We start from the raw sequence: 115343 nt of genomic DNA on the forward strand, positions 1-115343 counted from the left end.
CGTCCAAGCCGCTCACCCACGCCTGGATGTCCTCATCAACCAACACAAGATCGACAAGCTAGCAGAACATGATCACGAACTGCGGCTGGAGTACTAGAAGTGCCCGCCGTCGCCTTCCCAGCGGTCCTCGTCGATGGTTTCCCGCTTCCCGCGCGGCGCGTGCTCGGGGTTCGTGCGCGGTGTCGCGCCGTTCGAGGACAGGATCTCCTCGACGGTCGCGGTGGCGTTCGAAGTCGCCGCGGACCGCAGCACCGCCCGCGCGACACCACCGGGCGTGCCCGGCGGGACCACGAGCAGCCGGATGCGGGTGTGGTCGAAACCGACCAGGGTGACGGTGTCGGGCTGGATGGAGTGGAAGCCCTCCATCCGCACGGTGATGCCCCCGGCTACGAGCTTGCGGGCGGCCGGCTCCCAGGCGTCGAGGTGGTAGGTGACGCGGCGGATCCGGCCGTCCGCGCCGAGGACGGCGAGCAGTGGCGGGAACTCGGTCATGGGGTCGGCCGAGCGGGGCCACCAGGTGCCGTCGACCGCGCCACCGGAGCGCGCCTCGGGTTTCATCGACAACCGCACAGCGGCCTCGACGGGTGGGGTGAGCAGTTCAAGGGTCATGGTGGTGGTTCCTGTCTCCGACGACGCGGAGAAGCCCGCCGGATGTCGTCGTGCGCCCAAGGCGGAGCCGGCTTGACCGTCGACACGCGACAAACCCTCGGTCACTCCATCCTACGCCGCATCGCGGCCAACAGCGCCGATAGCGACGTAGTGCACACCGCGATGGAGGAATCACTTGTGCCATAAGGGATGACGAGCGTGTCGCCGTGCAGCAGCCCGCCGCACGAGTAGACGACGTTGGGCACGTACCCGTCGCGTTCCTCGGTCGAGGGGACTACCAGCGGGTCGGGCAGGCTCGCCAAGACCCGCTCGGGGTGGTCGAGGTCGAGCAGCATCGCGCCGATCGAGTAGACGCGCATGGGGCCCACGCCGTGGGTGAGCACGAGCCAGCCCTCGGCGGTCTCGATGGGCGAGCCGCAGTTGCCGACCTGCACCAGTTCCCAGTCCCGGGACGGTCGCGCCACGCGTTGCAACGTCGTCCAGCAGCGCAGGTCGTCGGAGGTCGTCACGAAGGTGCTCTCGGCGTCGCCGCGGGACAGGGCCGTGTACCGGCCGCCGATGCGCCGGGGGAACAGCGCCATGCCCTTGTTGCGCGCGCCCGGACCGGTGGTCTGGGTGACGCGGAAGGTGCGGAAGTCCTTGGTTTCCAACAGCTGTGGCGCGACGTCCACGCCGTCGTAGGCGGTGTAGGTGGCGTAGTGGGTGTGTTCGCCGTCGTCGTCGGTGAAGTGCACGAAGCGGGCGTCTTCCATGCCGTGACGCTCGGACGGGCCGGTGGGCCACAGCACCCGTTCGCTCAGGGAGGTGTCCTCGGCGAACTCGGCGGTGTAGTTGCACGCGGCGATCCACCGGATCAGCTCGACCGTGCGGTGCGCCTCCTGCCGGGCGACCAGGCCGGGGTGCAGGGTGGCCAGCAGCAGGTCCAGGTCGCGGCCGGTGAAGCGCTCGGGCAGGTATCGGTTGAGCACGGCGGAGACCTCGTCGTCGTGGCCGAACTCGGCGAGCTTGCCCCGGAACAGCTCCTTGTCGTGCACCGGTTCCCGCCGCACGCCGACCGTGGCGAACGCGGAGGGCGGGGTGACGGTGAGCGTGCCGTCGGGCGCGATCACGGCGGTGCGGAACCCCACCGACGACAGGTGGCCCTCGCCGATGCCGCGCACGCTGAGCACGCACCGCAGGTGGCCGCGTGGCACGCCCTGTTGGTCGGGGTGCGCGACCAGCGACGGGTTGCACAGCGCCGCCCCCTCCACCGAGTACTCGTGGGTGAAGTACGCGCCGATCAGCATCCGCCGCGCCTCCGACAGCTCCACGCCCGCGTCGAGGCGGTGGCTGACGCTCGCGAAGTGGTCGGCGAAGGTCTCGCGCAGGTCGCGGTGCCGCCGCGCGAACAGCTTCACCGTGCGGGTCAACGCCGCCTCCACGGCGTCCTCGTCCAGCGCCATCACCCGCCGGATCACCGCCGCGGACCGGGACTCGTGCTCGGGCTTCTCCTCCCCGGGCACGAACAGCCTCGTGACGACCCGGCGCGGATCGGGCCGCAGCCGCACCCGACCGCGGGTGACCAGGGCGCTCACCCTGCGCTCCCGGTGAACGCGCGGGCGTGCTGGAGGGTCGAGAGCAGGGCGAGCGTGGATTCGGCGCCCTGGTTGCGGTTGCGCCCGTCGCGCGACAGGCCGTCGCACCCGCCGCCGGTCTCCTCGTCCAGCAGCGGCACCCCGGCGTCGTTGTCGCCGCCGAACCACGCCACCGCGCGCCGGACCCCGGCCAGCCACGCCCGGTCGCCGGTCACCCGGTGGGCGCGGGCGCAGGCGTCGGCCAGCGCGGCGGCTTCGAGGGGCTGCTGGTCGAACGCCGGGCGGTGCTCGCCGGCGCGCCAGCCGTGCATGGGGGTGGGCGAGAGCCGGTCGCCGTGGGACTCCACGGTCAGCAGCCACGCCAACAGCCACAGGCCGTCGTCGAGGACGTCGCGGTCGCGCAGCAGTTCGCCGGCGGCGATGAGCGCTTCGGGCAGCGCGGCGTTGGCGTAGAACAGGCGTGCTTCTGGCCACGGCCACGGCACCGCCCGGTCCGGGCCGCCCACGACGGCGGGGACGTCCGCCAGGAGCTTCCGCGACAGCTCGTGGTCGGGGGCGACGCGCAGCACCTCGGCCGCGCCCAGCGCGGCGAAGCACATCGCGCGCACCGACGGCGGGCGGTGGTGGGCGCTCGCGTCGAAACAGGTCAGAGCCGCCGCGCGGACCCACGGCAGCGGCGCGCGGGCGGCGGCGGTGCCCAGGCCCCACAGGGCGCGGCCCCACCAGTCGCCCAGGCCCGGCTCGTCCCGCCACACCCGGTCGTGGCCGAGCCGGTTGTGGAAGCGCCCGTCCGCGGCCTGCGCGTGGGCGGTGAAGGCGAGGTAGCGCTCCAGCAGCGTGACCAGCTCCGCGGGCGGGTCCGGCTCGCGGCACAGCACGACCAGGCCGCGCGCCACGTCGTCCAGGCAGTAGCCGTGCTCGCGCAGCGGCAGCGGGCCCAGGGCGTGCTCGTGCAGGCCCACGTCGTCGCTGAGCCGCACGAGGTGGGCGAAGCTCGGGCCGTTCACAGCGGGGTCACCACCCGGGTGGCCGTGAGCCGCTCGGAAAGGCCCGCATAGCCGCGCGCGACGGCGGGCCAGCTCACGCTCGGCGCGAGCCCCCTGGCCCGCTCCCCCATCCCGGCGGCCAGCCCTGGATCGGTCAGCACCCGCCGCAGCGCCGCGGCGATCGCCACCGGGTCGCGGTGCGGCACCACCAGCCCCGCCCCGCCCGCCAGCAGTTCCACGGCGTGCGGGAACCGCGTCGCGACCACCGGCCGGCCCGCGCCCACGGCCTCGATGAGGACGCCGGAGGTGACCTGTTCGGAGGACTCGTAGGGCAGCAGGACGACGTCGGCGCGGCCGACCAGCTCGGCCAGCGCGTCCACCGGCCGGTAGGTCGCGTCGAACTCGACCAGGTCCGCGACGCCGAACGCGGCGGCCCGCTCACGCAGGTGCGTGCGGTAGGCCTCGCCTTCCGACGCCAGGACCTTCGGGTGGGTCTGACCGGCCACCAGGTAGCGCGGGTTCAGGTCCCGCAGCATCCCCAGGGCGGAAATGCCCCACTCGACGCCCTTGCCGCGCCCGAGCAGCCCCCACGTGAGGATCAGCGGCCGGCCCTCGCGCGGCGCGAACGGCGGCGCGTCGACCGGTAGCGCCCCGTGCGGGATGACCACCACGTCCTCGGGGCGCGCGACGGCGTACCCGGCCAGCAGCCGGTCCCGTGCCGCCACCGACATGGTCACCACCGCGTCCGCCTGGCCGACCACGTCCTCCAGCACCCGGCGTTGTCCCGGCGTGGGCTCGGTGAGGACGGTGTGCAGCACGACGATCACCGGCACGCGCAGCCGCGCGAGGACACCGAGCACGTCCTCGCCGTCCCGGCCGGCGTAGATGCCGTACTCGTGCTGCACCACGACCACGTCACAGTCGTTGAGCGACTCAGCAGCCGCCTCGACACCGCCGGCGGCCATCTCGTGCACCACGGGCGGCGTCGCGCCCCGCGGCCGGTCGGTGTCGGCGAGCACGCGGACGACCCGCCCCCGCGCTTCCGGGGTCACCGCGATCAGGTGGTGCAGCAGCGCGGCGGTGAACGTGGCCAGGCCGCACTGCGTAGGGGGGAACGTGCTGAGGAACCCGAAGGTTCGAGCCATGCCAATGCCTTTCAGGGCTGGAGGGCGGCTGTCACCCGGGCACCGGTTCAGTCCGATGTGGACACTTGAGGACCAGCCGAACCGCCCACGGCAGCGTGGGAGGTTCGGTGGACAGGTCCTCCGGCCGGGCTCGCCCGCATCGCCGGCATGCCCCCTGGGTGAGCACCTCGTCCGACTTCGGTCGAGGCTGCTCGGCGGCCATCGTGGGCCGGTGGGGTGGCGGCGGGCGGCCCCGGTCTCACACGGGGTGTGCCGTCCCCGGCCGGGTGATCCGGCCGGTCTGGCTCCTCGTCGAGCACGACGCACGGACAGCTCGACCAGGCCCACGCTACGCCGCGCCGGCGGATTTCCCGCTGAAATTTCGCTGAGAATCACCGAAAACCGAAACTGCCGGCACGCCCGGAGGATTTCCACGAGGAGCGGACCGGGCGAAATTCGTCATGGTGGAATCGAGACCCTGCCCGTCACCACGCAAGACGATCGGACGAGCAGCAGGTCCGCAGACGGCGACCACCACCCCGGCCGATCACCCCTCCGCCCGGACCGAGAACCCACCCCGACGACTTCGCACCCCAACTCCCCCGTGCGGTGCAGTCGGAGGATTCGAAGGAGGTCGAAGCACAGGACCGCCCCAGCGCCCGAGAGATCCATGCGGGGAGACCGCACCGCCGAGCGGCATGTCGCCAGGAGCGATCGATGAACAAGGCGATCGCACTCCTGCCGGGAAGTGGAGTCCCGAGAAATTCGGCCGACCGGTCGGACCGCAGACCGGATTTTCACCGGAACCGGTTTTCCGGTGTTCTTCGGCGTAGTGTGAGGCCCTACCGGGGCACATCGCGCGCCGACGTCCGAGCCGGCGCCGCCCTCGGACGCACCACGATGTCCGGCCGCCTCCGGCCGGAGGCGGGACCGTCGAGATGGACCAGTCCGATCCCACCACCCACCCGACCACCGAGCCCGAATGCCGGTGGACGCTGACGCCGAACTCCGGGGCGGAGGGCTGGGTCGACGGCGGCTGGTGGCCGCGGTCCACCGACCCCGCCACCGAGTTCCCGCCGCTGATCGCCGCCATGGCCGCGCTGGGCCTGCCGGTGCTGCGGGTGTCGTTCCACCTGGACGCGTGGGACGCCGGCGCTCGCCGGCTCACCGTCCACGACGCGGTGGTGGAGTTGGCGGGCTTCCGCACCGCCCAACCCCACATCGTCACGATGATGGGGCCGCACCGCCGCCGCACCAGACTGCTGGTGATCCCCCCGGCCACCCCGGGCGGTGCCGCACGGGCCGCGCTGCGCGCCGCCGCCGACACCGGCGCCGGCACAACCGCCGAGGACATCCTGCGGTGGAACAACGTCCCCGGCACTCCCGCAGCCCCACGCCGGCCACGGCAACGCCCGGGCTCCGCGGGGGACAGCGCCGCGTCGTGACCGCCCCTGCCGGAACACGCGCGTTCGGCTGATCGCGACGTCCAACGGACAGTCGCGGCTGCTGGTTGTTCCGACTCCAGAACGACGAGGGACCGTGCCTGGAGGCGTTCGCCGCGTCCGGTGCGGCACGCCCACGGCCCCTCATGAACTGCGGTCGGGCTAGTTGAGAACGGTCCCGGGCGAGCGGTGGACGGCCAGCAGCGCGATGTCGTCCGCCGCGGCGTGGTCGCCGACGAGTTCGGCCATGACCCGCACGCACGCCGTCTCCGCCGGCGTCGCGGTCACCGAGCGGCGCAGCAGGGCCACGCCCTCGTCCAAGTCCTTGTCCCGGCGCTCGACCAGACCGTCGGTGTAGAGCACCACCAGCGCCCCCTGCGGCAGGTCCACCGCGGCGGTGTGGCGGCCCGTGGTGGCCAGGTTGAAACCGATCGGGGGATCCACGACGGCGTCGACCAGCACGGTGTCCCGGCCCGGCGACGCCACGACCGGCAGCGGGTGACCCGCCACCGACACGGCCATGCGGGCGGTCGCGGTGTGGATGACCGCGTAGGCCACGGTCACCATCGTGTTGTGCTCGAAGTAGGTGGCCTTGCGGTCCAGTTTGCCCAACACCTCGGCCGGGTCCTCGTACTCCAGGGCGTAGGCGCGCAGCGCGCTGCGCAGGCGCCCCATCACCACCGCCGCCGCGAGCCCGTGGCCGACCACGTCACCGATCACCAGGCCGATGCGCCCGCCGGGCAGCTCGAACACGTCGTACCAGTCGCCGCCGACACCGCTGCCCGCGCCCGGCACGTACCGGGCGGCCAGGTCCCAGCCCCGCGGCTTGGGCAGGCGTCCCGGCAGCAGGCTGTCCTGCAGCAACTCGGCGGCGTCCCGCTCGGCCCGCGAACGGTGCGCGTGCACGCCCACCGCGAGCCGGTCCGCGATCAGCCGCAGCAGGTCGACCTCCTCGTCGGTGAACCGCCGGTCGACCAGCGACCCGACGTGCACCACGCCGACGAGGTCGCCGCCCGCCACCATCGGCACGCCCAGCATCGCCCGCAGGCCCCGCCGCCACAGCAGCGGGTTGACCACCGTGGACTCGTCCACGTGCGAGATCCGCACCGGCTCCCGGCGCTGCGCCACCCGCCCCGCGAACCCGGACCCGACCGGCACCCGCACCCCCTGGAAGACCTCCTCCTCCAGCCCGCGGGTCGCCCGCGCCACCAACTGCTCGCCGCCGGCGTCGGTCAACAGCACGGTCACGGTGTCCACCGACAGCAGTTCGCGCACCCGGCCCAGCAGCACCTCGAACAGCTTGTCCAGGTCCAACTCGCGCAGGGCGCTGTCGGTGATCGCCTCCAACACGTGGAGCCGGACTTCCGAAACGTGCTCAGCGGCCATGGGCCGACTCCGTCCGCGTCCCGATCTGCGCGCCCGAGCGGCCGGCACAGGGGCGAGCGCGAGCCCTGCCGGCCACAGCCGGGCGGACGCTTCCCATGCCGACCATACCCCCGGGACGTGCGGAGGCCGGGAGACCCGCAGGGCCCGGGTCGGCCGCGCCGACGTTTATAGAGGTCTGGACCAGTCGGTGCGGTGGTGGGCGTTGGCCCGCGCGACGTTCCCGACCGACACCCGGTCATCGGGGTCGATCACGACCCGCGACTCGGCCGCGGGCGGTCGCCACCACCTCGACCGCGGGCAGGCGCACGGGTGCTCGACCTGCTTGAGCACGAAACCGCCGTGACCGTCCGGCACGGGTTGCATCCACGTCATCGTGCCTGTGTCGCCACAGACCTCGCAGTCGGCTTCCGACTCCACCCCGGCAGCGTCACACCCGCCGCGGCACCCGGCATGACGAGTCACCCGAAAGAACCAGTTCGGCTCTGCTAGAAAGGTTCCTTCGCTCCGGCGCGGAGAGTGACCGCGCCGCATTCCGCGTAGATCGCCCGGCCGCGCCCCGCGACCGGAGCGTGTGCGAATGGCAACTGAGCGTGTATGTTCCCCGGCTGGTCACGTAGTCGCGTCTCATTCGGGGGCACTTGGTGGGATCGGACAGCAAGCCGCCCGGCTTACCGGGTCAGCCGGATCCCGTGTGGCCCGCGGCGAGCGTGGCCAGGGTGCGGCTCGCGACCCTGTGGTTCTGCTGGCTCGGCGGCATCGCCTTCATCGCGCAACTGCTCTTCGCCTGCTCACCGCTCGGGTGGGCGGCCGCGGCGCTGGCCGCGACGACGCTCACGACGTGGTTGGCGCGCCCCGACCACGACGGCTGGACCGGCGCGGCGGTCGAGGCGCTCTGCGTCGCGACCGCCTGCCAGGTGCTGGACTCCGTCCAGCCGATCATCGGTTTCCTGTTCGCGGTCACCATCCGCCGGTCGCTCGTCGGCGGCGGGGACGAGGCGCTGCCGGTCAAGGCGGTCGGCGCGGTGGCGGGGTACCTCGTCGGCTCCGGTGTGGCCGTCGTCGGCGCGGCGGGCGCCTGGCGCGACGGGCTCACGGTGGAGGGCGCCATGCCGGCGCTGCTGCCGCTGATCGGGCTGGTCGTCGCGGTCACGGCCCTGCACCAGACCGCGCGGGCCGCCCGGCTGGCGCAGGAGGCGTTGCTGCGCGCCGACGAGTCCGGGCGGATGGTCCACGCCGTGCTGCGGGCGGGCCCGGTCGGCATCGCCGTGCTCGACGGCGCCGGCGTCGCGGCGATGTGCAACGAACGAGCCGAACGCCTCCTCGCCCCGCACGGCGGCAGGGTCCCGTGCGAGCACGAACCCGACATCACCACCTGCGCCCGCGGCTGCGCCGAGCCGACCGGGAGACCGGTCGAGGTGCACCTCGGCGCGCAGGTCCTCGCCCTGCACACCGCCGCCGTGCCGCTGTCGGACGGCGACCACCTGGTGGTCGCGGCCGTCGACATCACCGACCAGCGCACCCTCCAGGACCAGCTGCGCCTGCGGTCCGAACGCGACGAGCTCACCGGGCTGATCTCCCGCAGCCACTTCCTGGAACTGCTCGACCGCGAGCTGACCCGGTCCCACCCCGTGGCCCTGCTCGTGGTCGACCTCGACGGGTTCAAGGAGGTCAACGACCGGGGCGGGCACGCGGTGGGCGACGCGCACCTGCGCACCGCCGCCGACCGCATCCGCACCGCCGTCGCCGGCACCGGCGCGGTCGCCCGCCTCGGGGGCGACGAGTTCGCCGTCCTGGTGGCACACCACGACAACGACGACGCCGTGACGCTGGCACGCACGGTGCTCACCGCCCTGGCCGACGCGACCGCGGACGACCCGATGCGCGCCAGCATCGGCATCGCCACCTCCGCACCGGCCCCCGAAGCCGGCGAAACCCTGCTCCGCGACGCCGACATCGCCATGTACGCGGCCAAACGCGACGGCGGCAACCGGGTGCGCGTGTTCGACCGGCGGCTCGGCGACCAGGTCCGGGCCCGCCAACAAGCCGAGGACGACCTGCGCGCGGCACTGGGCACCGACCAGTTCGTCGTGCACTACCAGCCGATCGTCGCCCTGGACGACCAGCGGGTCACCGGCGCCGAAGCGCTCGCGCGGTGGCAGCGCCCCGGTCACGGCCTCACCCCACCGCAGGAGTTCATCCCCCTGGCGGAGGAGACCGGGATGATCGTCCCGCTCGGGCGGCACGTCCTGTCCTCGGCGTGCACGCGGGCCGCCGGGTGGCAGTCCGCCGGACGCCCGCTCGGGGTGACCGTCAACGTGTCCACCCGGCAGCTGGCCGACACCGGGTTCGCCGCCGACGTGACGGCGCTGCTCGCCTCGACCGGTCTGGACCCGCACCTGCTCACCATCGAGGTCACCGAATCGGTGTGGGCCGACGAGGCCGCCATGCGCGTGCTCACCGGCATCCGCGAGACCGGGGTGCGGGTCGCGCTCGACGACTTCGGCACCGGCTACTCCTCGCTGAGCTACCTCCAGCGCTACCCGTTCGACGTGATCAAGATCGACAAGTCGTTCACGTGGTCGCTGGAGGACCCCCGCACCGGCGGCGTGGTCCGGTGCATCATCGACCTGGCGGGCGCGTTCGGCGCCACGACCGTCGCCGAGGGCGTCGAGACCGTCGAGCAGGCCGACTGGCTGCGCGCCGCCGGGTGCGGCTACGCCCAGGGCTTCCTCTACGGCCGGCCCTCCGCCGTGCAGGACGAGTGGACCGCGACCGGCACCCGGCCCTGACCGCCGAACGGAGCAGGCTGGTGACGGTTGCCGAGCCCGCCGACGGAGGTTCGGGTTACGGTCCGGCGGCGTTCGTGCGATGCTGGCGCCGGCCGGCGGGGCACGGCCGGGTACGCGGCCGGGTACGCGGCCGGGGGCGGGTTCGGGGTGTCCGGGTCGGCCCTTGAGTCAGGAGCGTGATGTGATGCGGAGGTGAGCGCCACCGAGGTGCCGCGATCCGCGGCCCGGTCGCGGGCGCTGGACCTGGCCGCGCGGCCGGAGATGGCCGAGGTGCGGCGATGGGTGCGCGCGGCGGCGCCGGAAGTGGCCGGGGACCCCCTGGAAGACCTGCTGCTGGTGGTCACCGAGCTGGTCACCAACGCCTACGACCACAGCCGGCAACCGCGGTGGCTGCGCCTGTCGGTGCTGCCCGAGCGGGTGCACGTGGAGGTCGAGGACTCGTCGGGCGACCCGCCGGTGCTCGGCCGGTCGCGCATCTCCGACACCCGCGGCCGGGGACTGGTCCTCGTCGCCGCCCTGTCCGTCGACTGGGGCCACACCGCCCAGGCCGTCGGCAAGACCGTGTGGGCCGACGTCGTCCACCGTCCCGCCTGACCCCGGGGGGCGGTCAGCGCGACGCGGGGTCCAGCACGGCCGCGACCGCCCGGTCGAGGTCCGGGCACACCGCGAGCGCCTTGTCCAGCTCGGTGACCTGCACGGTCTTGAGCACCGCGCCGTGCGCGGCCACCACCGCGAACCCGGCTCCCCGCCGCCCGGTGGCCCGCCGGGCCCGCACGAGCAGCGTGGTCCCCGCCGAGCCGAAGAACGTCACCCCGGCCAGGTCCAGCACCAGCCCGACCGGAACCCGTTCCGCCTCGGCCAGCACCACGGCGAGCACGTCGTCGCTCGTGCCGGCGTCGAGCTCGCCGACGACCCGGACCACGGTCACGCCGGCGACCGGGCCGTCCCGCACCGAGGCGGTCGGGAAGGCGACAGGCTCTTCCGGCATCTGGCACCTTCCGCGTGATCGGCCGGTTGCTCGTCGGTCCACCTTAGAGGGACTGCGACCGCGCGGTCAGCCCGTCAACAGCACGGCGGTCGCGGCGTCGTCGACCGAGTCCCGCACCGTGATCGCCCGGTCCAACTCGGTCAGCCGCAGCGGGTGCAGGACCGCCCGCTGCCCGGCCGCCACCACCACGCGGGTGCCCGCGCGCCGCGCCCGGACCGTCGTCTCCACCAGCAGCTGCAAGCCGTCGGAGCCGAGGAAGGCGACACCGGTCAGGTCCAGCACCAGCCGGCGCGGCTCGCGGTCCAGTTCGCCGAACACCCGGTCGCGGATCGACTCGATGGTGTGCGCGTCGACCTCACCGCTCACGACGACGACCGGCACACCCCGGTGCAGCGTGACGGTGGCGCTCGCGATGGTGTCGACCATGGGAACACCTCTCCTAGGCGGTGCCTCGGCGCCGGGCGGAGTCCGGCGAATCTACGTCGCCCCCGCCCGCCCGGCAACAGCCGCTCCGCGACGGTTCACCTGATCGGTCGAGGGACGCCGGACCGTCGCGGGCGCTGACTGCTCAACGCGGACCGCGACCGGTCCGGACGGGCACGCCCAGCGGACAGCCCTACCGAAGAGACCGTCGCGCACACGGCCGCACCCGGATATGTGCGTATCGGCTCGTGCACGTTCCGTGTTACCACCCGTTGGGGTCACGTGCGACAGGCTCGCGTCTGCTTGCGAGCGCGGCGAACCGGGTAGTTCACTTTGATCAGTTGTGGGTGTGGAGGTGGTAGGGGCATGCGGGCGGGTGGGCACCCGGAGCGGTGGCGCGCGGGAGTGCTGGAGACCGGCGGCGAGATGGGGGCGTTGGTCTCGTCGTTCGACTGGGCGGCGAGCCCGCTGGGACCGGTCGAGACGTGGCCGCAGAGCCTGCGCACCGCCGTGGGGGTCTGCTTGACCTCGCGGTTCCCGATCCTGCTGTGGTGGGGACCCGAGCTGGTGATGATCTACAACGACGCCTACCGGCCCATCCTGGGCGCGTCGAAGCACCCGCGGGCCCTGGGCGCGGCCGGCAAGGACGTCTGGCCGGAGATCTGGGACGTCATCGGCCCGATGCTCGACGGCGTGCTGGCCGGGCGCGGCGCCACCTGGTCGGACGACCAGCTGTTGTCGTTGGACCGCAACGGTTTCACCGAGGAGTGCTACTTCACCTTCTCCTACAGCCCCATCGTGGACGAGTCCGGCTCCACCGGCGGCGTGTTCTGCGCGGTCACCGAGACCACCGAGAAGATCGTCGGCGAGCGGCGGCTGCGCACCCTGGGCGCGCTGGCCGCCGACCTGGTGGACGCGCCCAGCGCCGAGGACGCGTGCCGGCGCACCGCGCACGTCCTGGCGGCCAACGCCGAGGACATCCGGTTCGCCGAAGTCCACCTCGCCGACGCGACCGGCCGGCCGGTGGCCCGGACCGGGGACTGCCCGCAGGAAGCGTGGCCGGTGGCCGACGTGCTGCGCACCGGGCGGAGCACGGCCGTGTTCGCCGACCCGGACGCCACGTCGGGGCCGGCCGCGGCCTACGTCGTGCCGGTGGTCGAGCCCGGCCGGTCCGCGCCCAGCGCGGTGCTGGTGGTCGGCACGAGCGACCGCAGGCCCTTCGACGCGGGCTACCGGTCCTTCCTCGACCTGGTCGCCGGGCACCTGGGCACCGGCATCGGCGGCGCGCGCGGCCTGGAGGCCGAACGCCGCCGCGCCCGCGAACTGGCCGAGCTGGACGCCGCCAAGACGACCTTCTTCTCCGACATCAGCCACGAACTGCGCACGCCGCTGACCCTGATCGCCGGCCCGGTGCAGGACGCGCTGACCGACCGGGCGCACCTGCTGCCCGACGTGCACCGCGAACGCCTGCGGCTCGTGGCCCGCAACGCCGGCCGGCTGCGGCGGCTGGTCAACGGGATGCTCGACTTCGCCCGCATCGAAGCCGGCCGGCTGAGCCCCGAGCGCACGGCCGTCGACCTGGCCGGCGCCACCCGCGCCATCGCCCTGACCTTCGCCGAGGCCATGCGGCACGCCGGACTCGAACTGCACGTCGACACCCCCGCACTGCCCCGCCTCGCCGACATCGACCCGGACATGTGGGACCGGATCGTGCTCAACCTGCTGTCCAACGCGCTCAAATACACCCTGCGCGGTGACGTGCGCGTCGAGCTGCGCGACACCGGCGACGGCGCCCGCCTGCGGGTCGCCGACACCGGCACCGGCATCCCCGCCGACGAACTGCCGCGGCTGTTCGAACGGTTCCACCGGGTGCGCGGCGCGCGGGGACGCTCCCACGAGGGCAGCGGCATCGGGCTCGCCCTGGTCGCCGAACTGGTGCGGCTGCTCGACGGGACCATCACCGTCGAGTCCACCCCCGGCGCCGGGTCGGTGTTCACCGTCCACGTCCCCTACGGCGAGGCCGGCCCGGTCAGCGCGCCCCGCGCGAGGTCCACCGACCCCGCCCCCTACCTGGACGAAGCCCTCTCCTGGACCACCGACCCCCGCCCGACGCCGACCACCACCGGCGGACGCGACCGGCTGCTGGTCGTGGAGGACAACCACGACCTGCGCGACTACCTGCTGGGCCTGCTCGACGGGCACTACGACGTCGAACTGGCCGAGGACGGCGCCGACGCGCTGGACCGCGTCCGCCGCTCCAGACCGGACCTGGTGCTCGCCGACGTCATGATGCCCCGGCTGGACGGGTTCGGGCTGCTCGACGCGATCCGGACCGACCCGGCGCTGCGCGACCTGCCGGTCGTCCTGCTCTCGGCCCGCGCGGGCGAGGAGGCCGCCGCCGAGGGTTTCGCCGCCGGCGCGGACGACTACCTGGTCAAACCGTTCTCCGCCGCCGACCTGCTCACCCGGTTGCGGGCCAACCTCGAACGCGCCCGTGCCCGTTCCCGCGACGCCGCGTGGCGTGCCGCCGTGGTGCGCTCGTTGCACGACGGGGTGTTCGTCGCCGACGCGACCGGCACGCTCGTCGAGGTCAACGACCGGTTCGAGCGCATCACCGGCCTGACCCGAAAGGACCCCTCCCCCGTGCCGGAGGTGACCGACGACGAGCGCGAACTGCTCATCCGGCACCCCGACGGCCACGACGTGTGGGTCGCGGTCACCACCACCGTCGTCGCCGACCACCGCGACCAGCCGCTGGTCGTCGGCACGGTCCGCGACATCACGCGCGAACGCGACCACCGCGCCCGCCGCGCCGCCGCCACCCGCCTCGCCGCGGCCCTGAACACCCCGCTGCCCCTCGCCGAGGTCTACGCGACCAGCGTCCACGGCTTCAGCGAGACCTTCGGCGGGACCGTCCTGATCGCCCACGGCCGCCAGTGGCCACCGGCCACCGTCATCACCGAGGTCGGCTCCACCGCCTGGGCAGGCCTGCCGCAACGCACCCGCCGGGACTGGGCCGCCGGCCGCCGACAGCGCCAAGACCGCCCCGACGTGCTGCCCGGCCTGCACATCGCCGTCCCGGCCGGCGGCGTGTGGGTCCAGTTCCCCGCGCCCCGCCGCGTCTCCGCCGACGAACACCTCCTGGCCGCCGTCCTGACCGACGCGTTGGCCGCCGCCCTCGACCGCGCCCGACAAGACCACCAGCGCGCCCTCACCGAGGACCAGCTCCGCGCCGCCGTCGCCAGCCACCGCGTGGTCGGCCAGGCCGTCGGCATCCTGATGGAACGCCACGGCCTCACCGCCTCCACCGCCTTCGACCGCCTGCGCACCGCCTCCCAACACCGCAACGTCAAACTCCGCGACGTCGCCGAACACGTCGTCCACACCGGCGAGAACCCCTGACCCGACGCGCTTGTCATCGGGATCTCATGTTGGCTCCGGCAGGCTCGGCGGGGCAGCCACAGCCGAAGGGGGACCAGGACATGGTGTGGGGCCTCGACGCCATCATCGAACCCGTCGTGACCATCGCGACGAAGTTCCTCGGCGACCGGGCGGAAGGCGAACGGTCGACGCTGCTGCTCGGCGCGGAAGCCGCGGCGGCGCCGCACCCCGGCTGGCTCGCCGCCACCGCGAGCGCGGAGTGCGTGTCGGCGTGGCAAGCCCGGTTGCGGCGGCTGGGCGAGGAGGTCGACCGCGCCGCCGACGCGGTCAACGACTCGATGGGCGCCTACGTCGACGCCGACCGGGCCGCCGGCGACGCGCTGCGCGCCCAGGCCGAGTGGTTCACGCGATGACGCTGACCGTCTCCGACCTGAGGAACGCCCGACCGGCGCTGTGGTGGACCGCCGCCGAGGACGCCCGCGACGCCGCCCACCACTGCCACGACGTGTCGTCCCTGGCGCGCAACGAAGTGGCCCGCACCCTCCAGGTGTGCTGGGTCGACCAGGCAGGCGAGGACGCCACCCGGTCGTTCACCCGGCACGCGGACACCTACGAAGCCGCCGCGACCGTCCTGGAAGGACTGATGTCCACCTACGGCGCGCTGGCCCAGGCCGTCGAGGCCGCGCAACGCGCACTCGGGGACGCGCTGGACTTCGCGAGCCGGTACTGCCTGGGTGTCAGCGAAGCCGGCGTGGTCACCGGCAACACCGACACCGACCTGGGCAAGTGGGCGGTGAACTGCGCCTCGCTGATGGTGTCGGCGGCGCTGACCGCGGCCAACCAGGCCGACCAGCAGGCCGCCGGCCGGCTGCGGGTGATCACGGCCCTCACCGGCTCGACCGACCCCGCCGCCGTCCGCCGGGCGCTGGACGCCGCGGCCGGCGACCCGGTGCAGATCGCCCTGCGCCTGCTCGGCGCGGGGGAGCTGCACCCGCTGAACATCCCGGCGGAGCTGATGGACGCGGTCCGCCGCGCCGCGCGCGAGACCGGTGTCAGCGAGTCGTTGTTGCTGGCGATCGTCTGGCAGGAACAGCAGTGGTACCAGAACTTCGAGCCGGACGGCGGCCCGCTCACCGAGACCTGGCGCTTCCTGGAGTGGACGGCGCAGCAGACGATCGAGCCCGACAAGTCGCTGGGCATCACCCACATGAAGATGGACACCATCCGCGAGGTGATGAACGGGAACCGGGAGGCCTTCACCACCGAGGACGGCACGTTCCTCGGCGACCTCGGCGACGCCGACCTGGCCGCGTACGTGGAGAAGAACCCCGCGGAGAACATCAGGCTCAGCGCCCACCACCTCGCCCAACTCGCGGAGAACCCGCACGGCGCGACCACGGACAAACAACTGTTCCTGCTCTACGCGGCCGACACCGAACAAGTGCGCGACTACAACGACCGCTACGGCGACTCCACGGCCGCCCGCTCCGGCGACATCCGCGACCGCGCCGCGGCCTGGGACAGCTTCCAGTCCCGCCTCGACGACACCAACGCCTGGTCCCGCCTCACCGAGCAGCAACGCCAACAAGCCCTGACCGACATCGCCGCCAACTCCCCCAGACACACCCCGGTCGACCTGCACCCCCTCTACCCGGCCGGCTCCTCCACCGCACGCGGCACCGGAACCCCCGGCGACGAGCCCTTCCTGCCCTACCCCGTCGAACGACCACCACGACCCCGCTGACCGGCGGGTCCCGTCACCGGTCGAGCCGGGTGCCTGTCCAGCGCCCGGGAAGGCCGGTCCGGAACGCGCGAGCGCCGGGCGTTCCGGAAGGCCCGGGACACCGCGACGAGGAACGCGGTGTCGTCGGCGAGGTCCGTGCCACCGTGGGGCACGAGGCCCGACCGGGCGGGGACGCTCTTGGTGGCGTGGGCGTGCAGGGCGGCGGTGACGGTGGCGGCTTCCACGGCGGCGTCGCGGGCGCGGCCGGTCAGGCCGGATTCGGTTGCCTGGGCGTGGACGGTCTCGGTGACGGCGGGGTCGCGGTAGGGCTGGAGGGCCAGCAGGCCGTCGCGGATCTCGATGACCCGGCGGTAGACCCGCAGGCGGAGGTCGCGCAGCACGAGCACGTCCGGCACGCGCGGCGGGTCGAGGGCGATCGCCGGTTCGGCGCGGTAGAGGGCGCGCCACAGCGGGCCCAGGCGGCGGTGCAGGCGGTAGTGGTGCAGCCAGCCCAGCGCGGTGGGCAGTGCCGCACCGAGCAGGACGAGCAGGTACGCGGTGGTGGGCAACGCTTCCCGGGCCACCGGGGTGCGGCTGGGCGCGAACTCGAAGCCCAGGCGCGGGCTCATCGCCAGGATCGTCTTGTTGGCCAGGTACAGCACTCCGAACACGGTGCCGGCCACCACCAGGCGCAGGCTGGTGCGCAGGACGCGGTCCCCGGCGCGACGCGCGTGCCGCAGGCCCAGGACGACCACGGTGGTCAACGCCGGCAACTGCGCGGCGGCGTAGGCCAGGCAGTACTCCATGACCCACGGCGACTGCGGGCGCAGGTCGGGTGTGGCGGCGAAGAACACGCACATCACCGCGAACCCCGCCGCCGCCCACCACGCCTGCCACCGCGGGCCGCGCGGGTAGCCGTTCATGCGGGCCATGAACTCCTGCCCGGCCCACGCGGTGAGCACCATGCCGGTGTGGTTGACCAGGCGCGCGAGGTCCCCGGACCCGGTCACCTGGCTCACCACCACGGTCGTGAACGGGATCTGCGCGGTCAGCGAGCACGCCAGGCCCAGGAACACCCACCGCAGGCAGCGCCGCGCGCCGGTGCCGCCGCGCCGGGTCAGCAGCACCGCCCAGGCCAGCACGGCCGGACCCCACTGGCGCAACGCGTCACCCATGTCGGCCGCCGTCGAGGGCGTCACGCAGGCGGCCGGTGAACGTCGTGGCGGGTGTGTCGCGCTGGCGGATCAGCGAGGCCAGCGTCTCGGCCTCCCACTCCTCCTCCGAGGTGTACCCGGCACGGCCCAGCACCCGCCGGACCACGGCCGGGTCCAGATGAGGCAACAACACGCGGGACAGTTCGGCCGGTGCCACCGAGGCCGACCGGTGGTCGCACAGCAGGTGCGCCAGCTCGTGCAGGACGATGTGGTCCTGGTGCGGCGGCGAGGTCCCGCGCTCGTGGAAGATCAGGTCCGCGGTGTCGGTGGCGATCCACAGGCCGCAGACCTCGTCGAGGCCGGTCATGGGCAGCAGCCGGATCGGCCGGCGGCGCAGCGCGGCGACCTGCCGGCACAGCTCGCGGGCGTCGAAGGGCGCCGGTGCGGGCAGGTCGCGCAGCAGAGCCGCGTGACGTCTGCGCGCCCGGCGCCGGTTCACGGCCCCGTGCCCGGCTCTGCGCTCGACCCCGCGCTCGACCCTGCGCTCGGCTCCGCGCTCGACCCTGCGCTCGACCCTGCGCTCGACCCCGCGCTCGGCGGGGCGGTCTCGGGCAGCCCCTCCAGCTCGCGCACCCGGTCCACCATCTCGGCGATGGCCTCCAGGCTCTTGGCGGACAAGCCGTTGGCGCGCAGGGCGATCTGCCGCACGGGCGCGTCCCGCAGCGCGGTGAGCAGCGCGAGTTCGGCGTCGATGCGCTCGGCCGCGCCGTCGTCGAAGAAGTACGCGGGAGGCACGCCGAAGAAGCCCGCCAACGCCTCCAGGTGCCGCTTGGTCGGGTTGTCCCGCAGGCCCTTGCGCAGCTGCCACAGGTAGGTCGCGGAGATCGTCGGCCCGCCGCCGGCGCGGATGGCCGCCGCCACCTCCTCGAACGAGTACTCGCCGCCGTCGCGCGGGCGCACCGTCCGGAACAGGTGGTCGACCTTGGCGGCCAGGGAACCGACGTCGTCGGACATGGGCCCAGCGTAGTCCGTCACCAACTGGTGTGAAGCGGGAACGGTTCACTCATTTGCTCGCATTGACCGGTTCCTTAATACAGGTTTACGGTCAGTGCCGCTTGCGTCAACTGACGTGAAGCAGGACCGCGAGCCGGGGGGACTCGCGGTCCGCACGCCTTCGCCACTTGGGGGAACCATGGCCGCATCGTCGGCGCGCTCCACCGACCGACCGTTACCGCGCCGGACCAGGCTGCTCGCCATCGCGCTGGCCGTGGTCCTCACCGCCGGCGCCGCCGAGACCACGACAACGCCGGCCGTGGCCGCGCCCGACCCCGCGCCGGCCGCCGGTCCCGTCGTGCAGTCCCGCCCGGACGTCGTGTCGGCCGCGGTCAGCGCGCGGGCGCAGGGGTCCAAGGTCGAAGTCGAGTCGCTGCGCACCGGGTCGTCCACGACCTGGGCCAACCCCGACGGGACGATGACCACCGACGAGCACTCGGGCGCGGTGCGGTTCCGCACGTCCGAGGGCCGGTGGAAGGACGTGGACCTGACCTGGCGGCGCGACCGCGACGGCACCGTGGCGCCCGGCGGACACCCGTTGCGGGTGAAGCTGGGCAAGGACCACGCCAAGGCGGGCGGCCTGCTGGTCGCCGCCGCGGCGCAGGACGGCGCGCGCGAGGTCCGCTGGGACGCGCCCTGGCCGCTGCCCAAGCCCGAGCTGGACGGCACGAAAGCCCGCTACGCCGACGTGGAACCGGGCGTGGACTTCCTCGTGCACACCCGCCGGTCCGGGTTCGAGTACGACTTCGTCGTCAAGAACCGGCCCACGGCCGCGCCGGTGTGGCGAATCCCGTTGCGGATCAAGGGTTTGACCGTGCGGCAGGAACCCGACGGCGCGATCGCGTTCCTGGACGACAAGGGCGAGGTCCACTCCTCGATCCCGGTCGCGTACATGTGGGACGCCGAGATCGACCAGCGCAGCGGCGAACCGGTCAACCGCGCGAGGGTGGACCTGCGCGTCGAGGGCGAGCACCTGGTGGTCGCGCCCGACCCGGCGTGGGTGCTGGACGCCAAGCGGTCCTTCCCGATCACGGTGGACCCGACCTACGCGGTGGCCAACGCGTTCCCGAACTTCGACACCTGGGCGCAATCGGACTACACCAGCGACCAGTCGACCTCGCCGGAGTTGAAGCTGGGCACCTACAACGGCGGCGCGGTGAAGGCGCGGTCGTTCCTCAACGTCCCGGTGGCCCCGTTCAAGGGCAAGCAGATCCTCGGCGCGACCCTGTCGCTGTTCGAAACCTGGTCCTACTCGTGCACGCCGTCCACGATGATCGTCCGCAGCGCGCAGCTCGCCTCCACGGCCACGCGCTGGACCTCCCAGCCCACGATCGGCTCCCAGTACGGCTCGACCAACGTCGCCAAGGGCCACGACAGCGGCTGCCCGGCGGGCCGGATGTCGGTGCCGATCACCCCGCTGGTGCAGGCCTGGTCGAATGCGACCTACACCGTCGGCGGCATGGTGCTGATGGCCGGCAACGAGTCCGACTCCAACTCCTGGAAGAGGTTCCACTCCAGCGAGGGCTCCGCCGACCCGTACATCTCCTACACCTACAACCGCCCGCCGACGGTCCCCGCGAAACCCATGATCGTCAACGCGGTCTCCTACGCCGCGCCCGGCGCCTCCACCTACCTCTACACCGCCAACCGCCGCACCTGGGTGTCGTCCAAGGGCACCGACGCCGACGGCAACAACGTGCGCTACGAGTTCGAGTTCCACACCTCCACCGCCGGCACCGCGGCCACGCTGAAGGCCACCTGCACCAGCTCGTCCTACCCCTCGGGCACCACGGCCGGCTGCCAACCCAACGCCGACCTGCCCGACAACACCGCCATCGTCGTCCGAGCCCGCACCACCGACGGCTTCCTCAAGTCCGGCTGGTCGCCCTGGGCCCTGGTGCGCATCGCCGCCACCACCCCGGCCGTGCCCACCGTGTCCTGCCCGTACCCCAACGGCTCCTGGACCGACACCCCGCCGACCACCGACGTGACCTGCACGATCACCGCCACCGGCACCGGCTGGAGCGCCCCGGGCTACGTCCGGGTCAACGTCGACACCAAGCCCTACCCGACCAACTTCACCGGCGGCCCACCCGGCCACCTCAAGATCACCCCGACCAGCATGGGCGGCGACGGCAAGGTCACCGTCACCCTCCCCCGCACCCCGGGCCAGCACTCCATCGCCGTGCGCGCCGAAACCCCGTCCGGCCTGCTGTCCGGCCTGGGCGGCTACTCCTTCGGCTACGGCGGCGCGAACATGACCAGCCCGTCCACCGCTCCGCGCACGACGACCACCGACGGAGTCCGCATCACCGCCTCCGGCCCACCCAAGGGCACCTCCGGCAGCGTCACCGCCACGCTCAAGTGGCGACTGTCCGGCTACGGCGGCAGCAGTGAGACCACCGGCTGGAACACAGCGACCAACGCCCCTCTGACCGTCACCGACAACGGTGCCGCCGGCGTCGCGGTGTCCGGCACCTGGAGCACCCGAGCCGAAACCCAGGACGCTCAACTCGACTCCGACCCCGGCACCGCCGGACTCCAGCCCACACCACTGGACGAGCGCCTGCCCGCCCTGCTGGACGTGCAGGTGTGCCTGGTCTACTCGGCCTCGACGCAGTGCACGTGGTCGCAGTCGAGGACCACGGTGCTGCGCGTGCCGCACGCGTTCGGCAACGGCTTCCCGACCGCCGAGGCGGGGCCGGGCGAGATGGCGTTGTGGACCGGCGAGTTCCACACCGAGGCCACCGACGTCGAGGTCGCCGGTTACACCGGGACGTTGACGGTCGCTCGGTCGCACTCGACATTCGCGGGCCCCACCGACGCGGTCAACGGGATCTTCGGGCCGGGCTGGACCGCGGCGGTCGACGGAGCCGGTGTCGGGGCCGCAGACCTGCGGGTCGTGGACAACACCCGCGTCGACGGGACCCTGGCACTGGTGGACGGCAAGGACACCACGCAGTTGTTCCAAGCCCCGGACGGCACGCGGCGGACCACGGCCACGTTGCAGAACGGCGCCTGGGTGCCCGCCGACGAGGAGACCAGCGCCGGGCGCGGGCGGTTGACCGTCACCGGCAGCGGCGCGTCGACCACGATCGCCTACACCGAGGACGACGGAACCACCACCACCTTCACCACCACCCCCGCCACCGCGCCGACGTCCGCCGCGGCGGGCAGGTTCCGCGCCTCGACCGTGGCGCAGGCCGGAGTCGCCTCCACGGCGGTCCACCTGTACGACGCGACCAACGGCCGCGTCGTGCGGATCATCGCCCCGGCCGCCCCCGGAGTGACGTGCGTTGACGGTGCGGGCGCGTACACCGGCGCCGTCGGCTGCCGATCGCTGCGCATGGAATACGGGACGTCCGGGTCGGCCAACGGAAGGCTCGTCGCCGTGTGGCTGGAGACGTTCCACCCGGACAAGGCCGGTGGCGCGGGCATGGACTCCACCAAGGTGGCTTCCTACTCCTACGACCCGAGCGGCAGGCTCTCCGAAGCCACCGACCCCCGCAACGGCCTGGCCACCGCCTACGGCTACGACTCGGCGAACCGGATCACCTCCGTCAAACCGGCGGGACAGGTGCCCTACCGGTTGACCTACACGGCCGCACCGAACGTGAAGCTGGCCTCGGTGCAGCGTGACCGCCCGGCGGGCGACCCGACCGGCGGCACCGCGACGCTGGCCTCGTTCGTCTACGGCGTGCCGACCACCGGGCCCGGCCTGCCCGACCTGTCGGCGGGCTCGGTGCAGCGGTGGGGACAGGCCTCGGCCCCGACCACCGGGTTCGCCGTCTTCGGGCCCGGGCACCCGGTGACCTCGACCTCGCCGGCCGACATCGGCAGCGGAGACTGGGAGCACGCCGAACTGCACTACACCGACGGCCAGGGTTACGCGGTCAACACCGCTCAGCACGGCGCCGGCGCCTGGCAGTTCACCGCCACCGACTACGACCCCCGCGGCAACGTCGTCCGGGAGCTGGACGAGCGTGCGCTGCGGGTGGTCGTCGACGGGCGACTCCCGGCGGGAGCGGCGACCGACCACCTGGCCACGATCACCGTCTACAACGCCGACATCCTCGACGGGGCGAGGGTGCTCACCCCGGCGGGCACGATGGTCACCGAGACGTTCGGCCCCGCGCGTTGGGCCGCCCTGCGCTCGGGCGAGATCGAGTGGCTGCGCGTCCACACCAAGGCCGACTACGACCAGAACGCGCCCAACGGGGGCATCAACGCCGCCACCGGCATGCCCTACCGGCTGCGGACCAGCGAGACGTCCTGGGTCCACGACCCGGGTACCGGCACCGACGTCGAGGTCTTGGCCCGCTCCTTCACCGGCTACGCGCCGACGGTGGCCGGCGATCCGGACGGGTGGGCGCTCGGCCTGCCCAGCACGAGCACCACCGACGTCGATCGCGACGGCGCCGTGTCCGCGGGTGACATCGTCAAGACCACCCGTTACGACGCCGAGGGCCGCGTGGTCGAGACCCGCCAACCCGCCTCGGACGGACACGACGCGGGCACGGTCCGCACCGTCCACTACACCACCGAGGCCAACGCCGCGGTCCCCGAGTGCGGTGCCAAACCGCAGTGGGCGGGCCTGGTCTGCCGGAGCCAACCGGCGGCGGCCCCGACCTCGGGACCCTCGCTGCCCTCGGTCTCGACCACCGGCTACGACTACCTGCTCGCCCCGACCACCGTGGTCGAGACCTCCGGCCCGGTGACCCGTACGACCACGACGTCCTACCGCCCCGACGGCAGGCCGCAGTCGGTGTCCACCGCCGTGACCGGACTGTCCGGCTCCACGCCGGTCACCCGGAAGGAGATCGCCTACGACCCGTCCACCGGCGAGGTCACGACCGTCACCGCTCGCGATGCCGACGGCTCCACCGCCGCGACGACCAGGACCACCCAGGACGGGTGGGGTCGCCAGACCACCTACCAGCCCTCCGGCGACGCGCCCACCACCACGACCTACGACGCCGCGGGCGGGATCGCGACCGTCACCGACCCCACCGGAACCACCACCCGGTACAGCTACGACGGCACCGACGCGAACGGTCAGGCCGAGCGTCGGGGGCTGCCCACCAAGGTCGACGTCACCCGGAACGGCACCACCCGCTCCGCCGCGGCGGCCTACGACCCCGACGGCAGCCTCGTCAAGCACGCGCTGCCCGGGGGGATCACCCGGCACATCGACCTCGACCACACCGGAGAAGCGGTCGGGCTGCGCTACACCGGCCAGATCACCACGCGGGGCGACGACGGCTCGACCACCGTCGTGCCCGACGGCGGTTGGCTGACCTGGTCACTGGACAGCGACCTGGCAGGTCGCGTGGTCCGGGAGTGGACCCCCGACGGCGCCGCCTTCACCGGCCCGCCCGCGGCCGACGACCCGCAACCGGACGACCCCGGCGACGTCGGCGACGCGGTCCCCTACCACCGCGCGTTCGACTACGACGGAGCCGGACGTCTCGTCCAGGTCCGCGACAGAACCGCGGCGGGCACCGGGGGCGACGTCACCGATCCCGCGCAGGCACCCCCGTGCCAGACCCGCACCTACACCTTCGACCGCAACCACAACCGCACCGGCCGCACGATCACACCGGCCGCCGACGACGGGTCCTGCGCCACCACCGGCGGCACCACCACGACCCGGCGGTTCGACACCGCCGACCGGCCGGCCACCGGCGCCGACGGCAGCGGGGCCTACACCTACGACCCGCTCGGCCGAACACTGGCGCTGCCCGCGGCCGACGCGCCGACCCCGCGGTCGGGCGACATCTCCCTGTCCTACTACGACAACGACCTGGCGAGGTCCATCAGCCAAGGCGGCGTGACCACGACCTTCACCCTCGACGCCGCCGACCGCCGGTCGAGCGAAACCGTCACCGACGCCGGTTCCACCACCAGGACCGTCCACCACTACACCGACCGCGGCGACAGTCCTTCGTGGACATCCACGGGCACTTCGACCCGGCACCACCTCAAACTGCTCGGCGACCACCTCAACCTCACCATCGACCAGGACGACCAAGCCGACGTCGTGATCGTCAACGCGCACGGCGACATCGTCAGCACCGTCGACCTCCCCGCCGGCGCGACCCCGGCCACCGCCTTGAGCGGCTGGAGCAACTTCGACGAGTACGGCAACCCGCGGTCGTCGACCACCGCCGACACGGCAAGCCCGCGGTACGGGTGGCTGGGCGCGGCTCAGCGCGCCGCGTCCCCGACCGGGCTGGTGATGATGGGCGTTCGCGTCTACAACCCGGTGACCGGGTCGTTCGGCTCGGTCGACCCGGTGGCCGGCGGCAACGCGAACGCCTACACCTACCCCACCGACCCGGTCAACCAGTTCGACCTGGACGGTCAAAAGCTCAAGGAGGAACGCGGCGGGGGTTGCGGCTGCGGCGTCAGCCCCCGCTCGGCGCTGCGCAAGGTGAACAAGGCGCTCAAAAAGGCCAAGAATTCGCTGCGCAAAGCACCCAAGAAACTCCGGAAGTCGCTCATGCGGAAGTTGCGCCAAGCCCAGAAGGCCAAGAACAGGGCATCGCGCAGCGCGGTCCGCGGCAAGGTCAGCGGGGACTGCGTCGAAGCCCTGATCACCTTGGCCGCGGCGGTCCTCGCCATCGTCCTCATCCCGCTCGGCGGACACCCCGTCCTGATGTGGATCATTGCCGGAGGCGTCGCGTGGGCCATCTGGAAAGCGGTCAACCAGGTCGACGAAGAATGCCGCCGCCACTACAACAACAGGCTATGAGCCGAATCACGCCCGGCTGAAAGCCTCCGGCCGCACCCCGGTGGAGCCGGTGGTCGGCGGGAGCGACATCCAACGGCAGCGCGCCGGAGCGGGGAGCTCGTGCGAGCGGGCTCCCCGCTCCGGCGGGAAATCTCGACCACCTCGACCTGTCGCCGACCAGGAGTCCTTCGCCCGGCAGCAGGTCGAGGCGCTACCGGCGGAAGTGCCTGGCCGCAGTGGACATCGGGTGATGACGTAGAGTTCGGGCACCCGGATGTTCAACAGCGCAGCATCCCCGCGAACACCACAGTCAGGTGACGGGAGAGCGCGTTGACGGAGTCGGTGCTGACCTTGGCCCACGACCTGGTCGAGATGTCGCGGCTGGTCGAGGACGATGACGTGGAAGCGATCACCGAGCGGTTCCTGGACCGGCTGGTCCGCACGGTGCCGGACTGCGACCACGCCATGATCACCGTGGAGACTCCCGACGGGCCGGCCGAGACCATCGCCGCCAAGCGGGGACCGCGCGCGACCGACCTGACCGTGGACCTGACCGGCGACAACCCGATCGGCGAGGCGCTGCGGTTCGGCGAACCCCGGCGCATCGGCGACGTCGAGGCCGAGACCCGCTGGACCGCGTTCACCGGGGCGCTGTCCGTACACGAACTGCGATCGTGCCTGGTGCTGCCCGTGCCGACCAAGCACTCGCCCCCGGCGGTGCTCACGCTCGCTTCCCGCACACCGCACCACTTCGACGGTCACGCCTACGACATCGTCCTGCTGCTGACCCTGCACGCCGGCGTCGCGTTCGACAACGTCCGCGTCTACCACGACAGCCGCACCCTGGTCGACAACCTCACCACCGCCCTGCAGAGCCGCCACACCATCGGCCAGGCCCAGGGCGTGCTCATGCACCGGTTCGGCATCGACGCCGAAACCGGTTTCGCAGTGCTCAAGCGAGCCTCCCAACACGCCAACGTCAAGCTCCGCGACCTGGCTCGCACCCTCGTCACCGCCCAGGAGGACGGCGAGCTGACCGAGGCGCTGGCCAAGCACGGCATCACCGGCCCCAACACCTGACGGCCCACGCCACGTCGCCCGCCGGCCCGTGGTCCGGCGGCCCGTGGTCCGGCGGCCCGTGGTCCGGCGGATCGTCACCCGTACGGATCGTCACCCGTCACGGGTGGACGCCGGTGCGAGGTCGCGTTCGGCCGCCCACCGCTCCACGACCTCGGGCGTCCCCCACACCCGTCCCCGGGGCGCGGTGACCGAGCCCACCCGGCCCTCGGTCGCCAGCCGGTGCAGCGCCTCCACCACCACCGGCAACTGGATCTGCAGGCGGGCGGCGATCCGGAACGCGGCCACCGGGCTGCCCGCCGCCGACGCCTCGACCAGCGCCCAGTGCACCTGCCCGCGCGCGGACCACAACGGCTCGTCGTCCAACCTGCGCCGCTCCCGCGGGTCGAGGTGCCTGGGGCACGCCGGGGCGAACCGGCCCAACGGCACCGAGTACCGGACCGGCGCCAGGCAAGGCTCACCCGTCCGCGTCGGACGCCCACAGCGGGGTCGATCCGCGTACGCGACACCACCCGCCCCGGCCGACCACCCGCTCGTGACGCCGTCCGCCACGCCCGTGCCCACCACGCCCGTGCCCACCACGCCCGTGCCCACCGCGTGCAGATGCCCGTCAACCACGTTCCAGCCCACCTCCGCACCGAGGGCCCAAGCGCGCCCCGGGTCTCGTATCGATCCCGTCACCCGACGTACCCACTGGACCGCCACCCGGTTCGACACCACGCCGACACCACCCGAACGAGGGGTTCGCCGCACAACACAGCGCCGACGACGGCACGTTCACCCGCCCCTCTACGCTGGTACGGCCATCCGGCTGCACGGAACGTGGAAGGGTCCAGGGTGACGGCGACGACCAGCGACATCGACAAGGCGGCCATCGACAAGGCGGCCGGCGTGCTGCGCGCCGGGGGCTTGGTGGCGGTCCCCACCGAGACCGTGTACGGGCTGGGCGCCAACGCCGAGGACCCCGCCGCCGTCGCCCGCGTCTTCCAGGCCAAGGGCCGACCGCCCACCCACCCCCTGATCCTGCACATCAGCGGCGCGGAGCACCTGGGCGACTGGGTCGCCGAGGTCCCGGCGACCGCGCGGCTGCTGGCCGAGCGCTTCTGGCCGGGGCCGCTCACCCTGGTCCTGCGGCGCGGCCACCGGGTGCCCCTCGCGGCGACCGGCGGGCTGGAGACGGTGGCCGTGCGCGTGCCCGACCACCCCGTCGCGCTGGCCCTGCTGTCCGCCTTCGGCGGCGCGGTCGCGGCCCCGTCGGCCAACCGGTTCGGCTCGGTCAGCCCGACCACGGCCGACCACGTCCGCTCCGAACTCGGCGACGCCGTCGACTTCGTGCTCGACGGCGGCCCCTGCGAGGTCGGCGTCGAGTCCACCATCGTCGACGCCACGGGCGAGACCCCGAGCATCCTGCGGCCCGGCGGCGTGACGCGCGAAGAGCTGGAGGACGTGCTGGGCCGCCCGGTCGCGGACGGCTCGGGCAGCCGGGTCCGCGTCCCCGGCCAGCACCCCTCGCACTACGCGCCGCGCGCCGAGGTCGTCCTGGTCGAGCCCGACCGGGTCCTCGCCGAAGCGCGGCGCGCCCGGGAGGAGGGGCGCCGGGTGGGGGTCTTCCTCCCGCCCGCCCTCGCCGACGCCCCGGTGGAGGCGCACGCCGTGGTGCCGGTCCCCGCCTCCACGACCGCCTACGCGCGCGGCCTGTACGGCTACCTGCGCGAACTCGACCTGCGGGGGTGCGACCTCATCATCGCCTCCCTGCCGGCGGAGCGGGGACTGGGCCTCGCGATCGCCAACCGGCTCCGCCGCGCCGCGGGGCCGCGCTGACCGCCGCCCCGCGCGCGAACGGCCCGGGTCAGGACGCGGAGAGCGCGCTGACGTCCAGTCCGCGTGCCGCGACCACGTCCGCGCGGCCGTCGGCCAGCCGGTAGCACAGGCCCACGACGGCCGTCCGGCCCGCGTCGACCCGGTCGGCGAGCACGCGGGAACGGTCCAGCAACAGGTCGATCGTGTGCCGGACGTGCTCGGCGAGGATGTCGTCGGCCTCCACCCGACCCGCCGCCCGCGCCGCGAGCACGCTGGGCGTCACCCGCTCCACGACGTCCCGGACGAACCCCGACGGCGTCGTCCCGCCGTCGACCGCGGCGCACGCCGCCGCCACCGCGCCGCACGAGTCGTGGCCGAGCACGACCACCAGCGGGCACCCCAGCACCTCCACCCCGAACTCGACGCTGCCCAGCACCTCGGAGCCGACCACGTGACCCGCCGTGCGCACCACGAACAGGTCACCCAGACCCCGGTCGAAGATGATCTCCGCGGCCAACCGGGAGTCCGAACAGCCGAACAGCGCCGCGAACGGGCGCTGACCCGGCGCGGTCTCCGCGCGCCGCGCCGCGTCCTGGTTCGGGTGCTCCGGCGACCCGGCGACGAAGCGCCGGTTCCCGGCGAGCAGCAGGTCAAAGGCTTCGGCGGGGCTGAGGGCCTGCGTCTCAAGCATGACCGCAGCCTAGTTCAGACCCCCGGCACGCGTCGCCTGGTCGTCGGTGTGCCGCATCCGACACTGACACCCGGTTTGCGGCGCGCCGGGAAGCCCGCGGCTGTGATCCAGCAAGATCGGCTACGCCCCCGCGGCCGGGGCCGGCGGCCGGTCAGGGCGTGGCGGTGAAGAAGATCGAGTGCCAGCCGCTGGCGCCGTCGGGGATCGGTTCGGCGCGTTCGTCGGTCTGGGTGTAGCCCGTGCGGTCGGTGGCGCGCACGTCGAGGGTGTGCGACCCGGCGGACAGGTCGAACTCGGCCCGCCACATGCGCCACGTGTCGACGTTGACCTCGGTGCTGAGCGTGGCCGGCTGCCACGGGCCGCCGTCGAGGCGGACCTCGACCTTGTCGATGCCCCTGTGCTGCGCCCAGGCCACGCCCGCGGCGACGAACCTGCCGGCGGGGACCTGCTCGAAACCCTTCGGGCGGTCGATGCGGGACATGGTCTTGATCGGGGCCTTCCGCGCCCAGTCGCGCTTGACCCAGTAGGCGTCGAACTCGGCGAACGTGGTCAGCTCGGCGTCGACCAGCCACTTGGTCGCCGACACGAACCCGTACAGGCCCGGCACCACCATGCGCACCGGGAACCCGTGCTCGGCCGGCAGCGGCTCGCCGTTCATGCCGATCGCCAGCAAGGCGTCGCTGTCCGGCTTCATGATGTCGGCGACCGGGGTCCCGCAGGTCCAGCCGTCCACGCTGCGGGTCGCGAGCTGGTCGGCACCGGGCCGGACGCCCGCCTCGGCCAGGATGTCGCGCAGCGACACCCCGATGAAGTTGGTGGTGGAGATGTACGGGCCGCCGACCTCGTTGGACACGCAGCACAGGCTGATCGTCTTCTCCACCAGCTCCCGGCCCAGCAGGTCGTCGTAGGTGAGCACCAGTTCGCGGTCCACCATGCCGTGGACGCGCAGCCGCCAGTCCTGCGCGAGCAGCTTGGGCACCGACAGCGCCGTGTCCACCCGGTAGAACTCGGAGTTGGGGGTGATGAAGGTCGGTGTTCCGTCGCGCGCGAAGTCCGCGCCCGCCGGGATGGGCGGCGCGGTCACGTCCGGGGTGAGCCGGATCGACCGGCGGGACGCCTCCACGTCGACCCGGCCGCCGATGAGGTGCCCGCCGGCCGCCGCCACCCCCGCGCCCGCCACGACCACACCGGAGGTGATCAGGAACCGCCGCCGCCCCAGACCGGGGACCACCCACTCCACCGACCGCGTGTCGTCCACCGCGGCCTTCCGCGGCACGCGTCGGGGCGCGATCCGGTGCAACCACAGGAACACGCCGAGGCCCACGACCAGGCTCGCCAACGGGGCCAACACGGCGACCGCGTCCAGGGTGGGGCGGGCGAGCACGGCCACGACGCCGACCAGGCCGAGCACCGCGGCCAGGACCGTGCCCGGCGCCGGGGTGCGCCGGGACAACGCTCCGGCGACGACCGCCGCGCCCGCGATCACCACCGCCATGCCCGCCAGGAGCACGACCTTGTCGTTCTCGCCGAAGGCGCGGATCGCGAAGTCCTTGAGCGGGTGGGGCGTCAGGTCGATCGCCGTGTTGCCCACCGCCAGGAACGGCGAGGCGAACGGGTCGATCAGCGCCGCCACCAGGTGGCCCGCCGCCAACGCGGCGGCCACCGCGATCAGCCCGACCGCCGCCGCTGCCCACAGGGGCAGCCGCGGCGCCCGGGGATCGGTCCTCTGCCTGCGGGTGGATGCGTTCACACCTGGTGTTCGGAGCCGGCCGCGCCGCGGATTGCTCAGACCATCGGCAGCACGACGACCGCCGGCGTGGTGGGCCGGGCCGACCCGCCGCGCGGCTCCACGGTGAGGCCGACCGCTTCCGGACCGGTGAACCCGTTCGCCAGCAGCGGAAGCGGCCGACCACCCGAGCCGGACAGCAGTCCCGCCGGGCGCGGCCCGTCGGCGCCGATCAGCCACAGCTGGTAGGCCCGGTCCTCGGGCAGCTCGGCCAGGCCGTGCGCCAGGAACACCACCTGTCCCCGGGTCCGGGACGCCACGGCGGTGCCGCTGCCGCCGCCGGTCACCTCGCCGCGCACCAGCTTGGCGTCCGGGGCGGCCAGCACCTCCGCGAACCGGCCGGACTCCGCCTCCACCTGGCGCAGGGCCTGGAGTTGCCGCTCCAGCCGGTCGTTGGCAGCCGCGGTGTGCACGCCCAGCGCCACCACCACCGCGACCGCCGCCGCGGTGGTGATCGCCGTCGCCCGCCGCCACCGCCCGCCCCGGCCACCGGCCGCGCGGGGCGGGTCGGGCGGGACCTGCCGCGTGTGCGCGACGGCCGTGAGCACCCGGTCCTTCAACCCGGCGGGCGGCGTCACCTCCGCCCCACCGGCCAGCAGCGCGGTGGTCTCGCGCAGTTCGGCGACCTCCTGCGCACAGCCGGAGCAGCCCGCCAGGTGCTCCTCGAACACCCGCCGCTCCGCGTCGGTGACGGCGTCGAGCACGTACGCTCCGATGAGCGTGTGCGCCTCGATGCGCGTGATGTCGTCGATCACCGGGTCACCCCCAGGCAGTCGCGCAGCCGGATCAGCCCGTCGCGCATCCTCGTCTTGACCGTGCCCAGCGGGAGGCCCAGCAGCGAGGCGGTCTCCGGGTAGGTGTGGCCCTGGAAGTAGCTCAACAGGATGGACTCCCGCTGCACCTCGGTCAGCGTCGACAGGCACCGCCGCACCTGCCGGCGCTCGATCCGCGTGGCCACCTGCTCGCTCACCGCGTCGAAGGGCGTCTCCACGTCCCGCCGGGCCGCCACGTCCTCGCGCCGCGTCGCGGCCCGCGCCGACCGCACCCGGTCCACCGCCCGGTGGTGCGCCATCGTCATCACCCACGCCGTCCCGCTCCCCCGCCCGGGGTCGAACCGACCCGCCGTGCGCCACACCTCCAGCAACACCTCCTGCGCGACCTCCTCCGCCTGGGCGTGGTCGCGCACCACCCGCCACACCAGGCTGAACACCCGGCCCGCAACCACGTCGTAGAGCCGCTCGAACGCCTTCTCGTCGCCGCGCGCCACCAGGCACAACAGCTCCTCGACCGACCGCTCGGCCCCGACGTCGGGCACGGCCTGGAGCTTGCGCTCACGGGTCGCCATCGCGTCACCTTCCCGTCGACACTCTCGACAGGTGTTCGCGGCAACCCGCGCACCGGATCGTGCGAGTGCCGTATCAACCCGATCGGGCGGTTGCGACTCCCCCACCGCCGGCAGGGCGGGCTCCCGCGCCGGCCGGCGGTGGACCGGTCCGTGGTCGGCCGGACGACCAGCAGCAGCACCGCGCCGGCGAAGTGCCCCGGCCACGCGCGGTCCGTCGATTGTCCGGCGGCGTCCCCACCCAGGGCCGACGGTGGGTGGCGGGCCGTCAGGCGGTGGTGTCGGCGCCCTTGACGTAGGTCGGGTGGAGGTGGACCGGTTCGGGTGCGCGCTTGGCGCGGACGCGCAGGTTGAGGAACTCCACGAAGATCGAGAACGCGATGGGGCCGTAGACGTAGCCCTTGGGGATGTGCTGGTCGAACCCCTCGGCGATGAGGCTGCCGCCGATCAGCAGCAGGAAGGACAGGGCCAGCATCTTCACCGTCGGGTGGCGGTTGACGAAGTCGCTGATCCTGCCCGCGGAGACGAGCATGACGACCATCGCGACGACGACCGCGGCGACCATGACGCCCAGCTCGTCCACCATGCCGACGGCCGTGATCACCGAGTCGAGCGAGAACACCACGTCCAGCACGAGGATCTGCGCGATGACCGACGCGAACGACGCCGCCTTGCGCGTGGCGGCGTGCTCGGCGCCTTCGAGCTGCTCATGGATCTCGTACGTCGCCTTGACGAGCAGGAACAGGCCGCCCAGCAGCAGGATCAGGTCCCGGCCGGAGATCTCCTGGCCGAACACGGCGAACAGCGGCGCGGTCAACCCGATCACCCACGACAGCGACGCCAGCAGCAGGAGCCTGGTGATCAGCGCGAGGGACAGGCCGACCAGCCGGGCGCGGCGCTGCCGCTCGGCGGGCAGGCGTCCGGCGAGGATCGAGATGAACACGATGTTGTCGATGCCGAGGACGACCTCCAGCAGCAACAGGGTGGCGAACGCGATCCACAGCTCCGGGCTGAGCATCCACTCCACGCTCGGGTCCTCCGTCCACACGCGACGACACGGCAGGCCGCCTGCGGACGATAGCCGAGACGTTCCCGCCCCGGAGGACGATCCGCAAGCCACACCACTGTTCACCCGATCGTGCGACAGCGGGCAGTGCCACTCCCACGTTCCTTTGTGGACGCTCCGGGCACCCGCCCGCAGCCGCGGACCAAGGCCGCTACCGGCCGTGTCCGCCCCGCCGCCCGGTAGACCGCCGGTGCGGTGAAAGACCCCGGGGACGGTGGACTTCGCGGTCACCGGGGTGGTGTCGGCTGATCCTGCAAGGGGCGGCCCGAGCCGGGCGGCGATCCACTCCACCGCGCCCCAGCGGAGAACGGAGACGACCATGCCGGTCAATCGGAGGTTCATCCTGCGCACGGGTGCGGCCACCGCGGCCACACTGGCCCTGGGGTGCGCGCACCCGCCGGGGATCGCCGCCACGGCTCCCGCGCGGGGCGTGGACGAGTCCGCGTGGCGGGAGCTGCTCCAGGCGCTGAGCCCGGCGGCCCGGTTGTCGCGCCCCGGCGCCCAGGACTACCAGGAGCGCGCCGCGGCCGACAACCAGCGCTACGCCTCCGTTCTCCCGGCGGCGGTGCTGGCCTGCGCGAGCGAACCGGACGTGCGGGCCGCCCTGCGGTGGTGCGCCAAGCACGCGATGCCCTTCGCAGCGCGTTCCGGCGGCCACAACTACGCCGGCCACTCGACCACCACCGGTCTGGTGATCAGCCTGCGGCCGATGAACCGGGTGCTCCCGCACGGCCACCGCCTGCACCTGGGCGGCGGCGCGACGAACTCCGACGTCTACGCCGCTCGCGACGCGGGCCTGTACTTCCCGGGCGGGCGCTGCGGCGGTGTCGGCGTGGCCGGTCTGACGCTGGGCGGCGGACTGGGCTTCAACGACCGCAAGTGGGGCCTGACCTGCGACCGGCTCGTGGAGACCCGCGTCGTGCTGGCCGACGGGACCCTGGTGCGCGCCGCCGACGACGAGAACGCCGACCTGTTCTGGGCGTGCCGGGGCGGGGCCGGCGGCAACTTCGGCGTCAACACCGCGTTCGTCTTCGACGCCGTCCCGGTGAACTCCTTGCGCGCCACCGTGTTCTCCCTCTCCTTCGGCCTCGGCGCGAGCTTGCGGGTCGTGGACGAGTTGCAGCACGTGCTCGACGCGGACCACACCCACGACTTCGACGTCCGGATCGGGTTCAAACACGCGGGCGACGGCACCACGAGCCTGACGCTGCTCGGCCAACGCCTCGGCCCCGAAGACGCCCTGCGCCGCCTGTTCGGACCGCTGTTGCGGCTCGACCCGAGCACGGTGTTCATCGAGGAGCGCGGCTTCTGGGCGGCGCAGGACCACCTGATGGACACCCCGGGCCCGAAGACCTGCTACGCCTCCAAGTCCCTGGTCCCCGACCAGTGGCTGCGCCCCGACACGGTGGCCGCCCTCGCCGAGTGGACCCGCACCTGGCACCCCGGACCGGCGCGCGCGACCGGCTACGTGACCCTGTTCGCGATGGGCGGCGCGAGCGCGCAGCCCCGGCCGGATGAGACCGCCTACCCCCACCGCTCGGGTCGCTACGTCATCGACGTCGGCACCCACTGGGCGCCCGGCACGCCGGCCGAGCAGGTGAACGCCCTGCTCGCGCAGATCCGTGCCATGCACCACACCCTGCGTCGGCACCTGGTCACCGACGCCGCCTACGTCAACTTCCCCGACCCCGACCTCGACGGCTGGGAACACGCCTACTACGGCGCGAACCACCAGCGCCTGACCCGCGTCAAACGCCGCTACGACCCCACCGGCCTGTTCCGCTACCCGCAGGCCATCGGCAAGCCGTGACACCGGGCCGCATCACCCACCGGTGGTCGGACGCGGGCCCCTGACGGCCGTCACTGGTGCGGGATGGGTACGCCCGCGGCACGCAGCTCGGCCTCCACGAGCGCGTTGAGCCGTGTCCACGCCGTCGACTCCCCGTCTTCGAGGTGGTGGTTGATCAGCCCGTACCGGGTGGCGGCGTCCGGGCCGGGCCGGTAACCGGTCGGCGTCGCCAGCAGTTCGCGGTGGGCCAGCAGGTTGTCGGCCAGCGCGGACGCCAGCTCCTCGATCCGGGGGTCGTCCGGGTCCCAGGACCGCGCCTCCCAGCCGCGTTTGGTCAGGTCGGCGAACTCGGGATCGTCCAGCCGGTGTTCCAGTTGGGCCAGGAAGATGTCGAACAACTCCGGTGCCAGCGCCTTGGCCAGCACGAGGGCTTCCCGTTGGCCGGCCACGTAGTCGTCGCTGAAACCGAGGTCGGACAGCCGGTCCAGGATCGCCAGGGCGCGGTCGGGCAGCAGGAGCCGGTCGCCGTCGGCGAGTTGCCGCAGGGTGTCGCGCCGGGCGACCAGCTGCGCGATCCGTTCGGTGAGGCGCCGTTCGACGTCGGTGAGCGCGGCGGCGAACCGCTCGGCGTCGGCGTCGAGCAGCGGCCCGACCTCGGCCAGCGGCACCCCGGCGGCGGCCAGGGTGCGGACCTGGACCAGCCGCAGCAGGTCGGCCGACCCGTACCGCCGGTAGCCGGAGCTGTCACGGGGTGGTTCGGCGAGCAACCCGTGCCGGTGGTAGTGCCGCACGGTCTTCACCGTGACACCGGCGAACGCCGCCGCCTTGCCGATCGTGACGCCGCCGATCGTGCCGCCGCTGGTCGTGACGCCGCCGGTCGTACCCGTCGAGGGAGCCATGCGACGAGTGTGCGGCCTGACCTGAGGTCAAGGTCAACCCGCGGCCCGCTCGCCGCAGAACACCGCCTTGAGGAGCTTGTCCAACGCCTGCGGGAACTTCGTGGCCAGGTCCACCTCGGTGTCCACGCCGGTGATCGAGGCGGTCAGGGTCCTGCGGCCGTCGGCCGTGCTATACATCAGCGCCCCGTAGCCGATGGTGTTGCCGTTGTGGAAGTAGAGCGTGCCGCCGCACGGGACCGAGTTCTCCACGCGCACCCCCAGACCGAAGCCGCTCTTGTCGTGTGGCGTGCGCATCTCGGCCAGCAGCGGAGCCGGCAGGAGCTTGCCGCTCATCAGCGCGGAGAAGAACGTGTGGAGGTCCCGGGTGGTCGAGATCATGTCACCGGCGCCGAACACCAGGGACGGGTTCTGGCGGGTGACATCGACCGTCTTCCACTGGCCGGCGTCCGGGTAGCGGTAGTAAGCGTGGGCGTGCGGCCCGCGGATCCCTGTCCGGGTGCCCGGCACCTCGGTGCCCGACAACCCCAACGGCCGTGGCTCCCGATCGGACCCGACCGGCTCCAGGATCCGCCGCCGCATCTCCTCGGCGTAGGAGTGGCCGGTGACCTCCTCGATCAGCAGCGCGGCCAGCACGTAGTTGGTGTTGGAGTAGTTCCAGTCCCGCCCCGGCGGGAACAGCGGCTCCCGGGACAACGCGAACCGCACCAGCTCGTCGGGCTGGTAGGTGCGGAAACGGTTGTCCACCCACTCCTGGCCCGTCGAGGGCAGCCCCGGCATGACCTTTCCGCCGTAGTAGTCGCCGGTGTGGTTGAACAGCCCGCTGGTGTGCTGCAACAACATCCGCACCGTGATACCCGGGTCCAGCTCGAACCGGGGCAGGTAGCCGGCCACCGGGGCGTCGAGCGCGATCCTGCCCTCGGCCACCAGTTGCAGCACCACGGTCGCGACGAAGGTCTTGGTGTTGCTGCCGATCCGGAACCGCCCGTTGGTCGGCGGCGGCGCAGGCTCGCCCAACTCGCGCAGGCCGGCGCCGCCCACCCACTCGCCCCGCTCGTCGTGCACCCGCAACTGCATCCCGGTGAACCCGATGTCGATGAACCTTTGCATGGCCTCCTGCAACGCCGGACGGTCCTGCCCGGCAGCGGCGGCAGTCCCCGGCGCGGACCCTCCGGCCAGCAGCGTGACCACCAGCGCGGTGACCGCCACGCGCCGGAAGACCCGCGCCCTCTTCCCGAACCCGCCGACCGGCGCAGCGAGCCGAGCCGTGGAACCAGTGCTGTTGTGCCTCATGCGGCCAGGCTCCGGCCTGACCTCGGGGCGGGGTCAACCCCTTCCGCCACACGACCGGACGCCCCGCCCGCACCACCGGCGCGTGCACGGCCCTCACCTCATTGACAACCCGCGCGCCCTCCTCCGGCTCTCCGCCCCCGGTCGGGCCGGCCTCAGGCCAGGTCGATCCGGACCGGGACCGATGCGGCGAGCGTGTGGCCGACCGGCGAGCTGCGGACGACCCGTTCGTGCAGCGCTTCCAGGTCCGCGCGAGGGGCGGGCGAGGTGATGCGGACCTTCGCCGTGATCGAGTCGAACCCCGCGTGCCCCTCGGCCAACCCGAGGAAGACCCGCAGGTCGATGTCGCCCTTGAGGTCCACGGTCAGGTCGGTGAGCGGGATGCCGGACACCGCGGCGTTGGCCGCGTACCCGACCGCCAGGCAGTTGCCCAGCGCGGACAGCAGCTGCTCGACCGGGTTGGCGGCGGTGTCCCCACCACCCAGCGCGGCCGGCTCGTCGGACGGCGTGGGCGCGAAACCCCGCACCCTCGCCTCCGACCGGAACCCGCCGCGCCACGTCACGTGGGCCGCCCACGTCGTGCGCGCGTTGGCCTCGTCCGCGCGGACGGCCTCCACCAGACCGCCCACCGCCTCGACGTCCACGTCGTTGAGCCGCACGTCCACCGTCATCGGAACACTCCCTCACTCACCGTGGTCAGTGCACGCAGTCTGGGGTCGCCACCGAGGACGGGCCAGGGTGAACCACCTTGTGGGAGACGGTGAACGTCGGGAATAGCCGGGCGGGGTCCACGATGCGGACAGTGACCGTCTCACGGCGCGGACCCCGGGGCGACCCTTCTGGTCCCCCGGCGGCCCACCAACGTTGACGCTGGTCGGGGCGGTCCATAGCGGCTCGGTTTGGCGGGTAGCGGCCGGCCGGTGATTTCACGGGGAACACGGGCCGGTCGGTGTGCCACGCTGGCGCACGGGAGAGGGGACGGGGTGGCCTCGATCGGGGAAGTGGCTCAGAGCGTGTCCCAGGCGTGCGACAAGGCGTCGCAGTGCCGGGACGCGCTGGGACAGGCCCAGGACTTTGCCGAAGAGGCGCACGACCTGTTGGCGGCACACCTGCGTGGGGCCGTCGGACTGGAGTCGGACACCGAACGAATGCCGGCCAACTTCCACGAAGTGATCCACGGGGTGAAGGACCTGTGGAAGATCCTCGGGACAGGCATGGACCGAGCACAGGCCGCCCTGACCGCGTTGACCGGCCAGACGGCACCGGCACCCGCTCCGATCGTCCAGCGACCCGCACAACCGCCGCAACAGCCACCCCCGGCCCACCAGGCCCCACCCGGCCAGCCGCCCGTAGTCCCGCCGGACCGGGTCGAGGGCCTACGTGATGAACTTCCCCCGCCGATAACGCCGGGGGAACGCGGCCGGAAAACGCATGGTCGCTGGATCACACCCAACGGCGACGCGGAACCGGTCGTCAGTGGCAAAGACGACGACTCCGACGCCGCCGACGCCATGTTGAAGAACATGGGAATGCGTGCGGCATCGGCCAAGACGGCAGACGTGGAGATCAAGCTTGCAGCGCGCATGGTGCGGGAAGGTGTCCAGCACGCCACCGTGGTGATCAACAACATGCCGTGTGTGGGCCGGTTCGGCTGTGACACGCTCGTGCCGATCCTGCTCCCACCGGGGTCTACGCTCACCGTGCACGGCGTGAACGCCCAAGGTGAGCGGTTCCGCAAGCGATACACAGGAGGGGCACGCCCGTGGTGGCGCTAGAAGCGTGGTTCGACAGGGACGCGACCGAACCGACCATCGTGGACACCCCCGCCGAGCTGGACGCTGTGTTGGACACCGTCGCCGGGTGGCCGGGGCCCAACACCGTTCAACTCCTGATCGCGGACGATCCCGGCCGCGCCATTCTGGATGTGGGATTGGATGCCGAATACGGGCGCGGAGTCCTCTACTACTCCGGCCCCGACGCGCCCGACGGCGTCACCAGCAAAGGGCCGGACGTGGCCGACCCGCTGCCCATCTACTACTTCACCGGTTCGGACACCGAATACCCGGCGGATGCGGAACTCCCGTTGAACGTGGTTCGACGGGCCGCGCACGAGTACATGACCAGTGGGGGCGCGAGGCCAACCGGCGTCGAGTGGCAACCGCGTTGATCGTCGCTCACGGCCGGGCCCCGATGGGGGCAGCGGGCCGGCCGGTACGTCACCGGGTTGACGTACGCGCGTGACCGGTACGTCAACGGGTCGGCCCGGCGAATACGGATCCCTGGATGACGAAAGCGGCCGGGGTTGGGATCACCTCCCTCCCCCGGCCGCTACCCCGTCCCAGCGAGCCGCTAGGCGGTCGTGGCGCTACTGTCCCCTCCCGTGGTGACCATCGCGAAGGAAGCCGCGCGGCGGGGGCCTGCCCCGGCAAGGGCCTGCGCCGCGTCCAACTCGACCGGGTCGGTCAGGGTCCTGTTGTCCTCGTAGGTCACCGTGTCCGGGACGGCGTCGCTGCCCACCGGGTCGGCGTCCCACACGTTGCCCCGGTAGACCACGTTGTCCAGGGGCGGGCTGACGTGCAGGACGGCGGTGTTGTCGGCGCGGCGCACCACGTTGTCCGCCACCGTCACCCAGGACGCGCCGTAATCGGTGTAGAGCGCGAAGTTGTACGGGGTGCGGGTGTCGGTGACGACGTTGCCGCGCACCTGCGCCCCGTCGTCGTGCGAGGTGCCCTGCGGGCCCGAGAGGTAGATCCCGCCGCCGTCCGCGAGCACGCCCATCGACCGCGTCACGTGGTTGCGCAGGATGCGCGTCCCGCGCGCCGGGCCGGCCACGATGCCGCAGTGCGGCACGTCGTCCACCAGGTTGTGCGCCACCGTGCAGGCCTCCGTGCCCAGCAACGAGATGCCGGGCGAACCCGAGTGGTCCAGGCCGACGCGGCGGACGACGTTGTCCTCGACCACCGCCCCGCGCGTGCCGGTCAGGGTGAGCGCGCCGGCGGCGAGATTGTCGAAGTCGCACCCGCGCACCACCACGTCCGCGCCGCCGGTGACGCCGAGCGCCGTCGCTCCCAGACGGGTGAAACGGCAGTCCTCGAACCCGACACCCGTGGCGTCGACGACGGTCACGCACGCCGGCACGGTCTCCGGCTCCCCCGTCACCGTCAGCCACGACTGGCCCTCCACCACCACGACCGTGTCGATCCGCCCGCCGTCGTGGTAGCCGCTGCCGTGGTAGTGCAGAAAACCCCGGTCGCTCACGGGACGCAGCCACGTCGTGTCGGCGAAGACCAGGCCGCGGAAGGACAGTCCCGACGCGCCGGTCACGCTCACCAGCGTCTCCGACTCCGGTGCGACCACCCGCGTCGTGGCGGGGTCCTCACCGGGGCGGGGCAGGTAGTGCAGGACGTGGTGGCCGGGGCGGGACCGGTCCAGGGCGAACGTCCCCGGCTCGCGCAGGAACGACGGGTCGTTCTCCACCCGCGTGGGCAGGCCCGGCCCCGAGGAGGTGTGGCCGTCCCAGGTGGAGTTGTACAGCTCCCGCGCCCAGCCGAACGCGGGCTGCTTCATCCTGATCACCCCGCCCTCGACCGACTCGACCGCGCACCGCGCCTCGGTCCACGGGTAGACGCCCCGGTGGACGAACTCCACACCCGTCCGCCACTCCAACGCCACATCCGTGACGTAACCATCTTCGTTTTCACTCACATTGCCGGGGATACCGTCGATCCCGGCCCGCTCCACCCGCCGACCGTCCACAGTGAGGTGCCGGGTGTCCAGCGCGCCGACGTCGGCCACCCACACCCCGCCGGAACCGTGCCGCCACCCGGTGATCTCCCGTCCGCCGCCGACCACCACCTCTTCCTGCGCAGAGGTGCCGTAACCGTATGCCTGATACGTTCCGGAGTCCTCGGCGGTGAACACCCACGGCCCGGCGTAAGTCCCTGCTCTCAAGTGGACCACCACCTCGCCCGCCACCTCCCGGGCCGCCCGCCGCGCCCGGTCCACCGTCGCGAACGGGTGCTCCTCGGTGCCGGCGGCGGAGTCGTCGCCCGTCGGCGAGACGTACAGCGCATGTGTGTATGCCATAAACGCATTTATACTATAAACAGGGAGGTGTTGGGTGACGCGGGACAACGAGCGGGTCGAACTGCTGTGGCAGGACGAGGACGCGCGGCCGGGGCTGAGCCGCGACCGGGTCGTCTCCGCCGCCGTGGCGGTCGCCGACGCGGAAGGACTGGCCGGGCTGTCCATGCGCAAGGTCGCCGAACACCTCGGCTTCACGACCATGTCGCTGTACCGGCACGTGCCCGGCCGTGACCACCTGGTCGACCTCATGCGCGACGCCGTGCTGGGCGACCCCGCCCCCGACGACCCCGACGCCCCGTGGCGGCAACGCCTGGAAACGCACGTGCGCCACGGGTGGGAACTGCGCCGACGCCACCCGTGGCTGGCCGAGGAACACAGCACCCGCCACGTCCCCGGCCCCAACGCCCTGGCGCACTACGAACAGCTGCTCGCCATCCTCGCCGGCACCGCCCTGCCCCCGGCGGAAGTCGTCGCGACGGCGGGCCTGCTCGGCCGCTTCCTGGACGCCGAAGCCCTCGCCCTGGTCGAGGCCGCCCGCGCGGAACGCGACACCGGCGTCAGCGACGAGCAGTTCTGGGCCGCCCGCGACGGCCTGTGGGCTCGGATGAGCGCCTACCCCACGCTCACGGCGCTGTGGGAGTCCGGCGGCTTCGACCAACCCGACCCGTTCGAGTTCGGCCTGGCCCGCCTGCTCGACGCCATCGACCTCCGCGTCCAACGCGCGCGAAGCCGTGACGAAACCTGCGCGGTCTGCGGCACCCCCATCACCCAACCCGCCTCCGGCCGCCCCCGCGCCTACTGCTCCCGCAGCTGCCAACAACGCGCCTACCGCAACCGAACCCGTTAGCGGCAGCGCCTGCCTTCACGACCCCACGAGACCGGCCTCGTGGGCGAGGACCGCGGCCTGCACCCGGTTGTCGAGGCCGAGGCGGGACAGGATCGCGCTGAGGTGGCCCTTGACGGTCCCCTCGACCAGGTCGAGGCGCTTGGCGATCTGCGCGTTGGACATGCCCGCGCCCAACAGGGTGAGCACCTCGCGCTCCCGCGGGGTGAGGGCGTCCACCTTGGCGCGGGCGGCGGCGGCACGGCCCAACCCGGTGCCGCGCAGCCGGGAGATGACCCGAGCGGCCACCTTGGGGGCCAGGTAGGCGCCCCCGGCGGCGACGGCGTGCACACCGGCGATCAACTCGCGCGGGTCGCCCGACTTGAGCAGAAACCCCTGAGCGCCACCATCCAGCGCCCGGGACACATAGGCGTCGTCGCCGAACGTGGTCAACATCGCCACCGCGGTGGCCGGTGCCGCACGGGTGATCTCCGCGCACGCCGCGAGCCCGTCCATCACCGGCATCCGGATGTCCAGCAAAGCCACATCCGGGCGGTGCGCCAACACCAGGTCCACGGCCGCCCGGCCGTCGGCGGCCTCCGCCACCACCTCGATGTCCGGGTCGACGCCGAGGATGGACCGCACCCCGGCGCGGATCATGGCCTCGTCGTCGGCCAGCAGCAGCCGGATCACCGTTCTCCCCCGTGTGGCAGCGTGGCCACGATCTCGAACACGTCGCCGCGACGACCGGCGCGCAGCGTGCCACCCACCGCGCGGACGCCGGCGCGCAGCCCCGCCAGCCCGCGACGACTGCCCGTGCCGGGTCCGCCACCCGCCACCGTGTTGGTCACGGTCACCACCGTCCTGCCCTCCGCGGTCACCCGCCGGACCCGCACGGCCGCGCCGGGAGCGTGCTTCATGGCGTTGGTCAACGCCTCCTGGACGATCCGCACGACCGTCCGGTCCACCACCGGCGGCGCGGTCTCGCCGTCGGTCTCCAGGGTCACCGCGAGCCCGGCCGCCGCCGCCCGCTCGACCAGCTCGTCAACCGAGCCGTCGGCGGGCCGCAGCGGCGCGGGTTCGCCGTCGCGCAGCACCCCGATGATCTCCGCCAGCCGATCGGTCGCCGCGGCGGCCCCGGAGCGCAACTCCGCGACCGCCCGCCGGTGCGGTTCGGCGAGGTCCGCGCTCAGCTCCAAAGCCCCGGCGCGCAGCGCGAGCAGGCTCAGCTCGTGCCCGAGGGTGTCGTGCATGTCGTGCGCGATCCGGTTGCGTTCACGCAGCCGCGCGACCTCGGTCTGCTGGCGGATCGAGCGGCCGACGCTCCACGGCAGGACGACGGCCGCGAGCAGCACGAACGGCCCCGCACCCCATTCCCGGCCGGCCAGCGCGGCGACCCCGCCGCCCACCAGCGCCCCGACCGCGAAGACCACCAGCGGGATCGCCGGCCGCACCACGACCCGGCCGGCCAGGACGCTGACCACGCCCACCGCCGCGGCGAGCGCGACGCTCCAGGGCGGGACCGAGTCGTCCATGGCGAGCGCGGCCAGTTGGCTCGCGCCCGCGCACACCACGAGCGAACCCGGCGGGAACACGACCAGCAGGGCCAGGGCCGCCACCGGCGCGAGCAACGCGACCGCCACCACCCACCCGGGCAGGTCGGTCGCGCCCAGCGCGACGGCCACCAGCAGGAGCGCGAACAGGACCAACGCCCACCGCGGGGCAGGCGGCCAGGCCGGCCGCCTGCCCTCGGAGCACGTCACGATCACCGACCCTACCTCGCCGTGAGCTGCGGTGACGGCACGCTCGGGCCCGGCCGGACCGCGCCCCGCAGCCGCACCAACGCCACACCCCTGGCAACGCCCACACCCAGGTTCAGCACGGCCGCCACCGCCACCCACACCACCAGCGCGGGCGAGTAGTGCGCGAGTTGGACGTGGCTGATGTCCCGCCCGCCGGCGACCAGCGTGGTGATCGCCGGCAGCGCCACCAGGACGCCCAGCGGCACCAGCCGCGGCGCCAACCGCAGGGCGAGCCGCCACCACGGACGGTCGCCGAAGCGCCGCGCCCACCGGCCGACGCGCCGCAGGTTTCGCACGCCGAGCGCGAGGCTGACCAGGGTCAGGGCGGCCAGGACGAGGTCGACGATCAACCGCGTTCCGCTGCCCACGTCCGGGGTGCCGCCGGTGACCAGGGTGGCCAGGCCGTCCTCCAGCGCGGTGGTGCCCTCATGGGTCAGGGCGACACCGGTGTTGACCAGGACGGCGATGCCGTGGCCGGAGGGCAGCAGCACCTGACCGGCGGCGTAGGTGAACCAGATGCCGCCGTGCCGCACCCGGCCGTCGTCACCGGTGTCCCAGCCCATCGCGTAGGTCGAGTCCCCCTCGGCCCGACGCATCGTGGCCATGCCCCACTCGGACAACACCCGCTCGCCGGAGGCTGTCCTGCCCCCGCTGTTGTGCACGACCAACCACTTCGCCATGTCCTCCGCCGTGCTCACCAGGCCGTCCGAGCCGGCGACGAACCGCTCCGGCTCCGCGGTGGGCACGCTCGCCCCATAGGCGTAGACGTGTCCCTTCGCCACCGCGCCCGGGAGGTCGCGCGGCGTCAGGGCCACGTGGCTCGTCGCCCGCATGCCGATCGGGTCGAGCACGTGCCGCCGCAGGTGGTCGGCGAACGGTTCGCCCGACACGACCTCGACCAGCCGCGCGGCCAGGTGGTAGTTGGTGTTGGTGTAGGCGTACTTCGTGCCCGGCTCGGTGGCCAGCGTCGCCCGGCCCGCCCGCACCACGGCCTCGGCGAGCGAGCCGGGTTGCGGCAGGCTCTTCTCCGCCAGTGTGCCGTCGGTGATCCCGGACGTGTGGGTGAGCAACTGCCGCACCGTGATCCTCTCCCCGCGCGGGTCGTCCACCCGGAAGTCGGGCAGGTACGTCCGCACCGGCGCGTCCAGCTCGACGCGGCCCGCCTCCACCAGCCGCATCACGGCGAGCGCGGTGAACGACTTGCTGACCGACGCCACCGGCATCGGCGTCGCCGCGGTCACCGGCGCGCCGGACGAGTCCTTGCCGTAACCGGCCACGTGCAGCACCTGATCACCTTTGGTGATGGCGACGGCCACGCCCGGGTACGCGGCCTGCCGCGCGAACTCCACGACGAACCGGTCGACGGCTGCCGTGTCCAACCGCTCCCCCGCGAACACCGGGCCGCCGGGCACAGCACCCAGGACCAGCGCCACGACCACCACGAACAGTCCCCGCCACCACGTTCCGCGCTGCCACACGGCGCTCTCCGTTCCCGTCGACGTCAACGACGCTGAACGCTAGGAAGTCGGCGGCCTCGCGACCCGACCCGAACGGCAGGGCGGACCCCTGACTTTCGTCAGGGGTGGACCGGTCGGCCGGTCAGGGGTGGACCGGTCGGCCGGTCAGCGGCGGGACTTCGCCTGGTCGAGGTAGCGGTAGACCGACGGCTCCGAGATGCCCAGCACGTCCGCGACCAGCGGCACGGAACCCTTGATCAGGAACGCGCCCTTGCGGTCGAGGAAGTCCACCGCGCGCAGGCGTTCGCCCTTGGTCAGCTCCCGCGGCGGTCTCCCGAACTCGGCCACCGTGTTGCGCACCAGCACCCTGAGCACGTCGAGCACCTCGGCGTCGCCGAGTCGCGGTTCCGCCGCCGGCTGGTCCCCGACTCCCGTCATGGCGAGGAAGCCGTCCAGCTTGTGCCGCAGCGCGCCGAGCCCGCACGGCCACGCCACGACCTCGCCCCACTGACCGGCGGCGCGCTGGAGTTCACCGGCAGACAGGGCGTGGCCATGGGACGACCGGGCGACGTACGGGTCCGGGTCGTCCCGGCCAGCGACTCGGCCGGCGGCTTGGAGGTGACCATCTCGGGCGAGGCGGTCATCGCGTTCCGAGGCGAACTCGCGGGACGACCGGTGAAATGAGCATTCGGGCGCGCGGCCGTGTCGCCGGGCTCGGGAGCCTCAGCGGTACGCGGGCACGGGATCGACGGCTCGCGGGACAGCATGAAGCGCGTTCCGCCGAGGGTCATCTCAACGCCGAGATCGCATGGAGCCTGCGGATCGCCGAAGACCAGGCGGCCGACGCACGGTCCGCGTGGATCGCCATTCGCACGGACCACAGCCGGCACGACGGAATCCCGCAACACGCTGCCGCGGTGCCCGAAGCGCGAACCACGGGTGGGTTCGTCGCTGTTCACGGCCATGAACCGATCGGCTCGTGCGGGTAGTCGGCCGGATACAGGTCTGTTCGCTGTCGCACGGCGGCGACGATCTCGCAGTACTCGTCGGGTGACAGCGCACCTTGTGCGAGCCGGGCGTCCAGGACGTAGATCGCGTCCGCGCGCGGCACCAGAGGAGGGGTGTGTCGCCCGAACTCCCACACCCAGTACTTCTTCGTCAGGTACTCCTGCTCGGTCAGGGCGCCCTGGCTCCACGCGGCGTCGAGTCCGGCGGCGGCCTGGCTCGACGTCGGGAATTGCGGGTGGTGGAAGATCAGCCTGGAGATGGTTCTCCGGGGTTCCCCGACGGCCCGGTTGACCAGTGCGCGGAATTCCCTCTCGATGTCCGGGTGGGGGAAGCCCGCCGAGCGGAAGGCCAGGTTGCGGGCGGCGTTGCGGGCGTCCGGCGTCAACTTGTACGCCGCGAACAGGACGTCGATGATCCGGAGCTTCTCGGTCCACGGGATCGGGGTGCCCAGGTACGGGGCGGGTCCCGCGGTGATCCTGATGGGCTGGGTGGGCGGTCCGGTCGGAACGACCATGACCGGTCCGGTCGGAACGATCATGACCGGTCCGGTGCGGGGGTCGGAGGGGACCGGCACCCGGTGCGCTACCGGTGCCGGGATGATCGCGATCGGTTGGGTGGGAGGCTCCGCCGGGAGTCCTCGGGGCCCGAGGTCGGTGAAGTCGTCGGCGACGGCGGCGGCGAGTTCCAGGAGTGCGAGCCGGGTCTCCGGCTCGAGCTGTGCCGCCTCGATGTCCGGGTCACCGTCGAGGTGCGCGTCGAACGGGATCCGGACGACCGTGCGGCAGCGCTGGGCGAGGTGTTCGGGCAGGCCGCCCGGGTCGCGCGAGGCCGGCTCGCTGCTTCTGATCACCGTGACGGCACGGGCGACCAGGCTGTGGTGACCGCGGGACTGCAACGCGTCGAGGGTGTCGGCGAGGGCTTGAGCGCCGTCCACCGAGTCGGTCGACACCAGCACGAGCGAGTCCGCCAGGTCGAGGATGCCTCCGATGGCCGGGTTCGTCAGGCCGGTGCCGCAGTCGGCGAGCAGGATGTCGTAGGAACGTTCGAGCAGCGCGAGCACGGCCGGGTATTCCTGAACGCCGAAAGACTCGGACATCGTCGGTCCGACGTCGGACGCGAGGATCTCCAGTTGGCCGGGTGTCTGGAACGTGTAGGCGCGGACGTCCTCGTGTCCGGTGATGTCGAACGCGTCGCGCAGGACGTGGCGGATGGTGGTCTTCGGCTCACCGGTGATCCTGGCCGTCAGTGTGTCGCCGTCGTCGGCGTTGGCATCCACGGCGATCACCCGGTCGGGGCGTCCCGCGGCGGCACGGTAGCGCAGACGGGCCAACGCCGAGCCCAGGAAGGCGGTGATGACGCTTGCGGCGACGCCGGTCCCCACCCCGACGACCGCGATCCGGTGGCACCCGGCAGACGGGCGGGTGATGCGAGTGATCAGCTCGCGTCGCCGCGCCTCCGTCAGGCTTTGCCGCGGACCGTCCGGGCCGCCGGTCAGTGCGTGAACGGTCTTGCGCCATCCCGACAACAGTCGATGCAGATAGGGCCGCGCTGACGGGTTGTCCGCTTCCTCAGGGCCGTCAGCCCGGGTCAGGGGGTTGTCCGGTTGTCCGACTCGGACAACCACCGCTTCTCGCTCAAGGGTCTGGGGATCGTGGACCGCCTGCCGGTGGGCGGACTGGAGACCGACCAGCGCGACGTACAGGACACCGGCCAGATTTCGAAACCGGGTCGCGTTCTCCTGCGCCTTGACGAGTTCCTGCCGCGTGCGCAACAGCTCCTCCTCATGCGCCAGAGAGGTCGTGGCCTGGGTGGAGGGGCGGTGCTTGCGCTGTCTTGTCGGTGCTGCGGTGGCAGCGGGGCCGGCCTGGGCGAGTTGGTCGCGCAAGCGCAGCAGCCGGTCGGTGACCGTGCGGACCTCGGGGGTTGGGCGTTGCGGTGCCCACAGTTCGAGGAACGCCTCGACCAGCCCCGGCGGTATCGGTCCCTTGGCCATCTTCATCGTCTCGGACAACCGGCGCCTTTCGATCGACTCGACGCCGCCGTCGGAGACCTTGAGGATGCCGTGCTCTCGCGCGCGCCGCGGATCCCGGTCGGCCCAGTGGCGGGCCGCGTCGTTCCTGGTGAACCCGCCCTCGCGGGCCAGGCGGTCGAGCGAGGTGACCAGGTCCACGGCCGGTTGTCCGTACCGGCCGCGCAGGGCGTGTTCGTCGATCGAAGGCGGGGCACCGCCGCGGGAACGGCCAGGTCTGGACGGTGTGTCGGCCATGCTGGGTGGTGCACCTCCCCCCTTGTCCGGGCGTTCGGGGTCCGCGCGGCTCGGCGACCGGTCGTGCCTTGTCCGGTTGTCCGTCCGCGGTCGGGTCATTCGCCGATGACCGGTTTGGCGGATCGGACCATGACGGCGGCGGGGTCCTCCACGACAAGGCTGCCGTGGGGTCGTTCAGGGGGCGGCGGGTAGCGCTGCGCGACCATCATCCACGAGGTGACGCTCAGGGCGAGCAGGCCGTACACGGCGAACATGATCTCCGTCGGCACCTGGTGCACCCACATGAGAATGGCGCTGGCGGTGAGCACACCGACGACGAAGGTGAACGCCGTGAGCGCCAGGAGCGCGAACCGCAGCCGCCGCCGGTCGCCTCGGCGGCGCGGCCGGCGTGGTGGTGGCGGTGTGGGTGCCGCCGCGGGTGGCGCCGGAGGCCGGGATGACGGTGCCGGCGGCGCGTCCTCGCTGGTCTGCGGCGGGGCGGCGGGGCTCCCCGTGGCCGCACGCACCTCGGAGGCGGTGTCGTTCGCTTGCGAGGCGCTCTGGTTGATCCTGTGCCAGGTGTTGATCCAGCGCCGACGTTCCTCGGCGGGGACGTTGCACCCGATGAGGAACAGTTCGAGCTTGGGCAGTGGAGGCAGGGTGTCCCCGGCGAGCATTGCCTGCGCGGTACTGCTGGACATGCCCGCGCCGGCTCGTTCCCTGATCTGCCGGTAGGACACGTTCTTGCTCTGGCGCATGGCGTTGAGCAGTTGCAGGAACTCCTTCGGCGTCTTCAGGTCACCGCCCACCCCGACAGCGGGACGCTCCACCGCGAACCGGCTTCGGCGCGCTTCGGCGCGGTCCTCGGCCACGACTACAACCCGATGACCGGCGGAGCGGCCCGCCTGTCCGGCCCGAACACGTCGAGGTCCTCCTCCAAGCGCACCTTCCGGACGTAGGGCGTCCCGCGCCGACGTCCGGTGTCGATCCCGGGCAGGTGGACCGTCCACAGCGCCAGGCCGAGGGTGGCCAGGACGAAGAACCCGAGGATGGTGGGCACGGGGATCGCGTACCGCATGAAGAGGATGGCGCACAGCGGTGCTCCGATCCCCGGGATCAGCAACCACGGCAGGTGCCGGTGGACGTGGTCGGGAGCACGCCGCTTGCGGGGATGGGCCCGGCGCACGCTCTGCAGCGACGGCCAGGCGACGTCGTGGCGCGGTGGCGGGTCGACGTGGGCGGGTGCGGCCGGAGCGGGGGCCGTGACCTGCGCGGCGGGCAGGGTCGCCCGCACCATGATCTCGGGCTCGGCGGACCGGACGAGCCGGTCGAACGCGCCGAGCCAGCGCAGCCGCTCCTCGGAGGAGACCTCGCACACGACCAGGAAGCCGCGCAGCAGGGCCAGGTCGAGGTCGCGCTTGCCCTTGATCACGGCGTGAGCGCTGGTGCGCGAGATACCGGGGACGGCCTGAGCCTTGCGCCCCAGGCGCGCATAGGACAACTCCCGTTCCCGCCGCAGCTCGTCCAGGGCCTCGACCAGCCTGGGCATGGTGGCGGCGGCCATCGCCGTGTCCATCGCCCGCGACAGCGGTTGCCAGTCGCCCAGCACGGAGTCGGCGGGAGCGGGGTTGGTCTCCACCGGCCGCCCAGCGCTGCGCATCGTCGACGAGCGGCGCGGGGACACGGCCGGCGTCGAGGGGCGGGGCGACGGCCCGGGCGCCGTGCGGCGCCCGGGCGACAGACGTGTGGTGGTGCTTTCCCGAGGCATGGGCCTGTCGTCCATTCCGGGTACCCGGTCAGCGCGACAAGCTGACCGACGGCCCGACCCGTAGCGGACGCAGCAGGCCGTGACCCGTTCTCACCCCGACCAGGCTCAGCACCGACACGAACACCAACGTCGTGTAGGTGTCGTAGCCCCAGCGCAGCAGCACCAGGACGAAGACGTACATGACGACGAGCACCACGGCTCGCACGAACACCGCCGGCAGCGGTAAGCAAGCAAGCGATCCGCTGTTCGCGGCGCCGAAGGAAATGATCACGAAACTCACCCGTTCCCGATGTGGTGTGGCCCGGACACGCCACTCCGACGGGTACACGGGGAGCGAGCGGTTGGCGCCGATCCCTGCCCGCGACAGCTACTGGCGGAGCGGTGTTTTCTGCTCCACCATGATGGCTGGAACGGGCGGGAATCGCACGAACCCTCTCCTGTCCGGACGTCCACAGGACGATCTGGACACCAGATCGCCCCAGCTGCACCGCAGGTCAGGGCGTGAGATCCGTCCAGGACAAACTTCTCGGGCCCACTTTTCGTCCCGGACGCGCTGGCAGCCTCCGCCCGCTGCACCTATCGTTGAGCACGAGGAAGCGGGTCCTCTGGGCCGAGCAACCCTCACCTCGACTCCGATCGTCCGTGGCCCGGACACGTGAGCGAGCCCGGCGGGTCGCCGTTGGCGCGGCACCCGCCCCCAAACTGCGTGCCACGCACTCGACCGCCCGGTACGGCCGGGTACCTGCGAGGAGGCGTTGTCCGGTCATCGGGCCGGACAACGCGTGTTCAGCCATCTGGCCCGCGCCCGGCATCACGAGCGACACCGGCCCAACGCTTCCCGACTCTGGTTCCATTGCTCGGCGCTGGTTTGCCCGTCGTGGCGCCCAGGTGAGCTTGAGCATCTTGTGGCGTCAGCGCAGCGGAACTGGCCGTGGAGCGTGAGCAGCGTCGGACCCGGCTCCTAGGTTGTCCGGACTGAAATCACTGCGGACAACTCCGGGCGCGGCGCCGGCCGGCACCTACACGCTCCTGGACCACACCCCCACCACGATGCTGGTCCGCTTCCGACCCGGTGGCACAAGCGGCTTCCGCGTCAACTACCGCTTCGACCTCAACGACGGCCTGATCACGAAGGCGACCCTGGAGTACGCGTGAACCGGACCACGTGTCGATGACTCAGGTCAGGAGCTGACCTCCGGTCACGCCGAGGACCTCCCCGGTGACGTAGCTGGACTCCTGGGAGGCGAAGAAGACGTACACCGGGCCCAGTTCGGCGGGTTGGGCGGCACGGCCCAGCGGGGTCTGGCCGCCGAAGCTGTCCACCTTCTCGGCGGGCATGGTGGCCGGGATCAGAGGGGTCCACACGGGGCCGGGCGCGACCGAGTTGACGCGGATGCCCTTCTCGACCAGGTCCGCCGACAGCGCCTTGGTGAAGTTCACGATCGCGGCCTTGGTGGCGGCGTAGTCCATCAGTTCGGGTGAGGGTTGGAAAGCCTGGATGGAGGAGGTGTTGATGATCGACGCGCCCGGCCGCATGTGCGGGACGGCGGCTTTGCACAGCCAGAACATCGCGTAGACGTTGGTCTTGAACACCCGGTCGAACTGCTCGCTGGAGATGCCGAGCAGCCCGTCGTCCTGGGACATCTGGTAGGCGGCGTTGTTGACCAGGACGTCGATGCGCCCCAGCTCGCCCACGGCCCGGTCGACCAGTTCGTGGCAGGCGTCCTCGGTGCGCAGGTCGCCGGGGACGAGCACCGCCTGCCGGTCCGCCCGGCGCACCAGCTCGGCGGTCTCCTCGGCGTCCTCCTGCTCCTCCGGCAGGTAGGACAGCACGACGTCGGCCCCTTCCCGGGCGAACGCCACCGCCACCGCACGCCCGATGCCGGAGTCGCCGCCGGTGATGACGGCCTTGGTGTCCACCAGCCTGCCGCTGCCCCGGTAGCTCCGCTCGCCGTGGTCGGGCGTCGGAGCCATGTCCTCGTCCGTGCCGGGGTGCCGCTGCTCACTGCCCCGCTGCTGCTCGGGCCGCGGGTACTGGTGCCGCGGGTCCTGCCGGGTGTACTGGTCGTCGGCCATGTGCCGCCCCCGTTCTCGTCGCCGGTCCCGAGTCTTCCCGCTCACGGCGCGCTGAACCCTCCTGAAGGGGACGAGATCAGCCCAGCGTGTGACCCTGTTGCCCCTGAACGGCTCGTCGTCGCCGAAACCGGGTCCCGGAAGCGGTGTGGTGATGCTCGCCATCACTTCGGGTAGACCTCCGGCAGGACGCGGAGGTGGTCGTGGACGGTGACGGGGTCGGGTTGGGTGATCTGCTGGCGGCGGCGGAGAGCGCGCCGCCGATGGAGTCGGTCGAGGTCGTCGCGCGGAACCTGGAGAAGCGCTTCGGCGCGGTCGAGGTGTCCTTCCTGCTGGTCGACCTGGTCGGCGAGCAGGTGGTGCGGTTGACCTCCACCGGGCGGGACGGGTGCGACCAGGAACGGGTCGACCTGCGGGGCAGCGCCTACGAGGAGGTGCTGCGCACCCAGCGGCCGTGGCGCGAGCGGAGCGACGACGGGGTGCGGGTGGTGCTGCCGGTGACCAACCGCGGCGACTGCGTGGGCGTGCTGGAGCTGACCGTGCCCACCCTGGACGAGGAGACGCTGGCGCAGTTGGGCGAGGCCGCGCACGCGCTGGCCTACATCATGGTCACCGACCGCCGCTTCACCGACCTCTACCACGTCGGCCGCCGCACCACGCCGATGAGCCTGGCCGCGGAGATCCAGCACCAGCTGCTGCCCTCGGCGGCGTGCTGCGAGGCGGCCCGGTTCACCGTGGCCGGCGCGCTGGTGCCCGCCGACGAGATCGGCGGCGACACCTACGACTACGCGCTGGACCGGGAGACGCTGCACCTGTCGGTCACCGACGCCGTGGGCCACCACGTGGACTCCGCCCTGACCGCCACCCTCCTGGTCGGGGCCCTGCGCGGAGCCCGTCGTGCCGGGTGCGACCTGGCCGAGCAGGCCCAGCGGGCCAACCAGGCGCTGCTCGACCACGGCCGAGGGGCGCTGGCGACCGGGCTGCTGCTGCGCGTCGACCTGGACGGGGAAGGGATCGAGCTGGTCAACGCCGGTCACCCCGCGCCGCTGCGGCTGCGCGGTGGCGCGGTCGAGCAGGTGAGGCTGGGGGTGGACATGCTCTTCGGCGTCTCCGCCGAGCACGCGTACCGGGTGCAGCGGCTGGACCTGTGCCCCGGTGACCGGCTCGTGCTGCTCACCGACGGCATGATCGAACGCAACGCCGCCGGCGCGGACCTGCCCGCCCTGCTCCGCGCCACCGCCGACCTGCACCCCCGCGAGGTCGTGCGCGCGCTGACCGGGGCGGTGCGCAACGCCTCCCGCGACCGGCTCCAGGACGACGCGACCGTGCTGTGCCTGGACTGGCACGGCACCGGGTGCACCGACCGCCAAGCGGACACCGGAGCCGACCCCGACACCGCCTCGTGCACCCGACAGCGCAACGCCAAGCACTGACCCGCGCCACGTCGCACCGCTTCGCAGGCCGTGATCACACGACTGGAGAACGATGTCGTAGGCGCTGATGGCGATGACTGTCCGGTCGGACCGGCACCCACGGGGACCGACAAGCGCGCACGACCGCTTGTCAGCTCGGGTCGTCGGTGGCCGGGCTCGTCGGCTTGGTGGCGGTGCCCCACCGGTGCGCGAGGCGCCGGCAGGCCTCGATGAGTTCGGGTGGGTGGAGGTCGGTGAGGTCCGTGTCGAACGTCGCGAGGATGCCGGCGACACCGGCCCACGACCAGGCGCCGAGGGTCAGTCGGCAGTGTTCGGGGTCGAGGTCTTCGACCACCGAGCCGCCCGGTGCCCAATGGGCCACGACGTGGGCGGGCAGGTTGAGTCGGGCGGTACCGGTGCAGGGCCAGTCGGCCGGGGTGTCGCCGCGGTCGTGGCTGCTCATGACGAAGTGGGCGAGGTCGTTGTCGGGGACTTCGCGGACGGCGAAGCGGTGGGTGGTGGGGCGGGGGCGCATCCGGTCTACGCGGTGGACCCGCCACTGGTCGTCGGCGAGGTCGTAGGCGACGACGTACCACCGTCCCGCCCAGACGACCAGGTGGTGGGGCTCGATGCGGCGGGCCGGCTCGAAGTCGTCGTCGGTGGGGGCGGGGCGGGTGCCGTCGGCGCGCAGCGTCTCGGTGACGAGGACGTGGCGGTGGCGTATCGCGGTTCCGACGGCGGTGAGCGCGGACGGCGCGATGGGTGGCGCCGGGAACTCCCAGTAGTTCCGCAGCCGGGTCAGCCGCAGCGACTCCATCGAGGCGCGCAGCTCGTCGGGCATGACCTGGTGCAACGTGGCCAGGGCGCGGGCCGTGTCGTCTTCGAGGCCGAACACCGTGCTGGGCGCGGTCTGCAACGCCACCGCGACCGCGAGCGCCTGGTCGCGGTCGAACAGCAGCGGGGGCAGGGTGTGGCCGGGGTCGAGGCGGTAGCCGCAGTCGGGGCCGTGGACGGTCGTGATCGGGTAGCCGAGTTCGCGCAGGGTGTCGATGTCGCGGCGAACGGTGCGCTCGCTGACCTCCAGCCGGGCCGCGAGGTCGCGCAGGGGCCATCGCCGACGTGGTTCCAGCAGGGACAGCAGCCGCAACGCCCGGTGTGAGGTGCTCGCCATCGTCTCATCATGACCGCGGTACTGGCCGCTCGGCGTCCACCATTGCTGTCAGGGTCGATCCCATGCAGGCACGAAGCGACAGTAGACGGACGAACATGCGCGTCGTCGTGGTCGGGGGTGGGATCGGCGGGCTCGCGCTGGGGGCGGGGCTGCGTCGCCGGGGCTTCGAGGTGGCGGTGTTCGACCGTGACACCGATGTGGCCGCGACCGGCGGCTACCACATCACTTTGGACGAGCGGGCGTTGTCGGCGTTGGAGGGGTTGGTGGAGCCGGAGATCATGCGGCGGCTACTGGCCTCGGGTTCCGCGCTGCGGGTGCGCGAGCGTGACGTCTTCTGGGACCGCCGCGGCCGACTGCTCGGGTACGGCCCGGACCTCAGCCGCAGTGCGAGTGTCGACGTCGATCGCATCACCCTGCGCACCCTGCTCGCCGAGGCCGTCGGCGACGACCTGCACCTGGGGCGGACCGCGGTCGGTGTCGACCACGACGACAACGGTGCGCCGCGCGTGCTGTTCACCGAGGGCCCTTCCGCCTCCGCCGATCTCGTGGTGGGCGCCGACGGTGTCCACTCGGTGATCGCCCGCCACCTGGCCGGAGGCCCGACGAGCAGTCCCGCGGGCATCATCGGGTTCTCCGGCCGTACCCGCCGCACGGACCTGAGCCCCGCCGAGCGGCGGCGCCTCGGGCCACGTTCGGGGTTCGCGATCGGTCCGCGGGGCGCGGCGCTCTACGTCGGCTTCCTCGACCCCGTCGGCAACGCCGCCCTGGACGCGCCCGACCTGCGGATGTCGGTGACCACCGGACCCACCTACATCTGGGGTGCCATGTTCCCCGAATCCGGCGAGACCGACGCCCTGCGCGACTTGCGCGACGGACGGTTGCGGGCCGCGCTGCTCGACCGGTTCCGGCGGCGGGGTTGGGCCGAGCACACGCTGGAGGTGATCGCCCGCGCCGACTCGCGCAGCGTGGCCGCGTTCCGCTTCAACGCCGCCTCGACTCGCGCCGCCGACCTCGCGCCGTGGCCCGCGGGGTGTGTCACCGCGCTCGGCGACGCCGTCCACGCGACACCACCCACAGCCGGGATGGGGGCCGGCGCGGCCATCCGCGACGCCGCCGCCCTGCTCGAAGAGCTCAGTGACGACACCGCCACGCCCACCGAGGCGGTCAGCCGTTTCGAGGCCGGCATGCGCCTGCGCGGCAGCGAGGTCCTCACCCTGGCCATGAAGACCGTCCGGTGGATCCTCGCCACCGACACCGCACTGGGCGCCGCGGCCAACACCGTGACCATGCCGATCCTCGCCGCAGCGGCCCGGCTTCGCCGTTGACGGGGCAACCGACGGCCGCCGGCGGTCGACGCGAACGGGCACCCCCGGCACGGAACACGGCCCCGCGATCCGGTTGGCCACCCGGGTGGACGTATGGTTCCAAGACCGACCGGCGCCTCGAAAACGCCGCTGCCTGCGGGTATCACGGCCGACACCAGGAGGATCGCGCGGTGGGCATCGAGCTGCAGTACTTCTTCAACTCCCCGCTGCCACTGCCCGAACTCGCAGCCGTGCTCGACCACGAACTCGGCTGCGCGTTCAAGCCCTACCAGAGCGACGAACCCGCCTACTCCACCACGCTGTTGGGCATGGGAGTCTCCCTCGGCCGCCACGACTTCGAAAACGACTGCGAACTCGACTTCGAATCCTTCCAGTACTACCTGGACCTGCAGACCTCCGCGGGCATGGGCGACCGGCGACCCGTCCAGCTGCCGCTGCTGCTGGCGATCACCCACGTCATCCACCGCCGACTCGGCTACCCCGGAATCCTCGTCTACGACCTGCAGATCCTGCTCGCCAGATACGAGCAACGCGGCAGCGGCCCGGATCACACCATGGTCGACACCCTCTCCGGCACCTCCCCGCGCGACTACGAAAACCACCTGCACACCTTGTGGAACCGCTGCCCTCCGGGCTTCGGCAGACCCCACGCCGAGCAACCGCACCCCGCCGAGACCAACCCCACACCGCACCGGCGCTAGCGGGTAGCCATCGGGCTCCCGGCGGGCAAGCGTGTGGTCCACTGTGGACGTGTTTGCCGTGCGGCAGGATGGGAACCCCGGACGGTCACGTACCACAGAACAGGGGGTTGGCGTGTCGGGACTTCGGCGATCCGCGCTGGTCGGCGCGCTGCTGGTGGCGCTGGGAGCGTGCGGCGGGCCCGAGTCGACGCCCCAGACCCCGGGCCCGACGTCCACGACCGGGGACGCCGCGCCCGTCGAACGCGTGTACGTCTCGTTGGGCGACTCGTACGCGACCGGCTACCGGCCGGCGGAGGCGGGGACGTCCGCGGGCGGCGACCGGGCCGGTTTCGCCTACCTCGTCGCCGAACGCTCGCGGCTGCGGTTGATCAACCTCGCGTGCAGCGGGGCCACGTCCACGCAACTGCGGGCCGAGCCCGGCTGCGCGCCCGGCAACCGCGGCCCCGACGCGCCGGACCCGGCGGGACGCACCCAACTCGACGCCGCCGTGCGGGCGTTGCGCGACCACCAGGGTCGGGTGGGCCTGGTGACGGTCGTCATCGGCGGCAACGACCTCGCGCCCTGCGCACGCGAGCAGGACGCGCTGGCGTGCGCCTCCCAGGCCGTCGCCGCCGTGCGGGCCAACCTGGCCGCCACGCTGCCCGCCCTGCGCGAAGCCGCCGGCGACGCCCCGATCGTGGGCCTGACCTACCCGGACGTGTTCCTCGGCGCGTGGGTCTCCCCCGCGTTCCCCAACGGCCGGGACCTCGCCCGCCTGTCGGTGTCGCTGTTCCGGGACTTCTTCAACACCGCCCTCAAGGCCGAGTACGAGAAAGTCGGGGCGACGTTCGTCGACGTCACCGCCACGACCGGCGGCTACGGACCGCTGACGGAGACCACACAGGACCCGACCCACGGCCCGATCCCCACGCCGGTGGCCAAAGTGTGCGCCCTGACCTACTTCTGCCAGCACACCGACGTGCACCCGACACCCGCCGGTCACGAGGCGATCGCGTCCGCCGTGCTGTCCGCCACCGGCCGCTGACTACCGCACCGCACCGTCACGTTCTGTGACCGATTCGGTACAGTTGCCGTATGGTGACGCGTTTCGCGGTGCTGGGCGCCATCGAGGCTCGTACCGGCGGCGAGGTGCTCGAACTGGGATCGCCGAAGCAACGCCGCGTGTTGGCCGTGCTGCTCGTGCACGCCGGGCAGGTCGTGCCGGTGGAGCAGATCGTCGACGCCGTGTGGCACACCGACCGGCCGCACCGGCCCAAGGAGACGCTGCAGACCTACGTCGCCAGGCTGCGACCCGTGCCAGGGGTGGAGATCGTGCGCCGCTCCGGCGGTTACCTGCTCGACGCCGCCCCGGAATCCGTTGACCTGCACCGGTTCCGCGCACTGGTGCGGCGGGCCCGCGAGCTGCCCGACGCCGACGCGGCGGGACCGGTCGCGGAAGCGCTCGGGCTGTGGCGCGGCGAGCCGTTCCACGGCGCCGGCACGCCCTGGTTCGTCACGCAGCGCGCCGCGCTGGTCGAGGAACGCTTCGCCGCGCGCTTGCTCCGTACCGACATCGCGTTGCGGTGCGGCGGGCACAGCGCGCTGGTGCCCGAGCTGATCGCGGCGGTCGCCGAACACCCGCGCGACGAACGGCTGGTCGGTCAGTTGTTGCTCGCGCTGTCCCGCGACGGGCGTCAGGCCGAGGCGTTGCGGTACTACGAGGACCTGCGCGTGCGTCTGCGCGAGGAGCTGGGCGCCGATCCCTGCATCGAGTTGCGCCGGCTGCACCAGCAGCTGCTCGCCGACGACGACGCGGTTCCGCGTCAGCTTCCCGCGCCGCCGCCCGCCTTCGTCGGGCGTGCGGGAGAACGGGCCACTTTGGACGAAGCGACGCGCGGGGTGGTCGTCGTCGGCGGGCCTGGTGGCGTCGGGAAGACCGCGCTCGTCCTGCGCTGGGCACACGACCACGCCCACCTCTTCCCGGACGGGCAGCTGCACGCGAACCTGCGCGGCTTCGACCCGTCCGCGCCTCCCGCTCGGCCGAGCGTGGTGCTGCACGGGTTCCTGGGCGCGCTCGGCGTCCTGCCCGAACGCGTACCGGACGACCTCGACTCCCGAAGCGCGCTCTTCCGGGCACGCGTCGCGGGGCGGCGGATGCTGATCGTGCTCGACAACGCGTGGAACGAGGACCAGGTCCGGCCACTGCTGCCGGGCGGGGACACCTGCCTCGTGGTGGTGAGCAGCCGCAACCGGCTCACCGGGCTGACCGTGGCCGAGCAGGCGCGGCCGGTCACGGTGCCGATGCTCGCCGTCGACGAGGCGATCGCGCTGCTGACCCAGCGGCTGGGCGCCGAGCGGCTCGCCGACACCGACGCGGTGCACGACCTCATCCGGCTCACCGCCGGGCTGCCCCTCGCGCTCTCCGTGGTCGCGGCACGGGCGCTGACACGTCCCGGCTTCCCGCTGCGGGCGCTGGTGGAGGAACTCCGGGACGAACGCCGACTGCTCGACGCGCTGGACGCGGGCGAACCGGCGTCCAGCGTGCGGGCCGTGACGTCGTGGTCCTACCGCCGGCTGTCCGCGCCCGCCGCGCGGTTGTTCCGCCTGCTCGGCGTGCACCCCGGCCCCGACATCGACGTGACCGCCGCGTCCGCGCTGGCCGGCGCGGAGGCCGGGCCGTTGCTCGCCGAGCTGACCAGGGCGCACGTCCTGGACGAGCCGGCGCCCGGCCGGTTCGCCTCGCACGACCTGCTGCGCGCCTTCGCCCGCGAGGTGGCCGGGCCGCAGGAGGCGCGGCAGGCGCTGGACCGGGTGCTCGACCACTACCTCCACACCGGGTTCGCCGCCGAACGCCACCTCTCGCCGCACTGGCCGCCCATCGACCTGGCACCGCCGGGCGCCGGCGCCGCCGGTTCCTACGACGAGGCGATCGAGTGGTTCACCGCGGAACGGGCGGTGCTGCTGGCCTGCGCCGACCTGGCCGCCCGGGAAGGCCGGGACGTGCACGCCTGGCAGCTGCCCTGGGTGCTGTCGACCTACCTCACCCGCAGCGGCCACTGGGACGACCGGGCCGCGACCCAGCGGGCCGCTCTCGCCGCCGCGCGTCGGCTGGGCGACCACGCCGCGCTGGCGGAGACGTTGCTGCTGCTGGGTCGCGGGCACAGCGTCCTGGGTGATCAGTCAACTGCGATCGGCGAGCTCACCGAGGCGCTCGCGTCCTTCCGCGCCGTCGCGAACCCCACGGGTGAGGGCATCACCCACTTCTCGCTCAGCGTCGCGCACGCCCGCCGCGGGAACGCCCCGGCGGCGCTGGACCACGGACGGCAGGCGCTGGCGTTGTTCCGCGCCACCGGCGACCGCGCGTGGGAGGCGTTCAGCCTCTGCGCGACGGGCTGGTACCACGCGCAGCTCGGCGACCTCGACCTCGCGGTCGAGGAGAGCCTCGCCGCGCTGCGCCTGTTGGCGGACGAGGGCGACCGGGACTGCGAAGCGCACGCCCAGCGCACCCTGGGGTTCGTGCGGCGGCAACGCGGTGATCTCGCCGCGGCCGTCGGCCACCACGAACGCGCCCGCGAACTCTTCCACGAGCTGGGCGACTCCTACAGCGAAGCCGTCACCGCCGACTGGCTGGGTGACGCGCTGCACGCCGTCGGCCGGGTTCCGGCTGCCCGGGAGGCGTGGCGGCGCGCGGAGTTCCTGTTCACCGAACTGGAGTTGGACGAAGCGTTCGCGGTGCGGGCGAAACTGGCGGGCTGACCCCTTCGAAAACCTGGAATTCCCAGGTCAGCGGGCCAGGACGACAGCCGGGTGAATCCGTAGGATTCGCCTACATGCGCAGCACCAAGGCAAAAGCTGTTCCCCGCTCTTGGTATTTCAGCAGGTTTTTCTGGCGGTACTACTGGATCAGGCTCGTCGAGCTGCTCGATCGTCCTTTCCTCGTCGGCCCGGCGGTGATCGCCCTGGGCGCGGCGTTCCTGGTCGCGAGCCTCCCGGACGGGACGAAACTCCTGGCCAAGCGCCCCGGCTGGTCCTGGCTCGCGGGACCGGGCGAGGCCGGCGTGGCGCTCAAGGCCGCGCTGCCGCCCGTCGCGTCGTTGCTGACGTGGATCAACTACGCCCTGGCGGCGTACCTGGTGGCCCTCGTTCTGGTGTCGTGGCGGCACAAGCGGCCCGACCTCGTCCGGTGGGGGCTCGGTGTGCTGGTGGTGTCCACGTTCGTGGTGCACGGCATCACGTGGCTCCTCGTCCTGGGGCGTTTCCTCGTGGGGCTCGTCGTCGCGTTCGTCAGGTGGCTGGCCGACCTCATCGCCCTGATGGGGAACGTGTTCTACGACTACGTGATCCAGCCGGTCGTCGGACTGTTCTCGCTCCTGCTGGGAGACCTGGCGTGGGTCGGGGCGTTGGTCGTCGTCGTGGTGGTGTCGGCGGTCCTGGGTGACGTCTGGTCGAAGCAGCTCAAGAGAGCGATGGTGATCGTCGGTGCCTGCGCCGTGGTGGTGGGCGTGGTGGTGGGCGTCGTCCTCGGCTTGCGTGCGCTGTTCGGTCTTGTCCCGGAGTGGCTCTGGCAGCCGGTGGTGTCGATCGGCGGCACCGTGCTCGGGTGGCTGCTCGCCGTCGTCGCGTGCTGGATGGCCGGGCGGTTGTTCCTCGACCAGCTCCGCGGCGGCGCGCACGCGGGCAGTGGCCGGAGGGGGGTGGTGATGGGCGCGATCGCCGTCGGGTCGACGCTGGCCGTGCTGATGCTCGTGGGCAACGTCCACGGGGCGTACGCGCTCTACCCCGCCGACGTCGAGGCCTGGGCGCGAGCGGTGCTGCTCAGCGACGCGCCGAAGCTGGACGCGACGGTGACGCTGCTGGTGATCGGCCTGTGCGTGCTGGGGGTGCTGCGGAACCTGGGCCGGATGCGGACCGAGCCGGGAATGGAGGCGTTCCACCGCTCGCTGCTCTTCACGATCATCGGCGTCTACGTCGCGGGCGGCATCGCCGGGCTGGACAAGGAAACCTCGAACTGAGGCGGCGGTTCTGCCGCGTGGTCGCGTCACGCGTTGCCGCCGAAGGCCGGGGGTCGGGCGCGAGTCGGGGGGGTCGGGCGCGAGTCGGGGGGTCGGGCGCGAGTCGGGGGGTCGGGCGCGAGTCGGGGGGTCGGGCGGTCGGGCCTTCGGGGAAGGCCCGACCGCCGTGGGGAACGGTCACCAGTAGCCGTTGTAGGCAGCCAGGTGCGTGGCGACGTAGCCGTAGCCGCCGGTGCTCAGGTGCAGCTTGTACCAGAGGTACCGCGGGTTGCCCGCGTAGCTGGTGCACGGCCACGGGCCGGTGACCTTGTCGCCGCGGTGTTTGACCCGGACAACCGGGTACGCCTCGCCGGCCCCGAGGCGGATGTTCACGGGGTCACCGGTGATGGTGTAGTGGCAGACGGCCGCTACCGTCACGTCGTCGGTGGTCGACGGCGCCGCCTGCGCCGTCGCGGTCCCGCCCGACAGGGTCAGCACCGCCATGACGGCGGCCGGCACCCACCCGATCCCCCGCCTTCGTCCTCGCGTGGGACGAGGTGTCACTCGATCGCTCATGATCACACACTCCGTAGCTCGGTTTCTCCGACGCGACCAGGTTGAGCAGCCGATCGTGTGAATCGGTTGCCACTTTCCTGCATTGCGCTGGTCAGCCCGTTATCCCTGGTCTGTGCACACGGGGAGGGCGTGGTGACCGCGCGGGTGGTCCTGCTCGGCGAGGTGGCCGTGCGGATCGACGGCCGGTCGGTCGACCTGGGTCCGGCCAAGCAGCGGTGCGTGCTGGCGGCGCTGGCGGTGGACGCGCCGCGGCTGGTGCCGGCCGACCGGTTGGTGGCCCGCGTCTGGGGCGCGGACGCCCCGCGCCGAGGGCGGAAGACGCTTTACAGCTACCTCTCCCGGCTGCGCCGGGCCCTGTCGGGCACCGACGGGGTGGCGGTGGTCGGTCGTTCCGGCGGCTACGCGCTGGTGGTGGACCGGCTCGACCAGGTGATCGACCTGCACCGCTTCCGCGAGCTGTGCGTTCGTGCCCGCGAGCACGGCGACGACGTCGAGGCGGCGCGATTGCTGACCGAGGCGCTGGCACTGTGGCGCGGGTCGGCGCTGACCGGCGTCAACGGCGCCTGGGTCGATGCCGAACGCGATCGGCTGGAGCAGGAGCGGCTGGCGGCGCGGAACGACCTGTCCGACGCCCGGTTGCGACTGGGCCACGGTGCTCGACTGGTGGTCGAGCTGGCCGCGCGGGCAGCCGAACACCCCTGGGACGAGCGGGTCGCCGGACAGTACATGCTCGCCCTGCACCAGAACGGACGCACGGCCGACGCGCTGGCCCACTACCGGCGACTGCGGGAGCGCCTGGTGGCGGAGCTGGGCACCGATCCCGGTGCCGCGTTGCGGGAACTGCACAGACAGGTCCTGGCCGCGGACCCCGCCTTGTCCCCGGCCACGACGGACCCGGGCGGACCGCGAGCAGTGCCCCTCCAGTTGCCGTCGGCGCCGGCGCTGTTCACCGGCCGAGTCCCCGAACTGGCCGAGCTGGATCGCGCGCTCGCCACCTCCGACGACCCGGCCGGGCACGGCGACGGGGGCGCGGGCACGACGGCGGTGATCTCCGCGATCGGCGGCACGGGCGGCGTCGGCAAGACCTGGCTCGCGCTGACCTGGGCCAACCGCAACCTGCACCGCTTCCCCGACGGGCAGCTGTTCGTCGACCTGCGCGGCTTCAGCCCCGGCGACCCCAAGCAGGCGACCGAGGTGCTGGCCGACTTCCTGTCCGCCCTGGGCGTCGAGCGCGACCGCCAACCAGCCGACCCGGACGCCCGCGCCGCGCTCTACCGCACGCACACCACCGGCAAACGCCTCCTGGTCCTGCTGGACAACGCCGCCTCCGTCGAGCAGGTCGTCCCGCTGCTGCCCGGCGGCGGCTCCTGCACCGTCCTGATCACCAGCCGGCACCGCCTGCCCGCGCTGCTCGCCCGCCACGGCGCCCGCCCGGTGCGGGTGGGTCTGCTCACCGACGCCGAGGCCCGCGCCCTGCTCGACACCGCGCTCGGTGCCGCCCGCGGGGCCGACGTCGAGCGGGCGGTCGCCGAACTGATCGCGTGGTGCGGCGGATTCCCGCTGGCGCTCGGCCTGATCGCCGCACGCGTCCGGTCCCACCCGGACCTGCTCCACGACGTCGTGGCCGAACTACGAGAGCACGGCCTGCACGCACTGGACTCCGACGACCCCGAGGCCAGCTTGCCCGCGGTCCTGTCCTGGTCCCTCCGCCACCTCACCGAGCGGCAACGCGAGGTGTTCGCCCTGCTGGGCGTCGCCCCGGGACCGGACACCGACCCGCACGCCGCCGCCAGCCTCACCGGATCATCCACACCCGACACCCGGGCCGTGCTGCGTGCGCTGACCGACGCGTCCCTGATCACGCCCGTGCCCGGCGGCCGGTACGCCATGCACGACCTCGTCCGCGCCTATGCCGGCGCCACCGCGCACGCCACCCTCCCGGCCGCGGTGCGGCGAGCCGCGTTGGACCGGGTGGTCGACTTCTACCTGCACACCGCCCACACCGCCGACCGCCTGCTGGACCCCCACCGCGAAACCATCCGGCTCGCCCCACCGGCCCCCGGCGTCCGCCCCCGCCAACTTCCCGACGTGCCCGCGGCGTTGGCCTGGTTGGACACCCACCACCCCCACCTGCTGGCCGCCCAACACACCGCCATCGCCCACCGCCGCCACGAAACCGTGTGGCACCTGGCCTGGGTCCTGACGACCTTCCAACGCCACCGGGGGCACCGCCACGACGAGTTGGCCGTGTGGCGGGCCGCCGCGGACGCCGAGCTGCCCGACCTCGCCGCTCGCACGCTCGTCCACCGGCTCCTGGGCGACGCGCACGCCGCGCTCGGGCAGCACGAGGTTGCCGTCGCGCACCTGCACGAAGCCCTCGCCCTGGCCGAACGCCACGGGAACCACGCTCAACAGGCCCACACCCACCACACCCTCTCGTGGGTGTGGGAACAGCGCGGCGACGACCGGCAAGCCCTGGAGCACGCCCGCCGCGCCCTCACCCTGTACCGCGCCCTCGACCAGCCGGTAGGGGAAGCCGTCGCGCTCAACGCGGTGGGCTGGTACGCCGCCCGCCTCGGCGACCACGACTCCGGCCGCGCGGACTGCCGGGCAGGCCTGGCCCTGTACCGCCGCCACCACGACCTCGCGGGCGAGGCCGCCGCCCTGGACAGCCTGGGCTACATCGAGCACCACACCGGGCACCACCGGCAGGCCGTCCACCACTACCGGGAGGCCCTCGCCCTGCGGCGCGCCCTCGGCAACACCAACCAGGCCGCCGACACCCTCGACAACCTGGGCCACCCCCACGCCGCCCTCGGCGAGCGCGCGCGGGCCCGGGAAGTCTGGCGGGAAGCCTTGGTGTCGTACCGCGAACAAGGACGCAACGCCGACGCCGAACGAGTCCGCAGGCAACTCCGGGATCTCGACGGACTCGACGACACCACGACCTGAGCCCCACCGGAACTCCTCGTCCAGGTCCGCTCGACATGATGCGCGCTCGACCCCGCCGGGCCGATCGACTGGAGCGACCTCGCCGGTGGCGCGGGCTACTTCGACCAGGCCCACTTCGGCCACGAGTTCCGGGCGTTCACCGGGCTCACCCCCACCCGGTACCTCGAAGTCCGGCGGCGGTTCCTGCGCGAGCACCCCGGCCACGCGCTGGACGGCCGGCCGCTGCCGGCCGATTGATTTCTCACAAGAGCGACGGCTCGCGCCACGTTAACTTGGCCGCACCCCAAGACTTGAGGAGAGGCCCGTGGGCAAGGTGGTCATGTACGGCTCGGTGTCGGTGGACGGTTTCATCGCCGACGACAACGACCAGCCCGGACCGCTGTTCGACTGGTTGACCAGCGGTGACGTTCCGTTGGACGACAGCGGCGCGCTGAAGGTGTCGCAGACCTCCCACGACTACACCCGGTCGTACTGGGACCGGATCGGGGTGACGGTCGCCGGCCGCCACGTCTTCGACCTCACCGACGGCTGGGACGGCACGCCGCCGAGCGGGATCGACCACGTGGTCGTCGTGACGCACCGCCCGGCGCCCGAGGGCTGGGACCCCGCCGCGCCGTTCCACTTCGTCAGCGGGGTCGAGGCGGCCGTGGCCAAGGCGCAGGAACTCGCCGGTGACCGCATTGTCGAGGTCGCCGCCGGCGACGTCGGTGGCCAGGCGCTGGCCGCGGGTCTGGTGGACGAGGTGCGCATGGACGTCGTGCCCGTCGTGTTCGGGTCGGGCAAGCGCTACTTCGGGTCGATCGACGCGCAGCACCTGCTGGAGGACCCCGATGTGCTCCCGGGCAACCGGGTGCTCCACCTGCGCTACCGGGTGCGCCGTTGACGAATGTGAGCCGCCGGTCACGATCATGGCCGATATCGGTTGTCCGCGTGGACCTCCGGGGTTAGCGTCCGGGCCGGATGCTGTCGATCATGGAGGCCTGGAATGTTCTCGATCCCGCTCGGCCGCGACGGGGCGCGGTTGTGCCCGCTCGAACCGTGGCACGCGGAGGAGTTCCTGGCCCACCTCGATCGCGGCCGGGAGTTCATCGGGCAGTACATCGGCTTCCCCGATCGCGCGACCGATGTGGACTCCAGCCGGGCGCTGCTGCGCGAGTACGCGGACAAGGCGGCCTCCGACACCGGCAGGATCTACGGCATCTGGACCGGTGACACCCTCGTGGGCGGCGTGTTGTTCCGCCGGATGGACTTGGCGCAGGGAGTGGTCGAGGTGGGCTGCTGGCTGGAACCGGCGGGCACCGGCAAGGGTCTGGTCACCCGGGCCGCGCGCACGATCATCGACTGGGCGGTGGAGACCCGGGGCGCGCACCGCGTGGAGTGGCGGGTCAACCCGGCCAACGTGGCGAGCGTCGCGGTGGCCCGCCGACTGGGCATGACCCGCGACGGCGTGCTCCGTGACGCCGTGGCGCACCGGGGCAAGCGCTCCGACCTGGAGGTGTGGTCGGTGCTCGCGCCTGAATGGCGCGCTCAGCGCGGGTGAGGCTCAGGCCGCTCAGCGGTTGCCTCCTTCGACCAGCGCCAGCCCGAGACCGGTGCGCAGCGACACGAGGTTGCGGCCCTCGCGCCGGCTGAAGACCAAGCCCGTCGCCCGCAGCACGTCCAGGTGCTGCGACGCCGCCGCCACCGTGATGCCCAGCCGCGCCGCCAGTTGCGACACCGTGGCCGGCTGGTCCAGCTCGGTCAGCAAGCGGGCGCGGGTGGCGCCGATCAACCGCGCCAACCCGTCCCGCGCCGGCGCGGGCGGGCGTTGCCACAGCGCGCCGAAGCCGCGCGCCGGGTAGCACAGCGCCGACCGGCACGGGCCTTCGCGCAGGTAGACGTCGGGCCAGGTGAACGCCGAGGGCACCAGCACCAGGTCCCGCTCCCCCGCCACGACCCGCCGGTCCCACACCCGGACGCCGTCGGCGTGCGTGGCGACGTCCGGGTGCAGTTCGGCGAGCACGGCGGGCGCGCCCCGGTCGACCAGGTGCTTGCCCCGGCGTTCGATGTCGCCCTGCAACACGCCTTCCAGCCGTGGCCACACCGGGGCGATCACCGCGTCGTACACCCGCCGCAGGCGTTCCAGCACCGCGGACAGGGCACCGGGTCCGGCGAGCAGGCCGGGGTCGTCGGGCAGCGCGGCGGCCACCCGCTCGGGCCGGGCGAGGTCGGGCAGCGCGTGCAGCGCGGTGTCCAGGTCGAGGAACCGGACGCTGGGCGTCGGGATCAGGAACTCCGGCACCACCGGCAGCGTCGCCAGCCTGGTCAGCGGGGTGGGGTCGGGGCCCAGCCCGTCCAGGCGGGGGCGCGCCCAGGCCAGCCACGACCGGTGGACGTCGGGAGCGCGGTGGGCGGCGGCGAGCACGCGCAACGCCGCCACGGTTTCCCACAGCGGCGAGACGGCGAATCTGACGGGCACGGTTAATTCGACACTTAAACATCCTCGTTTTCCACTCCGCTGGGCAGGGTGACCGGCATGTCACGAGGGTGGGCGCGGTTGCAGGCCGTCGCGGTGTCGGGTTCGGTCGCGGAGGGGTTGATGCTGACGGTGCTGCCGCTGGCGGCGGTGTCGATCACGACCGATCCGCGGGAAGTGTCGTTGGTGCAGGTGGTGGGGCAGTCGCCCTGGTTGCTGTTCTCGCTGTTCGCGGGGGTGTTGATCGACCGGGTGCGGCGCACGACCGTGCTCGGGTTGGCGTTCGCGGTGCAGTGCGTGGCCGCGTCGGCGTTGGTGGCGTTCGGGGTGGCGGGCGCGTTGAGCCTGCCGTTGCTGCTGGTCGTGGCGTTCGTGGTGACCTCGGCGCAGGTCCTGGGTGACGGCGCGAGCGGCGCGCTGGTGCCGGAGGTGGTCGAGCCCGACCGGTTGGCCGCCGCCAACACCCGGCTGATGCTGATCGACCGGGGTGTCGTGCAGTTCGTCGTGCCCCCGGTGGGTGGCCTGTTGGCCGGCTTCGGGTTCGGGGTGCCCGCGGGTGTCGCCGTCGCCGCGGCCCTGACCGCCCTGGTGCTGAGCCGGGGTGTTCCGTCGACGGCCGTCACACCGGCCGCCGGGCATCCGTTGCGCGACATCGCCGAGGGGTTGCGGTTCCTGGTGGGGACGCGGCTGCTGCGGTCGATCACGATCGCGGTGGCGCTCGGGGCGTTCTCCTCCAGCGCGGCGTTGGCGGTGTTCGTCCTGTACTCGCACGAGGTGCTGGGCCTGGGGTCGTTCGGCTACGGCCTGATGGTGACGGCGATGGCCGCGGGGTGGGTGGTGTCGTCGTTCGTCGTGGGCCGGGTCGTGGCGAAGCTGGGGTACTCGTGGTCGATGCGGGGCGCGCAGTTCGGGCTCGTGGTGACGCAGGCGCTGATCGCGGTGCTGCCGCCGTGGCCGGCGGCGGTGGCGGCGGTGGTGCTCGTTGAGTCGGTCGTGGTGATGGTGTGGAACGTGTGCTCCCAGTCCAGCCGGCAGCGGTTGACCCCGTCCGGCCTGCTCGGGCGGGTGCTGACCGGGCACCGGGCCCTGGCGTGGGGCTTGGCGCCGTTGGGTGCGCTCACGGGCGGGGTGGTCGCGTCGTGGACCGGGCTGCGCTCGGTGTGGTTGGTGGCGGCGGCGATCCAGGTGGTGGCGTTGGCCGTGGCGTGGCGGGGGATGTCACCTCGGGCGTTCGCGGCGGCCGAGCGCGCGGCGGACGAAGGAGCCGTTCGGGCGTGACACGCGGCACCTCTGCGTCGGCTGCGACTTGGCGAACATCACCCGTTCGGACCCGTCTCCAGCACGCTCCGCGAGCCTCCACTCCAGCATGGAATCCGACTTCTGGTACGACTCGTGGGCGATCGGCGGCACGAAGACCAGCTTCCACCTGCCGAACGTGCACGAGCACGCCCGCCTGCTGGACCGCCTCGGCCTGGTCGCCGGCGCGCGGGTGTTGGTGCCGCTCTGCGGCAAGACCGCCGACCTGCGGTTCTTCGCCGAGTCGGCGGCGGAGGTCGTCGGCGTCGAGCTGGTGCCCCGGGCCGTCGAGGAGTTCTTCGCCGAGAACGACCTGGACCCGGTGGAGGAAGAGCCCGACGTGTTCCGCTGCGGCAACCTCGTGATCCGCCGCCAGGACATCTTCAAGCTGACGCCGCGGATGCTCGGCCCGGTGGACCTGGTGTACGACCGGGCCGCGCTCATCGCCTTCCCGGAGGACATGCGCCGCCGCTACGCCGAGGCGATCACCCGGCTGGTGCGGCCCGGCACGCGGTACTTCATCAACACCCTGGAGTACCACCCGAAGCTGCCGACGCCGCCGTTCACCGTCGGCCCGGACGAGATCGTGGAGCGCTTCGGGCACGCGTTCGAGGTCGAGCACGTGGCCGCCGAGCCCAGGCCGGAGCACCGGATGATCGAGAAGTTCGGCCTGACCAGCCTGGTGGAACACGGCTTCCTCCTGCGCGCCCGCTGACAGACCCCTCCCGGTGCCGCCTGGTTCCGGCGAAACCGGGAGGGGCTCGCGTTGATCGCGCTACGGTCTGAAGTGACGTCGTCTCGCGCAGGAGGTTGGGATGTTGGCCGACGCACTGCTGGCAATCGCCGCCGCCGGTGGAACCGCCGTGGTGCAGGCAGCGGGCACCGAGGCCTGGACGAGCGTGCGGCAGCGGGCAGCGCGGCTGCTCGGTCGTGACGCCCCCGAACGCGAACGGGCCGAACTGGAACGGCTCGACCAGACCGCGGCGGCGCTCGAAGTGGTCGAACCGGAGCAGGAGGCCGCGCTGCGGACCCGTCAGGAGGCGTCCTGGCAGACCCGGTTCGAACTGCTGCTGGAGAGCGCCGACGACGCCGAGCGCGAACGGCTCGCCGACGACCTGCGCGCCCTGGTCGAGGAGGTCGCCGAGGCGCGGGGCAACGGCGTGTCGGGCAACACCTTCCAGGGCCCGACTGCGTTCCAGGTCGGCAACCACAACCGCCAGGACATCCGGTTCGGGAACGGCGCGTGACCGGCGACCCTCCACCGGGCGCAGGCTTTTCGGGCAACACCTTCCACGGACCGGCTCCGTTCCAGCTGGGCGACAACAACGTCCAGAACATCCACTTCCACGGATCGCCGGCGGCGGATCCGTCTCGCCGGGAGCTGGTGCTGGCGGGCGCGGCGCACACCACGCGGGGAGAACTGGCCGCGGCGATCCGCCGGGACTGGGCGGCGGCGCGGCGGCAGTTCTTCGAGGGCCCGGCCACGGCGGAGTCCGAGGGCTGGATCGGCCTACTCACCTGGTTGCGGGCCCTGGACGACCTCTCCCCCGGCGACGTCGGCGGTCGCACGGAACTGATCGACCACCGGCTGCGCGACGACGGCCTGCCGGCCGACCTGAAGCTGCTGCACCTGCTCGGCTGGCTCGACCCCGGGGGAGAGGCGACTTACCGCGGGCACCGGGTGACGGTCCGCGGGCTGGTCGACGTCTGCCTGGGCGCACAGGAGCCGATGCCCTTCGAGGACTTGTGCCGGTACCCGCTGCTGGAGGCCCTGTCCCGGTTCCGGGAGCTGAACGAGCTGTCCGCCGTGCAGGACACGTGGAACGACCGTCAGCGGCGGTTCGAGCGGATCCACCCCCTGCACCGCGAGGACGTGCAGCCCGCCCACCTGCTCCTCCTGTCCTCGCTCGACGACCCGCATGCCCGAAAATGGCTCCGGAAGCGGGCCGGGATGACCCCCACACCCTCTGCGCCGGTGGACTGGTACGACACGCTGCTCGATCAGGCCGGCGCCGAAACACCGTTCGGGCACGCCGTTCGCATCCTGCTCGGGGAGTCCGCGGCGGAGGAAGCCGAGGCGCGCCAGGAGCGGCGGCGAGCCGAACGCAATCAGCGTCGGCAGTGGAAGGCGGTGGAGAAGCGACAACGTGAGCTGTCGGACTACCTCGCCCAGCTCATCACTCCGGAGAACGTGCGACTCGCGGTCCTCCGCGCCGTGGCGTGGCACGGCATGTGGGGCGGCTTCACCGCCGTCGGCTACTGGCTGGTGTGGGGAAGGAACGGCGTCTACCCGGCGACCGCGGCGGTGTACTTCCAGATCGCGCTGCTGACGCTGCTCAGCCTGGCAGTGCAGATCCCCCGGGTTCGCCGCCTCGGGGCGGCATATCGTCCCCCGATCACGGCCATCGCCAAGTGGCTGCCTTCCAGTGCGACGGACCTGCGTCGAGCGTTCGGAAGGCTCGTCCTCGCCGGCTTCTTCCTGTTCGCGCAAGACCTTCTGGCCGAGCTTGCTCTTGTTCCGTACTACGAGAAGCCGAACGTCACCCATACGGGGGCGACACTCGCCACCATCCCCTTCGTGCTGCTCGCGCTCGCAGCGCCGGCATACGTGTGGTTGACCGGCGACAAGCTGCGCGCCTGGGACGAGGAACATCGACGGGTGATGCGGCGGTTCGGCCAATCCGCCGACTGACCAGCCCGCCGGTGCACGCCGCCGTTCACCGTGCCCGGCGGGTCGGCCTCAGTCGAAGAAGTCCGCGCCACCACCGTCGTCGCCGCGGTTGCGGCGGTGCGCCGCCCCCATGATCGCGAGCAGCGACCACAACAGGAACAACCGGCTCCTCGACATGCCGTGCACCCTCCTCGACGGGGACCAGCGCCCGTCGGCGAACCGCTGGGCGGCTGCCTCCCAAGCCCGTACAGCGCAACGGTCATCTGGGAGTGCACCCGCGAACACGCCACAGCCGGTGGTGGCCGCGGTGCAGCGGTTACCCGGAGCGGGGAAGTCGGCTGATCGCCCGGATCAGCTCCGCCAGGACGCCGTCGCGTTCGTAGAGCCGTTCCTCGAAGCCCCGGTAGTGGATTTTGCCGTAGGTGACTTCGCTCGCGGTGGGGCCTTGATCGCTGCCGTCGCCCACCGTCTCGGTGTGCCAGGTGAACGTCACCGCCCCGGTCTCGGCGTAGGGGATCTCGAACTCGTGGCCGACGTGGATGCGCCGGTCGGTGAACGCGACCCGTCCCAGGTAGCCGATCAACTCCTCCTGGTCGGGTATGGCGTGCGCTTTCCGTATCGCCACCGCCCGTTTGCCCGGGTTGACCGGGTCGACCCGGACGACGGACGGGTGGTTGAGGACGGCGCGCAGCAGTTGGTCGAAGGGTGGCAGCACCACCACCGAGCCCGCCTTCTCCAGGTCGAGCACCGGCGGGCGTCGCCATTGGGCGGGTTTGGAGAGGTCGACTGTGCCGGAGCGGAAGTCCGAGGTGCCGAACGACACCTCTCCGCCGGCGAACGCGGCCCCGATGAGCGACACCTTCGCGCCGTCGAACACCGCGTCGTCGAAGGAGACCTCGGCGCCTTGGGCGAACACCACGCCGCGGAAGGAGACGTCGCCGACGAACCGCGCCGACCGGAACGACACCGAGCCGCCGTCGAACACCGCGCCGCTGAAGTCGCCGCCGTCGAAGACCGCCGACGTGAAGTCGAAGTCGTGCCCGTTCCAGCCGACCGCCGCCCCCGGCCGCAGGTGGTCCCGGATCAGCCGGATGACGGTGAGGCGCACCTGCCGTTCCTCCCGCGCCGCGCGGTCGTCGTCGGACTCGTCGCCCGCCGGTGGCCGGTAGGGCAGCCGCAGGTACCCGCAGAACACGTCGATGCACACCTGGCGGCGGATCGCCCAGTCGTCGGCCAGGTCGGCCATCGCGTACACGCCGGCGAGCCGCACCGCGGCCTTGTCGGAGCCCAACTGCTCGGCGACGCGGGCGTAGCGCTCGTTGAACAGCCTCGTGTCCTCACGCGCGTGGTCCGCCTCGCCGAGGCGCTGCTTGCGGTAGGCGATGACCAGCGCGGTCACCCCGCCGATGCCACCGGTGACCGTCAACGCGATGGTCAGCAGCCGGTAGCGGCTCTCGGCGTTGAAGTCGACCGGGGCGGCCGGCGCCAGCGGGGGATGACCGAGCAGCCACCACCACATGGCGAACGCGGAGCCGGCCGTGATGACCAACCCGATCAGGACCGCCAACGCGACGTGCAGCGGCAGCAGCGACATCCCCAACGGGCGCGACGCGGGTGGGCGACCTCTCCGGGCGCCGCTCCTCTTGAGCACGGGTAGAGGCTACGGGCCGGGACCGCGCCGATGGCGTGGGTTCGCGTCATCCGACCCGTTCCCGGATCCGATGGGACGTCCGCCGACGTGCGAGGATGGCCCGCCGGAAAGTGCGAGGCCTGCGGACACCACCGGGAGCTGTTGTGACGATCGAGGATGTGGCGGCCGGTGCGGCGCGGCGGTTGTTGTCGGTGTTGCGGGAGATCGCCGACGAGGTCGGGCCGCGGGCGGGTGCGGTGGGGCGGGTGGCGGACTACATCCCGGCGTTGTCCGGCGTGGATCCGGCCGCGTTCGGGTTCGCCGTGGCCGGAGTGGACGGTGAGGTGCTCGGGGTCGGGGACTGGGAGGTGCCGTTCTCGATCCAGAGCGTGTCGAAGGTGTTCTCGTTGGCGCTGGCGTTGGCCGGTGGCGACTCGTTGTGGGCGCGGGTGGGGCGGGAGCCGTCGGGGAATCCGTTCAACTCGTTGGTGCAGTTGGAGCACGAGGACGGGATTCCGCGCAACCCGTTCATCAACGCCGGTGCGCTGGTGGTGACCGATCGGCTGTTGACGCTGACCGGGGACGCGCGGGGTGCGGTGCTGGAGTTGTTGCGTGCTGAAAGCGGCAATCCGGCGATCGACTTCGACGCCGGCGTGGCGCGGTCGGAGGCGGCGCGAGGTGACCGCAACGCGGCGCTGGCGCACTTCATGGCGAGCTACGGCAACCTGGAGAACCCGGTCGAGCAAGTGTTGGAGCACTACTTCTGGCAGTGCTCGATCGCGATGAGCTGCCGTGACCTGGCCGCCGCCGGCCTGTTCCTGGCGCGGCACGGGCTGCGCGGCGACGGGTCGCGGTTGTTGGACCGCAGTGCGGCGAAGCGGATCAACTCGATCATGTTGACGTGCGGGGCGTACGACGCGGCGGGCGAGTTCGCGTTCCGGGTGGGGTTGCCGGGCAAGAGCGGTGTCGGGGGCGGGATCCTGGCGGTCGTTCCCGGGCGGTGCACGCTGTGCGTGTGGAGCCCGGCTTTGGACCGGCACGGCAACTCGGTCGCGGGTGTGGACGCGTTGGACCGGTTCACGACGCTGACCGGCCTCTCGGTGTTCTGACCCGGCACCGACGAGGTCACGGCCGGGTGGACGGGTCCTCGGTCGCGTCGACGCTGCTCTCGGTGGTGGGAGCCGGTGTGGTGGTCGGCTCCGGCTCGGTCGTGGGGGCGTCCGGGGTGGTCGTGACCGGGCGCTCCCCCGTCGTCGGGACCGAGGTGGGGCGCGCCGTGGTGGGTGGCGGCGTGGTGGGTTGGGCGGTGGTGGGGCCGGGTGCGTCCGACGTGGTCTTCTGCGGGGCCAGGACCGCTACGGCCGGGGGTTGCGGTTGGCCGGCTTCGGGTCGCGGTGCACCGGAGGTGGGTTGCGCGGCGGGTTCGGGGGCCGCGGGTGGGGCGGCCGGGTCGTTGCCCGTGGAGGCCGGGGTGGAGTTGAGCGCCGTGGTGACGGCCATCGCCGTCAGGAGCGCGACGGTCGAGCCGGCGAGGGCTTTCCACACCGTGCGCTGCTTGGGGATGACCACGGTGTCGGCCGTCGGGGAGTCGACGGGAACGGGCCTCGCGGGAGCGGCCGCGGCGGACAGGGCGAGCGCGCACTCCCGGGGCGTGGGGCGGTCGGCGGGCGGTGGGGCGGTCATCCTGGTCAGCAGGTCGCGCAGGTCGGCGGGGACGTGCTCCGGGAGGGCGGTCCGGTCGCGCCCGCCGGTCAGGCATTCGAGGAGGACCAGGCCCAGGGCGTGGACGTCCACCTCGGGGCCCGTCCCCTGCTCGGGGGCGAGGTGGGCGTCGCCCTTGTCGTCGAGCAGGACGTTCGACGGCTTGATCTCGCGGTTGACCACGCCGTGCTCGTAGGCGTGGGCCAGGGCCTGGGCGACGTCCGCGCCCACGCGGCGCACGCGGTCCGGCGGCATGGGGCCGCGGTCGATCTCCTCGCGCAGGGTGTGGCCCTCGACCAGCCGCATCACCACGAACGGCCGGCCGGCGTCGGTGTCGGCGTCGTAGACCGCGACCAGGCCGGGGTGGGACAGCGCCGCCAGCGTGCGCACCTCGTCGTCGAACCGGCGGGCCGTCTCGGCGTCCGGCGCGGCGGGGAACACCTTGACCGCGACGTGCCGCTTGAGCAGCGTGTCCCAGCCGCGGTGGACCTCGGCCGTCCGGCCGCCACCGATCCGCTCGTCGAGCCGGTAGCGCCCGGCCAACACGTTCTCGCTCACCGACCGTGACACTGTGATCCCTCCGGTCGTGGGGGCGGCTCCGACATCAAGTGCCCCACGACCGGGCCGCCGAAACGACCGTCCACGATCTGGGACACCGTCGCGGTGGCGGGTCCCGACGCGGCGGTGGTCAGTCGAGGGTGGTGTCGGCGGTGTCACGGACGGCCACCGCGGCGGCGTTCTCCTGGTAGCTCTGCTCGGACACCAGGGTCACGCGGGCGGTGGCCTGGAAGGCCGGGATGGTCGCCGCGCCGCAGGAGGCCATCGTCGCCTTGATCTTGGCGACGGTCAGGGCCAGGGCGTCGCCCAGGTCGCCGACGTAGGGCACGTAGCCGTCCACGCCCTCCTCGAAGTGCAGCTTGTCCTCGCCCTGGTCGTAGCGCTGCCAGTTGCGCGCCCGGCTGGAACCCTCGCCCCAGTACTCCTTGAACACCGAGCCGCCGATGCGCACCTTCTTGCCCGGCGACTGGTCGAACCGCGCGAAGTAGCGGCCCATCATCACGAAGTCCGCGCCCATCGCCAGGGCCAGCGCCATGTGGTAGTCGTGCAGCAGGCCGCCGTCGGAGCAGATCGGCACGTACTCCCCCGTGCTCCGCGCGTAGGCGTCACGGGCCTGGGCGACGTCCATGACCGCGCTGGCCTGCCCGCGCCCGATGCCCTTCTGGTCGCGGGTGATGCAGATCGACCCGCCGCCGATGCCGACCTTGACGAAGTCCGCGCCGGCGTCGGCCAGGAACCGGAACGCCTCGCCGTCCACGACGTTGCCGCCGCCGATCGGCACGCCGGGGAACTCGCGCTTCACCCAGCGCAGCGCCTCGGCCTGCCAGTCGCTGTAGCCGTCGGAGGAGTCCAGGCACAGCACGTCCACCCCGGCGGCGACCAGCGCCGGCACCCGCTCGCGGTAGTCGTGCGTGTTGACCCCGGCCCCGACCCGGAACCGCTTCGCCGCGTCGGTCACCGCGCCGGGGAACTGCTTGTGCTCGGCGTAGTCCGACCGGAACACCAGGTGCTGGAGGTGCCCGGCGCCGTCCACGACCGGCAGGCAGTCCAGGCGTTCCTCCCACAGCAGGGTGTTGGCCTCGGACAGGGTGATCCCGTCCTTGCCGCACACCAGCGCGTCGGCGGGGCGCATCCGGTCGGCGACCGGGAGGTCCAGGTCGTGGCGGTCGACGTGGAAGTCGCGCGAGGTGACCAGGCCGACGAACCGGCCGTGCGGCGAGCCGTCCTCGGTGACGGCGGCGGTGTTGTGCCCGGTGGCCTTCATCAGGGCGACGAGGCGGCGCAGCGGGTCGGTCGGGCGGACGGTGGTGTCGCTGACCACGAACCCGGCCTTGAAGTTCTTCACGAACCGCACGGCGTCGGCCTGGGCGTCCACGGACTGGTTGTGGTGCAGGAAGCTCAACCCGCCGGACCGGGCCAGCGCCACGGCCAGCCGCGGCGAGCTGACCGCCTGCATGATCGCGGAGGTGAAGGGCACCGACAACCGGATCGCCGCCGCCTCGCCCACCGGGTGGCGCACGAGCCCGGTGCCCAGGTCGACCTTCGCGGGTGTGCAGTCCGCCGTCGTCCGGTTGGGCAGCAACAGGAATTCGTTGAACGTGCGCGACACACCAGCGACGATCTCGACCACGAGCGCTCTCTCCGCATCCGCCGTGCCGGGAGACCCCGGACTCCACCACGAGTCCACAGCCTTCCACACCGCTGCCGTCGGGCCGGTCGCGGCGCTGGCCCTCCGGCGACCGGCACCGGCGCGCCACTTCGACCGGCCGACCCCGCTCGCGCACGGCCCCGGGGCTCGGTGGCTTGGGCGGGCCGAACCCGACCAACGCGACGTGCCGCTGTGAGGGGTGGGGAGGCGGTGTGCCTCCCCACCTCCGGCTCACCGCAGCGGGTTGCTGAACGCCTTGCTGTCGCACTCCGGGATGAACGTGTCACGGCACACGTAGATCACGATGGTGCGGATGCCCTCGATGTCGCTGGCGCCCACGTTCGACCAGTAGGTCGAGGTGTTGCAGCCGGCGTTGTGGAAGCGCTTGGTGCCGGTCCAGCGGTAGTCCACGTCGATGTACCAGAACACCGGCTGGCTGTCGCAGGCCAGGTCGGAGATGTTGGCCTTGGCGATGTTGAAGCTGTTCCAGCTCTTCCAGGTGATGGTGCCCCAGACGCGCGCGTGCTTCGTGCCGTTGGTCTCGTAGATGTCGTAGCTCGCGTACGACTCCGCGAACGCGGGCGACGCGCCGACGCCGACGATGACGGCCAGCGCGAGGGCCATCGACGTCAGCGCCTTGATGATGTAACGCACAGTACTCCCTTAAGTGCCCCAGTACACCCGAACGGGTGTGCCGAGGCAGTAAACATGCGAGCAACCCTCATGATCAAGTGATCACAGTTGACCCGTATCGACTCACCCCGCCCCCTGGTGACCTGTCCGAGGTAAGCCGGTGGTCTCGATCGAGCGGGTGTGCCGAGGACGTACCGCAACCTCCGCCGGGTGCTGGACACCTGCCGGGTGGATTCGTGGCCTCGGACGGTGATGTCGCGTCCACAGTGGAACCGAATCGGGGCAGGCTCGGTGCAGCGACCCTCGACGCCAAGGAGCGCAGCGATGAACTCCACCTGGTCACACCGCCGCATCACGGTTCCCCTCGCCGCCGTCGCCCTCGCCACCGGGGCGGTGTCGTGCGGGGACGACGATCGCGGGGCGCGTCTGTCCGAAGACGACGCGAGTGTGGTGTGCCGTGGCGCGGTGGACCTGAGGTTCGAGCCGAGCATCAACTGGCGGCCCAAGACCATCAACGCGACCGGCACGGGCGCCCTGGACGGGTGCGGCTCGAAGAACGGCTCCCACCCGACCCTGAAGTCCGCGCGCGTGACCGTGACCGGTTCGGGGACCGAGACGTCCTGCACGGGCATCGGCGCGGTCAGCGGCACGGTGGACATCACCTGGTACGACGGCGACGGCCGGACCGGGCGAACAGTCGGCACGACCCGCGTCGTCATCGACGACATCGGGAAGGTGCTGACCGGCCACACCACCGCCGACAGCCCGGTGCTGCCGGGGCGCGACGTCACCGCCGAGGGGTCGCCGACCAGTGACGTCTCGTCGTGCCCGTGGGGCTTGGACTCGGGCTCGGCGGCGGGTGCGATCGCGTTCGGCTGACCCGTATCGAAGTCGACGTGCAGCCACTCGCACCTGGCCGAGGCCGTGCCGTTTGACGTGGGCCTACCGGTCGTCCAGCACCAGGTGCGCCGGGGCGATGTCGGCGGAAACCCCCACGCGCGCGGCCGGGGTCGACCACAGTGGGTCGGGTGGGCGGTCAAGGGGGACGCCGGGCGCTGCGCCTGGCCGCGGTGTGGTTGACGGCGGTGCCGGCGTTCGTGCTGGTGGGGTGGCTGGTGACGCTGGCGGTGGGGGTGAGCAGTCCGCTCGCGGCGGCGTTGGCGCTGCTCGGGCCGGCCGCGATGTTCCTCGTGCTGGCGACGCTGGACCCGGGCCTGAGCCCCCTGACGCGGACGCTGCCGGGGCGTGTGGTCTGGTCGGTGGCGGTGACCGTGGGCGGGACGGTCGGGACCCTGTTCCTGGTGGCCGTGCTCGGCGCCGGCTCGCTGTGGCCGGCACCAGTACGAACGCCGGGTGGGCGGTGTCGTGGTGACCGCGCGCCTGGGCGAGCGGGACGACGACGCCGGCTACCGCATCCGGCTGGCCACGGACGAGGAGGTCGTTCGCCTGCTGCCGCCGGTCGCGGGTGAGCACGGCTCGGTCACGCTGTGGCGGTTCGCCGACACCGTCGGTCGGTTGTTCGGCGGACGCGGGTAGGGCGGCTGTTTCCGGCACCCCTGCCGGGGTATCAGGCTCGGGTGAGCGCACGGGAGCGGACCGCCGAGTTGAAGCGCGTGGCCGAGGAGCGGTTCGGGTGGGCGGACCTGCACGAGGACCAGTTGGCCGCCATGCGGCACGTGATGGCCGGGCACGACGTGCTCGCCGTGCTGCCCACCGGCGCCGGCAAGTCGGCCATCTACCAGGTGCCGGCGCTGCTGCTGGACGGCCCGACGCTGGTCGTCTCACCGCTGATCGCCCTCCAGCACGACCAGATCGAAGGGCTGGAGGACAACGCCGTGCCCGACGCCGTGGCGGTCAACTCCAGCCAGGCCGCCGGGGAGCGCACGCAGGCGTGGCGGGCGGTGCGCCGGGGTGACGCCGAGTACCTGTTCCTCGCGCCCGAGCAGTTGGCCAAGGACGACGTGCTCGACGCGCTCGGCGAGCTGGGCGTGTCGTTGTTCGTGGTGGACGAGGCGCACTGCGTGTCCTCCTGGGGCCACGACTTCCGGCCCGACTACCTGCGCCTGGGCCAGGTCGTCGAACGGCTGGGCCACCCCCGGGTGATCGCGCTGACCGCGACCGCCGCGCTGCCGGTGCGCGAGGACATCGTGACGCGGCTGGGCCTGCGCGACCACCGCGAGGTGATCGGCGACTTCGACCGGCCCAACCTGCGCCTGGCGGTCGAGCGGTTCACCGAGGACGCGGACAAGCGCGCCGCCGTCGTCGCCCGCGTCCGCGAGCTGACCGCGGACCCCGCGACCCGCCGCGGCCTGGTGTACGTGGCCAGCCGCAAGGACGCCGACCGCTACGCCGCCGACCTGGCCGACGCCGGGGTGCGGGTCGCGCGCTACCACGCGGGCATGAAGGCCGCCGACCGCGAGCAGGTGCACGGGCGGTTCCTCGCCGACGACGTGGACGTGGTCGTGGCCACCTCCGCGTTCGGCATGGGCATCGACAAACCGGACGTGCGGTTCGTCCTGCACGCCTCGGCCCCGGACTCGCTGGACTCCTACTACCAGCAGGTCGGCCGGGCGGGCCGGGACGGCGACCCGGCCACCGTCACCCTGTTCTACCGCCCCGAAGACCTGCACCTGCAGAAGTTCCTCACCGCCGCCAAACCCCCGCTGGAGCCGCTGCGGCAGGTCACGCGAGCCCTCGCCGGCCACGACTCCCCCGTCCGCCCCGAGGACCTGGACGACGAACTCGACACCTCCACCGCCCAGCGCACCAGGGCGGTCAACCTGCTCGAACAGGCCGGAGCGGTCACCACCGACGACACCGGACGCCTGGACTACTCCGGCCGCGCCCCCGAGGAGGCCGTCGCCGACGCCGTCGAGCTGGGCGAGGCGCACCAACGCCTGGTCCGGTCGCGCATCGAGATGGTGCGCGGCTACGCCGAGACGACCGGCTGCCGCCGCCAGTTCCTGCTCGGCTACTTCGGTCAGCAGCGGTCCGGGCGGTGCGGCAACTGCGACACCTGCGACACGGCCCCGGACGACTCCCCCGCCCCCGGCGACACCACTTTCCCGGCGAACACGCCGGTCCGGCACCAGGAGTGGGGCCGGGGCGTGGTGATGTCGACCGAACAGGACCGCCTCACCGTCCTGTTCGACGAAGTCGGCTACAAGACGCTGTCGTTGGCCGCGGTCACCGAAGGCGACCTGCTCACCCCGGAGTGACCGCGGCCGGAGTCCGATCCTGCCAGCTCGTCCTCGCGCTGTACCGGTCGGGCCGCCAGGCCGACGCCTGCGCCACTACCGGCTCGTCCGCGACCGGCTGGTGGAGGAGCTCGGCGCGGACCCCGGGCCCCAGCTGCGCGGACTGCACCAGCAGATCCTGGAAGGCGAACCGCCCGCGCACCCGCCACCGCCGGTCCCCCGCCAACTGCCCGCCGCGTCCGTGCCCAACGACCCGGACGGCCGGGCCGCGCTGTACCGGAGCCTGGTCGCCGGCAAGCGGCTGCTCGTGGTGCTGGACAACGCCCGCGACAGCGAGCACGTCCTGCCGTTGCTGCCCGGCGGCGGCACGTGCACCGTGCTGATCACCTCCCGCCACCGGCTCACCGGACTGGCCGTCAGCCACGCCGTGCCCACGCTGGAGCTGGACGTGTTCACCGACGCCGAGGCGCGGGAACTGCTCGCCCGCCACCTGTCCGACCGGCGGCTGCGCGCCGAACCCGACGCCGTCACCGGGCTGCTGCGCTGGTGCGGCGGGCTGCCGCTCGCGCTGGGCGTCATCGCGGCCCGCGCCGCCACCCACCCGGAGTTCCCGCTGTCCGTGCTGGTGGACGAGCTGCGCGACGGCGTCGCGGCGCTCGGGTCCGACGGGTCCGGCACCAACCTCCGCGCCGTGTTCGACGCTTCGGTCCGCGTGCTGCCCGACGCCGCCGCCACCGCGTTCACGTGGCTGGCCGCCGCGCCCGGCCCGGACATCGCCCTGTCGGCCGCCGCCGCCACGCTGGACGTGCCGCCCCGACGCGCCCGCGAACTGTTGCGCCACCTCGAAACCGGGCACCTGATCCGCCAACACACCCCCGGCCGCTACCGCATGCACGACCTGGTCCGCGCCTACGCCACCGAACGCGCCCACACCGACCCCCGCGCGGCCCTGCGCGTCATCGACCACTACGCGCGCCCTGATCGCCGACCAGGTGGCGGTGTGGCGGACCGCCGACGACGCCGCCGACGCCGGCGGACAGCCCGACGCCCGCGCCCTCACCTCGTGGCGACTGGGCACGGCCCTCGCCCGCACCGGCGCGCTGGACGAAGCCACCGTCCACCTGGAACGGTCACTCGGGCTCTCCGACGACCCGTCCGGGCAGGCGAGCGTCCACCAGAGCCTCGCCTGGGTCCGCGAACAACAGGGCGACGACCACGCGGCCCTGCACCACGCCACCAGCGCGCTGGAAGTCCTGCGCACGCTCGGCGTCCCGATGAGGGAGGCGCACGCGCTCAACCAAGCCGGCTGGTACGCCGCGAGAGTCGACGACCTTGAGCCGGCGCAACGGTTCTGCGCGGAAGCCCTGGAGATCACCCGCCGGCACGACGACCGGGACGCCGAAGCCCGCGTCCTGGACAGCCTCGGCTACATCGCCCACCTGGCGGGCGCAGATCGAGGCAGGCTCGCGGTGAGTTCGTCGTCCGGGGCGCGGGCGAGTCGGGCCGCCTGACCGGCGTCGAACCACGCTTTGGGCGTGGCCAGGTGCAGGGCGCGGTCCACGCGGGTGACGAGGACCGCCGGCAGCAGGGTCGAACGCGCCCGGCCGGTCGTGCACCCCGGCGTGCAGGTGCACCGCGGACGGGCAGAACGCGACCGTGGTCCGCATCATCGGCCACGCGTGCCCGATCACCGGTCAACCACCCGGCGCCACCGTCGTGCGAGTCATCGAACCTCCAGCGTGCCTCCACCCTCAGGCCCGCCAACTCCGCCCGCACGTCGAACCCACGCGATCAGCCGACCGTCATCCCGGTGACGCCCGCCGTCGCCTGCTGACCCTCGTGCGAGCTCCGCGCCGACCCCCGCGTTCACGCGTTGGACGCCGGCACCCGGTCCTCGGCGCGGTAGGCCGCGCTGACCCGCGCCAGCCACCGGGCGTCGGAGTCGAGGTCTTCGGCGTAGGTCATGGGAGGAGGGGCGTGGGGTTCGGCGACGGTGGTGCCGTGGTCGCGCAGCGCGGCCCGGATGCACGCCGCCTCGGCTCGCGCGGCGGCCTCGTCCGGGTCGCACCCGGCCAGGAGCGCCTCCCGGTGCGCGGTCTCGTACACGGCGGCGTCGAGGTGCGGGCGCAGCGGACCGATCAGCGCGTCCCGGATCTCGATCACCTGCCGGTGCACGCTGTCCCGGGACCGCGGCGCGGGCGGCAGGACGGCGCGGACCGCCTCCGCCAGCGGGGCGAGCGCCGTGCGGAGACGCCGCCGCTGCCGCCGGCGGGCCAGGCGCGGCCACAACGCCGGAACCGCGAGCCCCACCGCGAAGCAGGCGACCGCCGGCCCCAGCAGCATGATCTGCACGCCGTCAGGCCCGCTTTCGACCCACGGCAGCCGGACGCCCGCCGCCGCCGACACCAGGTAGACGACCTTGTGGGTGGCGTGGATCAGCGACAGCACGCACGCGGTGCCGACCAACCGCATGCTGATGCGCAGCGGCGTGGACTCCACCGCGCGGTTGCGCCACGCCAACAACAGCAGTTCGACCACCGCGACAGCAGTGCACAGCACCCAACTGACCACGTACACGGCGACGAACGTGTCGTCGCTGCCGCGCGGCCCCACGAGCGGCCGCCCGAGCCGCAGCGGTCCCGCCACGTAGCACGCGGTCACCAGCGCGAGCGCCACCGGCAGCCACCAGCGCCGCCACCGGGGCAGCGGCTGGTCCCGCTCCACCACTGCGCGGGCGAACGCCGTGGAGAAGTGGCAGGAGGCGATGAGCGCGCCGTGCTGGAGCAGCTGCGGCAACCCGGGCACCTCACCCAGCGCCCGGAACACCACCCAGTAGAGCTGCGGGAGGCCGATCGCGAACGAGACCTCCAGCAACAGCAGGGCCAGGAACACCGCGCGCTTGCCGCGGTCGCCGGGGTGCCGCCGCATCGACCTGCCCCGGACGACGAGCACCGCCCCGAGCAGGACCAGCACGGCGATGTGGAACAGGTCCGCAGTGCGCACGTCAGTCGCCCAGCACGCGCAGCAGCTTGGCCGCGGGGCCGTCGGCGACGCCACGCCGCCGCCGGGCGAGCACCGCGTACGCGAAGTCCTCGGCCTCCCGTTCCTCCCGCTCGCTGAAGGTGCGGTGGCGGCGGGCGAGCATGACGCGCAGCGCGTCCGGTTCCAACGCGCTGAACAGCGGGCCCAGAGCGTCGGCCACGACCGACGACCGGGCGTGCCCGTGCAGGATGTGCCCCAACTCGTGGAGGATGATGTGCTCCTGGTGCGGCCGGGAGGTGTCGGACTCGTAGCAGATGACGTCGGCGTGGTCGGCGGCCAGCCACAGCCCGGACACGCCGAGCGCGCCCAGCGGCGTGCCGAGCAGCAGGATCGGCCGCCGGCGCCGCGCCCCCAGTTCCGCGCACAGCCCGTGGACGTCCTCGAACGTCGCGACGGCTGCTTCCGGCTTGCGGGGGAACCAGCGCCTCACGGTGTCCCCGCCTCCGGGTCACCGAGCCCTTCGAGCTTGCGCAGCTGCTCGGTCAGCGCGGCGACCGCCTCCAGGCTCCCGTCGGACAACCCGACCAGCCGGGTGGCGGCGCGCGCGATGCCCGCGTCCCGCATGGCCGCGGCCAGCCCGAGCTGGGTGGTGACCTGCTCGGTGGTCTGGTCGTCGAAGAAGTAGGCGACCGGCACGCCGAAGAAGCGGGCCAGCTTCTCCAGCGTCTCCTTGGTCGGGTTGGTGTTCTTGCCCGACCGCAGCGCCGACAGCAGCCCGGTGGACAGGCCCGTGGCGGTCGCGATCTCGGGGTGGGTGAACGGCTTGCGGTCCCGAGGGTGCACGGTGCGGATGAGGTAGTCCACCTTCTCCGCGAGCGAGCGTGGCGCCTGCACAACCCTCCTCGGCGTGCCGAACCGCGACCGGCGTCCCGGTGCCGATCACTGTGCTGATCCCGATCAGCGAGCAGCATACCGTTCGGTGACGCGCCCGGGCCCGCCGGCGGTCGGCGCCACCGTCAACGCCCACGCGCCCGCACCGGCCGCCTCGACTGCGAACCGAAGACCGCGAAGGCCGGGACCACCCAAGGCCATGACCACCAGGGCGAGGTACACGAGGAACGTCCCGACACCGCCGGTCCGCTGCCCAGCACGCTGGGTGACTCGGGGACGTGTCGATCTTCCGCGATCGGTGGCACGCCGCGCCCTTGGCCCACCGCCCGCGCAATATTCCGACCTTTGATCAGCACTGAAATAATCATGAGTATTGGAATAAAGGGCATTTATGCTTCAGGCATGTCCAGCACCGCATCCGTGTCCACTCAGGACATTCTGAACGACCCGTTCCGCGCCCAGTTCGAGGTGTTCCTCGACGAGCACCGCCGGATGCTCAACGCCTGCCTCGACGGGTTGAGCGAGGAGCAGGCGCGGCGGTCGTTGGTGCCGTCGCGGACGACCCTGCTGGGGCTGGTCAAGCACGCCACCTTCGTGGAGAAGGTGTGGTTCGACGAAGCGGTGACCTGCCGGTCGCGGGCGGAGATCGGTCTCCCCGCCACGCCGGACGAGTCGTTCGTCCTGGCGGACACCGACACCGTCGCCTCCATCCAGCGCGCGCACCGCGAGGCCTGCGAGGCGTCCCGGCGGGCGACGGCGTCCCTGGGTCTGGACGACCTCCTCCACGGCAACCGCCGCGGCCCGATCCCGTTGCGCTGGGTCTACCTGCACGTGCTGCGCGAGCTGGCCCAGCACTGCGGCCACGCGGACATCCTGCGCGAACAGATCCTCAGTCCCGCTAAGGGTTGAAGCTCAGGCTCCAGGAGTCGATCGTGCCCGTGGTGCCCGGGGCTGTGTCCTGGGCTCGTAGGGACCAGCCGCCGGTCGGGTTCTCTCCGGTCGCGTCCACCACGTAGGCCGCTTGGACGTTGTCGCCGGTGTCGTTGTCGGGGATGTCTTCCAACAGGTAAACGCTGCCGTCCGGGGCGATCAGGTCCAGCCTCAAGTCGCCCCGGTTGGTGTGCTTGATGTCCACCACCACGCGGACCTGGGCGGTGGGGGTGGTTCGGCCGGTGACCGGGATGGTGTTGGTGACCGGAGCCCCGTTGTCGGGGATGGTCGTGTCGTCCTGGGTGTGGTGCTTCGACGGGGCCGGGAAGGTCAGGGACCAGGACTCGATCGTGCCCGTGTCGCCGGGAGCGGTGTCCGTGGTCCGGAGCCGCCAGGTGCCGTTGGCCGGCTCCGACGACGCGTCTACGGCGTACTCGGTCAGGACGTCGTCGTTGTCGCTGCTGCCGGTCAGGTTCTCCAGGGCGTACAGGGTGCCGTCCGGGGCGACCAGGTCGAGTTTCAGGTCGCCCCGGTACGGGTGGCGGATGGCCACCGCGACCCGCAGGCCGGGCGGGACGTGGCCGGTGATGCCGGTGATCGAGATGGTCGACTCGGTGGTGGTGTTGTCGGCGACGGGAACGGGCGTCCGGTTCGCGAAGACGGTGCCGGGGGCCACGGCTTGCAGGCCGCCCAGGTGCAGGCTCCAGCCGTCTATGGTGCCGGTGTTGCCGGTCACCGCGTCGAACGCGCGCAGCCGCCACGTGCCTGCGGCCTTCTCGGCGGACGCGTCCACCAGGTAGGTCTTGAACACGTGATCGGTGGTGTCGTTGTTGGGGATGTCTTCCAAGAGGTAGACGCTGCCGTCCGGGGCGATCAGGTCGAGCTTGAGGTCACCGCGGTTGGTGTGCTTGATGTCCACCGCCACGCGCGTGCCTTGCGGGGCGTTGCCGGCGACGTTCGCGATCGTCACCGAGCTTTCGGCCGTTGCCCAGGCGTCGTCGGGGATGGTGACGTCGCCGCCGTTCCACCACTTGGTGGGCGGCGAGGCCGGTGTCGCCTGCTTGTTCGCCGCCGACCACAGGCTCCATGAGGTGATGTCCACGGTGCCGCTGGTGCTGTCCCGGCGCACCGAGAGCTGCCACCGGCCGTTCGCGACCTCCGCTGACGCGTCCACTATGAACGTGCTCGCCATCGTACTGCCGTGATCATGTATGAGATATGATGTACCGTCCGGGGCGATCAGGGTGATCTGCAATTCGGTCAGCCAGTAGTAGGACGTGGCCAGGGAGAGGCGGAGGTCGGCGGGGGCGTTGCCGGGGACGCCGGCCACTCGTACCGACGACGTGCCGGTCACGCCGCTGGTGGTGCCGTCCACGCGCAGCGATGAACCGCGCAGTTCGGGCCACACGACGGCGGACGTGGGTGTGCCAGTGGGCGCTGCGGACAGGCTCCATGTGTCCACATGGCCCGTGTCGCCCCAAACCCTGTCCCGGACGCGGAGCTTCCACACGCCGTTGGCCGATTCGGCGGAGCCGTTGAACGTGTAGGTCTTCGACACGTCGTCCGCGTCGCCGGTGCCGGCGAAGTCCTCCAGCAGGTAGGCGGTGCCGTCCGGGGCGATCAGGTGCAGGACCAGGTCCGCTCGGTAGGTGTGCTTGACGCCCACGGTGACGTCCCACTCGCGCGGGGCCATGCCGGTCAGGCCGGAGACGGTGAGCGGGGATTCGACCACGCCGTAGTCGGGGATCGACGTGTCCGTGCCGTTCTCCACCCGCCAGGTGGCGGGCAGGGTGGACTGGGGGCTCGACAGGAGTTGGACGCTGAAGCCGTCCACGGTGCCGGTGTTGCCCGTTTTGAGGTCGGTGACGACCAGGTCCCAGCCGCCGTTGGCGAGCTGCGCGACGCCCGGCACGTGGTAGGTCTTGAACACGTCGTCACCGGTGTCGCTGTCGGGGAAGTCCTCCAACAGGTAGGTGGCGGCGTCGTCGGGGGTGCGCAGTTCCAGCTTCAGGTCGCCGCGGTTGGGGTGCTTGACGTCCACGGCCACCCGGACGTCCTTGGCCTCCGTCCCGGGCACGCCCGTCGCCCACGCCGACGTGGTCGCCGACGACCAACCGTCGTCGGGCAGCGCCACGTCCGAGCCGTTGGCGAACTTCGTCACCGGACCGGCGGCCGTGGCCTGCTGGTTCACCGGCGACCACAGGCTCCACCCGGTGATCGACACCGCGCCGCTGCTGCTGTGCCGCACCACGGACAGCTTCCACGACCCGTTCGCCACCTCGGCCGACGCGTCCACCGTGAACGTCCCCGGCATCGTCGCCGCACGATCATGTACGAGATATGATGTACCGTCCGGTGCGATCAGCGCGATTTGGAGTTCGCTCACCCAGTAGTACGACGTCTCGACCGTCAGGCGCAGGTCGGTGGGCGCGTTGCCGGAGATGGCGGAGACCCGCGTGCTACCGGTTCCCGACCCGTTGGCGTCCACGGCGAAAGACGACCCGCGCATCTGGGGCCAGGCCACGGCCGGGGCGAGCACCAGGCTCCACGATTCGATGGTGCCGGTCTCGCCGGACACGGTGTCCTGCACCCGCAGCGTCCACTTGCCGTTCAGGAGTTCCGAGGTCGCGTCCACTCGGAACAGCTTGGGCAGGACGGTCTTCTTGTCGTGCAGGGTGTACGGGGTGGCGTCCGGGGCGATGAGGGTGACCACCAACTGCTCGGGCTTGGGGTGGGTGATGGCCGCCTGCACCTGCATGCCGTTGGGGGCGTTGCCGGCGCCGGCCACGGTCAGCGGGCTCTCCCCCACGCCCAGGTCGGCCACCGGAACCCGGGTCTCGGTGAGCGCCAGGGGGAAGTCGACCACCGACAGGCTCCACGCGTCGATCGTGCCGACATCGCCCCACACGGCGTCCAGCACCTTGAGCTTCCACACCCCGTGCGCGCGTTCGGAGGACGCGTTCACCGTGTACGACTTGGCCAGGTCATCGACATCCGCCGTGCCGGTCAAGTCCTCCAACAGGTAACCGGTGCCGTCGGGCGCCTCCAGGTACAGCGCCAGGTCACCGCGGTGGGTGTGCTTGATGTCCACGGCCACCCGCCACACCTTGGGCGCCATGCCGGTCGGCTTGTCCACCGTGATGGGCGACTCGGACCACCCGTCGTCCACAATGGACACATCGGTGGTGTTCTCCGCCTTCCAGCCCGCCGCGAACTCGGCCTGCGCGCTGGGCAGCAGCTGGATGCTCCACTCGTTGATCGTCCCGGCCCACTGGTCCCGGGCGTCGATCACCTTCAGGTACCACGTCCCGTTGGCCAACTGCGCCACCCCGGGGAGCTGGTAGGTCTTCTGGACGTCGTCCCCGGTGTCGCCGTCGGGCACCTCCTCCAGCAGGTACGTCGCCGCGCCCTCCGCCGCCTCCAGCTCCAGCCGCAGGTCACCCCGGTTCGGGTGCCGCACGTCCACGGCGATCCGCAGGTCGCGGGCCATCGCGCCGGCCAGGCCGCACACGGTGGCCGCGCTGGTCGTCCAGTACCCGTCCAGGGCCACGTCGGTCGGGTTGGCGAACTTCGTGTCCGGCGCGGTGTCCGACGCGGTCAGGTTGATCGGGGCGGACAGGCTCCACGCGTTCACCGTGGGCGCGCCACTGGTGCTGGTGTGCTTGATCCGCAGCTTCCACACGCCGTTCGCGACCGCCGCAGCCGCGTTGAGCTGGTAGGACTTGCGCAGCGTGTACGGGTCTGGCTGCCGGCCGCACGCGTCGGCGACCGGGGGCGGTTGCGGCTGGGAACCGTTGTGCAGCACGTGTTCCTTGTTGTCCGGGGACACCAGGGACACGGTCAGGTCGCTCGCCCAGCTCCACGTCGTGTCGAGCGCGAGGGTGAGGTTGCTCGGCGCGTTGCCCGGCACCCCGGACACGGTCACCGACCGCTCGGTGGTCGTGTTGTTCCCGACGGCGAACGAGCTGCCGGCGATCTTCGGCCACGGCGCGGACACCGGCGCGAGGTTGCTCACCGGCGCGGCGATGCCCCACTTGACCAGCGTCCCGGTGTCGCCCAGGACCTTGTCCTCCACGCGCAGCTTCCACGTGCCGTTGGCCTGCTCGGCCGAGGCGTTGAACCGGTAGGTCTTGGCGAAGTCGTCCACGTCGCCGCCGCCCAGCAGGTCCTCCAGCAGGTAGTCGGTGCCGTCCGGCGCGACCAGGCGCAGCACGAGGTCGCCGCGGTAGGTGTGCTTGACCTCGACGGACACGCTCAGCTCGGCGAGCATGTCCGGGGTCAGCCCGCTGACCGCGAGAGCGCTTTCCGCCGTGGTGAGGTCTTCGACCTTCACCGGCTGGTTGGCCCAGAACGCCTTGGGCACGACCCCGCTGAGCGCCCAGACGTCGGCCGGCTCCAGCGCGACGGGCCGGGCCTCCACCTCGTCCACCACGCCCGCGAGGTGGTCCACCCACCACCCGTCGTGCCGGCCGCGCCCGATCACGAGCCCCTGCTCGGCGCGGGCGACGCTGGTGTAGGTCGCACTGGCCTGAAGGCGGCCGTCGACGAACAACCGCACGGTGTTCCTGGACCGGTCGTAGACGCCCGCGAGGTGGGTCCACTCCCCCGCCCTGGGCGGTGTCGTGCCTTTCAGGACCGTGTCCGGCACGGTGCCGTCGCCGGCGATGGTGAACATCCACGCCTTGTCGTGGTGCAGCCGGAACCCGCTGCGGGCCGGGCCGTCCTGGCTCAGCACGGTCTGCGCCCGGTCCACCGCGTCCAGCTTCACCCACGCCGCCACGGTGAAGCTGTCCGCCGGGTCCACCACCGGGCCCGCCGTGTACGCGTGGCCCGAGACGCCGTCCAGGCGCAGGCCGGCGTTCGTCTTCCCGGCGGTCCAGGACGCGCCGTTCCACAGGGCGAGGCCGTGGCCGTGACCGGTCGCGTCGGTGGCGTTGTCGTCCAGCCTCCACTGGCCGCCGGCGGCGAAAGTCGGTCCGGCCATGGCGTTGGCGACCTCGGCCGGCCCGAGGACGCCGGCGGTCACCTGGACGTCGTCGATCTCGCCGGGCCAGAAGTCGGTGAGCCAGCCGTCGTTCTTGCCCCGTCCGACCACCAGGGCGCCTTCGGCGTACCACGTGCTGCGGTACGCCTGGGTCTTCGCGAGCTTTCCGTTGACGTACAACGTGATCCTCCCGGCTGCGTGGTCGTGGACGCCGGCCAGGTGCGTCCACACGCCGACCTGCGGGGTGCCGTCGGCGACCACGTACCCGTCCCCGCCGCCACCGTCGGCGTCCGCGGCGGACATGCCGAAGCTCCAGCCGCGCGGGTAGGACGAGTAGCCCAGGGTGAACCCGCTGTCGCGGCGGCCGTCCTGGCTGACCGCCCACGCCCAGCTGTCCAGTTCGGTCAGCTTGACCCAGCCCATCACGGTGAAGCTGTCGAACGTTCCGCCGGCGGCGCGGGGCGCGACCGGCCCGCTGGTGCCCGCGTGGCCCTCCCGCCCGTCCAGGCGCAACGCGCCCGCCCCCGACCGGCCCGGCGCCGCCCAGGTCGCGCCGGTCAGGCCCAGGGTGTGGCCGCTGCCGGACAGGTCCGCGCCGGTGCCGCCCGTGCCCTCGTTGAACGCCCACTTGGCGGTGGGCGCGAACGACGGCGACCCGGCCCGGTGCTTGACCTCGGCCTCGCCCGCCGCCCACGGGTATATCTGGAGCTCGTCCAGGTCGCCGGGCCAGAAGTCGTCGGCCACGCCGTTGTACCGGGCCCGGCCGAGCGCGGTGGGGCCGCCGGCGTGCCAGGTGCTGGTGTGGTCGGCCTCGGCGGCGAGCCTGCCGTTGACGTACAGCCGGATCTTGCCCGCCTCGTGGTCGTAGACGCCGGCCAGGTGGGTCCAGACGCCGATCCGGGGCAGGGCGGTGGAGTCGGCGGTGGAGGTGGCGCGGTCGGTGGCGCCGTCCGCGCGTTCCATGCCGAACTGCCAGCTTCGCGGGAAGTGGTTGTACTTCAGCGCGAATCCGCTGTGGACGGTGCCGTCCTGGCTGAGTGCGGTGGCCCAGTCGTCCATGCGGTCGAGCTTGACCCAGGCCATGGCGGTGAAGCTGCCGAACGTGCCCCGCGCGGTCGGCTGGACCACCGGGGTCGCGGTCTGGGCGTGCGAGGACGTGCCGTCGAGGTGGATCGCGGCCAGGGTGCCGAGCCGGTCCTTGGTGGTGGTCACCGGGCCGGACACGGTCGCGTCGACGCGGGTGGACAGCGCTTTCGCGCTGGTGTCGAGGAGTTTGCCGCCGACGACGGAGTTGGCGTTCCAGTGCGCGTAGGCGGTGGTCACGAGCGGGCTGACGGTGAACTTGTAGGTGCGCGACGGGCCTTCGTTGCCGGCGCGGTCGACGGCCTTGGCCACCACGGAGTTCGTGATGTTCGGCGGGGTGGACTCGGTCGCGGTGTACGGGATGACGACCTTGCCGCCGGGCGTGTCGGCGGTGACCGGGATCGTCGCCGACGCCGTGCGGCCGATGCCGTAGCGGAAGCCGACCACGTCCTGGTCACCGCCCGCGTCGAGCACGAACGAACCCTTGGTGTAGACGGGCGCGCCGGTGGGCGGGTACTCCGCCGACGAGATCGTGGGCACGGTGGTGGGTGCGGTCCGGTCGACGGTGAAGCGGCACCACGGGCGGTCCGGGCCGGCGTCGAGCCGGTCGTCCACGGTGACGCCGAACTGGTAGGTCGCGCCGTCGCGCAGCGGCTGGGTGGCCGGGACGGGGACCTCCACGGTGCGGGGTTCGCCGTAGTCGGTGGCGGCGGTGGAGACGGCGGTGGGCGGCGCGCCGGTGTCCTCCCACCAGCGGAAGACGCCGCGGATCGGGCGGCCGGTCTTGCCGTCGGGGTCGTCGATGCGGGCGGACAGCTTGGGGGTGGTGGAGTTGACCAGCACGCCCTCGGCGCACGGCTTGCCGTGGACGGTGAGCTGGGAGGCGGGTTCGGGGATCGCGTTGTACTCGCCGACGACCGCCAGCACGGAGTCCTTCAGGCCCAGCTCGGCGACCTCGCGGTCCAGAAACTCCTTGGCGCCGTAGGAGTCGCCGTCCTCGCGGGCCTTGAGCGCGACCGTGGTGGTGGCCCAGCGGCCGGTCGCCGCCTCGACCATGAGGTCCCGGACGTCGAATCCGATGCGGCCGTGCGGGCAGGCGACCGGGTCGAAGCCCTTGGACGTGGTGTTCTCGGCGACCTTGCGCAGGAACGGGGTCGAGTCGCCCCAGGTGGTGGCGGGGCTGATGGCGCCGATGTGCCACAGCTCGACCGGCTGCGGGTCGCAGGACTCCGACCACCACTGGTAGATCTGGAGTTCGGCGCGGACGAGGTGCTTGCCCGCGATGGCGGAGGTGTTCAGCTCGTAGTAGGAGCGCCAGCGCAGGTTGTCGCCGCGCGAGCGCCCGACGCGGCCGATGTGCTGGGAGTCCCAGTAGGCGGCCTTCGCGCCGGTGGCGGTGTCGTGGGACAGCAGGGTCCAGTGCCGTTTCTCGCCCCAGGACGGGCTTTCGGCCTCGGTGGCCGACAGCGGGGCCCAGCCGGTGGCGGTGCGGGTGCGGACCGGGCGGGAGTACATCGTGGCGGTGAGGGTGCCGGAGGGGTTGGCGACGACCTCGGTGTCCTCGGTGCCCAGGGCGTCGACGGGGACGGGCTTGCCGGTGTCGCGCGCTTGGGTGACCGCCGCGTCCTGGGCGGCCTTGGCCGCGGCTGCCGCCAGCTCTGCGGGCGGGGTCGCGGCCGGTGGGGTCGAGGGGTCCGCCGGTGTCGAGGGGTCCGGCGGGGTTGTGGTTGGCGGCGTCGAGGTGGTCGGGGCGGCCGGGGGTGTGGGTGCGGGACCTGCCTGAGCCGCGCCGCTCAGGCAGGTCGCCGCCAGGAGGGCCGCGAGGGTCGTGCGCAGTGCGCGGGTTCCCGTTCTCACCGCGGCCCTACTTCTTCTTCTTGCCCTTGGAGCCGCCCTTGGAGCCGGACGGCTTCTTCTTGCCGTCGTGCGCCGGGCCGGCCGTGGGGTTCTTCTTGCCGTCGTACAGGCCGGGCGGGCTGTAGCCCTTGATCTTGCCCGGCTTGTTGTCGCACGGGTTCCACGGCTTGCACCGGTCGTACTCCCACAGCTCGCGCTCCTCGAAGTACCCGTCGCCGTAGTCGAAGTAGCCGATGCCGTCGTCCTCGCGCAGGTACTCCCCCGAGTCGCCGATCACGTCGTAGCCGATGGTCCGCCCCACCGGCTTGTGGGTCTGCCGGACCGGGGTGTAGGTGCAGGTCCGCACCGCGCCGTCGGTTCGGCACGTCACGTTCCAGTTGCCCGGACCGGGGTCGCTGTAGGGCGAGGTCACCGGCACCCCCGGCAGCGGTGACGGGCGGTTGGGGGTCTCCGGGGTCGCGCCGGGCGGCGTGGTGTAGCCCGGCGGGACCTTCGGCGACCAGCCGCCGCTCAGGCCCTGGGCGACCAGTTCGGTGAACGCGCCCGTGGCGACGGCCGGCCGCGTGGGCTCGGGGTCCGGGCCGTGCGCGGTGTAGAGCGCCCGGTGCCGGCCGGTCTCCGCGACGCGGAACGCCGTCAGCGCGCTGTCCCACACCAGGCCCTGCGGTTCGGGCAGCGGCACGTACTGCGAGGTCAGGCCGCTGGGGTCGGAGTTGGTGACCGGCGAGCCGCCAGCGTAGGCGTACCCGGCCAACTGCTGCGGGTCCTCCTCGTTGAGCAGCGGGTCGGCCGAGACGAACGTGCCCAGCTCCGGGTCGTACTCGCGCGCCCCGAGGTGGGTCAGGCCGGTCGAGCCGTCGGTCACGCCGCCGACGAACCCGCGTTCGCCGGGCCACGCCGGCGCCGTCCCGCGCGGCGCGCCGAACGGGAACTGCCGCCGCACGGTCACCGCCAGGTCGTCCGCGCCGATGGCCACGCCCGCCGTGCCCGCCTGGTCGTCCACCAGCCACGTCACGCCCGCGCCGGTGCGCACCGCGACCGTGGACCCGCCGAACGAGTAGTGCCGCGTCGCGGTCACCGCCCCGCCGGCCGCCCGGACCTCGGTGCCCGCCAGGTACAGCGTGCTGCCGGCCGGGTCGCGGCGCAGCAACCGCGCGCCGTCGGCGTCGTAGTCGAACGTCGTCACCGCGTCCCCGGCGCGCACCTCGGCCAACCGGCCCTCGGCGGTCCAGGACAGCGTCTGGCCGGGCCGCGCAACGGTGTTGCCCGCCGCGTCGTAGCCGTAGGAGTCCACCTGGGTCCCCGAGGTCACCGACGTCACGCGGTGCGCGCCGGGCGTGCCGGCCGCCGGATAGGTGTGCTCACGGGTCACCCCGGTCTCGTGGCGCACCTCGCGGGTGCGGTTGCCGGCGTTGTCGTAGCCGTAGGTGTGCCAGTAGGGCGCGGGGCCGCCGAGCACGCCGGGGTCGGCCGAGCAGTCGGTCGAGGTCCAGGCGTCGACCAGGCGGCGCAGGCTGTCGTGGCGGAAGCACTGGGCGTCGCCGGACACCGCGTCGTGCAGCGACACGACGTTGCCCGCCGGGTCGTGGCCCACGGTCACGTCGGCCACCGTCCCGGCCTCCGACGCGGTGGTCTGGCGGGTGAGCCGCCGGGTGGCCGGGTCGTGGCCGTAGCCGCGGGTGACCCGTCCGCCGAGCACGTGGTACTCGGTGCGGCCGGTGCCGGTGAACCCGGTGTCGGACACGTACGGCAGCAGCTCGGAGACCAGCGACACCGGCAGGCCCAGGGCGTTGTGGCCGGTGGTCAGGGTCTCGGCGGGCAGGTCGCCGACGGCGGGCAGGGTCGTGGCGACCACCTGACCGGCCGCGTCGTAGTCCACAGTGGACTCGTACCGGCCGGCGAGCGCGCCTTCGCGGTCGGGGATGGTCACGGCGGTGCCGGTGGGCAGGCCGTTGGCGTTGTAGCCCAGGACTTCCGACCGGTACGCCTGGCCGTCCGCGAACCGCGCCGAAGACGCCGGTTGGCCCAGGCCGCCGGGCGCGGTGTCGAACGTCCACTCGGTGAGCTTGCGCGCCCCCTCGAACACCGCCGTGCGCCGGTCCAGCGCGTCGTAGGTGTGGGTGAGGGTGGTGCCGCGCGCGTCGGTGACGGTGGTCAGCCGGTCCTTGTCGTCGTGGGTCATGGTCGCCACGCCCTTGTCCGGGTCCTGCGCCCGGACCTGCCGGCCGCGCACGTCGTGGTCGAACCGCCAGGTGTTGCCGGCCGCGTCGGTGACCGAGGACCGCAGGCCGGAGCGGGTGTAGCCGTAGGTGGTGGCGTGGAAGTCGCCGGTCGGGGCGTCCCCGGTGTACTGGCGCAGCTCCACGAGCCGGCCGCGCACGTCGGTGATCTCGGTGGTGGGGGTGCCGCCGGCGGGCGGGTCGGCGCTGACCCGGTCCGGGCCGTGGGTGTAGGTGGTGCGGTGGTGTTCCGCGCCGAAGGTCCGCAGCGCCTCCGCGCTGGTGCGGCCCGCGCCGTCGTACTCGACGACCTCCTGCGACGGCACGTCCACGTCCTCGACCAGCAGCAGTTCGGCGGCCGGCGGGTCGGGGTTGTAGTAGGCGTTGTTGGTGCGCGAGACGCGGCCGTGCGCGTCGTACAGGGTGTCGGTGACGACCCGGCCGCCGTTGGGCGAGGCGGCCTGGGTCTGGCGTTCGCGCAGCAGGCCGTCGTAGAGGGTGTGGGTGGTGGCGTACTCGCCGTTGCCCCGCAACCGGTGCGTGGTCACCACGGCCGGGCCGTCGTTGCGGATGAGGTACTCGTGCCGCGCGGTCGGGCTCTCCGTGGTGGGTCGGCCCGCCTGCCACTGGGCGGTGACCCGGCCCAGCGGGTCGAGGGCGCGTTCGGCGCGGCGGCCTTCGGCGTCGGTGGTGGCGAGGGTCTGGCCGCGCGCCGGGTCGAGTTCGGTGGACGTGGTGTGGCCCAACGGGTTCGTCACGGTCACCTTGGTCACCGGGCCGCCCGTGGCGGGCTCGTGGGCGGTGGTGGTGCGGGCGTTGAGGGCGTCGAACGACTCGATGACGCGGCCGTGCTGGTCGTGCGCGGCGCGAGTGACCGTCGAGTGCACCGGCTGCGCGCCGTCCCACGCGGCCAGGCGCTCGGTCCGGGTCACGTCGCCCTTGGTCGGCGGCGTGTCGATCGAGGTCGCGCCGTCGTAGTAGGTGCGGTCGTCGGAGATCACGTCGAGCGGTGACGCCGTTGTGCCGCAGGGCAGTGCGGTGGTCAGGACGCGGTTGGGCCGGTCCACGACCCACGCCTCGGTGTTGCGGGTGTAGGTGGTCGTGGTGCACACGTCGTCGTCGGCCACCGCCACGTCGCCCAGGTCGTGCACCTCGACCACGTTGCCGACCTCGTCGTGCTTGGTCCTGGTCTGCGTCACCCGGTCGCCCTTGCGGGTCTGCACCGAGTCCACCTTGAGGATGCGCGCCTCCAACGGGCCGCTGTCGCGGTGGCGCACGGCGGTCGGGTCGGACAGCCACGGCTCCTGGAACTGCGCGGAGATCTCCGCCCCGGTGACGGCGTCGCGCACGACGGTCTCGCGGGCGAACCCGGCGTAGCCCGGCTTGTCCTCGTAGGTCTTGTTCTGCGAGTCGGTGACCTCCACCTCGCGGCGGGTGCCGTCGATGAGCAGGTCGTCGTCCATGCCGCGCAGGAACAGGTGCTCGGTGAGGGTCTGCGCGCCGTTCTCGCCGGTGCGCACCTTCACCTTCTGGAACCCGCGCCACGCGCCCCAGGTCTTGAACCGGGTGGGCACCAGCTCGGCCGCGTCGTAGCGCCACGCCGGTCCGGCGTCCACGTACTCGTAGCGGGTGAGCTTGCGCGGCGCGCCGCCCACGCGGTCGATCTCCTTGACCTCGTTGACGACGTACTTGTTGAACCAGCCCAGTTCCGGCGCGGACGCGCCCTGGCGCAGCCAGTAGGCCGGGAAGCAGTTCTCCTCGTTGGTGTCCTGGCGGGGCAGGGTGGCGGGGTCGCAGCGGTCCGGGGAGTAGTCGATCTCGGTGACGCCGCCGGTCTCGTTGTAGACGCGGGACATGCGCCACTTGTTCATCGGCTGCAACCCGTCGACCGCGCCGACCCGGTTGGCCAGGCGGACGCCGTCGAACAGCACCGGCGGCAGGCTCGCGTCGCCGCCGACGTGGCCGGTGCGGGTGATGGAGCGCAGCCACAGGGCCGGGCTGGTGTGGTCGTCGGTGGCCGGGAAGACGTGGTCGAGCACCCACGAGTCGACGTCGGCGTACCCGGCCCCCTGCCGGACCTGGGTGGTGATCTTCGCCAGCCGCTGGGTGCCCCAGAAGCTGGGACCGGCCGCGCCGCACGAGCCGCCCGCGCAGTGCAGGTCCCACGGGGTGTCCGGCCAGTCGGCGGTGCGGGTGGGCGAGCAGGCCGAGCCGGGGACGCAGCGCGGGGCGGCGGTGAACAGGACCCTGCCGGTCGGGGCGGTGCCGGCGCGGTGGCCGTAGTCGACGCGGGCGATGCGGCCGGCGCGCACGTACGGGGTGGCGTTGGCGGCGGACCCGGCGCGGCCGTAGTGGTTGGTCTCGGTCTCGTAGAAGTAGGTGACCTGGTCGCCGTGGGTGTCGGTGACGCTGTCGAGGGTCCAGCGGTAGCCCTGCTGGCACCAGGAGCCGGCGAAGCTCGGGCCGTGGCAGGGCTCGGCGTCGTCGTTGCCGAACACCGGGACGGTCCAGGTGGACTTGGCGTCCTTGTGCGCGCCGAAGGTGTACTTGGTGCCGTCGGGTCCGGTGACCAGCCAGTGCTCGCCGTCGTTGTCGCCGTTGTCCGCGCCGGTGCGCAGTTCGACGCGCCACCCTTCGTCGTTGGCGACGCGCCAGAGCTGCTTGGCGGCATCCCACACCAGTTCGCCGGTGATGCCCGGGAGGACCAGGTGCGCGGCCTGGCGGTCCCAGCACAGGTCGCCGGTCGCCTCGCCGTCCTCGGCGCACGGCTTGTAGGTGCGCTCGATGAACCCGGGCTCGTAGCCGAAGCCCTCGCCGACCCAGGAGGCCTGGTTGTTGGTGGAGGCGGTGCGGCCGTCGACCACGCCCGAGGAGTAGGACAGGGCGATCCGCGGCGTCGGGCCGGGGGCGGGCGGGGTCTGGACGGGGTAGGTCCAGGCGAAGTCGCCGGACTGGACGCCGACGGCCCAGGTGGCGGAGGGGGCCAGGGAGGTCGGGGCGAAGCTGCCCGCTTCCCCGGCGGCGCCGGCGGTCAGGGCGTAGAGCGGTCCGGGGGTGGCGGCGACCTTCGTGCCGTCCGGGCCGCGGGTGGGCCGGTTCGGGCCCTTGACGTCGGCGGTGACGCGGCCGTTCGCCGGGTCGTTGCGGGCGGGCAGCACCTTGCCGGTGGCCACCTCCACCAGCCGCAGCCGGGTGGCGAAGTCGCCGCCGAACGCCGTGCGGAACCGGGTGTAGTCGATCTCGGCCGTGCCGTCCCGGCGGGCGTGGAAGACGATCCCGTCCCCGGTCGGCTGCGCCACGACGTCCGGACCGGCGTCCCACGAGACCTCGGGCGCGGCCGTCACGGCCTGCCGCGACACCGCCAACTCGGGCACGGCCACCCGGCCCGCGACCCGCCCCGGCACCGCCTTCTCCCCGACCCGCGGCACCCCGGGCGCGGCGCCCCCCGCCGGCACCCCCACCACGCCGGACAACACCAACGCGCCCACCAGGACCCTGACGAGCCCTCTGCCAGCCACCATGCGGGTTCTCCCCTGAACGACGTCAGGGCCGGGGCGCCACACCCCGGCCCTGACGCCCACCCTGGAGCCACCGCACCCCGTTCGGCCGGCGCTCGCGGCTGTGCCGAACGGATCCGAACACCCGGTGTCAGTCGCCCACGAACCGCACGACCAGCTCCGGGTCCTCCAGGCAGCGCTGGGCCAGCGCACGCACAGCGCGCACCGTCTCCAGCCCGCCCTTGAACTCGTCCGCGCTCGGCGCGACCTGGTCCAGCTCGGCGATGAGCTGCTCCATCTCCGCCGAGGTGAACTCCAGGTCCCGGTAGGGGTCCACCCGCTTGAGCATGGGCACCCCCGGCCGGTCGTGGACCGTCTGGAACAGCCATGCCAGGACGCCGTGGTCGTCGGTGACCATCGCGACCTCCCGCAACGACCGCCGCCGCCGACTCGTCCCGGGCTGGCTCACCCGGTACAGCACGAACTCCACAACCACCTCCTCCGGTTCCCGGCGGTTCAGGCTGCCGACGCGCGCACCCTGCCCTTCCGATAATGACGGCCGGTGTGATTCTTCGCCTTCGCTTTCTTCTTGCCCTTGGTGGCCTTGCCCGGGTCCACCGGGGTGAACGTCGTCACCCTGCCCTTCGGGTCCTTCACGACCTTCACCCTCGTGACCGGCCGCCCGTCCGGCGTGCGCCCGATCGGCCGGCCGAAGTCGTGCTCGTAGGAGGTCCGGCCCGCGAACTGGTTCTCCTTCTTCCCCTTCTTCACCGTCGTCTTGATCAGCCGCTCGACCTTGGCCCGGCCCTGGGTGCGCAGCTTTTCCGCCTCGGTGTTCTTGCGCGGGTTGATGTGCCGATCCACGATGTGCTTCCACCGGCCGTTGGAGATCTTCTTGCCGCAGTTGTGGACCAGGACGTCCACGCCGTCGGCCTCGACCAGGTAGGTGTGCAGGTCCTCGACGGTCAGGTTGTGGACGGTCCGGTCCTCGACCTCGCCGCGGTCTACGACCCGCTGGACAGTCGCCGCGGCGCCGTCCGCGCCGACCACCCGGTCGCCCGCCGCGAGGGCGCCCGCGGGCACCCAGCCCCGGCCCTCGACCCAGAACGGGTGTCCCGCCGTCGCGGTCAGGACCTCCGGGCCCGCGCGGTCGAGGTCGACGTCCACCAGGTGCTTGCGGCCCGACCCGACGATGACGTCGACCACCGGCCGGCCGGTCACCTCGCCGTCGAGCGGGTTGCGGGCCAGCACCACGTCGCCCACCCGGACCTGCTCGATGGGCACCCGCGTGCCGTCGGCCAGCACGACCGGCGTACCCGGGGCGAACGAGTTGACCTTGCACGTGCCGCCGGTCTTGACCACCCGGCCGGTCTTCGTGGCCGCCGTCTTGACGTTCTTCGCCGTCGACTTGGCCGCCTTCGCCACCGCCCGGCCGGTCTTCGCCGCCGCCGCCGCGCCCTTCGTCCCGGCCTTCGCGCCCGCCTTGCCGACGGCCTTCGCCGCCGCCATGCCGGCCTTGAGCAGGAGCTTCCCGCCGGGCACCAGGTTGGTCGCCGCGCCGGCCGCCAGCTCCAGGGCCTTGCCCTTGTTGCCGGTCGCCGCGTAGGCCGCCGCGCCGACCAGGCCCGCGGCCGTGCCGACCGGGCCGGGGATCCAGGAGGCCACCTCCGCGACCTTGGCGACCTTCTTGAGCACGCCCGACCAGAACAGGCCGTCCGGGTCGGAGTAGGTGAACGGGTTGTTGTTGGAGTACAGGTAGCCGTGGAGTTGCTGCGGGTCCTCCTCGTCGATCACCGGGTCCACTGACAGGAACCGGCCGGTCTCCGGGTCGTACTCGCGGGCACCCAGGTGCGTCAGGCCGGTGGAGGCGTCCTTGGTGCCGCCGACGAAGCCCCGCTCCCCCGGCCACCCCGCCGGCGCGTCGCGTTCCGCGCCGTAGGGCAGGTGCAGGCGGTGGGTGGCCGACATGGTCTCGGCGTCCACTGTGGACTCGGCTGTGCCGTGGTGGTCGGCCGACAGCCAGGACAGCGTGCCCTCGCCGGTGCGCACGGCCACCGTGGTCTCGTCGTGCTCGTAGTAGCGGGTGCCGGTGACCAGGCCGACCTTGTCCACGTGCACCTCGGTGGAGGTCCCCAGGTACAGGGTCGTGCCCTCGGGGTCGTGGCGCAGCAGGCGGTCGCCGTCGGCGTCGTAGACGTACGAGGTGACCTTGTCGCCTTCCTCCACCGACGCCAGTTCGCCGTCGGCCGCCCACGTGAACCGCTGCGTCCGGTCGCCCAGGACGCGGGTGAGCGTGTTGCCCTCCTCGTCGTAGGTGTACTGGTCGGTGCGGCTGCCGCCCGGCCGTTCGGTGGTGACCGAGGTCAGGGTGTGCGGTTGCGGCGCACCGGCCTGCGGGTAGGTGTAGCGGCTGGTGGTGTCGCTCTCGTGCCGGGTCTCGGTGAGCCGGTTGCCGGTCTTGTCGAAGGTGTGGGAGTGCCAGTACGGCGCGGGGCCGGTGAGCGCGTCCTTCGACGGCTCGGCGTCGCAGGAACCGGTCCACGCGTCGGTCATGCGGCGCAGGTGGTCGTGGCGGAAGCACTGCGTGTCCACCGGACGCCCGGCGCTCTCGTTGACCAGTGAGGTGAGGTTGCCCGCCGGGTCGTAGGACAGGGTCCGCCTGACCACCGGCGTCGGGTCGCCCTCGTGCCGCAGGGTCGAGCCGACCAGGCGGCGGGTGCCGGCCTCGTAGTCGAAGCTCTGGTACACCTGCCGGCCGGGCACGCCCATGACCACCAGCGACGCCTCACCCAGCTCCGTGTACCAGGTCGAGTCGACGTACCGGGTCAGGCCGCTGAGCGAGTTCGGGTTGCCCCACTCGTCGAAGCCGTACTCCAACGTCTCCTCGGGCAGGCCGCCCACGCCGGGCAGCGTCGCGGACACGATCTGGCCCGCGGTGTTGTAGGCCAGTCGCGACTCGTAGCGCCCGGCCAGCGGCCCGGTCGGGACGGTGACCGCGGAGCGCACCGGGCGTTCCTGGTCGTCCACCTCCAGCACCTCGTCGCGGTAGGCCCGGCCGTCGACGTACCGGATCGACGCGGCCTCCAGACCCGGCACGGGCGTGCCGTCGGCGAGCACGTCGAACACCCACTCGGCCAGCTTCGTGCCGTCCGCGTGCGACGCGGTCCTGCGGCCCAGCGCGTCGTGGTCGTGGGTGACGGTCCGGCCGCGCGAGTTCGTGGTGGACAGCAGCCGGTCTTCGTCGTCGTAGGTCATCGTGGTCGAGCCCTGGTCGGGGTCGTCCACGCGGACCTCGCGACCGCGCACGTCGTAGTGCGTGCGCCACACGTTGCCCGCCGGGTCGGTGACGGTCTCCAGCTCGCCGGATTTCGTGTAGCCGTACCGGGTCGCGTCGAACTCCAGCGCGTTCTTGTGCTGCCGCAGCTCGGTGACGCGGCCGTGGGCGTCGAACAGCTTGGTCGTCGCCGTCCCGCCGCGCGGCGGTGTCTCGCTGATCCGGTCGCCGCCGTAGGCCGTGGTGGTGCGCCACTTCTCGACGCCCTCGACCTTGAACACCTCGGCGGTCTCGCGGCCCGCGCCGTCGTGCTCGAACACCATCTGCGCGGGCACGGCCTCGTCGGCGACCGCCACCAGGTCCGTGCCCGGCGGGTCGGGGTTGTGGTAGTCGGCGTTGACCTTCGCCACGCGGCCGTGGCTGTCGTAGGCGGTGTCGGTGACGATCCGCCCGCCGGCCGGTGACGGGCTCTGCCGCTGCCGCTCCCGCAGGTGCCCGTCGTAGAGGGTCGTGGCGGTGAGCTGCGTGCCGTGGCCGGTCAGCTTCTTGGCGGTCACCCACGACGGGCCGTCGGCGCGCAGACCGTACTCGAACTCGACGTCCGGGGTGCCGCCCTCGTGGCCCGGTCGCCACACCCTCGCCAGCCGACCCAGCGGGTCGTAGGCCATCGTGGTGACCTTGCCGCTCTCGTCGGTCTGCCGCACGGGGTCGCCCGTCGCGACCTGGAAGTCGGTGGTGTCCGTGTGGCCCAGGGCGTTCGTGGTCTTGACCTGTGCGACCGGGCCGCCGACCGCCGGGGTGTAGGCGGTGGTCTCCGGGTTGCCCAGCGCGTCGTACTCCTCGACCTCGCGGCCGTGGGCGTCGTAGACCGACCGCTCGGTGGTGGTGTAGCGCGGGGTGTCACCGTCCCAGCCGGACAGGACCTCGGTCCTGGTCGGGTCGCCCTTGGTGGGTGGCGCGCCGAACGTGTCGGAACCGTCGTAGTAGGTGCGTTCGTCGGAGATGACGTCGGCGGGCTGGGCGGTTCTGTCGCACGACACCGAGGTCTTGCGGACCCGGTGCGCGGTGGCGATCAGCCACGCGTCCAGGTTGCGCGCGTACTCGACGGTCGTGCAGGTGTCGTCGTCCGGCGTGGACAGGTCGCCCAGGTCGTTGGTGCGGACGTGCGCCCCGAAGTCGTCGTAGAAGTGCTGTTCCTCGGTTTCGCGGTGCCCGCCGCCCTCCAGCGCGGTCCGGGTGCGGCTGCGCTTGACCTCCGTGACGTAGGAGGACAGGTCGCCCGACGGGCGGTGGCGGGTGGCGTTGGGGCCGATGACGACCGGTTCGTGGAGTTCGCGCGCGATTTCCGGGCCGCCGTCGCCGTTGTAGGTGATCTCCTCGTGGGCGAAGCCGCGCAGGACCGGCAGGTCGTCCCGGCCGTCGACCTGGACGGTTTTGCGGGTGCCGTCGGATTTCAGGTCGCCGTGCATGCCTCGGTAGAAGCGGTGCTCTTCGAGGGTTCGCGGGCCGTCCGGGGCGCCGGTGCGGACCTTCACCGTCTGGTAGCCGCGCCACTGGCCCCACGTCTTGAGCTCGGCCGGGACCAGTTCGGCGTCGTCGTGGTGCCAGGCCGCGTCGCCGACGTACTCGTAGGAGGTGACCTCGTCGGGCGAGCCGCCCACCCGGTCGATCTCGCGGACCTCGGTGACCAGGTACTTGTGGAACCAGTCCAGGGCCGGGGCCTGCGCGCCCTGCGGGGTCCAGTGGGCCGGGTAGCAGGTCCTGCCGTTGCCGTCGGCGGCCGGGGTGTCGCCGGGGGCGCAGGACCGGTCGCCGTAGGTGACCTGGACCTGGCCGCCGGTCTCGGTGTGCACGCGGGCCACGCGCCAGCGGCGCATCCACGCCTCGCCGTCGCCGGCCTCGACCCGGTTGTCGAGCAGGACGCCGTCGAAGTTGACCTCCGGCGTGGTCGCGGTGCCGCCGACGTGGCCGGTGTGGGTGATCGACTCCAGCCACAGGCTCGGGTCGGTGACGTCGGAGGTGGCCGGGAACAGGTGGCGCAGGGTCCACGAGTCCACGTCGGTCAGCACGCCCTGGTCGCGGACCTGGGCGGTGATGGCCGCGAGGCGCTTGGTGCCGAAGAAGACCGGCGAGGTGTTGCCGGTGCACGTGCCGCCGTCGCACTGCTGGTCCCACGGGGTGTCCGGCCAGTCCGCCGGGCGGGTGCGCAGGCACGGCGAGCCGGGCACGCACCGGTCGGCGGCGGTGAACACGACCCGGGCCGCGGGGTCGGTCCGGCCGTCGCGCAGGCCGTAGTCGATGCGGGCGAGCTGCCCGCCGCGCACGTACGGGGTGGCCAGCGACGGGGTGTTGGCGCGGCCGTAGTGGTTGGTCTCGGTGTTGTAGAAGTACGCGATGGCGTCGCCATGGCGGTCCAGGACGTAGTCGAGGTTCCAGCGGTAGGCCTGCGCGCACCAGGAGGCGGTGAACGAGCCCGCGTGGCACGGTTCGCCCGCGTGGTTGCCGAACACCGGCACCGTCCACGCCGACTTCGCCGCCTCGGAGCGGCCGAAGAAGTACTGGGTGCCGTCCGGGGAGGTCAGGCGCCAGTGCTCGCCGTCCTGGTCGCCGTTGGTCGCGCCGAAGAGCTGGTCGACGCGCCAGCCGTCGTCCTCCTCGGCCCGCCACACCCGGCGGCTCGCGTCCCACACCAGTTCACCGGCGACGCCGGGCAGCGACACCACGGCGTTCGCGCTCGCGTAGCACAGGTCGCCGGTCGGGGTGGCGGGGTCGTCGGCGGCGCAGGTCGTGTACTGGCGTTCGATGAACCCGGGCTGGAAGTCGAACCCGTCGCCGATCCAGGACGCCTGGTTGTTGGTCGACGCGGTCCGCCCGTCCACCCCGCCGGAGCTGTAGGACAGGGCGACGGTCGGCTCCGGGCCGGGCACCGGCGGCAGGTCCAGCGGGTAGGACCAGCCGAAGTCGCCGGACTGCAGGCCGACCTGCCAGGTCGCCGACGGCGACAGCGAGGTGGGCTTGAAGCTGCCCGCGCTGCCGCTGGGCCCGGCGGCCACCGCGTAGACGGCGTCGGGCGCGGCGACCGCGCGGGAGTCCTCGGGGTCGGCGGCGCGGGAGCGCGGCGGCAGCGCGGCGGAGGCGGTGACCTCACCGCGGATGCGACCGGCCCGGACGTCGTTGGTCGCGGGGACGACCGTGCCGACGCGGCACTCGGCCCGCTCCGGCGCGGTCACGGCGCACGCCGGCAGCCGGAGCAGCGCCAGCCGGGAGGCGTAGTCGCCGCCGAACGCCGACCGGAAGCCGGAGTAGTCGAAGTCGACGGTGACCGGCCCCGCCCGCCGCGCGCCGTCGACCCGCCGGACCCCGAACAGCACACCGTCCACACCGGCCCGCTCGGCGGCCTGCCGGTCCAGCACGTCCAGCACGACCCGTTGCGGCCCCGGGGAACCCAGCGTCACCGGCGTGTCGGCGGCCCGCGCCTGGCCGGTGCGCGGCAACGCCACCTCGACGCTGCCCGCCTTCGGCCACGCCGCCTCGGCGACGGCCTTCACCGCGCTGTCGGCGGCCGGGTCGGCGGGTCTGGGCCGCACCGGCACGCCGGTGCCGGGCACGGACTTGGACCGGCTGGGTTCCGGGCGGCCGGGCCGGTCGGGCGGGGCGGCGGACGCGGCGGGCCCGGTGAGGCAGGACGCCACCAGGGCCGCGACGACACCGACCACCACACCCGACCGCGCGGGACCCCGGGCCCGGTGCCGCGCGGACCGACGACGTGACCAACGCATGCTGCAACCTCCTCGAACTCGCGACGAGCCGAGGGGTCAGCGAACCGGGGTCAGCGGGCGGACAGCGGGGTTGCGCACAGTCCCGAACGGACCGGAACACCCGCAGGCGACCGCGCCGCCCCGCGACGGGGCCGCGCGGACACCGGCGAGGGGGAGCTCAGCAGGTGACCCCGGGGTTGAAGGCCGTGAACATGCCGTCCGGGTTGTGTTCCCACACCCAGGCGTGCAGGTCGTAGTGCACCGGCATGCCCGGCTCGTGGCCCGCCATCGGGCCGTCGAAGCCGACGCCGAACAGGTACGGCCGGTCGGGGGCGGTGTTCACGTCGCCGTCGGCGTCCGCCGCGAACCACTCCACCGCCACCAGCCGCAGCCTGCCGCTGGGCGTCGGCGCGTAGACGAGCAGTTCCGGCTGTTCGGGGTCCAGGCCGGGGCCGGCGAGCGCGGGGTCGAGGTAGTGGAACCCCATGCCGGGGACGCAGCCGCCGACCGGCACGTACCCGGCGTCCAGGGCCGTTCCCACGTCGTGGAACTGGACGGTGGCGATGCGGACCTTCGCCAGGTCCATGCGCACCTGGGCGCCGGCCGGCACCGCGTTCGCGGGCGCGACGCACACCCCCAGCACCGCGAGCAGGGCAGCGACGAGCACGGCAGTCCGTTTCATGATCTCTCCTCCCGAGAATGGGTGAACAGGAGATCTCCTCGACGAGCGCGCTACCCGTGGAGTCGGACCCGGACGGGGGAAGCGTTACACCGAACGGCGCAATCGCCGGTGACGCTCAGGCAGCGGCGGTCTCGTGGCGCGCGGGTGCGCCGAGGCCGCGCGCGTACTCGCGCAGCAGGCCGCGCACGGTGTGCGAGTCGGCTTCGCCGCGCACCACCAGGTGCCCGTCGACCAGCCGGCGCAGCACCCCGCGGGCCTCGCTCAAGGGCAGGTCCGCCGCCGAGGCCACCACCGCGGTGTCCACGGCCCCGGGCAGCGTGCCCAGGAGGCGGAAGACGCGCCGGCACACCGGGTCCAGCGCGCGGTAGGACAGGTCGAAGGCGGCGTCGAGCCGCAGGTCGGCGTGCACGGCCAGCGCGCCGAACGGGTCCACCAGCAGCTCGGCCACCAGGTCGGCGATGGGGGTGGCGGAGGTGTGGTCCACGGCGGTCGCGGCCAGCCGCAGCGCCAGGGGCAGGCGGTCGCACAGGGCGGCCAGGCGGCAGGCGGCCGACAGCTCGGCCGCCACCCGTCTCTCCCCCAGCGCCTGCGCCAGCAGCCGCACCGCGTGCTCCCGGTCCAGCGGCGGCACCTCGACCACGCGGGCGCTGTCGTGCACGGCCAGCCCGACCAGGCGGTCCCGGCTGGTGACCACCGTGCACGAGCCGGCCGCGCCCGGCCGCAGCGGGCGGACCTGCTCGGCCGAGGTCGCCCCGTCCAGCAGCAGCAGGACCCGCCGGTCGGCCACGACCGACCGGAACAGCGCCGCGGCCTGCCGGTCGTCGGCGGGCACCGCGCCCGCTTGGACGCCCAGCCCCACCAACAGGTTCGCCAGGGCCGCGCCGGTCGACGGGCAGTCGCGCAGGTCCACGTGCAGCTGCCCGTCCGGGAAGCGGTTGCGGGCGCGGTGGGCCCAGTGCACGGCCAGCGCCGTCTTGCCCACGCCCGGCCCGCCGGTGACGACGACCAGGCCGGAGTCCGCGGCGTCCAGCTCGGCCAGCGCCGAGCGCCTGCCGACCAGGCCGGGCACCCCGGGCGGCAGTTGGCGCGGCACCACCACGCCCGGTTCGGGCGGTTCGGTCACGCCGCCCGACGTGCCGGCGGAGGCGATGCGGGCCCGCGTGGACAGCCACGCGGCCACCTCCCCGCCGTCCGCGCCGCACGCCCGCACGAAGGTGGCGATCAGCTCGGGGCCGGGCAGCGTGGACCGGCGCAGCATCGTGGCGACGGTGCTCGGCGGCAGGGTGCCGCCGTCCTGCCGGGCCCGTCGTTCGAGCTGCCGGTAGGACAGGCCGGCGACCTCCCGCCGCCGGCGCAGCAGGAGCATGAACTCGGCCCGGGTTCTGGCACCGACCGGATCGACGTCGGACACGCGCTGCTCCCCCCTCGTGCGCCGACGCGGGCTCCCCTCCGGCCGGCGTCGGTACCCGACATCGTCGGTCGTCGCGCTACCGCTGCCGTCATGGGTCCGCTCACGGGTCGCGCCCCGGTGTTTGCGCAGGTTCCGGGGCTGCGGGAGGGTCGGCTAAACGCCCGGTAAACCGCCGAATGACCGCTTGTCGGCCGGCGGTGGCGGCTCTAGCGTCAGCGGCCTGCGGGCGAGGGCCTCCCGCGGGCTGGGGGACGGGTGCGCTACCGGTTGCTGGGGCCGGTCGAGGTGTGGCGGGACGGGGAACGCGTACCGGTCGGAGGTCGCAAGCAACGCTCGTTGTTGGCCGTGCTGCTGTTGGACGCCGGGCGCGTGGTGCCGCCGGCGCGGCTGGTGCGCGCCCTGTGGGGCGAGCGACCGCCGGCGTCGGCGCGGGCGCAGGTGCACAACCACGTGTCGGCGTTGCGGCGCAACGTGGACGTGCGGCGGGTGGCCGAGGGCTACCGGCTCGACGTCGCCGGGGGCGCGCTGGACCTGGCCGAGTTCGACGCGGCCGTGACGGCGGCGCGGGCGGCGGTGGCGGCCGGTGACGACGCGCGGGCGGCCCGGCTGCTCGGGACGTGCCTGGGGTTGTGGCGCGAGCCGGTGCTGGGCGGGGTGACCGAGGAGCTGCGCGAGATGGCCGTGCCGGGGCTGGTGGAACGGCGGCTGGCCGCGCTGTGCGACCGGATCGACGCGGAGCTGTGGCTGGGCCGGCACGGCGACCTGCTGGGCGAGCTGCGCGGGCTGGTCGACGAGCACCCGCTGGACGACCGGTTCCCGTCGCGGCTGGTGCTCGCCCTGCACCGGGCGGGCCGGCAGGCCGACGCGCTCGCGGCCTACGACGAGCACCGGCGGCGACGGCGCGACGAGCTGGGTCTGGACCCGTCCCCGGCGCTGCGCGACCTGCACCGGGCGGTGCTGGCCTTCGACCCGGCCCTGGACCTGCCCGCGCCGCCGGTGGCGCCCGCGGTGCGGGTGACGGGCGGGACGCGGCAGCGGGCCGTGCTGGCGGCGTTGGAGGCGCGGGCCGGTGCGGTGGTGCCGGTCGAGCGGTTGGTGGCGGAGGTGTGGGGCGACGACCCGCCCGCCACCGCGCGGACGATGGTCCAGGTGTACGTGTCGCGGCTGCGGCGGGCGTTGAGCGGGTCGGGCACGACGATCACGACCGAGCCCGGCGGCTACCGCTTGGACGCGCCTCCCGCCACCTCTCCTGGTTCTGCCGTGCCCGTGCCGCGGCAGTTGCCGGCCAAGCCGCGGTTGTTCGTGGGGCGGACCGACGAGCTGGGCACGTTGACCAAGATCGTCGAGCGGCGGGCCGACGAGACGATGTCGGTGGTGGTGATCAGCGGTCCCGGCGGGATCGGCAAGACGTGGTTGGCGGCGCAGTGGGCGCACCAGAACCTGCACCGCTTCCCCGACGGCCAGCTGCACGTGGACCTGCGCGGGTTCGACCCGGTCGGCGAGCCGGTGCCGCCGGGGGTGGCGCTGCGCGGGTTCCTCGACGCCCTGGGCGCGTCCGCGGCCCCCGCCGACCCGGCCGCGCTGTACCGGAGCCTGACCGCCGACCGGCGGATGGTGGTGGTGATCGACAACGCCCGGGACACCGAGCAGGTGCTGCCGCTGCTGCCCGGCGGGGCCGGCTGCACGGTGCTGGTGACCAGCCGCAACCGGCTGCCGGGCCTGGTCGCGGCGCACGGCGCGCAGCCGTTGGCGGTGGACGTGCTGCCCGAGTCGGACGCGCGGGAGTTGCTGGCGCGGGCGTTCGGCCGGGAGCGGGTGAGCGCGGAGCCGGACGCGACGGCGCGGGTGGTGGCGCACTGCGCCGGGTTGCCGTTGGCGTTGAGCGTGGGGGCGGCGCGGGCGTTGACGCAGCCCGGGTTGTCGTTGGCGGTGCTGGCCGAGGAGCTGCGGGTCACCGGGTTGGACGCGTTGGACACCGACGACCTGCCGGCCAACCTGCGGACGGTGTTCCTGGGGTCGTACCGGGCGTTGCCGGCGGAAGCGGCGGCGTTGTTCACCCTGCTGGGGTTGGCGCCGGGCCCGGACATCAGCCTGGCCGCCGCCGCGTGCCTGGGTGGCCAGGACGCCGGGCGCACCGCAGCGCACCTGCGGGAGTTGGAGCAGCGGTCGCTGATCAGCCGGTCCGCGCCGGACCGGCACCGCATGCACGACCTGTTGCACTTGTACGCGGCCGATTTGGCCGCTGCTTTGCCTGCTGCGACGCGTGATGCGGCCGTGCGCAGGCTCATCGCGTGTTACCTGCACACCGCGCGTGCCGCCGACTTGGTCCTGGCACCCCACCGCCGTCCGCTGGACATGCCGCCGCTGCCTCCCGGATGCGCGGTGGGGTCGCCGGCCGACCACGACGCCGCGCTGGCGTGGTTCGACGCGGAACACGCGAACTTGTTGTCCGCCCAACGGTTGTCGGCGCGGGAGGGTTTGCAGCGGGAGGCGTGGTGGTTCGCGTGGGTGCTGACCACGTACCACCGGTTGCGGGGGCACTTGCAGGAGGACTTGGCGGCGTGGCGGGTCGGTGTGGCGGCGGCGGACTTGGTCGGTGCTGCGACCGACCGGGCTGCCGCGCACAAGTTGCTGGGTCAGGCGTGTGCGCGGGTGGGAGAGCATGCGGAGGCGCTTGACCACCTGCGGCTGGCGTTGGAGTTGAGCGAGGAGGTCGGCGACCTGGCCGGGCGGCTGAGGGCGCACCACGCCTTGGCCCTGGCGTGGTCCCGCCAATCCGACCACGCGCAGGCGTTGCGCCACGCGGAGACCACGTTGCTGTTGGCGCGGGAGGCCCGGGACGAGGGGTGGGAGGCGGCGGCGTTGAACGCGGTGGGGTGGTACTCGGCGCGGTTGGGGCGGTTGGACCACGCGCAGCGGGATTGTGCGGCGGCGGTGGAGATGTTCCGGCGGATCGGGGATTTCCAGGGGGAGGGGTCGGCGCTGGACAGCCTGGGGTTCGTGGCTACGGCGCAGGGGGATCATGGTGGGGCGGTGAGCCATTATGGTGCGGCGTTGGCGGTGTTCCAGCGGATCGGGAACACTTATCAGCAGGCCAATGCGCTTGATCATTTGGCTGAGGCGCATGAGGCGTTGGGGGATGCGGCGGCGGCTCGGGGGGCTTGGCGGCGGGCTCTGGAGCTGTACCGGGCGCAGCATCGGGTGGGGGATGTGGAGCGGATAAGCCGGCGCTTGGGTTGAGGTGCGGCCCCGGCGGCATCGGCATCGGCATCGGCGGCCACCCTCGACGGCGGCGATTCCTGGACTGACTCCGGAGCCGACGCGGCCCTCGGCGACACCGACGGCGGCGATCCCTGGATTGGCTTCGGAGCCAGAGATGCTCTGCCGCCGGTAGGTGTCCACCCGCCCACCCCCTCCCAGACCACCTCGCACGAGCCAGGCGCGCGGGCGCGCCAAGCGCGCTTCGCGCGCTGACCCGCGCTGCGCGCGGGACCGGCCGGCCCGGCGAAGCCGGCCGGCCGAGCCGCCGCAGGCGGCCCCGCCGAAGGCGGATGCTTTTGGGGCTCTTGCTGGGTGGCCTGGGAGGGGGTGGGCGGGTGGACACCTACCGGCAGCAAAGCCATCCACCCACCGCAACCACCACCACCAGAGCCACCACCGCAACCACCACCAGAGCCACCACCGCAACGCAGCCACCACCGCAACGCAGCCACCACCGCAACGCAGCCACCATCGCCACCACAGCCACCGCAGCAGCAGCCGTCGCCACCACCACCACCGAAGCCGCGCTCTGTCGGGGTCCGGCCGTAGAATGGATACCGGGGGCCGTGGCCCGCACCCACCCCGAACTCCCGCTTGCGCTCGGCCCACCCCAGGCGCACGATGCGGCGATGGATCGTCGTACCGTTCTGCGTGGCGCGGTGGCCGGGGCGTTGCTCGGTGGGCCGTTCGCCGGGTTCCTCAACCGGGCCGCCGCCGAACCGGCGCGGGCCAACACCCTCGGCCCCGTGCCCGACCTCCGCGACGACGTGGTCCGCCTCTGGCTGCCCGACGGGTTCCGGTACCGGTCGTTCCACGACACCGAGGTCCCCGTCGTGCTCGACGACAAGACCGTCCTCCCCGGACGGCACGACGGCATGGGGGCCTTCCGCGCCGGCCGGGGCAACTACCTGCTCGTGCGCAACCACGAACTGAACGGCCCCGGCAAGGCGTTCGGCGACCCCGGCAAGGCCTACGACCCCGCCGCGCAGGCCGGCACCACCACCGTCGAGGTGACCCGGTACGGCGAAGTCGTCCGCTCCCGCACCAGCCTCAACGGCACGATGATGAACTGCTCCGGCGGCCGGATGCCGTGGGGCTCCTGGATCACCTGCGAGGAGACGGTCAACGGCCCGGACGTCGGACCCGACTTCACCGGCACCCCCAACACCGCCCTCACCCGACCGCACGGGTTCATCTTCGAAGTCCCCCTCGACGGCGAGTCCGACCGCGAACCCATCACCAACGCGGGCCGGTTCGCGCACGAGTCCGTCGCGTTCGACCCGATCGGCGGCCACCTCTACCTCACCGAGGACAACTTCGGCTTCGCGTCCGGCTTCTACCGCTACACGCCGCACCGCAACCCCTTCGCCACCGGCAGGCTCGACAACCGCGGCCGGCTCCAGATGCTCAAGGTCAAGGGCGTCCCCAACGCCCACCTGGAAGCCGCGCAACCCCAGGGCGCCGGCTACCAGACCGAATGGGTGGACATCGACGACCCCGCCCCGACCTTCGCCCACACGCCCGGCCAGCCGGCACCGACCACGAACGACACCGCGCTCAACCACGTCGCCGCGCAAGGCCAGGCGCGGGGCGCGGCCCTGTTCTCGCGCCTGGAGGGTTCGGCCTACGACCGCGGCGTCGTCTACTTCACCTCCACGCAGGGCGGCGGCCCCGCCGAGACCGGCCCGGACACCGTCTCCGGCTACGGCAACGGCACCGGCCAGATCTGGGCCTACGACACGGGTTCGGGCGTGCTGACCCTGCTCTACCAGTCCCCCGGCCCGGACGTCCTGGACTTCCCGGACAACGTCACCACCAGCAAGCGCGGCACCCTGGTCGTCTGCGAGGACGGCGTCAACGACAACTACCTGCGCGGCCTGACCCGCGACGGCCGGCTGTTCGACATCGCCCTCAACCGCCTGACCAGCCCCACCGGCACCCCGCGGTTCAACGACGAGTTCGCGGGCTCCACGTTCAGCCCCGACGGCCACACCCTGTTCGTCAACATCCAGGCCGCCAAGGGGATGACGTTCGCGATCTGGGGACCGTGGGGCAGGATCGGCGTGTGACCGACTTCCCCCCGCTGTCCGACGCGGACCTGCACCGCATCCGCGCCGGCAGCGACGCCTTGCGCCGCAAGGAGTTCTTCGCCACGGCACTGGACACCGGCCTGGTGTGCGCGATGGGCGCGGACGGGAAGGTCGCGTTCGTGGAGGACGTGGACTGCGAGGTCGCCGCGAACCTGTGAACCCCGTTGGCGGCGTCCACTGTGCACTCGGTGGGGTAAACCGGGGGTAACACATAACCACCCGTGCGGCGGCGTCCGAACGCCCTTCGTCAACAACCCGCCGCCACTCGGGCGACACCCCACCCACACGCCACCGCCGCAGGTCACCGGCCCGGCCCAGCGCCCGGGGCCGACGACCACCGGGCGTCACCGGAAGCGATCTTGGCCGCCGTCACCCCGCCTTGACGTGAAAGCTATTCACAAGTGACGATCGGGTCGCCGCGGCTCCCTTCCCCTGCCAAGTGAACCGAGGTAACCCCTGATGACACCTCGTCGAACCCTGCCCGCACTCGCCCTGGCCGCCGCCGCGACACTCGCCTTCGCCCCCACGGCGGCGGCCGTGCCGCACACGGCGAACTTCGCCTGCCAGGGCAACACCCCGCTCGGCGCGCAGAACTTCACGTTCACCCAGAACGCCGAGGTCACCGCGCCCGCGACGGTCGCGCCCGGCGGCGGTCTCACCGTCGTGATCGACCCCGCGCCCAACACCGTCCCCACGTCGGTCAACGGCTACACCGTGCGGCGCGTGCAGACGCTCGCGCTCAAGGTGCCGATCCCGGCGAACTCCACGTACGTCTCCGCCACCCTGTCCGGCGGGTCGAACGTGGGCACCACCAGCCTCAGCGTCAGCGGCGGGATCGCGACCCTGTCCGCGAGCGGTCCCATCGCCGGTGGCGCGACCTTCGAGTTGCCCACGGTCACCGTGCAGCTCACCGCCGGCGCGTCCGGCACGATCCAGACCAAGCTGCACGGCACGTCCTACAGCGACCCGGGCCTGACGTTCACCGCCGTGGTGTCGTCGTTCATCGGCAACGTCAACGTCCCGACCCGCTGCTACCCCGACCCGAACCCGGTCATCACCACCACGACGATCGGCTGAGGCCCGCGGCGGTCCCGTGCGAGGCGCCCGCACGGGACCGCCCACTCAGGCCGAACCCGGGTCCACCGAGCGCTCGAAACACGTCTC

The 115343-nt window shown here is 72.8% G+C and carries 83 protein-coding genes and 1 pseudogene (1 of these 84 running past the window's edge); 37 read left to right on the plus strand and 47 right to left on the minus strand.

Translation table 11 applies throughout. From position 1 onward, the window contains the following. Window positions 1-93 precede the first annotated feature (93 nt). The 4 genes from ABD126_RS24835 to ABD126_RS24850 form a co-directional block, all read right to left on the minus strand. Window positions 94-609, minus strand: a complete 516-nt coding sequence (locus tag ABD126_RS24835; protein ID WP_343936307.1) for a DUF5994 family protein — start codon at window positions 607-609, stop codon at window positions 94-96. A 101-nt stretch (window positions 610-710) separates the two neighbouring features. Beyond that, window positions 711-2183, minus strand: coding sequence for a glycoside hydrolase family 130 protein (locus ABD126_RS24840; protein ID WP_343936308.1), 1473 nt, complete (start codon window positions 2181-2183; stop codon window positions 711-713). Further along, window positions 2180-3190 (minus strand): hypothetical protein, encoded by a 1011-nt coding sequence (locus ABD126_RS24845; RefSeq protein WP_343936309.1) that lies wholly within the window; start codon window positions 3188-3190, stop codon window positions 2180-2182. The genes ABD126_RS24840 and ABD126_RS24845 overlap by 4 nt, the downstream gene beginning before the upstream one ends. Beyond that, window positions 3187-4314 (minus strand): glycosyltransferase, encoded by a 1128-nt coding sequence (locus ABD126_RS24850; protein WP_343936310.1) that lies wholly within the window; start codon window positions 4312-4314, stop codon window positions 3187-3189. The genes ABD126_RS24845 and ABD126_RS24850 overlap by 4 nt, the downstream gene beginning before the upstream one ends. 917 nt (window positions 4315-5231) lie before the next feature. Here ABD126_RS24850 and ABD126_RS24855 point away from each other — a divergent pair. Next, a complete protein-coding gene (locus tag ABD126_RS24855; protein WP_343936311.1) occupies window positions 5232-5738 on the plus strand; it encodes a DUF5994 family protein in 507 nt (168 codons plus the stop codon). Window positions 5739-5897: 159 nt separating this feature from the next. On the opposite strand, the gene ABD126_RS24860 is transcribed toward ABD126_RS24855, so the two are convergent. Next, window positions 5898-7121 (minus strand): PP2C family protein-serine/threonine phosphatase, encoded by a 1224-nt coding sequence (locus ABD126_RS24860; RefSeq protein WP_343936312.1) that lies wholly within the window; start codon window positions 7119-7121, stop codon window positions 5898-5900. A gap of 165 nt (window positions 7122-7286) precedes the next feature. After that, window positions 7287-7484 carry a hypothetical protein gene (locus ABD126_RS24865; RefSeq protein ID WP_343936313.1) on the minus strand — a complete coding sequence of 66 codons (198 nt, stop codon included), beginning with the start codon at window positions 7482-7484 and terminating at the stop codon, window positions 7287-7289. Window positions 7485-7837: 353 nt separating this feature from the next. On the opposite strand from ABD126_RS24865, the gene ABD126_RS24870 reads away from it, so the two are divergent. Together ABD126_RS24870 and ABD126_RS24875 are read left to right on the plus strand one after the other, a co-directional pair. Next, window positions 7838-9910 carry a putative bifunctional diguanylate cyclase/phosphodiesterase gene (locus ABD126_RS24870; protein ID WP_343936314.1) on the plus strand — a complete coding sequence of 691 codons (2073 nt, stop codon included), beginning with the start codon at window positions 7838-7840 and terminating at the stop codon, window positions 9908-9910. A gap of 192 nt (window positions 9911-10102) precedes the next feature. Then, window positions 10103-10504 carry an ATP-binding protein gene (locus tag ABD126_RS24875; protein WP_343936315.1) on the plus strand — a complete coding sequence of 134 codons (402 nt, stop codon included), beginning with the start codon at window positions 10103-10105 and terminating at the stop codon, window positions 10502-10504. A gap of 13 nt (window positions 10505-10517) precedes the next feature. On the opposite strand, the gene ABD126_RS24880 is transcribed toward ABD126_RS24875, so the two are convergent. Both ABD126_RS24880 and ABD126_RS24885 read right to left on the minus strand, forming a co-directional pair. Then, entirely contained in the window at window positions 10518-10898 is a 381-nt protein-coding gene (locus tag ABD126_RS24880; RefSeq protein WP_343936316.1) for an STAS domain-containing protein, read from the minus strand. 66 nt (window positions 10899-10964) lie between these two features. After that, window positions 10965-11324, minus strand: coding sequence for an STAS domain-containing protein (locus ABD126_RS24885; RefSeq protein ID WP_343936317.1), 360 nt, complete (start codon window positions 11322-11324; stop codon window positions 10965-10967). 363 nt (window positions 11325-11687) lie between these two features. Between ABD126_RS24885 and ABD126_RS24890 the strand changes: the two genes are divergently transcribed. From ABD126_RS24890 to ABD126_RS24900, 3 genes are all read left to right on the plus strand, one after another. Further along, on the plus strand, window positions 11688-14723 hold the full coding sequence (locus ABD126_RS24890) for an ATP-binding protein (protein ID WP_343936318.1): 3036 nt from the start codon (window positions 11688-11690) through the stop codon (window positions 14721-14723). Window positions 14724-14803: 80 nt separating this feature from the next. Beyond that, the gene (locus ABD126_RS24895) at window positions 14804-15115 is read left to right on the plus strand and encodes a hypothetical protein (protein ID WP_343936319.1); all 312 of its coding nucleotides are present in this window, start codon (window positions 14804-14806) and stop codon (window positions 15113-15115) included. Further along, the gene (locus ABD126_RS24900) at window positions 15112-16446 is read left to right on the plus strand and encodes a hypothetical protein (RefSeq protein WP_343936320.1); all 1335 of its coding nucleotides are present in this window, start codon (window positions 15112-15114) and stop codon (window positions 16444-16446) included. The genes ABD126_RS24895 and ABD126_RS24900 overlap by 4 nt, the downstream gene beginning before the upstream one ends. Here ABD126_RS24900 and ABD126_RS24905 read toward each other — a convergent pair. From ABD126_RS24905 to ABD126_RS24915, 3 genes are read right to left on the minus strand one after another with little or no spacing between them, the layout of a single operon-like run. After that, complete coding sequence (locus tag ABD126_RS24905) at window positions 16413-17600, minus strand: MAB_1171c family putative transporter (protein ID WP_343936471.1); 1188 nt, start codon at window positions 17598-17600, stop codon at window positions 16413-16415. The genes ABD126_RS24900 and ABD126_RS24905 overlap by 34 nt on opposite strands. After that, window positions 17593-18078, minus strand: a complete 486-nt coding sequence (locus tag ABD126_RS24910) for a hypothetical protein (RefSeq protein WP_343936321.1) — start codon at window positions 18076-18078, stop codon at window positions 17593-17595. The genes ABD126_RS24905 and ABD126_RS24910 overlap by 8 nt, the downstream gene beginning before the upstream one ends. Then, a complete protein-coding gene (locus tag ABD126_RS24915; RefSeq protein WP_425542878.1) occupies window positions 18075-18593 on the minus strand; it encodes a helix-turn-helix domain-containing protein in 519 nt (172 codons plus the stop codon). The genes ABD126_RS24910 and ABD126_RS24915 overlap by 4 nt, the downstream gene beginning before the upstream one ends. Window positions 18594-18771: 178 nt before the next feature. Here ABD126_RS24915 and ABD126_RS24920 point away from each other — a divergent pair, with 178 nt between their 5' ends. Both ABD126_RS24920 and ABD126_RS24925 read left to right on the plus strand, forming a co-directional pair. Next, window positions 18772-25386 carry a DNRLRE domain-containing protein gene (locus ABD126_RS24920; protein WP_343936322.1) on the plus strand — a complete coding sequence of 2205 codons (6615 nt, stop codon included), beginning with the start codon at window positions 18772-18774 and terminating at the stop codon, window positions 25384-25386. A gap of 309 nt (window positions 25387-25695) precedes the next feature. Next, the gene (locus tag ABD126_RS24925) at window positions 25696-26445 is read left to right on the plus strand and encodes a GAF and ANTAR domain-containing protein (RefSeq protein ID WP_343936323.1); all 750 of its coding nucleotides are present in this window, start codon (window positions 25696-25698) and stop codon (window positions 26443-26445) included. A gap of 90 nt (window positions 26446-26535) precedes the next feature. On the opposite strand, the gene ABD126_RS24930 is transcribed toward ABD126_RS24925, so the two are convergent. Continuing rightward, complete coding sequence (locus ABD126_RS24930) at window positions 26536-27060, minus strand: hypothetical protein (RefSeq protein WP_343936324.1); 525 nt, start codon at window positions 27058-27060, stop codon at window positions 26536-26538. A gap of 219 nt (window positions 27061-27279) precedes the next feature. On the opposite strand from ABD126_RS24930, the gene ABD126_RS24935 reads away from it, so the two are divergent. Next, window positions 27280-28263 (plus strand): L-threonylcarbamoyladenylate synthase, encoded by a 984-nt coding sequence (locus ABD126_RS24935; protein ID WP_343936325.1) that lies wholly within the window; start codon window positions 27280-27282, stop codon window positions 28261-28263. Window positions 28264-28291: 28 nt separating this feature from the next. Here the strand turns inward: ABD126_RS24935 and ABD126_RS24940 are convergent, their stop codons facing one another. The 5 genes from ABD126_RS24940 to ABD126_RS24960 all read right to left on the minus strand — a co-directional run bounded on the left by ABD126_RS24940 (window position 28292) and on the right by ABD126_RS24960 (window position 33109). Continuing rightward, a complete protein-coding gene (locus ABD126_RS24940; RefSeq protein ID WP_343936326.1) occupies window positions 28292-28933 on the minus strand; it encodes a carbonic anhydrase in 642 nt (213 codons plus the stop codon). A gap of 151 nt (window positions 28934-29084) precedes the next feature. Beyond that, the gene (locus ABD126_RS24945; protein WP_343936327.1) at window positions 29085-30683 is read right to left on the minus strand and encodes a molybdopterin-dependent oxidoreductase; all 1599 of its coding nucleotides are present in this window, start codon (window positions 30681-30683) and stop codon (window positions 29085-29087) included. Window positions 30684-30718: 35 nt separating this feature from the next. Continuing rightward, a complete protein-coding gene (locus tag ABD126_RS24950; protein WP_343936328.1) occupies window positions 30719-31474 on the minus strand; it encodes an anti-sigma factor in 756 nt (251 codons plus the stop codon). After that, the gene (sigK, locus tag ABD126_RS24955; protein ID WP_343936329.1) at window positions 31471-32064 is read right to left on the minus strand and encodes an ECF RNA polymerase sigma factor SigK; all 594 of its coding nucleotides are present in this window, start codon (window positions 32062-32064) and stop codon (window positions 31471-31473) included. Before sigK ends, ABD126_RS24950 begins: the two co-directional genes overlap by 4 nt. Before the next feature lie 265 nt (window positions 32065-32329). After that, window positions 32330-33109 (minus strand): TerC family protein, encoded by a 780-nt coding sequence (locus tag ABD126_RS24960; RefSeq protein WP_343936330.1) that lies wholly within the window; start codon window positions 33107-33109, stop codon window positions 32330-32332. Between the two features lie 337 nt (window positions 33110-33446). Here ABD126_RS24960 and ABD126_RS24965 point away from each other — a divergent pair, with 337 nt between their 5' ends. Continuing rightward, window positions 33447-34937 (plus strand): FAD-binding oxidoreductase, encoded by a 1491-nt coding sequence (locus ABD126_RS24965; protein ID WP_343936331.1) that lies wholly within the window; start codon window positions 33447-33449, stop codon window positions 34935-34937. A 50-nt stretch (window positions 34938-34987) separates the two neighbouring features. On the opposite strand, the gene ABD126_RS24970 is transcribed toward ABD126_RS24965, so the two are convergent. The 3 genes from ABD126_RS24970 to ABD126_RS24980 all read right to left on the minus strand — a co-directional run bounded on the left by ABD126_RS24970 (window position 34988) and on the right by ABD126_RS24980 (window position 37773). Further along, on the minus strand, window positions 34988-35815 hold the full coding sequence (locus ABD126_RS24970) for a MerR family transcriptional regulator (RefSeq protein ID WP_343936333.1): 828 nt from the start codon (window positions 35813-35815) through the stop codon (window positions 34988-34990). 33 nt (window positions 35816-35848) lie between these two features. Further along, the gene (locus ABD126_RS24975; RefSeq protein WP_343936334.1) at window positions 35849-37105 is read right to left on the minus strand and encodes a serine hydrolase domain-containing protein; all 1257 of its coding nucleotides are present in this window, start codon (window positions 37103-37105) and stop codon (window positions 35849-35851) included. 152 nt (window positions 37106-37257) lie between these two features. Next, a complete protein-coding gene (locus ABD126_RS24980; RefSeq protein WP_343936335.1) occupies window positions 37258-37773 on the minus strand; it encodes an OsmC family protein in 516 nt (171 codons plus the stop codon). Between the two features lie 312 nt (window positions 37774-38085). On the opposite strand from ABD126_RS24980, the gene ABD126_RS24985 reads away from it, so the two are divergent. Beyond that, window positions 38086-38877 carry a DddA-like double-stranded DNA deaminase toxin gene (locus ABD126_RS24985; RefSeq protein WP_343936336.1) on the plus strand — a complete coding sequence of 264 codons (792 nt, stop codon included), beginning with the start codon at window positions 38086-38088 and terminating at the stop codon, window positions 38875-38877. Next, window positions 38865-39269 carry an Imm1 family immunity protein gene (locus ABD126_RS24990; RefSeq protein ID WP_343936337.1) on the plus strand — a complete coding sequence of 135 codons (405 nt, stop codon included), beginning with the start codon at window positions 38865-38867 and terminating at the stop codon, window positions 39267-39269. The genes ABD126_RS24985 and ABD126_RS24990 overlap by 13 nt, the downstream gene beginning before the upstream one ends. 182 nt (window positions 39270-39451) lie before the next feature. Here ABD126_RS24990 and ABD126_RS24995 read toward each other — a convergent pair whose 3' ends face one another. After that, window positions 39452-41188, minus strand: coding sequence for a right-handed parallel beta-helix repeat-containing protein (locus ABD126_RS24995; protein ID WP_343936338.1), 1737 nt, complete (start codon window positions 41186-41188; stop codon window positions 39452-39454). Window positions 41189-41222: 34 nt separating this feature from the next. Here ABD126_RS24995 and ABD126_RS25000 point away from each other — a divergent pair, with 34 nt between their 5' ends. Beyond that, entirely contained in the window at window positions 41223-42035 is an 813-nt protein-coding gene (locus ABD126_RS25000; protein ID WP_343936339.1) for a TetR/AcrR family transcriptional regulator, read from the plus strand. Between the two features lie 15 nt (window positions 42036-42050). Here the strand turns inward: ABD126_RS25000 and ABD126_RS25005 are convergent, their stop codons facing one another. The 9 genes from ABD126_RS25005 to ABD126_RS25045 all read right to left on the minus strand — a co-directional run bounded on the left by ABD126_RS25005 (window position 42051) and on the right by ABD126_RS25045 (window position 52265). Continuing rightward, window positions 42051-42704 carry a response regulator gene (locus ABD126_RS25005; protein ID WP_343936340.1) on the minus strand — a complete coding sequence of 218 codons (654 nt, stop codon included), beginning with the start codon at window positions 42702-42704 and terminating at the stop codon, window positions 42051-42053. Further along, the gene (locus ABD126_RS25010) at window positions 42701-43780 is read right to left on the minus strand and encodes a sensor histidine kinase (protein ID WP_343936341.1); all 1080 of its coding nucleotides are present in this window, start codon (window positions 43778-43780) and stop codon (window positions 42701-42703) included. The genes ABD126_RS25005 and ABD126_RS25010 overlap by 4 nt, the downstream gene beginning before the upstream one ends. Window positions 43781-43785: 5 nt before the next feature. Further along, on the minus strand, window positions 43786-45291 hold the full coding sequence (locus ABD126_RS25015; RefSeq protein WP_343936342.1) for a serine hydrolase domain-containing protein: 1506 nt from the start codon (window positions 45289-45291) through the stop codon (window positions 43786-43788). Between the two features lie 144 nt (window positions 45292-45435). Next, window positions 45436-45765, minus strand: coding sequence for a helix-turn-helix domain-containing protein (locus ABD126_RS25020; protein ID WP_343936343.1), 330 nt, complete (start codon window positions 45763-45765; stop codon window positions 45436-45438). A 460-nt stretch (window positions 45766-46225) separates the two neighbouring features. Beyond that, a complete protein-coding gene (locus ABD126_RS25025) occupies window positions 46226-48448 on the minus strand; it encodes a MinD/ParA family ATP-binding protein (protein ID WP_343936344.1) in 2223 nt (740 codons plus the stop codon). Window positions 48449-48639: 191 nt separating this feature from the next. Further along, window positions 48640-49395, minus strand: a complete 756-nt coding sequence (locus ABD126_RS25030; protein ID WP_343936345.1) for a helix-turn-helix domain-containing protein — start codon at window positions 49393-49395, stop codon at window positions 48640-48642. A gap of 2 nt (window positions 49396-49397) precedes the next feature. Beyond that, window positions 49398-50183, minus strand: coding sequence for a helix-turn-helix domain-containing protein (locus ABD126_RS25035; protein ID WP_343936346.1), 786 nt, complete (start codon window positions 50181-50183; stop codon window positions 49398-49400). A gap of 136 nt (window positions 50184-50319) precedes the next feature. Next, window positions 50320-50502: a hypothetical protein gene (locus ABD126_RS25040; RefSeq protein ID WP_343936347.1), complete on the minus strand. Its 183-nt coding sequence runs from the start codon at window positions 50500-50502 to the stop codon at window positions 50320-50322. 965 nt (window positions 50503-51467) lie between these two features. Further along, window positions 51468-52265: an SDR family oxidoreductase gene (locus ABD126_RS25045; RefSeq protein ID WP_425542881.1), complete on the minus strand. Its 798-nt coding sequence runs from the start codon at window positions 52263-52265 to the stop codon at window positions 51468-51470. 302 nt (window positions 52266-52567) lie between these two features. Here ABD126_RS25045 and ABD126_RS25050 point away from each other — a divergent pair, with 302 nt between their 5' ends. Next, the gene (locus ABD126_RS25050; RefSeq protein WP_343936348.1) at window positions 52568-53797 is read left to right on the plus strand and encodes a PP2C family protein-serine/threonine phosphatase; all 1230 of its coding nucleotides are present in this window, start codon (window positions 52568-52570) and stop codon (window positions 53795-53797) included. Between the two features lie 130 nt (window positions 53798-53927). On the opposite strand, the gene ABD126_RS25055 is transcribed toward ABD126_RS25050, so the two are convergent. Continuing rightward, a complete protein-coding gene (locus ABD126_RS25055; protein WP_343936349.1) occupies window positions 53928-54947 on the minus strand; it encodes a helix-turn-helix transcriptional regulator in 1020 nt (339 codons plus the stop codon). 95 nt (window positions 54948-55042) lie between these two features. On the opposite strand from ABD126_RS25055, the gene ABD126_RS25060 reads away from it, so the two are divergent. The 5 genes from ABD126_RS25060 to ABD126_RS25080 all read left to right on the plus strand — a co-directional run bounded on the left by ABD126_RS25060 (window position 55043) and on the right by ABD126_RS25080 (window position 61964). Beyond that, window positions 55043-56272, plus strand: coding sequence for an FAD-dependent monooxygenase (locus ABD126_RS25060; protein ID WP_343936350.1), 1230 nt, complete (start codon window positions 55043-55045; stop codon window positions 56270-56272). A gap of 170 nt (window positions 56273-56442) precedes the next feature. After that, window positions 56443-56973, plus strand: a complete 531-nt coding sequence (locus ABD126_RS25065) for a hypothetical protein (RefSeq protein WP_343936351.1) — start codon at window positions 56443-56445, stop codon at window positions 56971-56973. 112 nt (window positions 56974-57085) lie between these two features. Next, window positions 57086-57997, plus strand: a complete 912-nt coding sequence (locus tag ABD126_RS25070) for a GDSL-type esterase/lipase family protein (protein ID WP_343936352.1) — start codon at window positions 57086-57088, stop codon at window positions 57995-57997. A 50-nt stretch (window positions 57998-58047) separates the two neighbouring features. Next, window positions 58048-60708, plus strand: coding sequence for an AfsR/SARP family transcriptional regulator (locus ABD126_RS25075; protein WP_343936353.1), 2661 nt, complete (start codon window positions 58048-58050; stop codon window positions 60706-60708). Window positions 60709-60782: 74 nt separating this feature from the next. Then, complete coding sequence (locus ABD126_RS25080; protein WP_343936354.1) at window positions 60783-61964, plus strand: hypothetical protein; 1182 nt, start codon at window positions 60783-60785, stop codon at window positions 61962-61964. A gap of 177 nt (window positions 61965-62141) precedes the next feature. Here the strand turns inward: ABD126_RS25080 and ABD126_RS25085 are convergent, their stop codons facing one another. After that, window positions 62142-62462, minus strand: a complete 321-nt coding sequence (locus tag ABD126_RS25085) for an SH3 domain-containing protein (protein WP_343936355.1) — start codon at window positions 62460-62462, stop codon at window positions 62142-62144. A 189-nt stretch (window positions 62463-62651) separates the two neighbouring features. On the opposite strand from ABD126_RS25085, the gene ABD126_RS25090 reads away from it, so the two are divergent. The 4 genes and pseudogenes from ABD126_RS25090 (at window position 62652) to ABD126_RS25105 (ending at window position 67011) form a co-directional block, all read left to right on the plus strand. Then, window positions 62652-65471 (plus strand): AfsR/SARP family transcriptional regulator, encoded by a 2820-nt coding sequence (locus ABD126_RS25090; RefSeq protein WP_343936356.1) that lies wholly within the window; start codon window positions 62652-62654, stop codon window positions 65469-65471. A 42-nt stretch (window positions 65472-65513) separates the two neighbouring features. Further along, a pseudogene (locus ABD126_RS25095) lies at window positions 65514-65708 on the plus strand (helix-turn-helix domain-containing protein); the annotation flags it as partial. Window positions 65709-65775: 67 nt separating this feature from the next. Then, window positions 65776-66354 (plus strand): dihydrofolate reductase family protein, encoded by a 579-nt coding sequence (locus tag ABD126_RS25100; protein WP_343936357.1) that lies wholly within the window; start codon window positions 65776-65778, stop codon window positions 66352-66354. 102 nt (window positions 66355-66456) lie between these two features. After that, the gene (locus ABD126_RS25105; protein WP_343936358.1) at window positions 66457-67011 is read left to right on the plus strand and encodes a GNAT family N-acetyltransferase; all 555 of its coding nucleotides are present in this window, start codon (window positions 66457-66459) and stop codon (window positions 67009-67011) included. Between the two features lie 12 nt (window positions 67012-67023). On the opposite strand, the gene ABD126_RS25110 is transcribed toward ABD126_RS25105, so the two are convergent. Continuing rightward, on the minus strand, window positions 67024-67929 hold the full coding sequence (locus ABD126_RS25110; protein ID WP_343936359.1) for an ArsR/SmtB family transcription factor: 906 nt from the start codon (window positions 67927-67929) through the stop codon (window positions 67024-67026). A gap of 57 nt (window positions 67930-67986) precedes the next feature. Here ABD126_RS25110 and ABD126_RS25115 point away from each other — a divergent pair, with 57 nt between their 5' ends. From ABD126_RS25115 to ABD126_RS25130, 4 genes are all read left to right on the plus strand, one after another. Continuing rightward, the gene (locus ABD126_RS25115; RefSeq protein WP_343936360.1) at window positions 67987-69204 is read left to right on the plus strand and encodes an MFS transporter; all 1218 of its coding nucleotides are present in this window, start codon (window positions 67987-67989) and stop codon (window positions 69202-69204) included. Window positions 69205-69292: 88 nt separating this feature from the next. Further along, a complete protein-coding gene (locus ABD126_RS25120) occupies window positions 69293-69937 on the plus strand; it encodes a class I SAM-dependent methyltransferase (RefSeq protein WP_343936361.1) in 645 nt (214 codons plus the stop codon). 100 nt (window positions 69938-70037) lie between these two features. Then, on the plus strand, window positions 70038-70469 hold the full coding sequence (locus tag ABD126_RS25125) for a hypothetical protein (protein WP_343936362.1): 432 nt from the start codon (window positions 70038-70040) through the stop codon (window positions 70467-70469). After that, the gene (locus ABD126_RS25130) at window positions 70466-71914 is read left to right on the plus strand and encodes a hypothetical protein (RefSeq protein WP_343936363.1); all 1449 of its coding nucleotides are present in this window, start codon (window positions 70466-70468) and stop codon (window positions 71912-71914) included. Before ABD126_RS25125 ends, ABD126_RS25130 begins: the two co-directional genes overlap by 4 nt. 295 nt (window positions 71915-72209) lie before the next feature. Here the strand turns inward: ABD126_RS25130 and ABD126_RS25135 are convergent, their stop codons facing one another. Then, the gene (locus ABD126_RS25135) at window positions 72210-73544 is read right to left on the minus strand and encodes a pentapeptide repeat-containing protein (protein WP_343936364.1); all 1335 of its coding nucleotides are present in this window, start codon (window positions 73542-73544) and stop codon (window positions 72210-72212) included. A gap of 182 nt (window positions 73545-73726) precedes the next feature. Here ABD126_RS25135 and ABD126_RS25140 point away from each other — a divergent pair, with 182 nt between their 5' ends. Further along, the gene (locus tag ABD126_RS25140) at window positions 73727-74632 is read left to right on the plus strand and encodes a glutaminase (protein ID WP_343936473.1); all 906 of its coding nucleotides are present in this window, start codon (window positions 73727-73729) and stop codon (window positions 74630-74632) included. A gap of 16 nt (window positions 74633-74648) precedes the next feature. Here the strand turns inward: ABD126_RS25140 and ABD126_RS25145 are convergent, their stop codons facing one another. From ABD126_RS25145 to ABD126_RS25155, 3 genes are all read right to left on the minus strand, one after another. Further along, entirely contained in the window at window positions 74649-75782 is a 1134-nt protein-coding gene (locus ABD126_RS25145) for a serine/threonine-protein kinase (RefSeq protein ID WP_343936365.1), read from the minus strand. Between the two features lie 130 nt (window positions 75783-75912). Then, window positions 75913-77412, minus strand: a complete 1500-nt coding sequence (locus ABD126_RS25150) for an IMP dehydrogenase (RefSeq protein WP_343936366.1) — start codon at window positions 77410-77412, stop codon at window positions 75913-75915. Between the two features lie 249 nt (window positions 77413-77661). Continuing rightward, window positions 77662-78084: a hypothetical protein gene (locus ABD126_RS25155; RefSeq protein ID WP_343936367.1), complete on the minus strand. Its 423-nt coding sequence runs from the start codon at window positions 78082-78084 to the stop codon at window positions 77662-77664. 303 nt (window positions 78085-78387) lie between these two features. Here ABD126_RS25155 and ABD126_RS25160 point away from each other — a divergent pair, with 303 nt between their 5' ends. The 4 genes from ABD126_RS25160 to ABD126_RS25180 all read left to right on the plus strand — a co-directional run bounded on the left by ABD126_RS25160 (window position 78388) and on the right by ABD126_RS25180 (window position 82771). Then, complete coding sequence (locus tag ABD126_RS25160; RefSeq protein WP_343936368.1) at window positions 78388-78942, plus strand: hypothetical protein; 555 nt, start codon at window positions 78388-78390, stop codon at window positions 78940-78942. Window positions 78943-79416: 474 nt separating this feature from the next. Beyond that, entirely contained in the window at window positions 79417-79599 is a 183-nt protein-coding gene (locus ABD126_RS25165) for a hypothetical protein (RefSeq protein WP_343936369.1), read from the plus strand. Between the two features lie 41 nt (window positions 79600-79640). Further along, window positions 79641-81281: a RecQ family ATP-dependent DNA helicase gene (locus tag ABD126_RS25170; protein ID WP_343936370.1), complete on the plus strand. Its 1641-nt coding sequence runs from the start codon at window positions 79641-79643 to the stop codon at window positions 81279-81281. Between the two features lie 971 nt (window positions 81282-82252). After that, window positions 82253-82771 (plus strand): tetratricopeptide repeat protein, encoded by a 519-nt coding sequence (locus ABD126_RS25180; RefSeq protein ID WP_343936372.1) that lies wholly within the window; start codon window positions 82253-82255, stop codon window positions 82769-82771. Window positions 82772-83126: 355 nt separating this feature from the next. On the opposite strand, the gene ABD126_RS25185 is transcribed toward ABD126_RS25180, so the two are convergent. Genes ABD126_RS25185 through ABD126_RS25195 form a run of 3 tightly spaced genes read right to left on the minus strand, consistent with a single transcriptional unit; the run spans window position 83127 to window position 85136 of the window. Further along, a complete protein-coding gene (locus ABD126_RS25185; protein ID WP_343936373.1) occupies window positions 83127-84263 on the minus strand; it encodes an MAB_1171c family putative transporter in 1137 nt (378 codons plus the stop codon). Between the two features lies 1 nt (window position 84264). Next, window positions 84265-84732: a M78 family metallopeptidase domain-containing protein gene (locus ABD126_RS25190; RefSeq protein ID WP_343936374.1), complete on the minus strand. Its 468-nt coding sequence runs from the start codon at window positions 84730-84732 to the stop codon at window positions 84265-84267. After that, on the minus strand, window positions 84729-85136 hold the full coding sequence (locus tag ABD126_RS25195; RefSeq protein ID WP_343936375.1) for a helix-turn-helix domain-containing protein: 408 nt from the start codon (window positions 85134-85136) through the stop codon (window positions 84729-84731). The genes ABD126_RS25190 and ABD126_RS25195 overlap by 4 nt, the downstream gene beginning before the upstream one ends. Window positions 85137-85553: 417 nt before the next feature. Here ABD126_RS25195 and ABD126_RS25200 point away from each other — a divergent pair, with 417 nt between their 5' ends. Continuing rightward, window positions 85554-86042 carry a DinB family protein gene (locus tag ABD126_RS25200; protein ID WP_425542882.1) on the plus strand — a complete coding sequence of 163 codons (489 nt, stop codon included), beginning with the start codon at window positions 85554-85556 and terminating at the stop codon, window positions 86040-86042. Here ABD126_RS25200 and ABD126_RS25205 read toward each other — a convergent pair. From ABD126_RS25205 to ABD126_RS25230, 6 genes are all read right to left on the minus strand, one after another. Beyond that, a complete protein-coding gene (locus ABD126_RS25205; protein WP_343936377.1) occupies window positions 86032-93987 on the minus strand; it encodes a proprotein convertase P-domain-containing protein in 7956 nt (2651 codons plus the stop codon). The two genes, ABD126_RS25200 and ABD126_RS25205, sit on opposite strands and share 11 nt — an antisense overlap. Window positions 93988-93994: 7 nt before the next feature. Next, window positions 93995-99727 (minus strand): RHS repeat-associated core domain-containing protein, encoded by a 5733-nt coding sequence (locus ABD126_RS25210; RefSeq protein ID WP_343936378.1) that lies wholly within the window; start codon window positions 99725-99727, stop codon window positions 93995-93997. A 127-nt stretch (window positions 99728-99854) separates the two neighbouring features. Further along, entirely contained in the window at window positions 99855-100193 is a 339-nt protein-coding gene (locus ABD126_RS25215; protein ID WP_343936379.1) for a hypothetical protein, read from the minus strand. Window positions 100194-100219: 26 nt separating this feature from the next. Next, on the minus strand, window positions 100220-106756 hold the full coding sequence (locus ABD126_RS25220) for an RHS repeat-associated core domain-containing protein (protein ID WP_343936380.1): 6537 nt from the start codon (window positions 106754-106756) through the stop codon (window positions 100220-100222). 157 nt (window positions 106757-106913) lie between these two features. Beyond that, window positions 106914-107417, minus strand: coding sequence for a hypothetical protein (locus tag ABD126_RS25225; RefSeq protein WP_343936381.1), 504 nt, complete (start codon window positions 107415-107417; stop codon window positions 106914-106916). Window positions 107418-107532: 115 nt separating this feature from the next. After that, window positions 107533-108828, minus strand: a complete 1296-nt coding sequence (locus ABD126_RS25230) for a helix-turn-helix domain-containing protein (RefSeq protein WP_343936382.1) — start codon at window positions 108826-108828, stop codon at window positions 107533-107535. 255 nt (window positions 108829-109083) lie between these two features. On the opposite strand from ABD126_RS25230, the gene ABD126_RS25235 reads away from it, so the two are divergent. From ABD126_RS25235 to ABD126_RS25250, 4 genes are all read left to right on the plus strand, one after another. Beyond that, window positions 109084-112068, plus strand: a complete 2985-nt coding sequence (locus ABD126_RS25235; RefSeq protein ID WP_343936383.1) for an AfsR/SARP family transcriptional regulator — start codon at window positions 109084-109086, stop codon at window positions 112066-112068. Between the two features lie 650 nt (window positions 112069-112718). Beyond that, window positions 112719-114158 (plus strand): PhoX family protein, encoded by a 1440-nt coding sequence (locus ABD126_RS25240; RefSeq protein WP_343936384.1) that lies wholly within the window; start codon window positions 112719-112721, stop codon window positions 114156-114158. Continuing rightward, a complete protein-coding gene (locus tag ABD126_RS25245) occupies window positions 114155-114337 on the plus strand; it encodes a hypothetical protein (protein WP_343936385.1) in 183 nt (60 codons plus the stop codon). Before ABD126_RS25240 ends, ABD126_RS25245 begins: the two co-directional genes overlap by 4 nt. Window positions 114338-114638: 301 nt before the next feature. Beyond that, window positions 114639-115256, plus strand: coding sequence for a cyclase (locus ABD126_RS25250; protein ID WP_343936386.1), 618 nt, complete (start codon window positions 114639-114641; stop codon window positions 115254-115256). A gap of 45 nt (window positions 115257-115301) precedes the next feature. On the opposite strand, the gene ABD126_RS25255 is transcribed toward ABD126_RS25250, so the two are convergent. Next, a protein-coding gene (locus tag ABD126_RS25255) for an Lrp/AsnC family transcriptional regulator (protein WP_343936387.1) crosses the window boundary here: on the minus strand, window positions 115302-115343 show its final stretch. It continues 408 nt past the right edge of the window; the window shows 42 of its 450 coding nt (coding positions 409-450); the start codon falls outside the window, past its right edge — the gene reads right to left on this strand; its stop codon occupies window positions 115302-115304.

The sequence above is a fragment of the Saccharothrix mutabilis subsp. mutabilis genome (genome assembly GCF_039521145.1).
Taxonomy (GTDB): Bacteria; Actinomycetota; Actinomycetes; order Mycobacteriales; family Pseudonocardiaceae; genus Actinosynnema; species Actinosynnema mutabilis.

Coding starts and splice junctions, on each gene's coding strand:
- ABD126_RS24835 (WP_343936307.1), bottom strand. CDS start 609: ATGACCCTTGAACTGCTCACCCCACCCGTCGAGGCCGCTGTGCGGTTG.
- ABD126_RS24850 (WP_343936310.1), bottom strand. CDS start 4,314: ATGGCTCGAACCTTCGGGTTCCTCAGCACGTTCCCCCCTACGCAGTGC.
- ABD126_RS24855 (WP_343936311.1), top strand. CDS start 5,232: ATGGACCAGTCCGATCCCACCACCCACCCGACCACCGAGCCCGAATGC.
- ABD126_RS24860 (WP_343936312.1), bottom strand. CDS start 7,121: ATGGCCGCTGAGCACGTTTCGGAAGTCCGGCTCCACGTGTTGGAGGCG.
- ABD126_RS24865 (WP_343936313.1), bottom strand. CDS start 7,484: ATGCAACCCGTGCCGGACGGTCACGGCGGTTTCGTGCTCAAGCAGGTC.
- ABD126_RS24880 (WP_343936316.1), bottom strand. CDS start 10,898: ATGCCGGAAGAGCCTGTCGCCTTCCCGACCGCCTCGGTGCGGGACGGC.
- ABD126_RS24885 (WP_343936317.1), bottom strand. CDS start 11,324: ATGGTCGACACCATCGCGAGCGCCACCGTCACGCTGCACCGGGGTGTG.
- ABD126_RS24890 (WP_343936318.1), top strand. CDS start 11,688: ATGCGGGCGGGTGGGCACCCGGAGCGGTGGCGCGCGGGAGTGCTGGAG.
- ABD126_RS24895 (WP_343936319.1), top strand. CDS start 14,804: ATGGTGTGGGGCCTCGACGCCATCATCGAACCCGTCGTGACCATCGCG.
- ABD126_RS24900 (WP_343936320.1), top strand. CDS start 15,112: ATGACGCTGACCGTCTCCGACCTGAGGAACGCCCGACCGGCGCTGTGG.
- ABD126_RS24905 (WP_343936471.1), bottom strand. CDS start 17,600: ATGGGTGACGCGTTGCGCCAGTGGGGTCCGGCCGTGCTGGCCTGGGCG.
- ABD126_RS24915 (WP_425542878.1), bottom strand. CDS start 18,593: ATGTCCGACGACGTCGGTTCCCTGGCCGCCAAGGTCGACCACCTGTTC.
- ABD126_RS24920 (WP_343936322.1), top strand. CDS start 18,772: ATGGCCGCATCGTCGGCGCGCTCCACCGACCGACCGTTACCGCGCCGG.
- ABD126_RS24940 (WP_343936326.1), bottom strand. CDS start 28,933: ATGCTTGAGACGCAGGCCCTCAGCCCCGCCGAAGCCTTTGACCTGCTG.
- sigK (WP_343936329.1), bottom strand. CDS start 32,064: ATGGCGACCCGTGAGCGCAAGCTCCAGGCCGTGCCCGACGTCGGGGCC.
- ABD126_RS24965 (WP_343936331.1), top strand. CDS start 33,447: ATGCCGGTCAATCGGAGGTTCATCCTGCGCACGGGTGCGGCCACCGCG.
- ABD126_RS24970 (WP_343936333.1), bottom strand. CDS start 35,815: ATGGCTCCCTCGACGGGTACGACCGGCGGCGTCACGACCAGCGGCGGC.
- ABD126_RS24975 (WP_343936334.1), bottom strand. CDS start 37,105: ATGAGGCACAACAGCACTGGTTCCACGGCTCGGCTCGCTGCGCCGGTC.
- ABD126_RS24980 (WP_343936335.1), bottom strand. CDS start 37,773: ATGACGGTGGACGTGCGGCTCAACGACGTGGACGTCGAGGCGGTGGGC.
- ABD126_RS24995 (WP_343936338.1), bottom strand. CDS start 41,188: ATGGCATACACACATGCGCTGTACGTCTCGCCGACGGGCGACGACTCC.
- ABD126_RS25035 (WP_343936346.1), bottom strand. CDS start 50,183: ATGCGCAGCGCTGGGCGGCCGGTGGAGACCAACCCCGCTCCCGCCGAC.
- ABD126_RS25045 (WP_425542881.1), bottom strand. CDS start 52,265: ATGGCTCCGACGCCCGACCACGGCGAGCGGAGCTACCGGGGCAGCGGC.
- ABD126_RS25055 (WP_343936349.1), bottom strand. CDS start 54,947: ATGGCGAGCACCTCACACCGGGCGTTGCGGCTGCTGTCCCTGCTGGAA.
- ABD126_RS25060 (WP_343936350.1), top strand. CDS start 55,043: ATGCGCGTCGTCGTGGTCGGGGGTGGGATCGGCGGGCTCGCGCTGGGG.
- ABD126_RS25075 (WP_343936353.1), top strand. CDS start 58,048: ATGGTGACGCGTTTCGCGGTGCTGGGCGCCATCGAGGCTCGTACCGGC.
- ABD126_RS25080 (WP_343936354.1), top strand. CDS start 60,783: ATGCGCAGCACCAAGGCAAAAGCTGTTCCCCGCTCTTGGTATTTCAGC.
- ABD126_RS25105 (WP_343936358.1), top strand. CDS start 66,457: ATGTTCTCGATCCCGCTCGGCCGCGACGGGGCGCGGTTGTGCCCGCTC.
- ABD126_RS25115 (WP_343936360.1), top strand. CDS start 67,987: ATGTCACGAGGGTGGGCGCGGTTGCAGGCCGTCGCGGTGTCGGGTTCG.
- ABD126_RS25120 (WP_343936361.1), top strand. CDS start 69,293: ATGGAATCCGACTTCTGGTACGACTCGTGGGCGATCGGCGGCACGAAG.
- ABD126_RS25125 (WP_343936362.1), top strand. CDS start 70,038: ATGTTGGCCGACGCACTGCTGGCAATCGCCGCCGCCGGTGGAACCGCC.
- ABD126_RS25160 (WP_343936368.1), top strand. CDS start 78,388: ATGAACTCCACCTGGTCACACCGCCGCATCACGGTTCCCCTCGCCGCC.
- ABD126_RS25210 (WP_343936378.1), bottom strand. CDS start 99,727: ATGGTGGCTGGCAGAGGGCTCGTCAGGGTCCTGGTGGGCGCGTTGGTG.
- ABD126_RS25220 (WP_343936380.1), bottom strand. CDS start 106,756: ATGCGTTGGTCACGTCGTCGGTCCGCGCGGCACCGGGCCCGGGGTCCC.
- ABD126_RS25225 (WP_343936381.1), bottom strand. CDS start 107,417: ATGAAACGGACTGCCGTGCTCGTCGCTGCCCTGCTCGCGGTGCTGGGG.
- ABD126_RS25240 (WP_343936384.1), top strand. CDS start 112,719: ATGGATCGTCGTACCGTTCTGCGTGGCGCGGTGGCCGGGGCGTTGCTC.
- ABD126_RS25250 (WP_343936386.1), top strand. CDS start 114,639: ATGACACCTCGTCGAACCCTGCCCGCACTCGCCCTGGCCGCCGCCGCG.